Origin of the sequence: Flavihumibacter profundi (assembly GCF_020076305.1) — a bacterium.
GTDB classification, from domain to species: Bacteria; Bacteroidota; Bacteroidia; order Chitinophagales; family Chitinophagaceae; genus Flavihumibacter; species Flavihumibacter profundi.
Genome location: NZ_JAIQXE010000002.1, coordinates 57,672 through 173,014, shown reverse-complemented (window position 1 = coordinate 173,014; position 115,343 = coordinate 57,672). Strand labels below are relative to the sequence as shown.

Sequence of the window (115,343 nt, the reverse complement as noted above, 5' to 3'; positions counted from 1 at the left end):
CAACATCGGGTCCTTCCAGCGGGTACAACCTGGTTGCAGTCCAATAACCCGTCCTGCCCAGGAGATTCTTTGATGCGCGGTCATATATCTTAATGCAATTGGAATACCCGGATTGCATATCAGAGGAACCGACATAGAGAATTCCCCGTGCAGCAACAACCGAGCCTATATAAGTGCCGGCAACAAATATTTTATCCTTTAACTGCAATGTTGCAGCATCCAGGATATTCAGCCAGCCGTCATTTGATGGAACATACAATTCGGCGCTGCCATTAAATTCACCCCTGCTACAATATCCAATGCTAACCGGGAACTCTGCGGAAGCCAGCACGCGGCTATCAGAACAAGCCACCAGGCTTACCTTTTTTTCTTCCATTACAAAAACCCTGTCCTGCACTTTATCATATATCACATCATTGGGTTTTCCGTACACGAGGCTATTGGGCCGGTTATAAATAAATCCATCGGAAGGCCAAAATCCATTGTTACTGAGCGAGGTGTCGCCATGCATGACGAGAATGGAATAATTAATGAATTTTGTTAACGGCATTTTATTCTCGGTAAAACGCACATGATCCGGATCAGTGCTTTCATCGATGATCTCATCATAAGTTCCAAAGATGCCATTCTTAAAATAAGCGCCGGAACGGGCCAGCTGGTATTTCACAAATTTTTTACCGGTGAATTTGGTCCATTTTAATACGATCGTTGAATCATTAATGGTCTGTTCAATATTCAGTTTAATCGGTGCCTGTACAGTCGGAGGAACCACATTAATCACTTCTTCCTTTTTGCAGGAAAATAAGCAGAGGCTTACCAGCACACAGAAAATTATCCTGTTTGCCATTAACTGATCAGTAAACCGGTGAAATTTTTTATGGAAAGGAACTGCTGTTTTGTGAGCGCTTAGCACAGCGATAGCAGGACTAAAAGCAAGCGAAAGCCTGATTAGTTTCATGTGGACCTAAGGTTTAATGGCCAAAAGATAATAAACCCAAATTAAAAAACAAAATCCCGGCAAGGCAATAGAATAGGGTCACAGATGGCATTACTGATTAGAACCCAGGATTTGTGCAGCAATGGACAATTGGAAATCAGTCACCAATTAGTTAACTTTTTACCATGAAAAAATTATTGCTGCTCATTGTCGCGGGAATGCAATACTTCGTATCGCCAGCGCAGAAAATTGACCTGGTAAAAAATGGACAATCTGCGTATAGTATCGTGATGCCAGCGAAACCAACGACGATGGAGCTGAAGGCCGCCAAGGTATTACAGGATTACCTGCGCAGGATGACCGGCAAGGAACTGCCGCTTCGCCCCGATGACCAGGCGCAACAGGAGCAGGAAATATTAATCGGAAATGTCCAGCGGGCGGCTATGCAACAATTACCACTAAACGAATTACCCGAAGATGGTTTATGGATAAAGACATCCGGTAAAAAGTTACTCATTGCCGGCGGCGCCAGGAAGGGTGTGCTTTATGGCGTGTATACCTTTCTCGAAAAATACCTGGGCTGCCGGAAATATGCATCCGACCTAACTGTAGTGCCCAAGCGAACATCAATAGTTTTGAACGCGATCAACGATAAGCAGTTACCGGCATTTACCTACCGGGAAGTTTTTTATAATGATGCCTATAACCAGGAATATATGGATTGGCATAAGTTGCATTCTTTTGAAGGCCGTGGAGCAGATAAAAGCCAATGGGGCTATTGGGTGCACACTTTTGCCAGCCTGCTGGATATAAAAGAATATGGTACAAAACATCCTGAATATTTTGCGTTTTATGACGGGCAACGACATGCAGGCACAATATCAAATTGGGATGGTAATGGCACACAGCCTGAAGCACAATTGTGTTTATCCAATCCGGATGTGCTCGAGATAGTTTGTAAAAACCTGAAGCTGGCCATGGATAAAAAGCCAGGGGCACTATATTGGAGCGTGAGCCAGAACGATAATGTAAACTATTGCAGGTGTGCTGCATGTGCCGCATTGGATAGTAGCTATGCAGCATTCAGGCCGGAAGACAAAATGTATTCCACCCATGGCGGGGAAAAATATCCGGCATTAGGCATGGGATCATTATTACATTTTGTGAACCAGGTAGCGGATCGTTTTCCCGACAAAATCATCTCCACCCTGGCCTACCAGTATACCCGAGTGCCGCCCAAAGGCATAGTGCCGCGCAAAAATGTAAACATCATGTTATGCAGTATCGAAAGTTCACGCAATGACCCGATGGAAACCGGGGACACTTCTTTCAGCAGCGACCTGAAGGGCTGGGGCCGCATCACCAACAATATCCTGATCTGGGATTATACCATAAGCTTCAACAATTTACTGGCACCATTTCCAAACCTGCGCGTATTACAACCCAATATCCAATTCCTGCACCGCAACCATGTGTCGGCATTGTTTGAGCAGGGAAATATCCAACAGGGCGGCGAGTTCGCACAGTTAAGGGCTTACCTGATGGCGCGTATGTTGTGGAATCCGGAAATATCCGTTGCAAAAGAAATGGATGAGTTTTTAGCGGCTTACTATGGCCCTGCGGCGCCTGAGGTGAAGTCCTATATTACGCTGCTGCACGACAATAACCAATCCGGGAAAGGGGTGAAAATGTCGATTTTCGGATCGCCTGTAGATGGGAAGGACAGCTATTTATCGCAACCCCTCATCAAGCAGTACAATGACATTTTTGACCGTGCAGAGGCTAAGGTGAAAAACGATGAAACATTGTTTGCCAGGGTTCGGTCCGCACGCCTGCCCGTTTATTATGCCATGCTGGAGATCGCAAAGGAAGAAAAAACGGGGCCCCGGGGCGCATTTGTGAAGGGTGCTAAAAATGAATGGATACCCAATCCATCGATTGAAGCAGCGTTGTATGAATTTTACTACCACTGTATGCGCACCAATGTGTCGAGGATAGCAGAATGGGATACCACACCAACGGAGTATTTTGAGCAATACCGGGCATTTTTAGCGGCGGCGCCCCAATAGCAGGTTACCATCAACAAGCTCTAAGGATGGTTCACCACCAGCTCAAAAATCTTGAGGGCACAACACCCTATGCATTGCGCAATATCTTTTCCATCTTCCTGCCCTTTGCCAACTCATCCACCAGCTTATCCAAATACCTGACCTTCTGCGTCAAAGCATCCTCGATTTCCTCCACCCGATACCCACAGATTACCCCGGTGATGAGGTGCGCTTTGGGGTTTAACGAAGCATGCCGGAAGAAGATTTCAAAACTTGCCTTTTCATTGATCAGCTCCTGCAGCTTCTTATTATCGAAGCCAGTTAACCACTCTATGACCTGGTGCAATTCTTCTTTTGTCCTGCCTTTCTTCTCAACTTTTGCGAGATACAAAGGATAGACGGAAGCGAAAGTCATTTTTGCGATACGCTGATGGTGTGTGTCGGAATTGTTCATTTTATCTTACTCAATATCATTAGGCTCCCAAAGTTCAACCTTGTTGCTTTAAATGTAAATAATATGAACAAATTTGCCATGATCAAAAGCCCCACAAAAAATATTCACGCCCAATTCACTTCGCATATATCAGCATTTTTTCTACATCAACAAGCGGCTTTACATTTGGGTCCATTAAACGAATACTGCTTTATGCCTGATTACAAACTTTTGGAGAAATTTTGCCGCGCGTAAAGCATTCTGTCAAGGGATAGCATCGATTCCTTCCTGATATATTATGCGGCGGCGAAAGATAAGGCGGACAAAGCATTTGACACGCAAATTTCCCGGTACAATAAGGCCGCTAAAACGCTCCCGGCAAGCTGGGCAGGCATGGCCAAATCCCAATTCATCGCCCACCGGATTTTCCGGGAAGACGGACTCATACACGGTTACCTGAAACATACTGCTGTAAAAAACCTGCCACCGGAGCAATATATGTTTCTGCAGGAGCAGTCCGAATCACCCTGGATGTTTCGATTTTGCAGTATAGTATCCCGCCCTGCACCGGATTTCTTCCTGATGGAAGATGTTTTCCGCGAAGAAGAGTTCCTGCTTTTCTCCCCCTCGCTCACCCAAACTCTGGCAGAACAACCTGTACTGCTTTGTTTTTTGTTGACGGGTTTCAATGGGGATTGCTGGCAAAGTTTCGGTCCTTTTGTTTCATTCAGCGGTTTCGACCCCGACGATATTTTCTTCTTTGCCACAGAACAAAATCCGGAGATCTATGATGAGGAAGGACTCATCAGGGGAATCGAAGAAAACCCTGTGCCGTATATGCTGCTTATTACCGGATCAACTTACCCCCGATATTCAAACTCACCAGCGGCGACTATGAATCGCCACCGCATTTTGCCGCGGCCTATTACCACGAGGAAAAAGGCATCCTTTCCCTATCAGCGATGACAGACCTTGGCTACCACAAGATGCAACTCCTGCTTAATAAATGCGGACTGACTATTGCCGAAGAACCGGAGATCAGGGTTCATTTGTTCATGATTAATCTCATTAAAGATATCCTGGGCAAAACAATAAAGTTCCACCCTTATGATAAGCTGTTCGATATTAAAAGCAGCCCGGCGGAGGACAGGGTGTTGGCAAAAATTAACCACCTGCTGCAAATGGCCCTGCCTGCGATTAATGCCGGCAAGGATCCCGATATTGAAGCGCTTGCAAAACAAGCCGGTGTAGACCCGGAGATAGCCAGGGAAATTATCGGCAAAACATTGGAGCGGGTAAAGAAGTTAAAAAAATAATATAGTCGAACATCAATCCAGCAAGCCGCTTAACATGGCTTGCCAGGTATCAATTGGTCGCTTAGTTAAAATACCTTCTACTCGATTCTTTAAAGATGGTGAATGTAACAGCAGGTTACTCATTTTCCTGCCAATTACCCTGGCCGAAACCAACGATAAATAGTTACTTTCATTAGTATCATATAATTCCATGACATCGAAAGAATCGTTAAAAACGGCAGTATCATATAATTCGAAATATACCATTATGATGTGGTCTATATCACTGATATCTTTTGTTCTGGATGGCCTGTCATCAAAGGCAATCAGCTTTAATAAAACAATACCTTCAATAGCGCAGACATTGATATTGGTTCCATCTATATCAATTGTGGTAATAGAAGAATAAGCTTCCTGAAATCCCGGCACATCCAGGACAAACACCTTTGGCTTGTTGAGGATAGTTTCACTGCTGTTATTTTCAATGGCACCAAAAGGCAGCAGATCTACTTCAATGCTCTTTTTGTAGAAAATTTTTATAGGTTCTGTCGGATGCGCTTCAAATGTTCCGGTGGCCAGCATACTTTGTTTTACGGCGTAAAATTGTTCTTCACTAGCTAAAAGGATGGCCAGGTCTACATCCTTAGTTGCACGAAAAGCAGCCTTCCCTGGTATAGCTGAAAGGTGAATATCGCGAGCCACAGCTCCAACAATATAAAAGTCAACATCATGCTGTTTGAAAACCTTTTCCAGGTCCTTTAGCATACCAATGATTATCGGGCTTAATGGTTCATCTGTCATTTTCTAAATACCTGACTTTAATTTTTTCAGCTGTTTCCCTATTCCTGCTATCCAGGCTGGTGGCTAATTCGGCATAAGCCAATAAGGGTGGAACAGTGTTGAGGTCTTTTCCTGCATGTTTAAGCTCTTCTTCATCCCAGAACATTTCCATCAATTCCAAAGAACCATGTTCATCCGGTATCAACTTTAATTCCTTCATCAATTGAATTTTTGGATAGCTTGAATAAATTGCAAATTTTTCAGGACGCAGATTGTTGGTCAACAAGGCCCCTGCCGCTTCACCACCCCATAAAAAATGCAATGCAGGGTCATTCTTCCAGTCTGTCTTAACACCTTCGGCACCTAAAAATCTAAACGTTCCCAGCTTCAATTTTGGCCGTAATACTGAAGCAAACATCTCTACCCACTTTTTTTGCAATTGACTAGTATTCTCCAGGAATAAGTTGCCATTCTTATCGGTTTTTACATACCCTCCATTTTTTAGCTCTTCTATAAGAGGCCCTATATTACCCAATGCAATACCACTTGTTTTTGCCAAACTACGGTAGGTTGCATTGATCATTTCCGTGTTCTGTAACACCACAAAAAGAAATTTCAATCCAGCCGCTTTCCAAAGTTTTCCCTGTTCTGGTATACGTACCTCAGTTACCTGCTGATCATTAATATACAGGTATAAACCACCATGCCTGACAAAGCAGTTTCCAGAAGCTTCTATATAATTGACGCCCAAGCCTTTTAATTCATCTTTCAATGGCCTCGGAATATACTGGCTAATGATCAGCCAGTTTACCTCTTTGCGTGTTTCCATTCGTTCCAGCAGACCGGGTAAGTGCATCTTCCTGATTTCGTTTTTCACTTGCACGGCGAATTCAATCACCTCCTTTCCGGTTTTCATCCGAATCCTGTGGTCCATACCTATCTTCTCTCGTTTCGTTAGTGAGGCCCATGGTATTTCCTTAACAGTGATACCTGTTTGTTTATGGAGAGCGATAAGGGCTTCCTGGATAATTTCCTCTTCTACCATGTTCATTATTTATAAATGTTCATGAATCATGAACACGCAAATTTAATGAACAAAAGGCAGAATTTCACTTTATTTGGAAATTTTCGTTTAAACAGGTGTAGTAAGATGGTATTTTGCGGTCTTCAGGCGGCCTAAACAATTGTCACCCTCCTGGGATGCTGACCACCGGAATCCACTCTTCGCAAGCTAAAGCGCAAACATAGGCAAGAAACCAGGTTAACATTTCATTTGACGAATACCCAATAAGCCGTTATATTTAAATACAACGGTTGCGTGGCCATTCAAATACAAGACAAAAGCATACAATGGCAATACGCGTAGCAATAAAACACAAAACGACCTATCATTACGACAGGCCGGTTTCCTTATCGCCCCATATTTTCCGGTTAAGGCCTGCCGTCCATTCAAGAACACCCATTGAAGCCTACTCGTTTAAGATCAGTCCGGCTGATCATTTCATCAACTGGCAACAGGATCCATTTGGGAACTACCAGGCCCGGGTGGTGTTTAACGACAAAACCACCGCGCTTTCCATTGATGTGGAAGTGATCGCCCGCATGGAAGTGATCAATCCCTTTGATTTTTTTGTGGAAGAATATGCCGAGCATTTTCCTTTTACCTATACCAGCCAATTGCAGAAAGAGCTGGTGCCCTATATGGAACTGGAAGAACAAGGACCATTGCTGCAAAACTGGCTGGCACAGGTGGACAAAAGCAAAAAACGCATTGTTGATTTCCTGGTATATATCAACGCCAGGTTATACAACGATATCGCTTATTCGATACGCATGGAAGCGGGTGTGCAGACACCTGATGAAACGCTTAGTAAAGCATTAGGTTCCTGCCGCGATTCCGCCTGGCTGCTGGTGCAGATCCTAAGAAGCCTGGGGCTCGCAGCACGCTTTGTTTCCGGCTACCTGGTACAGCTAACCGCAGATATCAAATCACTTGACGGACCATCGGGACCAGAAGCTGACTTTACTGATTTACATGCCTGGACAGAAGTGTATGTACCCGGCGCCGGCTGGATCGGCCTGGATCCTACATCAGGCTTGTTTGCAGGCGAAGGACATATCCCATTGGCCTGCACGCCGCATTACAGCAGCGCAGCGCCAGTAGTGGGCGCCAGCGATAAAGCGGAAGTGAGTTTTGAATTTGAAAATAAAGTTACCCGCATCCACGAAGATCCCCGTGTAACCAAGCCCTACACAGAAGCGCAATGGGCCGCCATTGAAGCATTGGGTTACCAGATCGATGAAGACCTGCAAGCCGGCGATGTGCGCATGACCATGGGTGGTGAACCCACTTTTGTTTCCATCGATGATATGGAATCGGCGCAATGGAATACGGCGGCCGATGGGAAAGAAAAACGGATCCTTTCGCATGACCTGATTTTTCGTTTGCGGGAGAAATTTGGTCCGACCGGTATGATCCACTACGGCCAGGGAAAATGGTATCCCGGCGAGCCCCTGCCCCGCTGGCAATATGGTTTGTTCTGGCGGAAAGATGGCTATCCCATCTGGCGGAATTTGCAATTGATTGCACATGAAAAAACAGCGCACAGCTATACACATGCAGATGCAAAATTATTTATCGAAGAACTTGCACGGCATTTAGCTGTGAGTACAGAAAATATCAGTGCAGCCTACGAGGATGCATTTTTCTTTTTATGGAGTGAGGGAAAAACCCCGGTGAATATAGATCCGCTGAAAGCCAACCTTAAAGACAGTATTGAAAGAAGGACTATCGCCCAGTTGCTGGACAAAGGTTTGAACAATCCGGCCGGGTTTGTATTGCCGATACAATGGAATTACGACAACAGCAACTGGCGCAGCGGCAAATGGGTTTTTAACCGGGAATATTTATTCCTGCTTCCCGGGAATTCGCCTATTGGCCTGCGTTTGCCATTGGAATCCTTACCGGTTGTCCCTAAGGATGAGGAACCGCAACTGGTAGAAAGAAGTTTGTTTGAGGAGGTTCCTGTTTTGGGAAGTTTCCAGGAAGCCATCAGCCGGCGATATGCAACCATTACAGTACATCCGCCTGTTGTAAAAAAGGCCTTGATAGAAAAAACCCCGGCAGCAGATCATGACCAGCACATAAAGTTCGAGGTTGATATTATTAAGACCGCATTGTGTGTAGAAGCGAGGGAAGGTGTGATCTACATATTCCTGCCACCGATGGAATACCTGGAGCATTACCTCGATATGGTAGCCTCCATTGAAGCCACTGCCTTAAAACTGAACATGCCGGTGCGTATTGAAGGGTATGAACCACCGCGGGACAATCGTATGGAAAGGCTGGTGGTATCGCCGGATCCCGGGGTGATTGAAGTGAATATCCATCCGGCAAAAAGCTGGAAGGAATTGCTGCAAAATACCAACACCTTATATGAGCAGGCCTATTTGTCGAGGTTAGGTACAGAAAAATTCATGGTCGATGGCCGGCATACGGGAACAGGTGGTGGCAACCATATCACCATCGGTGGCGCGAAACCAGCAGATAGTCCCTTGTTACGCAGGCCTGATTTATTGCGCAGCCTCATTACCTATTGGCAACACCATCCCGGGCTATCCTATTTATTTTCCGGATCCTTTATCGGGCCCACCAGCCAGGCGCCAAGGATAGATGAAGGCCGTGATGAAAAATTATATGAACTGGAGATCGCGTTTTCGCAGGTGCCCGATAAAGGCGAAGGCTATGTGCCGTTTTGGCTGGTTGACCGGATATTCCGCCACCTGCTCACCGATATAACGGGCAACACCCACCGCTCGGAATTCTGCATCGATAAAATGTACTCCCCCGACACTTCATCGGGCAGGCTGGGGATACTGGAGTTCCGGGCTTTTGATATGCCGCCGCACAAGCAAATGAGTTTGTTACAGATGTTGTTGTTGCGCGGGCTGATCGCCAAATTCTGGAAGACACCGTATAAACACAAACTGGTGCGCTGGGGTCCGCAACTGCACGATAAATTTCTACTTCCGCACTATGTACACGAAGACATCCGCGAAGTGGTGGATGATTTAAACGATGCCGGTTATGCGTTCCAGATGAGTTGGTTTGATGCCTATTTTGAATTCCGGTTTCCGCATTATGGCACTACCAGGATCCAGGGCATAGAGATGGAATTGCGCATGGGCATTGAACCCTGGCATGTGCTGGGTGAAGAAATGAGCAGCAGCGGCACGGCCCGTTTTGTAGATTCCTCCTTAGAGAAAATTCAGGTAAAGCTGCGCAATTTCAATAACGACCGGTATGTGTTGCTGTGCAATGGCAACCGGGTGCCCTTAAAAGAAACCAATATTAAAACCGAATTTGTGTGCGGGATACGTTACCGGGCCTGGCAACCACCATCAGCATTGCATCCTACTATTGGTACCGATGTGCCGCTGGTCTTTGATCTTGTAGATACCTGGAATGGCAGGAGCATTGGCGGCTGCACCTATCATGTATCGCATCCCGGGGGCAGGAGCTACGACACATTTCCCATTAATGCCTATGAAGCGGAAAGCCGCCGGATCAGCAGGTACTGGGACTATGGCCACACGCAGGATACCATACAGTATACACCTGTTTCTTCCGGTGCCAGTCATTTTATTGTGGAAAGCAACAGTCAATACCTGGTGGATGTGCCCGAGGTGGTCGTAAACCCTGATTATCCCTATACATTAGATATGCGGCAATATTGGGGAAAGAAGAAGCCCTGATTGGCTGGCCATAAAACTGCAATACCATATCATGAAACTCTTTAACTGCACCAATTGTGGCCACCCGGTATATTTTGAAAATGTTTTTTGTTTAAACTGCAATGCCTCCCTGGGTTTTGATGTACAAAGCCTTCAACAAATTTCCCTGGTTGCCGGGAATAATTGGCAGTACTGCTTTAACCACCAGTTTAACGTTTGCAATTGGTTGGTTCCGGTTGGAAGCGCTTCCGTATTTTGTACCGCCTGCCAGCTTAACCGAACTATACCTGATCTCACCAGGCCGGAGTACCTTGAAAAATGGAATGCCATTGAAATTGCCAAGCACCGGCTTATCTACCAGCTGCTGCATTTACAGCTTCCTTTAGTCAGCAAGGAACAAAATGAAGCGGAAGGACTGGCTTTTGATTTTATTGCCGACGACAAAACGGCTAAGGAAAAAAAGGTATTTACCGGCCATGATAATGGCGTCATCACCATCAACATTGCAGAAGCAGATGATATAGAAAGGGAGATGGCCCGAAAGCAAATGGATGAAGTGTACCGCACTTTGCTGGGGCATTTTCGCCATGAAGTGGGGCACTATTATTGGGACCGCCTGATCGCCAGCAAAAGCCATATCTATGAATTCAGGAACCTGTTCGGGGATGAAAGCCTGGACTATGCAGAAGCCCTGAAAAAATATTATGCGGAAGGTGCGCCTGCCGGCTGGAACAACCACTACATCAGCGCGTATGCCACCATGCACCCCTGGGAAGACTGGGCTGAAACATGGGCACATTACCTGCATATCATCGACACACTGGAGACTGCATATTATTTCGGGTTAAGTGTCCATCCCATTAATGAAGCAACCCAAAAACTACAAACAGGTACCATAACCGATCCTTATTATATCCGGGATTTTGAAAGCATCATACAGTTATGGCTGCCTTTAACTTTTGCCATGAACAGCCTGAACAGGAGTATGGGTTTAAAAGACAGCTATCCATTTATGATCAATAATGCAGTGGTTGATAAAATGAAGTTTATCCATAAAGTGGTGCGTGAAGCAGCATCAGTCCAGCCTCTTCACATCAACTAATACGCGCAACTGATGATGGCCACTGCTCAGGATTACCCCTTTCAGCGGGGTAATATCAGTATAATCCCGGCCCCACCCGATGGTAATATGCCGCATTCCAGGAATCATATTATTGGTAGGGTCAAAATCAATCCAGCCTAACTGTGGTACATAAACAGCAAACCAGGCGTGTGAAGCATCAACGCCTGTAAGTTTTGGTTTGCCTATTGGTGCAACAGTTTCCAGGTAACCGCTAACATAGCGCACCGGCAAGCCCATTGTGCGGACACAGGCAATGGCGAGGTGGGCAAAATCCTGGCAAACACCTTTACGGAATTTCATAACCTCTGTAAGGGGGGTAGCCACCGTTGTAAAACGAGGATTGAATTCAAAGTCCAGGTAAATCTGTTGCATCAGGTCGTTGGCAGCTTCCAGAAAGGGCCGGCCAGGGGTAAAGAATTGTGCGGCATAGGCGGCAATATCTTCATTGGCGGCCGTGACAGGTGTTTCGGAAATGTATTGCCTTGCATTAAAGTTTTCTTCACCAGGCTCCAACACCTGTTGTTTAACCTGTTCCCAGCTGGTGCCAGCAAAAAAGCTCAGTTCCGCTTTATCCGCCACAATTTTTTTAACCTGCGATTTTACGGTAACCGCTAAGCGCCGATGTTCTTTCTGGATGGCGAAATAAATAACCTTGTTGCCAAAATAATCCTCATACTCCCTCAAAATATCGGGCTGTGGTGTGATTTCAATCTCCGTGTTTTTACATAATTGTGTTGCCGTATTGCGAACGAGCAATTTCGCCATATTATGACAGAGGCTTACTGAATTATTGTATTCGTATTCTGTGGTATGGGTTACCTGGTATTCCATGCTTTTGCTGATTAACGGAAAAGTTGTTGTTGCGTTTGTGCATGTTTAAAATAAGTAGAGGACACTACATTGTAAATATTGTAAATCAAAGCATTTATTTCAGTTAAAAAATTATCGAGGTTTTTATAGGATTGCGTGGCTTCATCCACTACCGATAATTCATCCTTGCCGGATAATTTAATTTTGGTAAACACTTCCAGTACCAGTCGCTCATGTTCAGACAGGCTGTGGCCATTCTGGATTTTAGGCAAAGCAGATAAATAGGCTTTCATCTTTTCAACCTGGTACAATAAGGACCGGGGATTATTGGGGTCGAAGAGCAGCAGGTCCAATACCAGGGGCAATTGCAGGTGGGCCTTATATTTAAACCGGTAATTTACCATGCTCTCGTTGCTATTCAAAACAACTTCCTGCAGCAGGTATTCCACTGCATCGGCATTTTTCCGGGTAAGTGTAGCGCGCAGCATGCCAACCAGCAAAATGCTTTGTTCCATTTTCCGGCCGCTATCCAGCAAAACCCAACCCCTGTCGCGCGAAATCGTTTCCCTGTTTAAACTGACAAATGCCATCATGGAAGTAATGATACCATCCAGTGCGCTTTGAATTTTATAATTCCCTTTATTTTGCACCGACTTTGCCCGCTGCCAATTTTCCTCCATCTCCTTTATCACGCGCCAGGTATCGCCGGACCAATGATCCCTTATGGCTTCCAGGGACCTTAAAAAACAGGAGATGTTATAGCTTAATCCGCCTACGCGTTTCTCATCAAACAATACATCCGCTAATTCCTTCCAGGGGTTTTCCATTTTTTGCCTGGCCTCTTTACCCGTAAAACCCGGAAATGTATTGGTATAGGCTGTTACCGCCGTCAATAAAGATTTTTTCAGGTCCAGGTCGTTATCGATAAACGCTTTGTTGGCTTCTTCAACGACTTGCATTACAGTGCGTAAAAAGCGGGCGTTGCCCAATACGCGTTCTGCATAGCGGCCAGCCCAAAAAAGGTTCTCGCCAGTGCGGCTGGGCAGGTAATCGCTTTTATCATGGGTAGGCTGGTCCTGCAAATGATCCTGGTCTTTTTTAATATGCAGCACACTGTTTTCTTCGTCGGACAGTATCCAGGTGTCTTTACTAAAGCCGCCCAACTGGTTACTGATGATCATATTTTCCTTATCCAGTGAAGTGCGGGTCAGTCCGCCGTTCATGATCGTGTAGCCACCGTTATCACTCACCGCAAAGCTCCGGAATAAAGCATGGCTTGATTCCAGGTTGCCGTTAACCCAGGAAGGGGAAAGGGAAAAATCAACTTTCTCCTGGCCAACATACAAATGCGGTTGGGTTTTGATCCGTTCTTTCAGTTCCTGCAATGCGGCGTGATCAAGCAGCGTAGCATCAACGGAAGTGCGTTTATCCGATTCCCGGAAAATCCTTTTAATAACCAGGGATGATAAATTATCCAACACATAATTGAGCGCCTGTGGTTGTCCGCACCACCAGGAAGCGATGGTCGGCAGCTTCAATGGTTCATTTAAAAAATATCGGGCGATGGCCGGCAAGAAAGGGATCAGGCCGGGGTTCTCCACTACGCTGCTGCCCAGCGGGTTGGCGATGCTGACATTGCCGCTTCTTACTGCCTGCAATAAACCGGGTACCCCTAACAGTGAGTCTTCCTTCAGTTCCAGCGGATCACAATACACATCGTCTACCCTTCGCATGATCACATCCACTTTTTCCAGTCCGCCCAATGTTTTCAGCCACACGAAATTATCTTTCACCATCAGGTCATCGCCCTGCACCATGGTAAAGCCCAGGTGGGAGGAAAGAAAAGAATGTTCGAAGTAAGTTTCGTTGCCGGGTCCGGGTGTTAGAATAACGATACGCGGTGTTGCTGCAGTGGAAGGCGCTATCTGTGTTAAGGCCTGGCGCATGGAATGGAAAAACGGTGAAAGCCTTTTAACTTTCTGGCCATTAAAAAGTTCGGGGACGATGCGGGCCATGGCCATGCGGTTTTCCCAGGCATAGCCGGAACCGGAGGGCGCCTGTGTGCGATCGTTTAATATCCAGATCCGGCCGTCTTTGCTGCGGGCCATATCTGCAGAGTAGATCACCAGTTGGTGATGGCCGGCCTGTTGGATGCCACAGCATTCGCGCAGGAAACCGTTATGGTTGTATACGATTTCCATGGGGAGGATGCCATCTTTGATGAGGCGCTGTTGGCCATAGATATCCTGTAAAATAAGGTTGAACAATGTAGCGCGTTGCTGGAGTCCGGCTTCGATCAAACGCCATTCGTTTGCATCCACAATAAAGGGAACGATATCCAGGTTCCACGCACGGTTAAGTCCGGTTTGGTCGTTATAAATCTGGTAGGTAACGCCATTCTCTTTTAGAAACCGCATGATATCCTGGCTGCGGTTGGCTATCTCTTCATTACCCAGTTTCGAAAACGAACTGAAGAAAGTATTCCATTCCTGTTGCAGGAAAAACGGATGGTTAGGCAATATAAATTGACCGGTTTCAGAAAGCATGCAGTGATTTAAATGCAGTGTTAGGTTAGCGTGGATTCATCAAAAATAACAAATTAAAATTACCGGCAGGCCAGGCGCAGTATATACTTTCAATTAAACCAGACTGCATAACCCTGTCTTCTTAAATCGAGGGCAAGTTTCTCTTCCATTCGCAAAGCTTCTTCCCTGGTCATCGGCTTCAGGTTTAAATGTTCGTAGAGGCTCGGACGAAGATAAGTGCCGTATTGCTGGACAATATTTGCAGAAAGCTTGTGGCCCTTTTTGTTAACATACCCGGTTTTATGTTGCAGGAATCGTTCAGCAGGCGTTTTGCTGGTCATGCCGACATAAAGGCACTGGAGAACCCCATTAAATTGTGGATTAGCAGAACGGAATTTTGCATTTTCTGTGAAGACCCGTTTTGACAGTTCTATAACATAAACCTGGTACCTCATTTTTAAAATAAATTTTCCCTTTTAAATGTAACGGCCATATTTTTTGCACATTACCTGTCAGGTTTTTTAGCTGAACCAACCAGGTTAACATCAACAAGTTCTAAGGATGTAACCATACCCTTAACGGTGTCTTTGTACTTCTTAAAATGAGGGGTCTCTATATGAGATTTGTATGCGGTTGTATCAGCATATATTTCAAGGATTGTGATGTGTGAGGGGTCGATTTTGTCGGCAACGGCATAATAAGTCAATACGCCTGGTTCAACCCGGACAGCAGTAGTCATTTGTTCTTTCAGTGCTGCGTTATACTTGTCCAATTGCAATGGGTCAACTTTAATTTTTGCCAACCTGACCATTTGATTTTTTTCCTGTGCCATAGCCTGTATGCTAAATGAAAGTGTCAGAATAAATAAGGTAACTATTGCGGGCAACAATGCAGTCTGCTTAGAGATTTTCATATGTTTGATATTTTCCGCACCCAATATGATACTGTTAATTTCCATATTTAAACTTGTAACCTGGAATTATGCATTAAAATAATTTTCCTACATCGCGCTGTCCGGGTTCTCCTCCAGTTTCCCTCCCCGTTAAGTATCTATTTGATCTTCGTACAATAAATGCGCATTGGGCTGATAAATTTCCATGATAAAGGAAGGGTGCGCAAACATGGTTTACCAATAGTTTTAATGTGTCAATTAATAAGGTTATGCCGAAAAAGGGCACACAAACCCGGTACCAGGCTCAGCAGCCGCCAATTTCAACCAAGCCTAAATTACCCATCTCCTTTACTAATTAAACATCTCCCCATTTTAGTTCCCTTCGCCGCGGCCTCCCTGCCGAATTATCTTTATCTTTTGCGGGCAAAATTTCAACTATGCCCCCAAAACATTCCAACAGCCGGCGCAGTTTCATCAAAAACTCGGTCGGCGCTATTGCTGCATTTACCATTGTACCCCGCCACGTACTCGGCGGACCCGGTTTCCTGGCTCCCAGTGACCAGCTGACCAAAGCCGTTATCGGCACCGGCGGCATGGGCCGCGGCCACTTTGAACTTGGCGGAACCCGTACCGTAGCTATCTGTGATGTCGATACCCGCCACATCCAGCTTGCCCTTGATAAACTGGGCGGCGGAAAAGGCGTGAAGACCTTCCGCGATTACCGTGAACTGATCACCCTCCCTGAAGTGGATATCGTGCATATTGCTACCCCGCCGCACTGGCATGGTATCATGGCCGCCGATGCCGCCAGGGCCGGAAAGGATATCTGGTGCGAAAAACCAATGACCCGCACTATCGGTGAGGGCAAAAGGGTGATGGAAGCCGTGCAGCAACATGGCCGGATCTTCCGCCTCAATACCTGGTTCCGTTTCTCCGACCGTTTTTACGGAATGAACACCACGGTAAAACCAATCAAAAAACTGGTGGACAGCGGACTGCTAGGCTGGCCACTGAAGGTAACCGTTAGTAAACACACCGGGTTTGACTGGAAATTCTATTGGGTGGGTAAAACCAACCTGCCTGTTGAAACCGTTCCCCAGGAACTCGACTATGATATGTGGCTCGGGCCGGCGCCCTTCAAGCCTTACAACAGCCATCGCGTGCACACTACCTTCCGCGGGTACTGGGATTACGATGGCGGCGGATTGGGTGATATGGGCCAGCACTATATCGATCCCATCCAGTATTTCCTGGGCAAGGACGATACCAGTCCGGTTACCGTTGAAGTAGACGCACCCCAGCAGCACGACGATGCTGTGGGAACCTGGCGCAGGCTCACTTTTACCTATGCCGATGGCTGCCAGATCGTGCTGGATGGCGAGGGAAGCCTGGAAGATGCCGCTTATATTGAAGGCCCTAAGGGCAAGCTCTACAAAGGATTTAACTGTACCATCCCGGATATTGAGAAAAAACTGGCTGAATTCCCCGACCCGCTGCCTGTTTCCACCGATTTCATCGATGCGGTGAAGACCCGGAAGAAATTCGCCCTGAATGAAGAAAACGGACATCGCTCCGCAACCATTGTCAACATGGGTAAGATCGCGTTGCAGCTGAACCGCACCCTGCACTTCGATCCCGTGCAAATGGTATTCCTTAACGACGAAGGCGCAAACCGCCTCATGAACCAGCCCATGCGCGGTCCATGGAGTATCTGATGATTCGTCCTTTATTCATTCAAACACGCTATTCTATTTATATGAAAAAATTGTTCTTCTCGCTTTTATTTTGCTGCAGCCTGCTGACAATTGCAACTGCGCAAACTGATAAAAACCGCACGATACCCACCAAGATCGCCGACCTGCTGGCTAAGGAGCCTGCTGATGATTCCGCGCAATTGCTGAAAAATGCTGAGGCCGTTGCCGACCTGGGCGAAAGCGGGCTGATTGAACTGGCAAAGCAACTGGACAATACCGGTGATATTTCCCGGATCCATTTTGCGATCAGTGGTTTCACATTTTATGCTACAAAACCCGGAAGGGAAAGCTGGCGCTCCATGGCCACTAACGCATATGGCAAAGCGCTGTCATCTGTCAGCAGCCCCGAATCAAAGCTCATGCTGATCACCCAGCTGCAACAGGTAGGCAAGGATGATGCGATCATTTACCTGATTTCCTTTTTAAAAGATGAAAGGTTGTCGGATGCCGCATCCAGGGCGCTTGCAAGAATTAATACTGAAAATTCAAAGCAGACCTTACTGAATTCGCTTAGCAGCGTCAGCGGTAATGCAAGGCTGTATGTAGTTGAAGCGATTGGTTTTACCGCCTACCAGCCTGCAGCGAAGTCGATCATACAATTAGCCGCAACTGATGACCAGATGCTGAGGAAAGTGTGCCTGCATTCACTGGCGCAGATTGCAGATCCGTCCGCAGAGCCGCTGCTGGCCGCTGCTGCAGCAAAAGCGGGGTATACCTTCGATTATACAGAAGCCACTTCAGCTTACTTGCTGTTGCTGAACAACCTGCATAAAAACGGGGCTAATGACCTGGCTGCAAAGAAAGCCGACGCGTTAAATAAACAACTGAAAGCACCGACACAGCTTCACACCCGGATTGCCGCGCTGAAGATCCTGGCCGATATCCAGGGCGATAAAAGCCTTGCGCTGCTGACCGGTGCCATGAAGGATGCGAACCTGGAATACAGGCAGGCTGCTTTGAAATTCGCGGCTCCTTACCTCAATGAACAAACGAGCACTACCTGGCTGAATACGCTGAAGAATTCCAACAATACCGTAAAGGCGGAGATCATCAATATGCTGGCGGGAAAAGGTTACGCCACTGCTTATGCGCCAGCCTTGCAACTATTGCAGGGCACTGATGCAGCAGCACGCATAGCTGTTGCGAATGCAGCTGCCATCACCGGGAAATCTGCAGCAGCGCCTGTCCTGATAGGCCTGCTAAACAAAGCGGATAAGGACGAAGCAACTGCCATACAAAAAGCTTTATTGCTGCTGGATAGCAAAACTGTCGTAGCGCCAGCCGCTGCTGCATTGCCATCAGCATCGGCTCCTGGTAAATCAGCATTGCTGTATGTACTGGGCGAAAAAGCTGCGGCTTCGCAGGTGGGAACAGTTTTGCCTTACCTGAATAATACAGACGCTGATGTGAAATCGGCCGCTGCCGCTGCGTTGAATAAAATGGTCGGCCCCCAGGACCTGCCGGCATTATTTCCATTGCTGTCATCCACCACGGCCCCTGCAGACCTGAAAAATGTACAGGGAATTGTGATCACTGCATTAAATGGTATTGCTAATGCAGATGAGCGGTCAGCAGCTTTGCAGCAGCAGTTTGCTAATGCAGCAACAGACAAAAAGCCAAATTTCTACCCGGTATTCTCCGGCGTTGGTGGAAAAGCCGGGCTACAAACCATCCAGAAGGAATACGCTGCTGCCGGTGATGCCGGCAAGCCTGCAATCATTGAGGCATTGTCTAACTGGAAAAATGGTGAAGCCGCAGCTGAATTCCATCGCCTTGTTTTGGAAAATAAGTCAGGCGCAGCTGCGACGCAGCTCATCGATGGTTTCACTAAACAAATCGGTGATGCCAAAAACACCCCGGAACAGAAATATTTGCAGGTCCGCGATGTGATGGAAGTAACCACCAATAAAACGCAACTGGCTGCATTGCTGCGCGAGCTGTCTGATGCCCCGACATATGGTGCGTTGAAATATGCAGGTAAGTTCCTGCAGGACGCGCAGTTGAAAAGCACTGCGGCATCAACAATAAAAGACATTGCGCAACACAATCCGGATTTATATGGTGCCGAGGTAACGCAATTGCTGCAGGAAGCCATCAATTCAATAACCGGGGCAGAAGCTGATTACCAGAAAGAAGACCTGCGCAGGCATATAGCGTCCCTGCCAAAGAGTGAAGGTTTCAAGCCGCTGTTTAATGAGAAGGACCTGACCGGCTGGAAGGGTTTAGTTGCTGATCCAATCAAGCGTGCAAAGATGGATGCTGCCACCCTGGCCAAAGAGCAGGCGAAGGCCGATGATGTAATGCGCCAGGGCTGGAGTGTACAGAATGGCGTGCTGATCTTCAGTGGCCATGGCGAGAATTTATGTACAGATAAAAAATATGGCAATTTCGAAATGCTGGTTGACTGGAAGATCCAGAAAGATGGTGACGCGGGTATTTACCTGCGCGGTACACCACAGGTGCAGATCTGGGATACCTCACGCCGTGATGTAGGCGCCCAGGTGGGATCAGGCGGATTGTACAATAACCAGCAGTATCCAAGTAAACCCCTTGTGCTGGCAGATAATGCCATCGGCGACTGGAATACTTTCCGGATCGTTATGGTGGGCGACATGGTGACTGTTTACTTAAACGGGCAACTGGTTGTTGATAAAGTGCCCCTGGAAAATTACTGGGATCGCGGACTGCCTTTGTTCAATGAAGAACAGATTGAATTGCAGGCGCACGGCAACATTATCCAATACCGTGATATATATATCCGTGAAATCCCTGCGCCAAAACCATATGTGCTGACTGAGCAGGAAAAGAAAGACAATTTCAAGATCCTGTTTGATGGCACCAGCCTGCGCGAATGGGTTGGCAATAAGACTGACTATGTAATTGAAGATGGTAATATTGCCGTACACCCTAAAGGTGGTGGTCACGGCAACCTTTACACGAAAGACGAGTACAAGGACTTTATTTATCGTTTTGAATTCAAGCTGACGCCTGGTGCAAACAATGGAATTGGCCTGCATGCACCACTCGAAGGCGATGCTGCTTATGAAGGCATGGAAATCCAGGTACTTGACAATGATGCAGATATTTACAAGAACCTGCAGGTTTACCAGTACCATGGATCAGTGTATGGTGTTATTCCCGCCAAACGCGGTTTCCTGAAGCCTGTTGGTGAATGGAATGAAGAAGAGATCCAGCTTATAGGCACCAAAATTAAGGTTACCCTGAACGGCACCGTTATTACCGAAGGTGATATTGCCGAAGCTTCAAAAAACGGAACGCTAGATCACCGGGATCATCCGGGATTAGCCAGGACTACGGGTCATATAGGTTTCCTTGGTCATGGTGACACCCTGTATTTCAGGAATATCCGGGTGAAGGATTTGTCCGCCGCACCAGCGGCCCCTGCCAAACCTGCTAAAAAGAAGAAGAAGTAATTTCTTCGCCGGTGCGAATAAAAAAGAGGCTGTCCTTATGGGGCAGCCTCTTTTATTATGGAACTGATTATTACCCTTTCGAAGCAGTAAATCCTGTTTCGATATCATCCTTTATATCATCAATATGTTCTATACCGAGGGAGATACGCAATAGTCCGGGTTCAACGCCAGCCGACTTTTGTTCCGCTTCAGTAAGTTGTTCGTGTGTGGTAGTAGCAGGGTGGATGATCAGTGTTTTTGCATCGCCAACGTTAGCGAGGTGACTGATCAGTTTCAGGCCATTCACGAATTTATCCGCTGCTTCCTTTCCGCCTTTTATCTTGAAAGACAATACACCGCCGAAACCGTTGCGCAGGTATTTCTTAGCCAGTTCGTGGTATTTGTTGCTTTTGAGTCCGGGGTAATTCACATACTCCACCTGCGGATGTTTTTCCAGCCACTCAGCCAGGGCAAGTGCGTTATCAACAGTGCGCTGTACCCGAAGCGATAAAGTTTCCAGTCCCTGTAAGAAGAGGAATGAGTTAAACGGGCTAACAGCCGGGCCGAGGCTGCGGAGGCCGGTAACCCTTGCCCTGATGGCGAAAGCGATATTACCGAAAGGTCCGCCGGAACCAAAGATGTCCCAGAATTTCATGCCATGGTAAGCTTCATCAGGTTCAGTGAAATACTTGAATTTCCCGTTGCCCCAGTTGAAGTTGCCTGCATCTACGATGATGCCGCCGATGCTGTTGCCATGTCCGCCGATCCATTTGGTAGCGGATTCAACAATTACGTTAGCGCCAAAATCGATAGGCCGGCAGAGGTATCCTGCAGCGCCGAAGGTATTGTCCACGATCAATGGGATGTTGTGCCTTTTGGCGATATCGGACAGCTTTTCAAAATCCGGGATGCTGAAAGCCGGGTTACCGATAGTTTCCACGTAAAGCGCTTTGGTACGGTCATTGATTTTGCTTTCGAAGTCGGCGGGGTTATCGCCGTCGGCAAACCTAACTTCAAAGCCTAAGCGCTTAAAGGTAACCTTGAACTGGTTATAGGTACCGCCATAGAGGAAGGAGGAAGCAACGATATTATCGCCTTGCTCCAGGATATTCTGGAGGGCGATGAACTGGGCAGACTGACCAGATGCCATAGCCAGTCCGGCTACGCCGCCTTCCAGGGCAGCGACCCTTTTCTCGAACACATCAGTTGTCGGGTTCATCAACCTGGTATAGATATTCCCGAATTCGCGCAGCCCGAATAAATTGGCCGCGTGTTCGGAACTATCAAAAACATAAGAGCTGGTCTGGTAAATAGGAACTGCGCGTGATTTTGTTACAGGATCTGCTTCCTGTCCTGCATGCACCTGCAGGGTTTCGAATCGTAGATTTTGTGCTGACATAGTTGAATGGCTTGTTTATTGTCTACTAATATAGTAGATATTTATTTACCCGCCGGGTAATACCCGGCGGGTAAATAAAAAATTATAAGAAATTTACCGGAATAAAACAGCAAAGCACCTATGCGCCTCTTTCCCACACTATATGTTTTCGCATTTTTAGCCCTGAGTTGCAATTCCCACCCGTCGGGTAATACCCGGCGGGTGGAGGAGGTTGTGATCGAGACCGGGGAAGGGGATATCGAGATTGAGTTGTATGCTGACAAGGCGCCGCAATCGGTGAAAGCATTCCTGGCGATTGTTGACCAGAAGCTTTATGATAATACCAGTTTCTACCGGGTGCTAAATATGGACAACCAGCCCTCCAATGCACCGAAGGGTGAACTGATGCAGGGTGGACTTTGGAACCGCAGGAAGAAGAAGCCTGAGCTTCCGAAGATCCCCCATGAAAACACGCAAATTACCGGGTTAAAACACCTGACCGGAACCGTATCACTTGCCCGGGAAGAACCCGGAACGGCATCTTCTGAGTTTTTTATTTGCCTCACGGACCAGCCGGGCCTGGATTATGGGGGTGCAAATAATCCGGATGGACAGGGTTATGCTGCTTTCGGCAAAGTGGTTAAGGGGATGGATGTTGTGCGGAAGATTTACCGCAAGCCGGAAACAGACCAGTATTTCGACCCGCCGGTACCGATATTTTCTATCAGCCGCAAATAAGTTTAGCAGCCAATCTTTTGTACATTGTTAGTATGAAAGCAGGCAAACCAGCCAGGGGCTGGAGGGAAAAACTCTTCACCATAATTTTTGAATCAGACACCAGGGCCGGGCGAAACTTTGACCTGGCGCTGCTATTCCTGATACTGGTAAGCCTGGTACTGGTGATGCTGCAAAGTATTGAAAGTGTACACGAACATTATGGCCCACAGTTAAACTTCCTTGAATGGACCATCACCATAGTTTTTACTATTGAATACATATTACGATTGTTAACGGTAAAAAGTCCGTTGAAATTTATGGTCAGCTTTTATGGTATAGTTGACCTGCTGGCCATATTGCCCACTTACCTGGGCCTGTTCTTACCCGGTTCGCATTTCCTGATTGCCATCAGGGCGCTACGGCTCATAAGGATTTTCCGCATTTTAAAACTCAGCCAGTTTGTGCGGGAAGGCGCGGCAATTACGCTGGCGTTGAAAGCCAGCGCGAGAAGGATCTTCATTTTCTTATGCTTTGTGGTATTGCTGAGCATCATCCTGGGTGCGCTGATCTATGTGGTGGAGAGCGGTTCAAATGAATCCTTCAGTTCCATCCCGCAAAGCATTTACTGGGCCATCGTCACGATTACCACTGTTGGCTATGGCGATATTTCGCCAGTTACGCCAATAGGAAAATTAATAGCGTCCTGCATTATGCTTTTGGGTTATGCCATCCTCGCTGTGCCCACCGGCATTGTTACCATAGAAATGTCGAAAAGTGCCGCAAAGGAAGAAACAACATCAAAGGCCTGTCCTAATTGTGGCAACAGTGGCCATGATCCAGATGCCGGATTCTGCAAGTACTGCGGGGGGCCGCTGTAAAAAAATCACCCGCCGGGTAATACCCGGCGGGTGAAGAAAGTTAAATCAGTTTTATCCCTTCGTGTTCCAGCTGTTTGTATTTTTTCTTGTCGAAGACGTAGTAGAATGCGCCTTTCTTGGAGGACTCCCTTTCCTTTTCGTTCAGCCGTTGCAAAATACCCAGGGCGAGGATTTTGCGGGTGAAGTTGCGTTTGTCGAAGTTGGTTTCGTAAATCGCTTCATATAATCCCAGCAATTGCTGCAGTGTAAATTTGTGCGGCAGCAATTCGAACCCGATCGGATGGTTTGCGACCTTTTGCTGCAATCGTTCCTTTGCCATTTTCACCATCTGGTTGTGGTCAAAAATCAGGGGAGGCAGGTGATGCAGGTCAACCCATTGTGCGTTGTGGGTATCCAGCAATTGTTCATTGCTTGCGTCAATTTTGATCAGGGCATAATAGGCAATTGAAACCACCCGGCCACCAGGGTCGCGACTGATATCACCGAAACAGTGTAACTGTTCCATGTATATTTTTTCCAACCCGGTGAGTGTAACCAGTATACGTTCAGCAGCCTGGTCCACACTTTCTTCCTTTTTTACGAAGCCACCACTCAGGGACCATTTCCCGGTTTCTGGTTCAAGCGCCCGTTTTACAATCAGCGCCTTCATGCCCTTCCCGTCAAATCCGAAAATGATACAATCAACAGACAGTAAAAACCTATCGTGATTCCTGTACTCTATCCTTCCCATGAAACTAAATTACCAGAATTTCACATATAACGCCATTAGTATTAATAATGTAATGACAATTTGCACAATTGTAATAGGTTTAACCTTAAACATTTCCCGGTCAAGGTCAAACGCTTTAGCGCTAACCTTAGGTCCTGCCATGCTCATCCAGACCATAATAATTGTGGTGAATACAAAAGAGAAGCCCATGCATAGCAGGAATGGGATTTCATAACCGCCCTTACCATTCGGGTAAGCCGTATACAGCCAGGTCTCATGGCCGATCAGGTTAGGCGCCATATCGTTGAAAAACACGGAGAAGGCGAATCCGAAGAGGATACCCGCAACCGCTGCAGGCCCGGTGGTACGCTTCCAGAACATACCCAGCAGGAATACGGCAAATACACCCGGACTAATATACCCGGTATATTTCTGGATGAAGGTAAATCCGCCGGCACCGCCAATACCCAGCAGGTCATCCCAGGTAAAGGCCACTGCCACAATCATGGCAAAAATAACGGCGAGCCGGCCGGTCCAAACCATCTTTTCTTCATCAGCATCGCGCTTGATATATTTCTTATAAATATCGAGGGTAAAAATGGTGGAGATACTATTCGCCTTACCGGCCAGGGAAGCCACGATCGCAGCCGTCAAAGCCGCAACAGACAAGCCTTTCAGTCCGGATGGCAAAAAGCCCAGCACTGCTGAATAAGCCCCGTCCATCCCGCCTTTCAGCTGTGGCAGGTGGCCATTCCTGTACAACACATAAGCAGCGATACCCGGCAACATAACGATCACTGGCATCATCAGTTTGAGCATGGCGGCAAATAAGATACCCGTACGCGCAGTCGTGAGGTCGGCGCCCAGTGCGCGTTGGGTGATATACTGGTTACAGCCCCAGTAGTTCAGGTTCACGATCCACTGACCAACTGCGTACATCAGGATACCCGGAAGGATCAGGTATTTATCGATATGCTCCTGTGGCGAATCGGCTGTAGGTTTGTCGAGGATCATGTGGAAATGGTCCGGGGCGTCTTTCATCAACACTTTAAAACCTTCGATGGCGCTGCTGCCCATCCCGAATTTTTCGCTCACCAATGAAAGTGCCATGTAGGTGGTCGCCAATCCGCCGATGATCAAAACCGTCACCTGGATAACATCAGTATAACCAATCACTTTCATACCGCCCAGTGTAATAATAACTGCGGCGATAGCCAGGGCAATCATTACAACATGCAGGTATTGTCCGCCAAGCAAACCGTTAATGGCGATGGCGCCCAGGTAAAGGATTGAAGTAAGGTTTACAAATACATAAAGGAAGAGCCAGAAGATGGCCATGATCAGCGCCACTGTTTCATTGTACCGCGTTTTTAAAAACTGCGGCATGGTATAAATATGGTTCTTCAGGTAGATCGGGATAAACCAGACAGCAATAATGATCAGTGCGAGTGCGGCGATCCACTCATAGGCTGCAACGGCAATACCTACAAAAAAACCATTGCCGCTCATACCGATGAATTGTTCAGCGGAAATATTGGAAGCGATTAATGAGGCGCCGATAGCCCACCAGGTAAGGGAACCTTCGGCAAGGAAGAAATCCTTGGTATCGGTTACTGTTTTTTTCTTTTGGTTATAGATCCAGTAACCATATGAGCCTACAACAACAATATAAGTAAGGAAGACAAGTATGTCAGCAGTCGTTAGTGAATTATTCATGGCAGTCCAGCGAGTTGGTTAAGAATTGATTTGGTAATATACATCACTCCAGCGTAATTCATTCTTGAATTGGTAGAGGTCTGTTTTTTTCCCGATAAGTACATATTCGACCTGGGCCATGTCAGCAAAATCCTCCAGGTGTCCGGCAGTGAGGTTCTGGCTATAGCAGGTATGGTGGGCGCCTCCGGCCAGGATCCATGCGGCACAGCCGGTTTGCATATCGGGGTAGGGTTTCCATAAAACGCGGGCAACGGGAAGTTTAGGAAGGTCATGCACCGGCGTTATCGCTTCAACTTCATTTACCAGTAAGCGGAAGCGGTTACCCATGTCAATAATGGAAGCGTTCAGGGCCGGTCCGCCGGCAACATTAAAGACCAAACGAACGGGGTCAGCTTTACCGCCGATACCGAGAGGATGAACTGAACAAAGCGGTTGTCCGTGAGCAATAGAAGAGCATATTTCCAGCATGTGTGCGCCAAGCACCATTTGGTTTTCCGGGTCAAAATGATAGGTGTAATCTTCCATGAAGGAATTACCACCTTTCAGCCCGGATCCCATAACCTTCATAGCCCGCACAAGCGCAGCAGTTTTCCAGTCGCCCTCACCGCCAAAGCCATAGCCATCAGCCATCAGGCGCTGGGAGGCGATACCGGGCAGTTGTACCATACCGTGGAGGTCTTCAAAAGTATCTGTGAAACCTTTAAAGTTACCCTGCTCCAAAAAATAACGCATACCCAGTTCAATGCGTGCAGCTTCGACCAGGGATGCCCGTTGTGAACCGCCCCGGGCCAATGTATCGGTCAATTTATATTGATCCTCATAAACAGCACAAAGCTTTTCAATATCAGCGTCAGTAACTTCATTAATCACTTTCACCAGGTCGCCAACGCCATGCGTATTCACTGAGTAACCGAATTTCATTTCAGCTTCCACCTTATCACCTTCAGTAACGGCAACCTGGCGCATGTTATCACCGAAACGAACAAAGCGGGCGCCTTGCCAGTCGTGCCATCCGGCGGCAGCCCTTGCCCAGGTATTAATATTAACCTGAACGGCGGGGTCTTCCCAATAACCCACCACAACTTTGCGGCGGAGGCGCATACGGGTCATGATAAAACCAAACTCGCGGTCACCATGAGCGCTCTGGTTCAGGTTCATGAAATCCATATCAATATCATTCCATGGGATATCGCGATTGAACTGGGTGTGCAGGTGCAGCAAAGGCTTCTGTAAAATCTTCAATCCGCCGATCCACATTTTAGCTGGCGAAAAAGTATGCATCCAGGCAATGATACCGATACAGTTCTTAGCATTGTTCACTTCCTGGCAGAGTGCATAAATTTCGTCGGGCGTTTTCAGGACCGGCTTATACACGACCGTAACAGCAATTTTTGGGGAGCTGTTTAATGCAGCAGCAATAGTTTGCGAATGCGCAGCAACCTGCTTCAGTGTTTCCTCACCATACAAATGCTGGCTTCCGGTTACAAACCACAGTTCCAGTTTTTTTAGATCAACCATAACAGAATATTTCGAAATTTATTTTTTGATTGTGTTACTGCCCGTAATAAGAATCGGGTCCGTGTTTCCGTTCAAAATGTTTAGTGATCAATGCTTCCTTAAGTCGCGGGGCAGCCGGATTGATCTGTTTTGTGAGCATAGCCATCTGCGCAATTGTTTCCAAAACAGCACTATTGTACACGGCTTTTGCCGCATCTTTTCCCCAGGTAAAAGGCGCATGGTTTCCGACCAGTACCATTTCAACTTCTTTATAATTGAGTTCGCGTTCTGCAAAACAATTCATGATCTGGAAACCGGTTTCGAATTCGTAATTACCCCTGATCATACTATCATCCATAGGGGGAGCACAGGGAATATCAACGGTACAATGATCGGCATGGGTTGTGCCAAAAATCGGTATATCGTGTTGTGCCTGGGCCCATGCTGTTGCATAAGTAGAATGGGTATGCACGATACCACCAATTGCAGTCCAGTATTTATATAAAACAGCATGCGTTAAGGTATCTGATGAAGGCCTTAAATTCCCATCCACTATTTTACCTTCAAAATCAACGATCACCATTTTTTCCGGGCTCAGTTCATCATAAGGCACCCCGCTGGGTTTGATGGCAAATACGCCCCTGGACCTGTCGGCAGCACTTACATTTCCGAAAGTGAACAAAACCAGTCCCAGTTTCGGTAGCTGCATATTGGCTGCATAAGCCTGTTGTCTGATGTCTTCGAAGTTCATACAGTATGTTTTGGTGAGCGGTGAGCGGTGAGCGGTAAGCGGTGAATGGTGAATGGTGAATGGTGAATGGTGAATGGTGAATAGTGAATGGTGAATAGGGGGGATTCGGATGCCTTTCTCCCATTCACGATTCACCATTCACTATTCACTCCCTCTGTAAACCGCCCGAGTTCTTTATAGCGCTCGTATCTTTTCGCATAGTGCGTTGCGTTATTTTTATCGGGATGGTATTCTGCATCGAATCCCTGGCCCATTTTATCCATTGCTTCTTCTACCCTTGAAAATATACCAGCGGCGGTGGCGGCAAACATCGCTGCGCCGGCTGCACAGGTTTGTTCCGAGCGGTGTATGCGGATGGGCATCTGCATAACATCGGCCATTACCTGCATGATATAGGGAGATTTTTTTGCAACACCACCGAGGCCGATCAATCCTTTCACCGGAACACCCTGTTCATTAAAACGGTCTACGATGGCCTTAGCGCCAAAACAGGTAGACTCGATCAGTGCCCTTAAAATCCGGGGCGCATCGGAACCGAGGTGAAGCCCGGTGATCGTGGCTTTCAGCATTTGGTTGGCATCGGGTGTGCGCCGGCCATTCAGCCAGTCAATGGCAAGCTCATCCTTGTCAGAAAGAGGCAAAGCGGCGGCTTCAGTGGATACTTCTTTTATGAAACGGTCATTCAATTCTGTTTCTAGTGCTGCAGCCAGGTCCTTGTCAACCAGCTTTGAGGTCCGCAACAATTTACCAACAGATTGCGTGGTCATCTTACGGAACCAGGCATAGGTATCGCCGAAGGCAGACTGGCCGGCTTCCATGCCCATCATGCCCGGTATCACAGAACCAGGAACCTGTCCGCATATGCCCTTCACGAGAATATGCTCCACTTCATTAACAGGTGCTACCAGCATATCGCAGGTGGAAGTGCCCATCACTTTACTGAGGTGGTAAGGTTCAATTTGTCCGCCAACTGCACCCATGTGCGCGTCGAAAGCACCAACGCCGATCACCACGCTGGTGGTTAAACCCAGGCGGGCGGCCCATTCCGGGGAAAGATGGCCGGCGGGCTGGTCGGCAGTATAAGTATTAGTAAATAACCGGGAAGTATAGCCATTAAGTAAAGGGTCAAGGCTGCTAAAAAAATCATTGGGTGGCAGTCCACCGAATTCTTTAGCCCATAAAGCTTTATGTCCGGCTGAGCAGACACCCCTGCGCATCTGTTGGACATCGGTTCCGCCGGTCAATAAAAAAGGAATCCAGTCGCAGTGTTCCACCCAGGAATAATTAGCTGCCCTAACGGTGGGGTCTACGCGCAAAATGTGCAGCAACTTTGCCCAGAACCATTCAGAAGAATAAATACCCCCAACGAATTGCAGGTAATTGGTATTAAAGCCGGCAGCGTGGTTATTAATTTCAGCAGCTTCATTTACGGCGGTATGGTCCTTCCACAATACAAACATAGCATTGGGGTTTTGCTCAAACCCGGGGATTAATGCGAGAGGGGTTCCGCTGCGATCCACGGCAACCGGAGATGAGCCGGTTGTATCAACCGAAATAGCTTTAACCCGCTGAGCAACTGCCGGGCCAGCCAGGCGTAAACATTCTGTAACAGTATTTTCCAGTCCTTCGGTAAAATCAAGCGGGTGCTGCCGGAACTGGTTATTCGCCGCATCACAATAAAGGCCATCGCGCCAGCGCGGATAATAAAAAACTGAGGAACTAATTTCAGCGCCATTGGAAGTATCCACTATTACCGAGCGCACAGAATCTGTACCGTAGTCTACCCCAATTACAAATGATGATGACATAGCATTTAATTATGACAGGCAATTAAGGCAACAATATACATTATAATTCAAGTTAAGTGTCCGTTCTACATTTAATTATCCGCTTCTTAATACTGGCTATAATCTGCCATGAAACGGATAATATTGGTATAGCGGGAAAACTCGCCAGGCCCATGTCCATGTAAGGTGGTCAGAACGACACAGTCCATCCCGGCATTCTCAGCAGCTTCAACACCTTTCGGCGCATCTTCAAAAACGAGGCACTCACGAGGGTCCACACCCAGCATGTCTGCACATTTCAGGAAGGTTTCGGGATTGGGTTTACTGATCTCGACATTATCGGCGCTGACTATAGCATCGAAGTATTGCCGGATACCCAGGTTGTCCAGTACAAAATTTATATTAAACATAATGGCGGCGGAGCCGATAGCAATTTTCTTTCCGGAGGTTTGGGCGAGTTCGAGAAAATCTGCCAAACCATTAATCAACTTTAATTCAGACCGGTAAGCTGCCTGGTACCGCCTTTCTTTTTCCATGGAGAGTTCCTGCATTTGCCCTTCGGTGAATTTACCTTCCCCAAAAATCCGGGTCAGTACTTCTTCGTTCTTACCATACATCTGCGCCGTTAATTCCACCACGCTTAATCCGGCCCCCAGTTCATTGTTGATGATGTCGCCCCAGGCTTTCACATGGTAAGGCATATCATCGATCATTGTGCCATTAAGGTCGAATACCAGCGCTTTGTAGGGTATAATCAGTTCTTTCATTGTTCATTCTTTTGCAGCACTTTTTATGTTACAGGTTGCATTATTTGGTAAGGCTCACCTTATAGACCGTTTCAGTATGGTATTTCTCGCCTGGCTGCAGGATGGTTGTCGGGAAATTTTTCTTATTAGGGGAATCAGGATAGTGCTGTGTTTCAAGGGTAAGTGCAGTATGCAGGTTTACCTTTGTGCCGGTATGGTTTATGAATTTCCCATCGAGGAAATTGCCGGTATAGAATTGCAGTCCGGGTTCCGTGGTACTCACTTCCAGTTCCCTTCCGCTGACAGAGTCAGAAACTGAAGCAATCTTTTGCAGTCCTGCACCGGTCCTGTTCAGCACCCAGTTATGGTCATAGCCGCCGGGTACTGAATCCATCCTGCTGCCAATGGTTTGCGGCGAAGTAAAATCAAACGGAGTACCCTTAACCGCCCTGATCTCCCCTGTTGGAATCAGCGTATTATCAACAGGCGTATATGCATCGGCGCTGATCTGCAGTTTATGGTTTAGTATTGTTTCTTTGGTATCACCTGTAAGGTTAAAATAACTATGGTTGGTAAGGTTTACAGGGGTTGGTTTATCCGTTGTTGCATCATAGGCAATAGCCAGTTCATCATCATCGGTAAGGGTATATTTCACAGTTACCTGCAGGTTACCCGGATACCCTTCTTCGCCGTCTTTACTCAGGTAACTGAGTGTGAGTGAAGCGATGCTGTCTTCCAGTGGCGCGGCTTGCCATATCACCTTATCGAAACCCTTTATGCCGCCATGCAGGTGATTTTTACCGTTGTTAGCTGCAAGCGTATAGCCCTGTTTACCAATGGAGAATTTGGCGTTCCCGATGCGGTTTCCGTAACGGCCGATGATCGCCCCGAAATAGGGTGGCGACTGGAGGTAAGGTGCCAGGCTATCAAACCCGACAACAATACTGGAAGCAACCCCTTGCTTGTCTTTGGTAACAAATGAAGTTACAATTCCACCATAGTTAGTAATAGTGACAGTTGTTCCTTTCTGGTTGGTAAGGGTATAAAGATGTACAGGTGTACCCTCAATATTTCCCCAATCTGCCTGTGTTATTTTCACTACCGGCACCGTTATTTCGGGTTGTTTTTTCTCTTCGGGAGTATTATTACAGGAAACTGTAGCTGCTAATATGCCTGCTGTAAATAAAGCGCTCATAAATTTCATGATCGTTGGTCTTTTATATGGTAAAATTAAAGTCTGCAAATAGTGTAAAGTACTGATCCTTTTTGACAAATATGGGTGGGGCACTATCATTTCCTGTATGGCAGTTTCACTATGGTCAGTGAATTTGGCGCAAAAACAACCGGCAATTTATTCCCTTTTATAGTTATTGAATTTTCTATCGGTAAAACCGTTAATGGATGGTCCAGGGAATTTTCGGATGTGAGTTCTTCGCTTTTCAGAACAGTTATATATACTGCAGTACCGCTGTGCTTCACCCCTTCCACAAGAATATTTTTTTTCTTTGCTTCCGGGGTTGCATTAACGACTTTCACGATGAGCTGCCCTGATTTTTTATCCACCACTGCCGACACATACAAACCTTCCTGTCCAGTCAGCGGTTGCTGGTTACTGGTAGCTGATACCACATGGGTGCCTTTATTAACGGAAAACAGTTTTTGCACATAATAATCGGGGGTGCCGTAAACCCGCAGGTTATCCACCCAGATAAGGTCCGGTGTCCATTGCCAGCCGTCTGTATGTGCAAATAATGGTGCGTAGGATGCCATATGAACAACTTCGGCATTACGTTCCAGTCCGGTCAGGAATGCGGCTTCCGACATTGCGGTTAACCAGTTGTTGCGGTTATCAACGCTAACTGTGTGGTCGCTTTGTGCAGCATATTCACCGGCAAATACTTTTGAACCCTTGCGGTCATAACTATCATAGCGTGCTGCGTTTTGCAGGAACCATTCGGGCCGGCGATAATAATGTTCATCAATGATATCAGCGCCCATTGCCCTGAGGGCCCCATTTAAATAATCAAACCTTTCGCCGTCAGGATCCGTTCCGGAACTGTTTATTAACCTGATGTAAGGATATTTTTCCTTAATCGCTTTTGTAAAGATTTTCAACCGTTCAATATACTGGGGGCCCCAGTTTTCATTTCCCACGCCAAGGAACTGCAGGTTAAACGGTGCCGGATGACCGAGGTCAGCCCTTGTCTTTCCCCATTTCGTGGTAACATCACCGTTAGCAAATTCAACCAGGTCCAGTGCATCCTGGACATAGGGGTCGAGCTGGTCGAGGGGAACCAGTTCTGCGGTATTGAACTGGCAGGCCATGCCGCAGTTGAGAATGGGGAGTGGTGCCGCCCCGATATCTTCTGCCAGCTGGAAATATTCCAGGAAACCCAGTCCGAAGGTCTGGTAATAATCGGGGGTTGGGCGGTGTGCAAATTCAACATTCCAGCGGTTCATGATTTGCTGCCTTTGCTCTACCGGGCCGATTGTTTTTTTCCACTGGTAGCGGTTGCCCAGGTCAATCCCTTCAACGATACATCCGCCGGGAAACCTGATAAAGCCGGGTTTCATATCACTCAGCATTTGTACCATATCAGCACGCAGTCCGCCTTTCCGGCCCTTCCAGGTATCTGCCGGGAATAAGGAAATCATATCAAGGTCAATCTGGCCTTCATTTTCAAACCAAATATCCAGGGAGCCTTTCAGGCAGGTAGCATTAGCCACAAAACTAACAGAGGCAGTTTTCCAATCGTCACCACTGGCTTCAGGGTTAACAGTTGCCGAACCGATTGGTGAGCCCTTTTCATCAAGCAGTTCAACCTGCATTACGATGCCCTTTTGCGGCTGGCGGTACAAAAAAGAAAAATCATACCGCAGTCCTTTTTTAATGCCCATGCCCCGGAACCCTTCATTATTCAGTCCAAGTTTCCCATTGCCGGCATTCTCCCTTTTGACCCGTAAAAAACGAGGATTAGCTGTACTGGCAGACTGGCGGTTAAGGATGGTCATAGTGCCTTCTTTTGCAGCATCCCCTATTTTTTTCCAACCCATCAGTGGTTTCCCGAATTCAAAGGACCTGTTTTTAACCAATTCGGCATAAATACCGCCATCGGCGCCGAGGTTGATGTCTTCAAAAAAAACACCCCACATCGTAGGCTGGACCGGAGCAATTTCCTGGCCGGCTTTTACAATGATATCATTGGGCTGCTGTGATTGGGCATATGCAACCGATATCGCCAGCAGGGCCAAAATAAGCAAGCGTATTTTCATCCCCATTTAATTGATACTTTATAACAAGGTCAGCACAACTACAGAAGCTGCAGGAAGCTTTACCGTTACCTGGCTACCCTTCAGAACTGCATTAGAAAAAACTGCCGGCTTGATTTTATCGGGCTGTTCAAAAGTGTTGTGGTCCTGCAATTTGGCAGATACCAATATCCTTCCGCTCACCTGCTTAAAGGTAGCCCCGTCGAAAGACAAGCTGACTTCCCTTGTTTTTGATGGGTCGATATTAACCAGTGAAATATGGGTATTGCCGGTTTTGTCTTTTGAAGCCGAAATAGAAATAGCAGGAATAGTATCGTTGCCGTAAATATAATCCGGACTTTTAAAGGCAAGCGGAATCAGTGTAGCATCCTGGTGGACATTATACATTTCCATTACATGGTATGTTGGTGTAAGGATCATCTTCTCCTTTTCGGTCAATATAACCGCCTGCAACACGTTAATCGTCTGGGCGAGGTTAGCCATGCGGACGCGCTCTGCATGGTTATTGAAAATATTCAGGGTCATACCGGCAATCATTGCATCACGCATGGTGTTTTGCTGGAACAGGAATCCGGGGTTGGTACCTGGCTCAACATCATACCAACCGCCCCATTCATCAACAACCAGCGCAATTTTTTTATCGGGGTCGGTTTTATCCATGATGGCAGAATGCTTTGTTACGAGTTGTTCCATTCTCCAGGCGGTTTTTAAGGTCTTTGCATATTCTGTTTCGGAGAATTCAGTAGCAGAGCCTTTTGCATCCCAGTTAACAGAGGAATAATGGTGCAGGGCGACGCCATCCAGCATATCATGCGGAATATCGCGCATCAGCACTTCCGTCCAGTGATAATCGCCCCCGTTGGCGCCGGAAGCAATCCTGAATAATTTACTGGTGTTGCTCCAGTCGGTCATGAAAGTGGCGTATTTCCGGTATTCATTAGCATAATATTCTGGGGTCATATTTCCCCCGCAGCCCCAGGCTTCATTGCCGACGCCCCAGAAATGAACATCCCAGGGTTTCTCGCGGCCATTTTCCCGGCGCCAGTTACTCATGGGGCTCACGCCATTGAAGTTTACATATTGAATCCATTCGGATAATTCTTTCACTGTTCCGCTTCCAACATTGGCTGACAGGTATGGTTCAGCGCCAATCCTTTCGCACATATCCAGGAAGTCGTGCGTGCCAAAGCTATTATCCTCTGTAACGCCACCCCACCAGGTATTAACCATAGTAGGTCTTTTAGGCCTGGGGCCAACGCCATCTTTCCAGTGATAGGTATCAGCAAAACATCCGCCCGGCCAGCGCAGGTTTGGCACTTTAAGTTTTTTAAGGGCATCAATAATATCATTGCGGACACCATTGGTATTAGGGATCACTTTATTGGAATCACCCACATAAAATCCGCCATAAATACAGTGGCCCAGGTGTTCGGCAAAATGGCCGTAAATGTTTTTGCTGATTTGTGTTTTGGCTTCGCCGGGTTTTAATGTAACAACAGTCTGCTGGGCATTTGCGGTTAAAGCAAATGAACCGGAAGCGGCGGCAAGAACAGTCAGCCGCAGGTAGCGCGCAATCGTTTTTATCATGGCTTTTTTTGAATAGATAGAATAATTTGACAAACTGGAAAATGTAAACTGGTCTATATTTTCCACTCACTAATTTAAATGTATTTATGACATTTATTTGCTTTTTGCCATTTATTTCTGGGGGGAAGTAGGTGGAAGCGCCGTCTTCCGATGATACGCGGATAGAACGGATGGCCAACCTGGTCAATGCATTAGCATCGGGGTCTCCCCTTCCCAAAACCTGAAAATCGGCACATTACTTATCTTTATTGCATGTCCACACCAATGCGACTCTCCCAGCTAAGCCTGCTCATACAAGACCTATTGGGCGATGCTTTCGGCTTTCAGCGTTTTTGGGTAGTTGCACAGGTCAGTAACCACAGTTTTTACGGGCAGAAAGGCTTTCACTATTTTGACCTTATTGAAACGGAAAAACAAAGCCCTAAGGGGAAAGGCAGCCTGGTGGCCAAAATGGCAGCGGTTGCCTGGAGTGCGGGCGCTGCTAAAATCAGGGATTTTGAATCAGTTACCGGCCAGCAATTTGGCAATGACATGCAGGTGCTGGTGGAAGTTTCTGTTGATTTTCATCCAGTATATGGATTAAAGCTGACTTTACTTGATATTGATGCGCGGTTCACATTGGGGCTGCAGGAACAACAACGGCAGGCCACCATCGACCGGCTATTGGCGGAGTGCCCTGATTATGTCTGGAAATCTGAAGGGCGCCTGCAATCTTTTAACCAGGACCTGGCCCTGTCGCCTGTGGTGCAAAAAATTGCCGTGGTAAGTTCGCGTACTGCTGCCGGCTATGAAGATTTCCTGCACAGCCTTAACCACAACCCATTCGGCTATCGTTTCAGCATTGATCCGTTTTTCACAACCGTGCAGGGTGAAAATAATGCACCGGCCCTTGCCGGAATATTTGCAGAAATAATCCGGACCGCTGAAGATGCAGGAATTGATTATGATGCTGTTGTTATTATTCGTGGCGGTGGCGCCAGCACCGATTTACTGATCTTCGACCAGTTCAGCATTGCCAGTGTTGTGGCAGCCTGCCCGTTCCCGGTTATAACAGGCATCGGACACCAGAAGAATGAAACCATTACCGACCTGGTTGCCCATACTGCATTGAAAACGCCAACCAAAGTGGCAGAGTTTATCATCCAGAGAAACAGGACTTTTGAAAACTCAATAACGGGCCTGCAGCAATCTTTAATAATACGCGCACAACAATACCTCACTGGAACACACCAGGAATTACAGGTATTAAAATCTGCGCTGGTGTACCAGGCGCAAGCCAGTCTATTCCAGCAGCACAACAGCCTGCAAAAAATAAAGTCAATAGTCTGCCGGCAGCCATTTGTAACCCTGGCCAATGAAAATGCGGCCATAAAAAGGCAACAGCAAGAGCTGGTGACCTTGAATAAAAATTATTTAAGCCGGCAGCAATTACATATCGACAACCTGCTGAGGCTTTTCAAAATGACGTCGCCTGAAAAGGTGCTGCAACGGGGCTTTGCACTGATTGAATCCAAAGGGAAAATCATTTCTTCCGCAGATAAAATAAACATCGGCGATGAACTGACAATTGTATTATCAGGTACTGCTATTGAGAGTACTGTTCACCATAAAAAAACCTACGATGGAAAACCATTTGACCTATGAACTTGCTTTTGAGGAACTGCAACAGATTGCCACAGCCATTGAAAACGAAACCATAACGGTTGACCAGCTGGCAGAGAAAGTTAAGCGTGCGGCCACACTGATTGCCTTTTGCCAGTCGAGGTTAAGGTCTACGGAAACTGAAGTGAATAAAATTATTAACCAGCTGGATAAGGAAATCTAGTGAGAAGGCTTTTCGTCGATGACGCCCAGGTCATGGAAATAGTCGATCAGTTTCCGGTACTTCTTTGTAACGGGGTCATGGTAGGGGTATTCTGCAATCTGTTCTTCCATCCAGCCTAAGGGAATTTCTTCGTATGTGGCGGCCCGTGAACATTGGTATTCGACCTGGTAATTGATCTGGTTCATCCGGGCAAGCATACTTTTACTATTGGTCTTACCTACCACATATCCTTCTTCCTGTAAAGACATTTCATTTTCAATAAAGGAAGAGGTAAAGCCAAGCCTGGAAAGCAGTTTGGACAATCTTTCCTTGAAAAAGAAATGGGTCGACTGGATTGTCTTCCCATGTACCAATATGGTCAGGCCTGAAGGTTCGTGCATATACATTACCAGCATCTTACCCGGGAATGAAGTGCTTACAAGGCGGGCATACCACCTGTGCAATACCTGGGAAGGAGATGCCTCACTCACGTACAAGGGTGCTTTCAACCGGCTGGTATTCTGCAATTTTTGTACTGCGTGGATAATAATCATGTCTTAAAGATACTCCGTTAACCGGAAAATCCGGTCCATCACCACCCATTTCTCGCCGGGTTTTGCCCAGGGAAGGGCCTGCTGGAGTTTTCCCACAGTAGCTTCCCACTCCTGTACTAACGGATCTGCGGCATCAGCCTTGTCTTTTTCCTCAAATGAAAAACCCGGACCGGTTTCCATTACCATAAACAAACGGTTCCCTGTGCGGTAGAGTTCCATTTCGGTAATATGTGCATCCCGGATGGAAGCAATGATATGCGGGCTTACTTTCTTATGGAGTTCTTCATAAGCTGCAATGGCTGCCTGGTCATCTTTCAGGTCAAGCGCCAGGTAATAGCGTTTATTCATGGTTGTATATCTAACTTAAGGACCGTATCAAAAGGATCTTTTTCTACCTGCGATACCTGGGGAATAGTAAGGGTTTTATTCTTCAGCGAAAACCCGGTTAGTTGTTTACCATTTTTCAGTACGGTAATCGATTTTATTTTCTTAAACGGGAGGTCATTGATGACCAGGGATTCGCCCGGGCTTGAAAGTATATGCAGGTAAATTGTATTTCCTTTCCGGGTTGCTGTACCCCAGCTGGCTTTTGTAAGCCCGACTCCCTGAGTACCATAAATGCTTTCACCGTTTACAGCCATCCAGGCGCCGACAGAATCGAGCCTGCTTTGAAATTCTGGCTGTACCACACCGTTAGGCATCGGCCCGATGTTCAACAGCAGGTTAGCATTCAGTCCGGCACCCTTAACCAGCAGGTGGACAATTTCAGCAGCTGATTTATAAGCGTCGTCAGTAATATTAAATCCCCAGGATTTATTGATGGTTTCACAGGTCTCGAGTGGCAGGCTTGAAATACTCTTCACATCGGTACCCCAGCCCGTTGTATTCTGGCCCGGAAGGTCCCTTTCAAACATCTGGAAATCTTCACCATCAATAGGCAACAGGTGGTGGTTGTTGCCGATGAGTGCCTGGGGTTGCAGGCGATGGATCAACCCATAAATTTCATCATAGTGCCAGTTAACCCTGCTGTCGCCTTCCCATTTTTTAGTGGTCTCGTTGTAAGCAACCTGGTCCCAATGGCCATCAAACCAAACACCGGCAATAGGTCCGTAGTTGGTGAGCAATTCAGTCAGCTGGTTCTTCATGAAAGCAATATAATCTTCCCAGTTGCCCCTGTTTGTCCTGCCAGTTCCCTGGCCGGTCCTGCCCGTCCAGTACTGGTAATCTGTCCTGTACCAATCAAGCAGGGAGTAGTAGAGGTATAGTTTAATTCCCTGGCGCTGGCATTCGGCAGATAAAGCTTTCAATACATCCTTTCCATAAGGAGTATTAGTGATTTTCCAGTCAGAATATTTTGTATCCCAGTTACTGAATCCATCATGGTGGCGCGTAATGAATGTAATATATTTCATGCCGGCCCGCTTTGCGGTGCTTACCCACTTTTCCGCATCGAATTGTTCGGGGTTAAAAATCTGTTGCAGCCTGGCATAATCCTGCACTTTAATGTTTTTATCGTTCATCACCCATTCCCCTGCACCCAGCACACTGGATGCTCCCCAATGGATAAACATACCGAAACGATCAGATTGGAAAGCCTGTCTTGCAGCAAGGTTTTCCGGGGTTGGGGTGTAGCCGGTCTGAGCTTTTGAGGTAAGCGAAATGCCAGATAAAGCAACCGCCAAATAAAGGGTAATCAATCGTGTTTTCATGTGCTAAATGTAAGACAAAGTTCAGCCCGGGTTTACGGCAGCCAGCTGGAAATCCTGTGTTTTAATTATCCTATCCTGACTGATTTTAAACTTGTGTTGTTTTTTCATTTGGCGGTAGTCCCAGGGTGCCTGGGGATCAGCCATATGCCAAAGACCCAGATGGTTTTTCCGGGCATATTCTTCAGCAGCGGCCAATTCAGCGTCGTTCGAGTATTTGACAAAATGCCAGGCCAATCCGGCTTTTACCAATTCCAGGTTAATGTGTACCCCCTGTGGGGTAAACACTTCACCAATAAACCGACCGTATTTATCCTTCCCGGAACAAACCACCCGCAGGGAATTGCCCGAGCCTTTCAACAGGCTTCCCAGGTAGTCTTTGCTAACGCGGTAATAATCCTGGCCTTTTTCGGGGGCATCGATACCACTTAGCCTGATTTTCACTTTTTGCTGGTTGGTGGTAAGCAGGCTAAAGGTATCGCCGTCGGCTATGGAAACAACCATTCCCTGCAATTCTTCCCCGTGGACATCAATAGCTGGCCTGAAGGAAAATAAACTGAGCATCAGGAAAAGCAATTGCATCATAAATGGTTTTTAAGGGTAACGCTTACCTTGCAGCACAAATTTTATTCCGATGCTCCAGGCAGCTGACCAGCAAGATCTTGATTTTTTTATGGAATGTACATGCATCCAGCAATTAACCCATACCTGTTATATGACCCTATGCCATTGCCCGATTTTGCGCCGATTTTTTCAGACCTGCTGGACAAATCGGTATTGTACAAATTCATAGTTGAGGGTCGGGCTGCAGGCATGTGCAAACTGGTCCACCAATACTTCCGCAATGCCCATACAATTTACCTGGGCGGGGTTGCAATACACCCCGATTTTACCGGGAAAGGATATGGATTGCAGATGCTGCAGGAAATTATCGCTTATGCTGTTGGTAAGGGTTGCCGGAGGATCGAATTATCAACGGGTATTACCAACGAAAAGGCAATTCGTTTATATGAGCGTGTTGGTTTCGTAAAAGAAGGCGTACTGCGGAATTATACCTGGTTTAAAAACGAGGACAGGTTCCTGGATGAAATCATGATGAGCTGGATCAACTGATTGCGGTTTATGAAAAAAGATAGCGTATATCCTCTTCCGTAAGTTGCTTGATAAATCCTTCATCTTCCGAAATCAGCGCATCTGACAAAGCCTTTTTCCGTTCCTGTAATTCCACGATTTTCTCTTCAATGCTGTCTTTGCAGATCATCTGGTAAGCAAATACGTTTTTTGTCTGCCCTATCCGGTAAGCACGGTCGATCGCCTGCTGCTGCACTGCTGTGTTCCACCAGGGATCAACCAGGAATACATAATCCGCAGCAGTTAAGGTAAGCCCTGTATTACCCGCCTTAAGGCTGATCAGGAATATATTCACGTCATTGCCTTCTTCCTGGAATTGCGCTACCAGCTCAGACCTTCGGGCAGGTGGAGTATCGCCGTCAAAATGATAATACGCAAGTCCGGCTTTCCTGCAGGCGTTACCCAACAAATGAAGCATGCCTTTGAATTGCGAGAACACCAATACTTTATTGTTCCTCAGGTTGTACTGCAGTTCTTCGATCAGCAATTCTGCTTTGGCGGAAGGAACCGCGGATATACCAGGTTCATTCAGTAATTGCGGTGCAGCGCATATCTGCCGCAATTTTTGCATGCCCTGTAAAATAGACAGTTTGCTTTTATTCAGTCCATCTGTTTTAATGTTCAGGAACAGGCTATCGCGGATCTGTGCCCTGGTTTCTTCATAGCATGCTTTCTGTTCTGTACCCATTTCGCACCAAAGCACCGATTCTGTTTTTGGGGGCAGGTCTGTTGCAACCTGTTGTTTTGTCCTGCGCAGTACAAAGGGGGCAGTGAACTTCTGCAAGGCCCTGATCTTCTCTTCATTGCGCTCGCGGTCGATCGGGTGAGCATATTCCTTCCGGAAAAATTCCGGTCCGCCAAATAAGCCTGGCACCAGGAATTGCAACTGTGCGTAGAGGTCGAAAGTATTATTCATTACCGGTGTTCCGCTCAGCGCCACCCTGGCTTTTGCTTTTAGCTGGTAAACTGCTTTTGTCACCTGTGCAGAAGGGTTTTTTATGGTGTGGCTTTCATCAAGAATAACGGCCTGCCAGCTAATGGATTGCAGTTGACCGAAGTCTGCGCGCAGGGTGCCATAGCTGGTGATCAGTACCTGGGCGCCGGACGCATAAAACCCATCCATATCGCGCGAACTGCCGTGATAAACGTAAGACCCCATTTCGGGAGCAAATTTTTCGAACTCTGCGCGCCAGTTGTGCAGCAGGCTTGCGGGGCAAACGATCAGGCTCCCGGTCCACCCGCCGGGTAATACCCGGCGGGTGGACTGTGCCAACCAGGCCAGGAAACAGATAGTCTGCAGGGTTTTGCCCAGGCCCATATCATCGGCGAGGCAGGCACCCGCATCAATTTCGGATAACAGGCATAACCATTCAAAGCCTTTTTGCTGGTAGGGCCTTAAGGTAGCATGAACCTGTTCCGGAACAGTATACACCGCCAATTCCTGTTGCTGCCATTGCAACCAGCGTTGCCACCATTCCCGCGAAATAACAGGCCGGGCGCTGTCAACCGCTTTGCCCTGTTCCATTCCCAATAAGATCCATTGCGGAACAGAAATTTCATTTTTTGTTACTTTGCCATGCTTCAGTAAGAGGCTATACTGGTCCATCCATTCCTCGGGCAAAACGCCAATGGAATGGTCTTTCAGCAGCAGGGATTTCTGTCCCGCCAGCAATAATTTCTGCAATTCGGCGAGGGGTATTTCTTCCTTACCAAAACACACTTTTACAAACAGCTGCATGGTGCTTCCGACGGTACCGAGTATCCGCATTTCGGTTTCCACCGGATCGGGGGAATACCTGAAATGTTTTAAAAGTTCCATCCCAAGCAACTCCACATTTGCTTCCAGCAGCTGGTGATACACTTTTAAAAACCAATGCTTCTTTTTTGCTTCTGCGAAGGGAAGGTTAAACACTCCATTGAATTGCCTTGAAAAATTGGGGTGCAGGTTTTGGATGGTATCATGAAATGATTTTTCTTTTTCAAGGTGTCGCTTCACAACGAAAATTTCACCGTTACGGGTAAATTCTTCGCTGTGTTGCCAGGGGCCTTCCACCCAAAACCCGTCATAATTCCACCGGGGCGTCAGCATCAGGAAACTGCCACTGATTTCGCTCAGGTAAATTCCGTTAACGGGTTCCGCTTCTATCACTTGTTTATCCAGGAGGTCGCCCATTTCAACCAGGTAATCGTCCTTCAACCTTTTCAATACCTGTTCGGAAAAGCCGACCGGGTCATCGGCATAAACTGCGGGATCATTAGCATCCAGCCATTGCAGGGTCTGGTAATCCAAAAAAGAAAGCAGGAAATATTCCTTCTCGCGCAACAGGAAAAAATACTCCCTTACAAACACTTTAAGGTCAAAAAGCTGGCCGGCAATGCGGACATAACAGTTGAGGTGAAACAGTCCGGCCTCATCACGATTAACCCTGAAAGATAAAGAAGGCTGGTCTGCCTTCAATAGGCAGGTGGCCATAAGGTGGTTGCCGGTTGCCGGGTTCACCACCTGGTTATACCACCGGCACGCATCCGCTGCTGGCAGTAATTGCAGAAATAATTGGTGCACTACCCGGAGCAGGGACCGGTCGATATAGGCAGTTAATGAAGTGCCGGCTTTCTGTTTAGCATGTGTCCGCGTGAACTGCTGGACAGTTTGCTGCAAGGCCAGGTCACCCAATTCCGACAATGCCTGCCTTGCTTCAGCAGGCAAACCGGAGAAGTATTTTTTAACCACATCGGGGTCAATGCCTTCCCTGGCATAGTCAATACCCCGGGTGGACCGGGTAATATGGATGGCTTCCAAAGGAGACCATCGCTGTTTTAACCTGGAAGGTTTAATAAATATGCCAGTTTTGGTTTCCGGTTTTATCATAGCGGGTAGCAAATATAGGGTACCCGTCTTTTTGTACCTTTGCCCCGCAAATAATATGGCTGCCATGAAACTAAGTACGCTCTCTGAAACCCTTATTGGCTCTGAAATTGTGAAATTAGGTGGTGAAATCCGGGAAAAAATCAGGAAAGGAGAACAAATCTTCAATTTTACCGTGGGAGATTTTGATCCCCAGGTATTCCCGATTCCGCAGGCATTGGAAGAAGAAATCATAATTGCGTATCGCCATCACTTTACCAATTACCCTTCTGCCGAGGGAAACCTCGACCTCCGGGAGGCCATTGCGGCTTTTACAAAAGAGAGGACAGGCTTAACCTATACGGTGAATGAATTCCTGGTAGCTTCCGGTGGCCGGCCATTGATTTATGCCTTATTCCGGGCAATAGTAGATAAAGGTGATAAGGTTGTTTATGCAGTTCCCTCCTGGAATAATAACCACTATACCCATTTTGTTGAAGGAGAACATGCCGTTGTGGAAGTTGGTCCTGAAAATAATTTCATGCCTTCGGCAGATGACCTGGCCCCGTTGCTAAAAGGCGCTACCCTGCTGGCCCTTTGTTCGCCGCAAAATCCAACCGGTACTGCCTTTACAAAATCGGAGCTGGAAAAAATCTGTGACCTGGTACTGGCTGAAAACGCTACGCGTAAACCCGGTGATAAGCAATTGTATGTTATGTATGACCAGATGTATGGCCAACTCACTTACGGGGCAATTCAACACTATGACCCGGTAAGCTTGCGGCCGGCTATGCGCGAATACACGGTGTTTATTGATGCCATCAGTAAGGCATTTGCAGCTACCGGCGTAAGGGTTGGTTGGAGTTTCGGTCCGGAAACCATCATCAGTAAAATGAAAGCTATTTTAGGACATGTAGGTGCCTGGGCCCCGATGGCAGAACAAAAAGGAGTCGCAAAATTTCTTGGCAATAAGGAAGCAATTGATAAATATCTCCTTCATTTTAAGGGGGAAGTGGAATTACGGCTTCGCAGTATATATGAAGGATTATTGGCTTTGAAGGAAGCAGGGCACCGGGTGGATGCTATTGCACCACAGGCAGCGATATACCTTACTATAAAAATTGACCTTGTTGGGAAAAGAACGGCAGGCGGACAATTATTGGAAACCCAGGCAGCTGTTTCAGATTATTTATTGAATGAAGCAAGGCTTGCCGTGGTTCCCTTTTATGCTTTCGGCGCAGCAAGAATCTCACCATGGTACCGCCTGAGTGTAGGCACCTGCAAAAAAGAAGAAATAAGCGGAATGTTGAAATTACTAAGGGAGTCGCTTGAAAAATTACAATAAAGCACTAAAAAAGCCGCCTCATGGGGCGGCTTTGTATTTTTTCACTTGCCAAATCAATTCTTGTTGTTCAGGAAAACAAAAGCAGGATCGTTTCCTGAAATTGATTGCATAATTCTTTTATGGTCTGAATAAACCCTAAACTTATTACAATCAATCACTTCATAAACACAGCAAAAAGTCTGTGGATTTTCAACTTCCAATAACAAACTGTGCAGTTGCGTCAATTGCTGCTCCATTGCCTCGTCATTGTGAGGTGCTTGCTTAACCAGAACCAATAGATCCCTGTTTGGTGTTTTCATTACATAAGATTTTAGTAACCAACATAACCTTTGTTCATATTGCAACCGCAGTTCTTACTCTTCAATTTACCATTAACACCACATGCAGTAACAACTCTACTAACCATTAAAACGAGAACGACGTAAATAAGCGTCTTCTTCATAATTTAGATTTCTAATTTAAACTTAATTCCAGAGAAAATAGTATGCGGGAGTGAGCCAATTTTCAAATTTTCCACAAATAATTTCACATAAGGCCAGAATACTGGTTGCTCCGCTCGATTGGGGACTGGGTCATGCTACCCGATGCATCCCGGTTATCCGTGCCCTGACTGACCAGTTTAATGCCCGTATAACGGTTGCTGCCGCAGGTCCCCAAAAAGCGCTCATCCAGGAAGCTTTCCCGCAGATCCCTTTTCTTTCCCCGCCTGAATACAAAGTGAAATACCACAAAAATCGAGCCGTAACCATTGCCAGGCTTGCTTTTGCAGTACCCGGGATCCTCAAAACCATCCGGGAGGAATCGCGCTGGCTCGAGGAGGTTTTGGACCGGTTAGCATTCGATATAATCATCAGCGACAACCGGTATGGCATTTTCAGTACCAGCATCCCATCCTACCTGATCACCCACCAATTGCTCGTAAAAACGCCTTTTGGAGATATTATGGACCACCTGGTACAGGGGCGGCTTTATAAATTCATCAACCGTTTCACGGAATGTTGGGTGCCGGACATGGAAAAAAGCCCCTATTTAGCCGGGGAATTATCACATCCGGGCAGGATGCCGTCCATTCCCGTCCGTTACCTGGGTCCCATCAGCAGGTTAACAGCAGTGCCACCAACAGGCAATACGCAATTACTGGTTTTGCTATCGGGACCGGAACCCCAAAGGACTATCCTGGAAAAGAAAATCCTTACGCAATGGAAAGCCAATCCGGGTAAGTCGATGGTAATGGTGAGGGGTTTACCGCTTGAAACAAACGAGCCCCCCAAATTACCCAATGCGGTAATTTTCAACCACCTGCCTGCTATGGAACTATCACGGGAAGTGGCCAATGCTGGGGTAATTTTATGCCGGAGTGGGTATAGCAGTATAATGGACCTCCTGCCACTGGGTAAGCAATGTTTTATGATTCCTACACCCGGACAAACGGAACAGGAATACCTGGCCGATTTTCTTTCCCGCGAGGGCCGGATCACTGCCCTTGACCAGGAAAATTTCAATATTTCCCAAATTATTGCAACTGTTCCGTAGATATCTTTGCGCAAAAATTTGAAGCGCGACCTCCAGCCCCACCTGGCCGTTTTAGCGGCCAATCTTTTATTCGGGATCAATTTCAGCGCTGTCCAGCATATTACGCATGGCTTTATTCAACCGTTCGCCCTAAACCTGATCAGGGTTGGGATTTGTGTCATCCTTTTCTGGCTGCTATTATTTATTTACCCGGCGAAGGCCGGTATAAAAAAAGAGCACCTGCCCCGGTTCCTGCTTTGCGCTATCACGGGGGTGGTAATTAACCAGCTATTATTTATCAAGGGCCTTTCCTTAACGCTAAGTATCCATGCGGCCCTGCTGATCCTGGTTACCCCGATTTTTATAAGTTTTGTAGCCGCCTGGCTAGATAAGGAATCGCTAAGTAACTGGAAGCTAGCCGGGCTTGCCCTGGGTATAAGTGGCGCAGTTTTGCTGGTAGCAGGAAAAGACAGGTCAGGAAAAGCCGAAAATGTGCTGCTGGGAAATATTCTCGTCATCATCAATGCCATTTCCTATTCATTCTATTTTGCCCTGGTGAAGCCACTTATGAAAGAATACCGGCCCACCCATGTGTTGCGCTGGGTCTTTACCCTGGGGCTACCTTTCATGGCTTTTTTCGGCTGGTCACAATTTCAAACCATACACTGGGAGAATTTCGGCCAGCTGGAGTGGATGGCCCTGGCCCTGATTGTATTGGGCGCAACATTTTTTGCATACCTCTTCAACCTTTACGGCATCAACACATTGGGAGCAGGAGTAACAGGGTCTTATATTTATACCCAACCTGTTTTTGCCGCGATTATTGCAGTCATATTCCTGGGGGAATCACTCACATTCAATAAAGTGATTGCGGCGGCTTTAATCATTTCAGGGGTTTGGCTGGTTAACAGAAGGACCCGTTAACCGTGCTTCGGCTTTTCAAAAAACAGGAACTTTTTCTTTGCTTTAGCAAAATTTGCCCAATGGTCGGTGTGTATTTCAACTGCAAAAATGCTGCAGGTAGGCATATCATCTATTTTGGTATCGGTAAGTTCATTTACAAATGCGGTAATACCCGGATTATGCCCGAATACTGCGATGGAATCAGCCTTATCGGATTGTTGAGCTACAACTGAAAGATATACCTCGGCAGGCGCCTGGTATAAATCTTCGCGCAGGATTAATTCTTCCTGGGAACGGTCATACGCTTTAATAAAATAAGTAGCCGTTTGAATCGCTCTTTTGGCGGTACTGGTTACAAAAGCGTCAATGGAAATATCCTTTGCCAAAAGTTTTTTAGCCATTAAAGGTGCAGTGTGATGGCCACGAACATTCAATTCACGGTCAAAATCTGAGATTGTTAAGTCACCCCAGCTGCTTTTAGCATGTCTAACCACATATAAGGTTTTCATATACTAAAGGTAGCTGGGTTTTGTGATTCCTTAACTGTTTTACAAAAGGTACAAACGGGAAATTTAAACAGGCCTGTTTAGTTGGTCCCTCATAGGTTATGTATTAAAAACGGTCGGTCGCGGAATACCTGCAAATATGTTGCCAGAAGATTTCAAAAAGTGATTTTTTTACGAAGCGATTTCCCAGGCTTGATTCAAATCAATAGCCCCTTACATTTTTGCCTTCCATATAATTGAGGAACGCATTATTCACTACGCGGTTTCCGCCAGGTGTTGGGTAGTTACCGGTAAAATACCAGTCGCCGGTGTTAGTGGGACAAGCGTTATGCAGGGATTCAATCGTCTGGAAAATAACTTCAATTTTTAAATCAATTTCCTTTGGGGTTATGAGTTCAGCGATTTTTGCAGAAATTTCTTCAGCTGTAAATGGATGGTAAAGTTGTTTAACAATATTCTTGCTATGTAATTGTCCGGTCCTGGCAAGTTCCTTGCCTTCTTCATGCAGGTCGGTCAGTAAATTTTCCATCCCACGTTCTTTAATCAACGCGATGGCGGCCCGGAATGCAATGAAGTCTCCCAGCTTACTCATATCAATACCATAACAGTCGGGGTAACGGATTTGAGGTGCAGAGGAAATTATAATTATTTTTTTCGGATTAAGGCGGCTTAGCATACGTACTATGCTCTCTTTCAGGGTGGTGCCCCTTACAATGGAATCATCAATCACGACGAGGGTATCCTGCTTCGGGACAACGGTACCATAAGTAATATCATATACGTGCTGAACCATTTCATTACGGTTAGAATCTTCAGTAATGAAAGTCCGCATCTTCACATCTTTGATGGCGATTTTCTCCATCCTGATTTTGCGGTTAATCATCTCAGTTAATTTTTCTTCGTCGAAGTCTTGCCCCCACGATAAAATTCTCTGGATCTTGATTTGGTTCATGTAGTCTTCCATTCCTTTTACCAATCCGTAAAAGGCAACTTCCGCTGTATTAGGGATAAAGGAAAATATGGTATTCTTCAGGTTGTAATCTATTGATTTGAGTACTGCATCCCTGAGATTATAGCCCAGCTGGCTGCGCTCGCGGTAGATTTTTTCATCATTTCCCCGGGAAAAATAAATCCGCTCGAAACTGCAGGCTTTACGTTCTTTTGGTTCGAGAATTTGTTCAATGCTGTACTGGCCGTCTGCATTTACAATCAGGGCCTGGCCGGGCATCAGTTCCTTCACTTCATTCTCACCCACGTTGAAGCTTGTCCTGATCGCTGCACGTTCTGAGGCAGCAACAATTACATCATCAGAAATATAATAATAGGAAGGTCGGATACCATGTGCATCACGCATTACAAAACTTGCACCGTTTCCGACAAGGCCGCCAAAATGATAGCCCCCATCAAACCATTTGGTTGAATTGCGGAGCACGCTGGCAATGTCAGGATTACCCGGATTAGTTTCATCGGCCTGTACCAGGAAATGGTGTACTACTTCCATCATGGCAGCAAGGTCGCTTTGCTTTTGAAAAACTCCGGGGTCAATATTTACAAGGCCAAATAATTCTTCAGTATTCACGAGGTTGAAATTCCCCGCAAGGGCAAGGTTCCTCGATTGGATGGTATTCCGCTTTATAAAAGGATGACAGAATTCAACATTGTTTTTCCCCTGGGTGCCATAACGGAGGTGACCTAACAGTAGTTCACCCATAAAACGAACATGGCCTTTTAAAAGGCCTGGGTGTTTGCGAATATCGGGTTGGTATTTTTCGAATTCCTGGATCTCTTCTCCTACCTGGCGGAAAATATCTGCGATAGCCTGGGTTGCTACACTGCGCAAACGGTGAAGGAAGGGATAACCAGGCTCAACATTTAACTTAACTGCAGCAATTCCAGCCCCATCCTGACCCCTGTTATGTTGTTTTTCCATTAGCAGGTAGAGCTTATTAAGCCCATACATAACCGTCCCCTGTTCCTGCAAATAATAACTAAAAGGTTTGCGTAACCGAATGAAAGCCAATCCGCATTCGTGTTTAATTGGGTCGCTCATGGAAAGAATTGAGGCGCAAAGTTATGAAAAAATAATAGCCCGAAATTGTTCCAGTTGTTAAGATTGCGGAGTCTTACATCCAAGGCTTTATCTACTGTTGTTTTTTTGTACCTTTCTGAAACAACCCCACCTATTTTGCACCTGCGCATGCTATTGGCCATTTTTGTCCTGGTTTTCCATACAGGATTCCTGCCACCTGCAATACAACCCTTTTTAGTGCCGGGGAAGCAGCCAATACTGAAGAACAACCTGCCATTATTCCAATCAGAGGAACCGCTGCAATTAAATATCACTGTTAATACAGGGGCATTGTTCACAGACAGGGGGGATAATCCACAGTACCATGGCGGAAAAATCAGTTTGAAAGACAGCCTGGGAAATATGGTTACGTTAGATGCGAAATTGCGTATCCGCGGGCATTTCAGAAAAGATAAAAAAATCTGCCGGTATGCCCCGATCCTGCTTAACCTCGATAGCAGTGCAATTACAAATAGTACGGCCTTCGCCGGACAAAACAAGTTAAAGCTTGTGGTACCTTGTGTTTCAGAAGAATTAATTGAGCGTGAATATTTATTGTATAAAATATATAACCTGATTACCCCCCTGAGCGTGAAAGCCAGGTTGGCAAAAGTGCAGTTTACGGATAGCGCAAACCCAGCAAATATTACAATCCTTTCCTGCTTCGTGATTGAACCACCTGAGCAGGTAGCCGTTCGCAATGGACTGATTATCATTAACAAGAATAGCCTGAACCCGGAGTTCCTGCCACCCTCGGATTTTAACCGTATGGCTGTTTTTCAGTTTTTCATTGGCAATACGGACTGGTCAATTCAATTCCGGCAAAATATTGAACTGATGGCGCCAAATACCATTTCACCGCCTGCTCCCGTTCCTTATGATTTTGACCATAGCGGACTGGTTGATGCTCCTTACGCACATCCTGCGGAGGAACTGGAAATGTCCAATGTCCGCCAAAGACGATACCGCGGTTATTGCCTTTCTTCCCTCCAGGACCTGGACCCGATTTTTACTGTATTCAAAGAAAAAAGGCCACAGATAGAGGCTTTATACCGCGATAATCCACGGCTTTCCCCATCTTTCCAAAAATGGGCACTAAGTTATATTGCAGACTTTTACACAATAATAGACCAGCCCAAAAAAATGAAGGAAGCATTCAATTATCCCTGCCTGCCAGGAGGAACCGGGTCGGTGATCATAAAAGGCTTAAAAGAATGATCCAATTTTCACCCGGCGGGTAATACCCGGCGGGTGAAAATTATTTGCATCATTTATTTTCGTACCTTATTATAATTAAACCTTATATCATGTTACCAAAAACTACAAGGCTATATGCCACAGGATTTTTATTTGCTGTAGTACTTTTTTCAGGTGCCTGCAGTAAAAGTGATTCTACTCCCGCCAAAACAAAAACCCAATTATTAACGGCTTCATCATGGAAGCTTACCGCACATACGGTTAACCCGGCTATGGACCTGGATGGAGACGGCCAGAAAGATGATACAGATGTATTTGCCCTTGGCTATGAAGCCTGTTCGAAGGATGATACTTATTCCTTTCATACCGATTTCACGGGAATTGTAGATGAAGGCCCTACAAAATGCGATGCCAGCGATCCACAGTCTACACCGATAGAATGGCTTTTTAAAAGCAACGAAACCGTGCTCCAGATTAAGCAGGATATTATTGCACTGGATTTCACGATTGTGGAGTTAACAGAAACCAAGCTGAAGGTTACTTATTCACAAACTGATTCCGGGGTAACCGTTACCCAGACAATTACCTATACGCATTAGAAATCCAGGGGTTCAAACAATAAAGAAAGACCGGTATATTTTTCCTTTCTTTGCGCAAAAAGAACCATGGATATCAGTGGAAAAATTATACAGTTACTGGGTGTTCAAACCGGACAGGGGAAAAATGGTCCCTGGAAAAAGCAGGAATTTATACTTGAAACCGGGGATGCTTATCCCAAAAAAGTTTGTATAGCAGTTTGGGGGGAAAAAATTGATATGAGCCAATTCAGGCCGGGTGATCCCGTGCAGGTTTCATTCGATGTTGAAAGCCGCGAATACAATGGCAAATGGTACACAGATGTTAAAGCCTGGAAAGTTGTAGGGCAGGGTAATACTGAAGGTCCGGCCCCGGCATATAATGGCCCTATTGATGCTATGCCTGAAGACGATTTGCCTTTTTAATCCTTATACTTTTACGGTAGTAGTTACTTTATCGGGCAATTCATTTTCGCGTGAAGCCAAAAGTGAAAGTTGATTTTTCATATGGGCTATAGCTTCTGCAACCGCTGATTCATATCGATCAGTACGGGAATGTGTAAAGAGATTTTCACCATAGATAGTAACTTTTATCTCACACACTTTGTTCTCAGGTAAACTGATTAAAGGATCTTCCCGCATAACACATCCTACGCGGGCGATGGTTTTATACTGGTGTGATAACCTGATCATCGCCTGCTTGGCATATTCTACAACCTCATCCTGCAAACCATCATGCGGAGTATGAATGTCAATGGTCATAATTTTTTGGTTTGTGGTGCAAAAAATCAACAACTAATCAGCTTTCTAAAGTTACATCGCAATTTTTAACCCTCCCGATTTAATTCCCTATTACCCGGGCGTTACCATTCTGTTAAATTCAGGCTGTTTTACATGATTTTACAGGTTAACCTACCAGGAAAGTCGACTACTAAAATGAAAACGCCTATCTTAGTGTTTAAACAATAAATATTTTCGACTATGAAAAGATGGAAATCAATTTTGGCTGTTGTTGCAATTTTTCTTGCCGGTACAGTTTCGGCACAAACCAAATGGAAAGTGGACAAAGTGCATTCATCGGTTCGTTTTTCGGTTACCCACATGACGATATCTGAAGTTGAAGGCACTTTTAAAACCTGGGATGGCACAATTGAAAATACGAAGCCTGATTTTACTGATGCAAAAATTGCATTCACCATCGATGTAAACTCTATCACAACCGAAAACGAAAACCGTGATAACCACCTGAAGAGTGACGACTTTTTTAATGCTGCGAAATTTCCGGCAATTAAATTTGAAAGCACTACAATGCAGTCATTAGGCAATAACAAATACAAACTGAACGGGAACCTCACCATTCGCGATATTACCAAGCCGGTAAGTTTTGATGTTACCTATGGCGGCACGCTAACTGGCTCGCGCGGTACCAAGGCCGGCTTTAAAGCCACTACAACTATTGACCGGATGGCATATGGTTTGAAATGGGACCGCGCTACAGAAGCAGGTGGCCTTGTTGTAGGAAAAGATGTGGAGGTAACAATTAAGTTAGAACTGGACCAGATAAAATAGTCTAACTAACATATATAATCGAAAAAGCCCCTTTCCAGGGGCTTTTTCTTTCACGCGACGACCGTAAATTTTTCCAATTTTTGACCAGATACAATGTAACAACCGAAACAATATTTTTAAAAGGGTTCAGGGAATTCCCTCTTGTTATCTGATACAAAGATGCACCTGATTTTTACCTTTAAAGAATCCTTTCGATAGTTGGCTGCTTTATGCCGGTGAAAGCACCATTCATTTCGATTTATCAAAATCCAGGACTACTCCATTTATACAATAACGCAGTCCGGTTGGCGGTGGCCCGTCTTCAAATACATGTCCAAGGTGCGCTTTGCAACGGCCACAGGTTACTTCAGTACGTTTCATGCCCAGTGTATTATCGGGAGTATAAATGATACTGCCTTTGCTTACGGGTTCATAAAAACTTGGCCAGCCGCATCCGCTATCGAACTTGGTATCGCTTTTAAATAAGGGATTGCCACAAGCCTTGCAGTAATAGGTGCCGATTTCCTTAAAATTTTCAAACTTGCTCGACCAGGGTCGCTCAGTTCCCTTCTGCCGTGCGATATAGTATACATCCTCCGGCAGGATTTTCTTCCATTCTTCGTCTTTAAGATTCACCTTCTCGGCCGATGTCCTTGAATACACCGGGTTTTGCTTTGAACTATCCATAGATTTAGGCTCTTTTTTATGGTCTGATTGGGAATAACTGCATTGCTGAAAAGTCAGCAGGCAGAAGAATAAAAAGACATTTCTAAACAACATCACGCGTTTAATTTTAATAACAAACCTACGCAGACAAGGTTTAACCTGTTTTCAACTAACAAACGTTTGCATTTATTTTAACGTGGGGGTTTTTGAATATTATTCAACCTAACGCCCCAATTTATCGATCATTTTTAAACAGCTTGCCGTAAATTTGAACCTCATCACGCAGGAATAAATCATGTTCAATTTAATTCTTTTCGGCCCTCCAGGAAGTGGCAAGGGTACCCAATCTGAAAGGCTAATTGCCCGTTATGGACTTAAACACCTTTCTACAGGGGATATCCTACGGTCAGAAATTGCCAACCAAACCACCCTTGGAATGGAAGCTAAATCTTTGATGGACCGGGGGGAACTGGTTCCGGACGAAGTTGTTATCGGGATGATCAGCGCTGCTTTGGACAATAATCCACAGGCAAAAGGTTTTCTTTTTGACGGATTTCCCCGTACCAAAGCACAAAGCGAAGCGCTGGATAAGCTTTTGGCCCAAAGGAATGAAGCCATTAATGTGGTTCTTGCCCTGGAAGTAACGGAAGAAGAATTGATAAAGCGCCTGTTAAACCGCGGATTGACCAGTGGCCGCAGTGATGATAACAATGAGGCTGTAATCCGGGCCCGGATCCAGGAGTACCACAAAAAAACTTCTGCTGTTGCGGACCACTACCAGGTCTTCAATAAGGTGGTTGGTATTAAAGGTGAAGGCACAGTAGATGATATTTTCAATGCGCTTTGCGAAGAAATTGAAAAGAGAATGGCGGCCTAATACTGCCATTTCCAGTATATGGACGAATCAAAACTGCATTTTTTGCTGGAAGACTTCCCGGCATTGCTATCACATTTGCAAGCAGAAGCCAAAGGCAGCTGGGGCAAAATGAATGCCCAGCAAATGGTAGAACACTTTATTGAAGTTGTTTGGGTTGCTGCGGGTAAGATTCCCCTCCAATTATTTACCCCTGCTGACCGGCTTCCAAAAATGCGGGAATTTTTGTTCAGCGAAGAGCCCTTTCGCGAGAATACAAAGAACCCGTTAATGAAAGATGAGCCAACTCCTGAAAAGTTGCCGGATATGCCAACCGCTATCCATGAATTGAAAAGGGCGCTCGAAGCTTTCCAGGAAGCATATGCCACTAACCCTAATAAAGAGATTATTAACCCGTTTTTTGGTCCCCTTGATTATAGTGGCCAGGTTCATTTTCTCCACAAACATGCCCGGCACCACCTTAAACAATTTGGATTGCTCTAAGTTGGGATAAAGAAATTTCTACACGTTGCCTATTTTTTAAAAATGGAATCCGCTCGTTGCAGGCTCGTTAAAATGCTTTCTTTTACCTTATCCACTTTAGCCTTTTCGCCAGTTAGGTATTTGATACGCGCCTCCGCATTTTCTTTTGCAGAATCAGGATTAAAGCCAGTCATCCAGGAATCCATACTATTTTCTGCATAAGCCAGGTCTTCCTTCAGGTCCAGGTATGTTTGCATCAATTGCTTTTTTGTCGCAGACTCAGGCAGCTTGCTGACACTGTCAAGCGCTTGTATCGCCTGTTGCTGGTACCCTTTAATCTTGCCCATTTTACCCATACCGAAATCATGCCCATCCAATACCAGTTGAAACAAACTGTCCTCTGGCGTTTTGGCTTTTTCAGAAAAGCCATTCTTGCGGTCAGTATTATCATGGCTTGGGTTGTTGCAGGCTGCAAAAAAGGATAAACAGGCCGCTAACAGGAAGATTTGCTTCATCTGGTAGAGTTTATGCTGCAAATATGCACCCGTTTTACGAATGGCCGGACATTTCTGAAGGGCATTTTCAGCTAATTTGCACCTATAAACGATTGTACAATGAAAAAGCTCGGGAACTACGCAACCGGCCAATGGATCACCGGCGATGGCGAGGGACAAATCCTGTACAATGCAGTTACCGGCGATCCTATTGCTGCAGCCAGCTCAAAAGGACTTGATTTAGAAGCTATGGCCGTTTATGCCAGAAAAGTCGGCAACCCGGCATTGAGAAAAATGACTTTTCCGGAAAGGGGGCGTATGCTGAGGGCTCTTGCACTTCACCTGCAACAATTTCTTCCCTCTTTTTATTCCCTTAGCTACCAGACAGGTGCTACAAAAACAGATAGTTGGGTGGATATAGAAGGCGGGATCGGCAACCTTTTCTCTTACGCCTCCCTGCGACGTAAACTTCCCGATGAAACATTTTGCCTCGACGGGGAATCCCTGAACCTGGGAAAACAAAACAGTTTTATAGGAACGCACCTGTTAGTTCCCAAAGAGGGTGTAGCCATACATATAAACGCATTTAATTTCCCTGTTTGGGGCATGCTGGAAAAAGTTGCCGTGAATTGGATGGCAGGAATGCCTGCCATAGTAAAACCTGCTACAGTAACCTCTTTCCTGACAGAAGCAGTAGTGAAAGAAATCATTGCTTCAGGAATTCTCCCGGAAGGCGCCCTGCAACTTATTTGTGGTAGCGCCGGCGACCTGCTTAACCATGTTCAGTCACAGGACGTGATCACCTTTACCGGTTCTGCCTCAACCGGCCAAATGCTGAAAGCACATCCTGCTATCCTTCGGGAATCAGTACCCTTTAATATGGAAGCCGATTCATTGAATTGTATTGTCCTTGGTGATGATATCGGGCCCGGGTCTGCTGATTGGGAAATATTTATTAAGGAAGTGAGGAAGGAAATGACAGTAAAAGCCGGGCAAAAATGCACAGCTATCAGGCGGATATTTGTACCGGAACAAAAAATGGAAGCAGTATGTAAAGCGATTGCCGAAGCCTTGCAACAAACAACAATTGGCAATCCATTGAATGATAAAGTACGCATGGGTGCATTAGCCGGGCAAACACAAAAAAAGGAAGTGAAGGAACAGGTAGGCCGGTTATTGGCAGGTTCCCAACTGATATACGGCTCTCTAGATAGTGTTGAACTGATTGATGCCGATGCCAGCAAAGGTTCTTTTATCAGTCCGCTTTTACTCTTGAACGAAAAGCCCTTCAGCCAAACAGAAGCACATGAAATTGAAGCCTTTGGCCCGGTCAGCACAATAATGCCTTACAGGAACATGGATGAAGCCATTGAGCTGTCGCGTATGGGTAAAGGATCGCTTTGCAGTTCTATTGTAACCACAGATGCGCAAACGGCGCGGGAATATGTATTAGGCGCCGGGCCCTGGCATGGCCGGATCCTGGTATTAAATAACGCCTGTGCAAAGGAATCAACCGGCCATGGATCACCATTGCCACAACTTGTACATGGCGGCCCGGGAAGGGCGGGGGGAGGGGAAGAGATGGGCGGCCTTCGTGGCATTAAGCACTATATGCAACGTGTGGCTTTACAGGGATCACCTGAAATGCTCACGGCCATTACCGGTGTATACCAGCCTAATGCAAAGGGTCAGGAAGACACCATACATCCCTTCCGGAAATATTTTGAAGAAATCAGGGTTGGCGACCAGTTATTGACAGGTAAAAGAACTATTACGGAAAGTGATATCGTCAATTTTGCCAACCTTAGCTGGGATCACTTTTATGCGCATACTGATCATACTGCACTTGAAGGCACTCTTTTTGAGAAACCAGTTGCACATGGATATTTTATCCTCAGCGCAGCCGCCGGATTATTTGTAGACGGTAGTGCAAAAGGCCCGGTACTATTGAATTACGGCCTTGACGAATTGCGTTTCACCAAACCTGTATATGCCGGTGCAACCATCCAGGTCAGGTTTACCTGCAAGGAAAAAATTGAACAGGAACAAAAAAAGGATACTGATTTACGTAAAGGAATCGTTAAATGGTATGTTGAAGTATTGGACCAAACCGGAGAGCAAGTAGCTTTAGCTACAATTCTTACGATGGTCCAGAAAAAACAATAATAACACGCCTAAATATCTCAACCATGATACAGGAAACTTCTGGAGGATATGTTAAATCCGAATTGCACAAAGGCATTGCCACAATAGAATTTTATCATCCTCAGGGCAATTCATTACCCGCTAAATTATTGCATAAAATGTCTGAGGAAATCGACACCCTTGGCCATTTACCTGAAGTGAAAGTGATCATCCTCCGGTCTGGCGGGGACGGTGTTTTTTGTTCTGGTGCATCATTCGATGAACTAAGTAATATTCAAACAGCCGAACAAGGCCTGGCCTTTTTCAATGGATTTGCACAAGTGATAAATGCTATGCGCAAAATACCAAAACTGATCATAGGGCGAATCCATGGTAAATGTGTAGGCGGTGGAGTTGGCCTGGCTGCGGCAGTTGATTATGCTATTGCTGTGGAAGGTGCTGATGTTAAACTTAGTGAACTGGCAATTGGTATAGGCGCTTTTGTTGTAGGTCCTGCAATTGAAAGAAAAATTGGCGGGTCGGCTTTTTCACAACTGGCCATTGATACATCCATGTGGCGTAATAGCGACTGGGCGAGGAGAAAAGGACTATACGCAGAATTGCATACCAACCTGGAGGATCTTGATGAATCTGTACAGCGCATCGCTGAAAACCTGGTGCATTCCTCACCGGATGCACTGGTAGAAATGAAAAAAATGTTCTGGAAAGGCACAGAGCATTGGGATCATTTACTGCTGGAAAGAGCCGCTATCAGTGGCCGCCTGGTCTTAAGCGAATTTTCAAAACAGGCCATTGCTAAATTCAAGTCAAAGGTAAAAACCTGATCCTTACCACCTGTCTTCTTCATTTTCTGGTGGCGGCTGTTGAAATTGCCGGCGTGTCTTGATTTTTTGGAGTTGCCGCTCAATTAACAGATCAGCAATTATATACGCTGCGTCTTCACCTACTTTTTCCTTCAATAAAAACTTCAGTTTGTTTTCATTGACATCAACCCGGTAAAGTATCCTGACCAGTTCTTGAAAGTCGAGGTTAATTAACTGGTTAATCCTTTCCGCCAACCGCTGCCGCAATGTGTTAAATGAAGATTCCCCTATAAGGCTGATTCCCATTTGCTCGCTCAAGGCATGTAGTAATTCACTATCCATTTATCAGTTTTTTCACCCTTCTTTCACCCGGCGGGTAATACCCGCCGGGTGAAAGATACATCAGTATTTTTCAACAACGCCCAGGGCAAAGAGGGCAAAATCGTACTTGACGGGGTCCTTTGGATCGAGCTTGCGCAGCCAGCTGGTTAACTCCAGTGCTGCCTTCCAGTCGATGGCTTCCCTTTGTAACAAGCCAAATCTTTGGGCAACCCTGGCCACATGCACATCAATCGGGCAAACCAATTGTGCTGGTTTTATATTGCGCCATAACCCGAAATCAACGCCGTTCTTATCCTGCCTGACCATCCAGCGTAGGTACATACTCAACCTTTTACAGGTAGAATTTTTAAACGGTGCCGCAATATGCTTACGGGTGCGCTGCGGGACATCTTCAGCAGAAAAAAAATAATGATAGAAACCATTTAAGGCCCCGGTAATGTCTTTATCTGATGCTGAAAATCCTTTTAAAAATGCTTTCTCCAAAGAGGAAGATTGCTGGTAATGCCTTTGCAGGAATTCAATAAAATACAAAAGGTCTGTAGCATTAAAAGTGCGGTGCTTAAAAGAAAGCAAACGCCTTAAGTCCTTATTGCTGTGATGCAGGATAAAATCCAGTGGCCGGTTATCCATCAACGCCATTAATTCACGGCTTTTATTGATAATAGTTGTCCGGTTGCCCCAGGCAAAAACTGCTGCAAACAAGCCGGCTATTTCAATATCTGCCTGGTCACTAAACAGGTGCGGTATGCAAACGGGGTCATCTTCAATGAATCGCGGATGGTCATATTCTTCCACCTTCCTGTTTAAAAAGTCGATAATGTTTTGCCTTTTCGCAATCATGTTATTGATTAACCTTCAGTTCGCGGAAAGCAGTGGGTAGCCATACCTGCATTTCGCCGGCGCCGCGGTTATTCCATACAAAAAACGGGATAGCTTTCACGGGTTTGTTTACAAGATCAACTCCCTGACCGTCGGCACTTATAACAAGCAATTTCGCAGGCAGGGTAATTGTATTTATGCCCCCCAATAAACCTGGTTCATACTGTACCGAAAAATCCGATCTGTCCGGAACAATAAAATTCATGGCTTGCTGCTGGTTGTCTGCACCCTCCACGCAATACACCATCGGACCATATTGAATTGCAATGCGGCCGGTATTTTGTTTCAATTCAGTTCTACTGGCAATCCGGCGAACATCCATAGGTGTAATAATTTCTACAAGGTCCCCTTTCTTCCAGGCCCTGTCGACCACTGCATAACCCTGTTCCTCTTTGAACAAAACAGGTTTCCCGTTTACGCGAACCTCAAATAATGGATTCTCTTTTTTATCTGAATAATAATACAATCCGCCCGGGGTGGGTTCTTTCAACCAACCCGGTACCCGTAACCTTAGCTGGTAAGGTTTTTTGGGAGCTGCTGTAATTGTTAATGTGGTATTGCCTTTCCAGGGATAACCTGTTTGCATGGATACTGCAAAGAATTCTTTTTTAACCGGCAGTTTAACGTCACTTCCGATATAGAGGTTGATCCAGGTTGCATTCTCAGAACTACTATAAATATAATTACCCAGTGAAGCAATCAGCCGTGCGATGTTAGATGGACAACAAGCGGTTCCGAACCATTCCCTGCGCTGGTAATTTCCTGTGGAAGCCAGGGGGTTTCCATAAAAAAACCGGTCACCACTCAGGGATAAACCATCAAGGGCGCCATTGTATAAACTACGTTCTAATACGTCAATATATTTTGCTTCGCCCGTTAGCATGTTCATGCGCTGGTTCCAGAAAACCATTCCAACAGAAGCGCAGGTTTCACAATAAGCCGATTCATTGGGCAGGTCATAATCCTCACCGAATCCTTCATTTTTACCTTCTGCGCCAATCCCTCCGGTAATATACATGTTCCGGTATACCACATCTTCCCAAATCGTTTTCATGGCTTTTATATAATCCGCATCATTGGTTACTGCAGCAACATCGGCAGCCCCGGTATACATATACATTGCCCGTACGGCATGACCGGTAATTTCCTTCTGGTCTTTTACAGGAACAGCATCCTGGCAATAAGAAGGGTCTTTCCATTCGTCCCAAATCACGCCCTTGCCATAGCCTTTCCCTCTTTGATCAAGGTACCATTGCGCCAGCTCAAGATATTTGCGCTCATTCGTATGATGATATAGCCGCATGAGGGCCAATTCAATTTCCTGGTGTCCGCTTACCCAATGCCTGTTACTCTTCCTGAAAACGGAATCAATGTGGTTTACAAACCTGATGGCCACATCGAGCAATTGCCGCTTCCCTGTTGTGTTATGATAGGCGATTGCCGCCTCTATCAGGTGCCCGGCACAATAATCTTCATGCTTTTCCATGTCGGTCCAGCGGTTGTTAATCCCCGTTAGCTCGTAATAGGTATTAAGGTATCCGTCGGGCAATTGTGCCGCGGCAATTTTAGCGATCCACTCATCGGCTTTTTTTTCGATTGCCGGATCCGGATTATTCTTTAGGGAATAAGCCATTGCCTCAAGAGCCTTATAAACATCAGAATCATCAAAGTAAATGCCTTCGTGCTTACCACTGTGCGCGGCAGCTTTTTCGAAATTCCGGATACGCCCGGTTTTAGTTTCAGTATATAAAATGCAGGCATTAAGCGTACTGGTGGCAACCGTATGCATTCGGCCGCTCCAGAATTCATCAGTAATATTAACCTGTGAGAAATTGACAGGATATAATTTTTGCAGGGATTCCTGCGACTGCACTACTGAAGTTGATAATACACCAGCAATGGCAATACAAACAATGCCTTTCATGTTCATGGGTAATTATTGTGAAATCAAACTTATTGCCTGGTTAAGATCATCTATAAGGTCTTCGGCATCTTCCACACCAACGCTTAAACGGATTAACGAATCTGATAAACCATTTTTAATGCGCTCTTCCCTGGGTATTGAAGCATGGGTCATAGATGCCGGATGATTAATCAGCGATTCAACACCTCCCAGGCTTTCGGCCAGGGAAAATAACCTGGTAGAGGATAAAACTTTTTTAGCTGTATCAACCTTATCATCTTTAAGTTCAAAACTCATCATGCCACCGAACCCGCGCATCTGCTTTTTTGCAACAGCATACCCGGGATGATCTTCAAATCCACACCAGTACACTTTTCCCACTTTGGGATGTTTCCTTAACCAATGGGCAATAAGGGCTCCATTTTCGCAATGCCGCTGCATACGCAGGTGAAGTGTTTTTATACCCCGGAGAGCCAGGAAGCAATCCATGGGACCCGGTACCGCACCGCAGCTTTTCTGGATAAAATACAATTGCTCGCGCAGGGAATCATCATTCATAACCAAAGCCCCCTGGATGATGTCACTATGACCCCCGATATATTTCGTTGAAGAATGCATTACAATATCTGCACCAAGGTCAAGGGGGTTCTGCAGGTAGGGAGAGGCAAAAGTATTGTCTACGCATAGCAGCGCGCCGGCCTTTTTAGAAACACCTGCTATGGCCGCTATATCACTGATATTCATCAATGGGTTGGTGGGTGTTTCCAGCCAGACCAATTTTGTTTTTTGTGTTATAGCGGCTGCAATGTTTGCGGGATTTGTGGTGTCAATATAAACAAAGCGGATCCCGAATTTTTCAAAGATCTTAGTGAAAAGGCGGTAGGTTCCCCCATACATATCATTGGCTGCAATTACTTCATCGCCGGGCTGCAACAGTTTGATAACCGCATCCGTGGCAGCAACACCACTGCTGAATGCAAGACCGTATTTGCCATTTTCAATCTGGGCCAATGCTTCTTCCAGTGCCTTACGGGTTGGATTTTGGGAACGGGCATATTCAAAACCCTTGTTAACCCCGGGCGCCTCCTGAACATACGTTGAAGTCTGGTAAATAGGCGTCATAATTGCACCGGTACTGGGGTCAGGTTCCATACCTGCATGAATGAATTTTGTAGCAAGCTTCATATAGTTATGTGGTGTTTATTTAGATCATCAAAGGTGCGCTAATTTTTTGCAATCGCGACAGCCACTCATTCCAGTGAAGCAATAACCCAGTATCGCCAGTCAAAATTGTTACGCGATTCTGCCGGGGTGTTTAGCTTTTCCGATTTAAGTATTTTTTTATCTAATATATTATTCTGAACGAGTTTGTATTTTGCATCCATCACCCTTTCCTGTACAGCCGGCGTTTTCATCCATTGCAATTGTGGCGGCTCGAAAGCTATTTTCAATTTTTGCCAGCAGGTAGCCGGCGGCAAAACATTCTCCATGCTTTTCCTGAGAATCCATTTGGTATAACCATCTTTCATGCGCCATTCATCTGGTAATGAAAAAATCCATTGTACGAGTTCGTGTTGCAAAAAGGGTAGTCTTACTTCGCGGCTGTGTGCCATACTATTGCGATCGGCATACCGCAGCAATTCGGGCAATTTACCCATGGTAGTATCATAATACAACAAATCACGCAAGCCTGTCACCATTGGCTTGTACAATGATCCGGCCGGGTGATAGGCTTCTATGTATGCCTTGTTTACCAGTGGCAGGTTCCTGATTTTGGCAGATTGCCTGGAAATCAGTTGTGATTGCGCAGCTGCAGGAAATAAAGCTGCCAGGTAGTTTTTTAAACCCCACGGAACATGCAGCCCATGCCTGCGGAACAAAGCAAGTTCCCTGCGTTGCCTGGCCCAATTCCCTGACCGCCATTCTTCTTGCAGGAACCAGGGAATATATTGAGGATATCCGCCCAAAATTTCGTCGGCCCCCTGACCATCCAGCAAAACAGTAACGCCATGTTGTTTCGCCAGTTCAAAAACTTTATACTGAACCAGGACACTGGCTGATCCAATGGGTTCTTCCTGGTGCCAAAGCAAGCGGTCAAAATCGGAAACAAGGTTTTCAGCAGCTGGACTGGTTTGGCGGCTTGTGAAGCCAATTTCCTTACTGAGGCTATTGATGAGTGCCGATTCATCTTTTTCAAAGCCGGGGAAAGTGGCTGAAAAACCCTGGAACCCGGCAATTTCCAGCCTGCTGGCCAGGGCAGCAATAGATCCGCTGTCTACACCACCACTAAGCGAAGTGCCGGTTTGTACATCTGCCCGCAGGCGCAACTGCACGGAAGTATTCAGTTTCTCCTGAAGCAAACGGATTGCTTCTGGTAATGAACCTCCGAATTTTTGCCGGGTATCAATATCCCAATAACGGATACTTTCAGGTTTCGAGTACCCTTCCTTTCCCGGCAGGATATACATAAAACTGGAAGCAGGCAATTGAAAAATGCCTTTGTAAAATGATTTTTCGGGAGCTATTGGGTAACCGGTATTTCCGGTGGAAAGGAAGAGTAAAACCTGGCCTTCGTCCATTATCCTGGGCACCCCAAGAGCCCAAATAGCTTTGATTTCAGAGGCAAATAAAAATCTTCCGTCAGGATCTTCGTGAAAAAAAAGTGGCTTTTCCCCGAAACGGTCCCTGGCTAAAAAAAGCCTTTGCTCCAATTCATCCCAGATGGCCATTGCAAACATGCCGTCGAATTGCAACAGGCATTTTTCCCGGTATTCATGAAAAGCTGCCAGGATGACTTCTGTATCGGATAATGTCCTGAAACTATGCCCCTTTGCTATTAACTGCTCCCTGAGCTCGATATAGTTATACAATTCACCATTATAGGTGATGGTGTACCGGTTTTCAAAATGCATGGGTTGGGTTGCTGCCGCACTTGTGTCAATTACGGCCAGCCTGCGGTGTCCCAGTGTTATCTCGCCAGAGAGGTTTTGCCAGGAACCTTCGCCATCCGGGCCGCGATGGGCCAGCTGGTCTGTCATGGTTTTTATATCCAATAAATCCCTGGCCAAACTTTCATTTTGGCGAACAGGAGATATGATTCCTGCAATTCCGCACATACTGTAAATATCAGGTAAAGCGGTAAAAGCCGCGGCTAAAAAAAGCTGATAGGGAGCCTCACGATTTCATCGTCCCAGCCAATAACCAGGCTTATAGCACCATTGGTCTTCTCAAAACAGATACCTAAAGCCTCTGTTTCTTCACCATTACGAACAACAGGAACATCCACCCTCACCACATCCTTCAGGGAATCGTAGCGAAAAGCACCCCATGTATCAGTCTCTTTATTAAGTATGATCGTCCATTTATCAGCGGTAGGAATAGAATACAGGGTATATTTTCCTTTTTTTACTCTTTTATCACCAATTTTGGCATCGCGGTACAACTCCAGTTCTGTCGCTTCATTGGCGCCCATTCTCCATACTGAACCATATTCAACCAGTTCCCCAAACACTTTCCTGCCACTTTTTTGCGGACGGCTGTAAATTACTCTTGCCATTAGTGGCTCAGTTACTTTATCCTGGATTTTCAGGATTGGGTAATTAACGGGGTAGTAACTCATATCCATGGGCGATTTGTCGACCGCTGGAAAACGACTCTGGGCCATTGTTGCCAGGCAGATAAAAAAAGAAAGTACCAGGAGGTTTGCTCTTTTCATACTCAACGAAGGGGTTTGCATAAGTGCTAAAATTAACACAGTCCGGTAACAATTTTCATTCCATAATATGATATTCCTCAACATTCATCATAAACCATATGGTTTAAATTTGCGAAAACTTATTCATGCGACCACCCATCAAGTATTCAACCCCGGAAGAAGCACTTTCAATCATACAATCGGGACACCGGGTCTTTATTCACGGTAGTGCACATACGCCATCATTCATGATGAAACACCTGGCTGCACAGGCACACAGGTTACGTGATGTTGAGTTGGTGAATATCACCGTTTACGGCGATATGATCGTTGACAAGCCAGAATTTTATGGACATTTTCACATAAACTCATTATTTGTTTCCGCCAGTATCCGCGAGGCTGTTCGTGAAGGAAGGGCAGATTATGTACCTGTTTTCCTTAGTGAAATTCCAGAACTTTTTAAAAGAGGGATACTACCCCTTGACGTGGCCATTGTGCATGTTTCCCTGCCTGACCAGCACGGCTACTGTTCGCTTGGCGTTTCAGTAGACATTGCCCGGTCTGCCGTTAACACCGCACGCTTTGTAATTGCCCAGGTAAACCCCAATGTGCCCAGAACGCATGGGGACGGTATGGTTCATGTAAACCGGTTCTCGGCAATGGTATATTGTGAAGACCCCCTGCATGAAGCTGCTTTTGGCAAGGCAATTACCGAGGAGGAATTGAAAATTGGCGAATATATCGCCGGACTGATTGAGGACAGAAGCACTTTGCAAATGGGCATTGGGTCAATCCCCGATGCTGTGTTGAAATGCCTGAATAACCATAAAGACCTTGGAGTACATACTGAAATGTTCAGTGATGGCATTATTGACCTGGTAGAAAATGATGTGATCAATAATAAATACAAACACATCCACCCGAATAAATGTGTTACTGGTTTTGCCCTCGGATCAAAACGGCTCTATAATTATGTAAATGACAACCCCGCCTTTGCTTTCCTGGATATCGATTATGTGAATGAAACATCTGTTATCCGCAGGAATCCCAAAATGGTTGCCATAAACAGTGCTGTGGAAATTGACCTGACCGGCCAGGTTTGTGCTGATTCCATAGGGACCTACCAATATTCCGGCATCGGCGGGCAAATGGATTTCATGCGGGGATCTGCTTTAAGTGAAGGTGGAAAACCTATTATAGCACTTCCCTCCAGGACTAAAAAAGGGCTTTCCCGTATTGTGCCTTTCCTGAAAACCGGCGCTGGGGTAGTAACCACACGTGGGCATATCCATTATGTGGCTACAGAATTTGGAATTGCCTATTTATACGGTAAAAACCTGCGGCAAAGGGCACACGCACTGATTAATATCGCACATCCCGATGACCAGGAATCGCTGGACCGTGCCTGCCACGAACGTTTTAAAGTGTTTCCGGGTTAATCAATAGTTTCCGGTAATAATTATTTACAAAAAGCAGCAATTCTGGAAAAAATCGCTGGTAACATTTTTCGAGGAAATCATATTCTGCTTCAAAAACAGCAAAGGCGGTGCGGCTGTCATCCAAATACCTGGCGCGACGCACGAGGCCTTCCATACTTCTTTCTATGCCACTGCGCTGCTGGTAATTAGCTAGCCAGTCCTGGCTTTTCATATAAGGATACATTCCCGCAAACCGGTCGGGAAAATGTTCCTGGTGCTTACCCATTGCTGAATATACCCACTGACTAAAGTCTGGCAGGCTATTGCCAGGGAAAGCAAGGGTATCTGCAGCCAGGTAATGATCATACACGACATCAACAAATGCACCGGCATACAGGCCCACAGCCGGTCTAAATACTTTCCTGGCCATTGCGTTTACCGGATGTTGATCTGTAAAGCTATCTATTGCCCGATGCAATTGAATACCGAGCTGGATTCCAGGCGGATAATTAAACTTCGCCTTACCCTTAACGTAGTCACTGATCATATTGCCAACCAGCAGTTCCGGCTGACGGAAAGAAAGATATGCGTGGGCAAGTAAGTTCATTTTGCAGAAATTTCTTTTTGTAACCAATCCCCTATTGTTTGCAGTGCTACCGGGGATATGCTCTCAGATAAAGTGGCATACTCGGGAAAGGTACATGCCTTGCAGGTTTGGAAAAGATGGTTCAGGCCGGGCAGTTCTTCTACCTGGTAATGTTTTGTGGAAGAAACCGCAAGACAACTACGGATGCCCTCGAGGTTGGAAGCCGGAATTACCTGGATATCCTTACTGCCATTTAGCGCCAATACTTTACAGTGCAATTTTTTCAGGTACGGCTGTGGATCAAATAGCAGGAAGGCCCTGAACCAGGGGGTGTACACCTGCTGAACGACAAGGCTAACATACCGGTTGAAACTTGTTTCATCATGTATCCCAGTGGTGGCCATTACCCTATTGGGATGTTCGGTAAGCTGCCAATCTTTAAGCGCTGCAGTTAGCAAGGCTTTTGCTGTTCCGGTATCAGGTGCCGCTGCCAGTTTAGGCATTATTGCAGAAAAAAATACACTATAATCCTTCGCGGCCAATGAATCTATTCCGCTGCTCTTCAGTACGGCCTCGTTCTGCTCAGCCATTAACCTGTATACAGGTATACCCGGGCCAGCCATTAAAATTATAAATTTGATATCCTTGTTTGATGCAGCAACGAGTGGCGCTATCATACCACCTTCACTATGTCCCAGCAAACCAATTTTATCTTTCCTCACATCCTTTCTCTTTTTCAGGAATTCAATGTGATTATTTACGTCTTGTGCAAAATCATAAGTAGTGGACTGTGAAAAATTACCACTTGACCTTCCTATTCCCCGGTCATCAACACGCATTACCAGGTATCCCTGCCGCGTTAAAAAATCAGCAAGTACTGCAAATGGTTTATGGTTGAAAATTGTTTCATCGCGGTCTTGTGCACCTGACCCGGTAATCAATATTATAGCAGGAAAGGGGCCGGCACCATTGGGAATTGTTAGCGTAACACCATACCTCAAAGAATCCGGGCCTTGCTGGTATACAAGCGTGTCAACAATATATGGGAAGGGTGGTTGCGGTGTTTGCGGTTTTATACTATTTGCTGGTTGTGAAAAAGACAATTTAAAACTTCCAAGCAGACAGATCACGATAAGATATTTATACATAGCCGCTGATTATTTAATTGAAGTTACAATCTTCAATACGAAGATTACATGATAAGTTCTGTCACCATTCTGTAATTATCATTTCCACTTCTCTAATTTAACCATGGATTAACCCGGATTTATTTTTTAATTAACATATTTTATCAAATACAGTACTGGCAAGGCTTTTAAAGGATATTTAAATGCCCGGAAAAGCTAAATGCGTTTTCCAAGATAAGTTTTATTGCTATTGTTTGCCACCAATCACTATTCACTTGATGACCGTCTGTAACCTTAATACTTTTACATCGTCATATTATTCAAACGCACATTAATCATTAAACCTTTAAATTTTTATTTATGAAAAAGATTATTTTAATCGCAGCAACAGCATTCGTTAGCCTTGCAAGTTTTGCAAACGTTGATCCTATTACCGGAAAAGTGCAGGAAGCATTCCGCACTACATTTTCAACAGCTAAAAACGTTCAGTGGAAATCACTGGAAGAAGCAGGTTTATTCCAGGCAACATTTAATTACCAGAACAGTGAGTTGAATGCATACTATAATGCGGATGGAGAAATGGTAGCCGTTGCACGTTATATCAACAAAGAAAATCTTCCTATACTGGTAACCCAAAAGATACAGGAGAGATTTCCAGAGCATATTGTGCTGAATGTTATTGAGCATATCAGCTACGGAATTACCACTTACCATTTAACACTGCATAGTGCAAAATCATCAATGGTTGTTAGTGTTAGTCCTGAAGGCGATATCAGTGTAACTAAAAAAATAAAAAATAAACTGTAACCATTTTAAGACAAGCAACGTCTTAATAAGCAACAAGAAATTATCAAACCTAATACAATGAAAAAGATTATCACAGGCATCATGGCATTGGTCTTACTGACAGCATCAGCCACATTTGCCAATACACCAGATAACAAAAACGGTGTAGCAGAAAAAGTTCAAACTTCTTTCAAAAAAGAATTTTCCAAAGCAGAGAATATTACCTGGTCAAAGGTGAACGAACTCTACAGGGCGCAGTTTGTGTTAAATGGACATGTGGTGTTTGCTTTCCTGAATGAAGATGGCGAAGTTGTAAGTGCATACCGAAACATTCTTTCTACCCAATTGCCATTGCAATTGTTGTCCCAAATTAAACAAGACTATTCTGATTACTGGATTAACGAACTTGTTGAGCTGACTAAAGACAAAGAAACCAGCTACTATGTATCATTAGAAAATGGTAACGATCAAATCGTTTTAAAAAGTGAAAACGGCATTAACTGGACTGTATATTCAAAAATTAAAAAATAGTCGGATTTTTCTCTGAGGTTATGTTGGAAACAAACAGCTTTGCCCACTGGCAGGGCTGTTTTATTTTTCCGCTACCTTTGTCGCCTAAAATCAGAATAATCATGAGTAAAGGCCCGGTTTCGCAATTTATACAGCATCATTACCGCCATTTTAATTCAGCCGCCCTGGTAGATGCGGCAAAAGGTTATGAAACCCACCTGCTGGAAGGTGGTAAAATGATGGTTACCCTTGCCGGAGCCATGAGTACTGCAGAATTAGGTGTATCCCTTGCCGAAATGATCAGGCAGGATAAAATTCATATTATTTCCTGTACCGGGGCAAACCTTGAAGAAGATGTAATGAATCTTGTCGCCCATTCCCATTACCGCAGGATTCCCAATTATCGTGACCTTACCCCACAGGAAGAATGGGATCTGCTGGAAAACCATTATAACCGGGTTACTGACACCTGCATTCCGGAAGAAGAAGCTTTCCGCCGCCTCCAGAAACACCTTGTAAAGCAATGGAAAGATGCTGAAGAAAAAGGTGAGCGCTATTTCCCGCATGAATTTTTATATAAGGTTGTTTTAAGTGGGGATCTTGAACAGTATTATGAAATCGATCCGAAAGACAGCTGGATCATTGCGGCTGCACAAAAGAACATTCCGATTGTAGTGCCCGGTTGGGAAGACAGTACCACAGGTAATATTTTCGCCAGTTATGTTATTAAAAATGAGCTCAAGGCAAGTACCGTAAAAAATGGCATTGAATATATGGTTTGGCTGGCAGACTGGTACCGCCAGAACAGTGGTGGAAAAGGGGTTGGGTTTTTTCAGATAGGCGGTGGCATAGCAGGTGATTTCCCGATTTGCGTAGTGCCGATGATGTACCAGGACCTTGAATGGCATGATGTGCCATTCTGGGGTTATTTCTGCCAGATCAGTGACAGTACAACTTCATTCGGCTCATATAGTGGTGCGGTTCCCAATGAAAAGATTACCTGGGGCAAATTAAGTATCGAGACCCCCAAATTTATTGTAGAAAGCGACGCCACAATTGTTGCCCCATTAATGTTTGCTTATATACTGGGTTGGTAAAAGACCCCTCCCATACAGAAAAACCCGCCAGAGTGGCGGGTTTTTTCATTTTAAGGGTACGGATCAAAACCATTTATAAGAAGTATGGATTAATCTTATTTATACCTGGTCAGACTTAAATTATAATCACAAGTTTAATCCACTTCAAAAAAATTAACGGGTCATAGTTGGGATAGGCAGGTCGCGTTTGATCTGGTCATTCCTGTTAGCCATTTCCCAGGCTGTATAAAAAACAAGCTGTGCTCGCTTACGTAATAAGGTATAATTGATCTTATCGGGTGTATCAGTAGGCTTATGGTAATCCGCCTGCAACATGCCGTCATAATAGAATATAACCGGAACACCTACTTTGGCAAAATTGTAGTGGTCGCTCCTGAAGTAAATCTGGTTAAGGTCATTAGGATCATTGAATTTATAATCCAGGGTCATTTTAATGTATTTTTTATTCATTGCCTCACTGATAGGTTTCAGCTCAGTACTCAGCTTATCATCACCCACCACATATACATAATTGAGGGTATCGGCCAATTTGCGTTCTGTATCAACCCTTCCAATCATATCAATATTAAGGTCAGCGGTAGCTTTTTCGATTGGAATTGAAGGATGCCCGCTGAAATATTCAGAACCCCAGAGCCCTTTTTCTTCGCCACTTACCGTCATGAAAAGTACATTCCTGCGCGGACCCATTCCTGCGGCTTTTGCTTTTGCAAAGGCCTCTGCAATTTCAAGCACCCCAACAGTTCCCGAACCGTCATCGTCTGCACCATAATAAATGACATCCCCTTTTTTGCCCAGGTGGTCATAGTGTGCTGTAACAATCAACCATTCGTCCTTCTTATCGGTGCCTTCAATATAGCCCAGCACATTGCTGCTTTCAAGCTGCTGAACGGACTTATTCAATTCAATAAGGGTATTGGCAGGGTAAATTTTGGCCGCAACCTGGCCTGTTTTACCAGCCTGTACTAATCCGGACCAGTCTTTGCCAATAATTGCTGCGGCTACATCAGGGGAAATAGAATAGAAGCTGGCCGGAACTTTAGCAGTAAATAAGTTGGTATACATATTCCCCGTTGTGATGGCATCTTTCCTGGGAAAGCCTGGAGCAACGAGCAATACTGCTGCTGCCCCTTTCTTTGCGGCGTTTAGGTATTTACCATAAAGTCCATTGGGCGCGCGCCATCCCTTTTTACTGGTTTTGAAGCCTTCCGGCGAACCATCCAGAATCAGTACCAGTTTACCCGTCACATCCATGCTGCCATAATCGTCATAAGCTGAGTCAACAATACCATGGCCAACAAATACTGCTTCGGAAAAATACTGTCCGCCTGGCCTGGTCATTTGCAGGAAGGGCTGAAAATCGTTATTAACAGTAAACGTTTTTCCATTAACCTGAAACTTACTGTCGATCAATGAATCGCGGTAAACGGGAAAGCCCATTTGGTAACTTCCCTGGTTGCCGGGGAGCAGCCCCAGGTTTTTGAAATGTTGTTCAATATAGGCTGCAGCTTTACGCTGCCCCTCTGTAGCCGTTTCACGGCCTTCCATATCTGCTCCGGCAACTATATAAAGATGGTTGCGGAGGTCATTTTCAGTGATGGTGGCAGCAAATTTCTCCGGATTGCTTTTTTTCTGCGCAATCGCCAGGGTGGCCGGGAGCAGACCCAGCAATAGACATAATTTTCTCATGGAATTATATAATGAATGAAATATTAAGATAACAATCCTGTCGGTTCGGTGAGCAGTAAAATAAGCTTAACTGCAACCAATTTTATTAACCCTTGTGGCATGGCGGCCACCTTCAAAGGGTGTTTCAATAAATGTATTTACAAGCTGTATCACTTCCTGCTCAGAAAGAAACCGGGCGGGCAAACAAAGCATATTGGCATTATTGTGCTGCCTTACCAACTGGGCAACATCATTAGTCCAGCAAAGGCCTGCCCTTATGCCGGCATGCTTATTTGCTGTAATCGCCACTCCATTAGCGCTGCCACAGATTAATATCCCAAAAGCAGATTTACCCTGTTCAACACTATCTGCTGTGGGGTGTGCAAAATCAGGATAATCAACAGATTCCGGTCCGTTGGTGCCAAAATCATTTACCCGCCAGCCCTGGCTTAACAAATAGTTTTTAATTAGTTCCTTGTAGGCGTATCCTGCGTGGTCGCAGCCTATGGCAATAGGCAATTGTTTTGAAAAATCTGACATGGTATCTACATCTGTCTTATTGAATAATTAACTCCATTCTTCCTCAGACAATTTATTTTCGCCGTTTTCTTTATTTACCCTGGCGGCAATGCTGATGCTGATTTCATATAAAAGCCAAAGGGGAATAGTAACAATTAACTGGCTAACAACGTCCGGGGGTGTAATTACAGCAGCAATAACCAATATAACAACTATTGCAAATTTGCGATAGGTGCGCAAAAAACTGGCAGTTAAAACGCCCACTTTTGCAAGGAAATATACAACCAGGGGCAACTGAAATACAACCCCTGTTCCCAATACCAACGATACGATATTATCTAAATAATCAGTAACGGTAAACGTATTCTGGATCAATGGACTAAGGGTGTAAGCAGCAAAGAAATTCACGGTATAAGGGGCAATCAGAAAGTACCCGAAACTAATTCCGGTAAAAAACAGAAAAGAGACCCAGAAAATCACACCACGGGTTTTCTTAAGTTCTTTTTCAGTAAGTGCCGGCTTAATAAATTTCCAAAACTCCCAGAATACAAATGGAAAGGCAACTATGAAACCGCCGACAAATGCTATTGTAAAGCTCATCATGAACTGAGAGCTCATTTCCGTGCTGATCAGCTTTAGGTTAATATCAGAAAGGCACATCGCATCACCCAACCCTACCCGGTGACTCACTGAACATAATATGCGATAAGTTATAAAATCTTTATTTGCCGGCCCCATCACAACCCTGCCAAAGAAAAAGTCCATATAAATGAACACTACGATCGCACCCGCCATAATTGCCAGGAGCGACCTGAAAATATGCCAGCGGAGGGCTTCGAGATGATCAATAAATGACATTTCAGCCCCTGTTGATGAATTCCTGTTGAATATACTTTTTGCCATAATAAATGAAAGCCCGCAAATTTAAGGATTCAAAGGTCTGCGATCACCCCTGATCTGTTGTTGCCTGCAATAATATTGCAGAAACTTCGTTTGTCCGGTATAATTAACCTCCAAAAAGACACCGATGAAAAAAAATGACATGTATTTTAATACACATGCGATTAAGATTAATCAGGAGAGTTACCGTTCCGGATTAAATATTACCCGTTTTGTCAAATACCTCCTGTCTGTGCTAGTCAGCGGGGAATCTCCTATTGAACACAGGCCTGGATATGCCCGGAATTCACGTCGTTACTAACCCAACCATATATCTGGCACTTACCTCTGAAACCACTTTTGTATGTGCCTTGCCCCACAAATGTGGGGCATTTTTATCTTAACTATTTTTTAACTAAACAGGTATTCCACATCTTCCCTTGTGAGGTTCTTCACAAAACCCTCATCATCTGCAATCAGGTCACGGGCTAATACCCTCTTCCTGTCCTGTAACTGCAGTATTTTATCTTCAATTGTGTCTTTACAAATCATTCGATAGGCAAAAATATTCTTGGTCTGGCCAATCCTGTGCGTGCGGTCGATCGCCTGCTGCTCTACAGCTGGATTCCACCAGGGGTCAACAATGTACACGTAATCTGCCGCCGTTAAGTTAAGACCTACACCACCAGCTTTCAGGGAAATCAGGAAGACCCTGCAATTATCTTCATTCTGGAATCGTTGAATAGCTTTTTCGCGGTCAATGGCAGTAGTGCTTCCATCAAAATATTCATAGTCAACATCAAGGTCCTTTAATTTCTGCCTGATCAGGGCGAGCATACCCAGGAACTGTGAGAAAACCAGCGCTTTGTGGTTGCTGATATTTTCGGTAATCTCACGGCCAAGTTCTTCCAGTTTAATGGAATGGTTTTCAAACTTATCCTGCTCATTCAAAATGGCGGGAGAATCACAGATTTGCCGCAATTTCATTAAGCCCTGCAAAATGGTTAGCTGTGATTTCTGAACACCCTGTGCTTCAATGGTGCCCAAAATCTTATCTCGGAAATCATTCCTGTATGCATCATAAATTTTCCTTTGTTCATCTTCCATTTCACACCAGAGAATGGTTTCTGTCTTTTCAGGAAGGTCTTTGGCGACCTGCTCCTTTGTTCTTCTGAGGATAAATGGAAACAGTATCTTTCTAAGATGGTCTTTACGGTCCTGCTCCCCGAATTTATCAATGGGAATGGCAAATTCCTGGCGGAAAAATTCCATACTGCCCAGCATACCCGGATTCAGGAAATTCATCTGCGCATAGATGTCAAAAGTATTATTCTGCAAGGGAGTACCACTCATGCATAACCGATGCTTCGCCTTCAACAGCGAGGCAGCTTTCGTCACCTTGCTTGCAGGATTCTTAATAGCCTGTGATTCATCAAGCACTACATAATCAAAATCGATATCCACGAGCATTTTTATATCGCTGCGAAGTGTCCCATAAGTGGTGATTATGACATTCTTGTTATCCAGCAACATCTTGTTCCTGGTCCTCTCCCCACCATGATGTATATGGTAAGTAAGATCCGGCGTGAATTTGCGGATTTCATTCTCCCAGTTGAACATCAGCGTAGTTGGACAAACAACCAACGCCCTCAGGCTTTCATGGGTATTCTTGTAGTGCTGCAGGAAACTTAAAGCCTGAACTGTTTTACCAAGACCCATATCATCAGCAAGAATGCCACCCCAGTTCACTTCACTGAGGTAGTTAAGCCATTGAAATCCAAAAGACTGGTATGGTCTCAATATAGGTTGCAGGTGTTTGGGAGGTTCAACTTCCCGTATACTTTTAAATCCCCTTAAGCGGTCATATTTTTCTTCCAGTTGAACGAAAAGCTCTTCTTCATTCCGCTCACTGTACAATTCATCGATAACGCTCATGTGGTATTTGGAGAGACGCAGGTTTTGCGCTTTCCCTTCACCGACACGAAATAACAGGGAGTATTTCTTAATCCACTCCTCTGGTAATATACCCAGCGTGCCGTCATCCAGCTGGACAAATTGTTGTTTGTTCGCCAGTGCCCGCTTAACTTCCGCCACTGTAACTTTCTGGTCACCGAAAATAATATCCACCTTAGCATCAAACCAGTCTGTATTACTGCTGATTTGAATGCGGGTTTGTGGCTTTGCAGTATTGAACCGGAAATTTTTCAGTGCTTCAAATCCATATACCGGCACTTTCATATCATTCATTGCATCAACAAACAGAAAGAACCAGTTATTACGTAAAACATCAACACCTTTTAAAACAAGGTTCTGGGAACCATCGGGCCTGATAAAATTTGAATGCAGTGCCTCCAGTTTTTGCAGGAACTGTGATTCGACATCCTTGTTTCGGTGCACAATCATTACTTTCTCGCCATCGGGAACAATGATCTCATCTTTATCTCCGGGCCTCGTTTCAAATCCTTTATAGGAAAAAATTGGCTGAAAAACCAGGTATTCCCCCTTTTCCTGTAACATTAACCTGCGCTCTGGTTCGCCATCTTTATAAGAGGAAATCAATGCCGGTTCAAATTCAACATGATAATGTTTGGCAAGTGGCAATACTAACTGCCGCAACTGTAATGGCCAGGCAGCTTTAGTGATATTCATGGTGCCTTTGGGCATAAAGGTTTCCACCCGGTTCACATCTTCCTCATTACGCCAGCCGTAAATATTATCATTATATAAAAACAAAAGATTACTTCCCAGTTGGTTTTCGGTTAGTCTTAACTCTGCGCCATTAATTTTAACCCAGCAGCTGATTTCATATTGCTTTTGTTTTTGCTGCACTTTGAAATAAGGTACCAGTGGCTCGGTGACTATCCCAATCGGATGCAGATTTTCGGTCTTAAAAGCTTTACCGGCAGGCAACATAAAAACAAATGGACTATCCGCTATTTCATTCATCAGTTTACGCAACTTGGGTTGCATATACTCCACTACAAGGTGTTTTGTTTCAGCAGGCAGGTCTTCGCTTTCATGGTGAATGATATTTTCCCAGATCCCACTAAATGGTGAGTTTCTGTTCAGGTATTTGGTCAGTTCCCCCTCCTGCATCCGGCGTAAAGCAGGGATCAGTTGCCGGTCGGATTCGGGAAAAACTTCAGCATTTACATATTTTGAGAGATCAATTTTTTCAACCTTTCCCAGGAATTGCTGCTGCTGTTCTTCAGTTTCTCCCTGTATTGCCTCAAGCTGGAATCCGGGATATGTTTTCTGGTACAGATTAAGTACAACACCTACCCGCTGGGCATTCCCGGGTTCTTTTTCGGTAATTTCAGGTTCCTGTTCCTCAAGGGCAACAGCTACGTCCATTGACCTGGGGCGCGTTGCCTGCATTGGATTAATGCGTTTGATGGAAAGATCCAGCACACGCAAAAATGGCTTTCCTTCCTTATACGCAAATTCAAATTTCCCTTTCAGGTCATCATTCAGGCTATAGCCATACGCTTCAAGCAGTTTATTTTTTTCCTTATCCCAGTTCCTGATAGAATCAAAATAATTCGGACCGTATGAATTCAATAATTGCAGCAATACGATCACTTTAGGAAGGCATAAAGGATGTTTCGTATCAACATAATCACAACTGGTATCGAAGTTCCTTTCCTCGTTTTTCCGCAATACCACTTTGTATACTTTGCCATCCAGGTCTACACTGGCTTTTACCACTTCATCTGCTGCTGATTCGATATTGGCTTTTCCGGTACGCAGGTATTTTTCCGCCTCTGTAAATGTTTCGGGGCCGCTCAATAATTTAATTGTTTTCAGGTCAATTGTTTTCATTTTGACCACAGTATGGCGCTGGTCATATTCCACTTCCTCTGCCTGCAATAAATTTTTATCGAGCAATTCCTGCAACTGGATCAGTGCCGCTGCTTCATGCCTGCAGATATCTCCGAGATTGTATGGGCAGCTGCAGCGTACAGACAATGCTTTGGGATCAGAAAATTTCTGGATGTAAACCTTATAATAAGTAGCATAACTATCATCCTTTACCCTGAAAGTAACGGAGCCTAACAGTTCATCATATTCAACCAATTCCACATAACCAATTGCATGAATCTTTTTACCTCGTCTGATCACTTCATCGGTCCCATTGGTATACACATATTTGATAAGGTGCGGTAATGCCATTCGGTATTCGGTTTTTACATCCCTGCATTGCGGGCAGGGCAATCTGCAAAAGTAACGGAAAGAGCGGCAGATAACCATATTATTTCTTCTTTTTTACGGCACGGTATTCGCCGTCGCAGTAATACCTTTGTCACTAAAGCTTTAGTTGCTATGAAACTTTCCCCGCTGATTTTATTGGCTTTGGCCATTTTCGGATCCGGATGCGCCCAGTCGCAGAAATTAAAAAAAGCAGATAAGCAGGTGATCAGCCAATTACAGGGGCATGTCGGCTACCTGGCCGATGATAAGCTGGAAGGGCGCCGTGCCGGAACCCCTGGTGAAGCACTGGCCAAAACCTATATCAGCAAGCAGTTTGAGGCCATCGGACTTGAACCGATGGGGGATGATAAAACCTGGTTCCAGGCGTTTCCCATTTTCGATGGTAAAGATTACCGACAGAATAGTTATTTTTTTATTAATGGTAATGAAATTTCAAAAGAACATTTTTTTCCGTTGGCAACTTCTCCTGAAAATATTGTGGAAGCCATGCCATCAATTGCCCTGAAAGAATCGGGGGTACCCTGGTTCATTGACCTTGAGGCTGAAAAAGAAGCCAACCAGGGCAATCCGCATTTTGATCCCGTTACCAATATCCAGGAGAAAATAAAGGATGCAGCCAAAAAAGGGGCCACCGCACTCATCTTATATAATGATGCCACACAACAGTATAACCCGAAACTTAAAGGCGACCTGCTGCCGATACCGGTTTTCTTCCTGGATTCCATTGAATCAAAAAAATACCTCAGCGACGAAACAGCTTCCCTTGAAATTAAATGTAAAGCCGGTTTCAGGGAAAATAAGCGTACAGGGAATAATGTAATAGGGTATATCAATAACAGAGCTGCATATACGATTATATTAGGTGCACACTATGATCACCTGGGATATGGTGAAGATGGCAATTCGATGTTGCGCACGGGGGAAAAACTGATTCACAATGGTGCCGATGACAACGCCAGTGGTACATCAGCACTTATTGAACTTGCAAGGATGCTGAAAAAAGACAAGAATAAAACTGCCAACTACCTCGTTGTTGCGTTTTCGGGTGAGGAGCTCGGCCTTTTCGGGTCAAAGTATTATACGGAACATCCGGTGAAACCTTTGTCTGAGATAACTTATATGATCAATATGGATATGGTGGGTCGTTTAAATGACAGCAGCCATGCACTTACAATTGGCGGATACGGAACCTCTCCCGCCTGGTCAAATTCATTTTCTTCCCTTTCCGACCCACGCTACCTGACCATTAAATTTGACAGCAGCGGTACCGGACCCAGTGACCATTCTTCTTTTTACAGGAAGGATATCCCTGTTCTTTTCTTTTTCACCGGCTTGCACGCCGATTACCATAAACCTACTGATGATGCAAATCGTATCAATTACGAGGGCGAATACCGAATCATCCAGTTGATTTATTCCCTGATCAAAAAAACTCCTATTGACCAGAAATTGGTGTTTACAAAAACAAGGGAACAACCTGCAGGAAGCTCAACCAGGTTTAGTGTTTCATTGGGGATAATGCCCGATTATAGTTTTAGCGGCGCCGGTGTAAGAGTTGACGGTGTCAGCGATGGCCGGCCCGCCAAAAAAGCAGGGTTGCAGGCAGGGGATATTATTATTCAGCTGGGTGATATCCGCACACCTTCTGTAGAAGATTATATGCAGGCATTAAGTAAATTCAAAAAAGGAGATAAGACTATTGTAAAATTTAAAAGGGCAGCAGCGGAATTAACAGCGGATATTCAATTCTGACAGGCACCAACCAGAATCATGAGATTAAAGCTTGATGTGGCCGAGATGGCCGAAGAATTTTTTGATGATGCACACCTGCTCGGTATCGTAGCACCGATCAAAGACTACCAGTTTTGCTGGCACCTGAACCAAAGATTCAGGTTTCATTTCCGGATCAATAATGAAATTGAGATCCAGATGACCAAGAAAAACCGCAATTACTATTTCCCGATTTTTGAATACCCCGAACCTAACCAATTCAGAAATCATTATCTTTATAATAACCAGCATGATGGTGAATACCTTCTGCCCGAATTCAGGCACCTTGATTTTCTCTGGCTCATAAAGGGCGATAACCTGGATTTAAACCTTATTCAAGAAATCATTCAGTCGATCAAGTCAATTAATGGAGTCCAGCTAGTACTGGAACTGACCAATGAAAAAATAAAAAATAAGGAGCACCTAATATTCTAAAATGGGGCTTTCGGGAAAGTTAAAGCATAAAACAATATGGCTTCATCAACTTTTTAGCTCTTCAAAGCAAAAAGTTGTTGGAAATGGTAGGTTATTTCAATGAAATATATATTTATTATAAAATAGAACTCCACCCTAATCCCCATTGCAGGAAAACGCTTAAGAATGGATATTATATTAAGCAATTGAATCTGCAAGACTTCAATCGTTCTGGTATCATAGAATTTGATCAGGGAAAAATTGATTTGTTCAAACGGCGGTTGGACAGTAGAGAATACCTTGCTTTTGGCATATTCAAAGGAGAGTTATTAGTTTATTATTTCTGGCTTGCACTTAAAGAAATTGAATTGCCCCAATCTTTGGCGGTTAAAAGTACCTTAGTTCTGGCTCCTGATTCAGGATACCTTGTAGATGGTTATTGTCATCCAGATCACCGAGGCCAGGGGCTTCATGGTTATATGACTTGTTATCTTTTGCAGGTTTTAGCTAAATATGGACGCCAGTATGCGATAACAATTATTCAAAAAGAAAACCGTGCTGCACGTAAATCACAGGAAGGAATTGGATTCATGCCTTTTAAAAAAATTCTACTCAGGGGATTTGGAGAGCAGGCGCAATTTTTTAAAATGCGATATTAAATCCAGCGCGAATTAATTATTGCTTTAAATTAGGTTATGTGGAATGAAATCAACAATGCCCTCTACCAGAAGTTTGAATTCGCGAATTTTTCCGAAGCTTTCGCTTTCATGACCCGGGTGGCATTAGAGGCGGAAAAAATGAATCACCATCCCCGGTGGACCAATGTTTATAACCAGGTTGAAATATGGCTGAATACCCATGATGCCGGAGATACCGTAACGGAAAAAGACCACCTGCTGGCTAAGAAAATCGACAAGCTGTTCAACCGCTGATCTTTATTTCACTTCAACTACATGGTGCCCTGCCGGCACCAGGCGACCAATTGGTTCTATGTATTTTCCTAAACCGAAACCAATGAAAAGGTCCTGCACTTCCTGCAATGAAGCGGGGTCTACTGCTATCAGCAATCCGCCATTGGTTTGTGGATCTGCCAGGAGGCTGATTGCATCTGCTTCATTAAGGTTTTGGGCAAAAGAAACTTTTTCGCAATAACTGGCCCAGTTCCTGTTAGTACCACCAGGAACCATTTTCCTGGCAATACCTTCACGCACACCTTCAAGGACAGGAATTCCACCATACTCTATTTCAGCCGTTAATCCACTTCCGCCTGCCATTTCTATTAAATGGCCCAATAAGCCAAAACCGGTAATGTCAGTCATCGCATGAACACCTTTTATTTGACCAAGTGCGGCTCCGGCACTGTTGAGTCGCATCAGCTGTTCTACAAAAGCAGTATAATATTCCTGGTCAAGGGCTTTGCGTTTCTGCGCAGTTGAAAGCACTCCCGTGCCCAAAGATTTTGTCATTAACAGCAGGTCACCGGCTTTAGCGGTATTATTCTGCTTAAGGTTCTTAATGTCAACCAGGCCGTTTACCGCCAATCCGAATATAGGCTCTGGCGAATCAATGCTATGTCCGCCAGCTAATGGAATTCCGGCAGCAGCGCAGGTTGCCCTTGCTCCTTCCAGCACCCGCCTGGCTACCGACGCCGGTAATTTATCAACCGGCCAGCCCAGGATAGCAATGGCCAATAAAGGCTTCCCACCCATTGCATATACATCACTGATTGCATTTGCGGAAGCAATCCTGCCAAAATCGTAAGCATCGTCTACGATGGGCATGAAAAAGTCGGTGGTTGAGATCAGTGCAGTGCCATTCCCCAGGTCATAGGCAGCAGCATCATCTTTAGACTGGTTGCCCACCAGCAAATTCTTTGCTTCCGGGGCGGGAATATCAGTATGCAGGATCTGGTCCAGTACCTGAGGCGAAATTTTACAGCCACAACCAGCTCCATGCGAAAATTGCGTCAAGGCATAATGAATCTCACTCATATTAAATCAATTCGTCAGGTTAAACAATAATTGCGCATTGCGCAAATCATCAACAGCATCAGCAGGTATATTTACCACTGGGGGACATCCGGACTCCCTGCTGTTTAATCCTTTCAGGTACCATTTATCATAGTACTTCAGCAATATGGCAAACGCCCCATTAAGATCATTTTCCACAAGGCAGTTTATGGCAGTTTTGGTTTCAAGTCCGCCTAATCTTTTCTGGATACGCAACACTGCATTGATCAGTTTATCACGGTCTGTCCGGCCGTAATCTTTAAGGATATACTGCAAACGGCTTTCAAAAGGTATATCCAGGAAATAACAAGGGGAATTCCGCATCTGTTTGTAAAAATCCGGGGGAATTAAAACCGTGCCGATACGCAGGCTTTCATCTTCAATCCAGCAGGACTTGTTTGTTGCCTGTTGTTGCAGGCGAAACAACTCCATCGCCAGTTTATTTTCAAACATCTCCTGCGATGGCTGATCAGGTTGCCCGAAGTGGCCAAAGGCCGACCCCTTATGCGATGCCAGGGCTTCCAGGTCTATAACGGGATCGCCTAATCGTCCTAATCGTTTTAGCAAAGCTGTTTTACCGCTTCCGGTGTAACCACCCACTATCTTGATAGCATATGGGATAGTAAAACTATGCAGGGCAAACTTCCTGAAGGCTTTATAGCCACCAATTAAAGTGTATACCTTAAACCCATATAAATCGAGCAGCCAGGCCACACCGGCACTTCGCATTCCGCCCCTCCAGCAATGCACCAGTACGGTACCTGCAGGCTTTTCTTCATTGCTCCCGGTTGATTTACTCCTCTTTTCCAGCAAGCTCTCCACTTCTTCCACCATGCCCCGCATCTTGGGACCAAAATATCCGAGGCCGATTTTGATAGCCTGCTCCCTGCTGTTTTGCTTATAAGCCGTGCCAACCACTTTCCTTTCATCATCCGTAAATAACGGTAAAGAATAAGCACCTGGAATTGCGGCATGTGAAAACTCAGCCGGACTGCGTACATCCAGTACCTGGTGATGTTCGGACAGCTGCAGGAACCTAGTGATATCAACTTGTTGTATAGCCACTTTCTCAGTTTAATTCCAGATAACAATCTACAAAACAAATGCAGTATGCCTGCTGTATTAATTGCAAAAAACCGGCTCAGTGGAGCCGGCTTTTTTTATAATGATCATTATGAAACTAGCCATTCATACTGGCCAGGAATTCTTCATTGCTTTTTGTTCCGCGCATCCTTTTAAGCAGCTCAGACATCGCTTCTTCAGTATTCATGTCATTGAGGTAAAGACGCAGCAGGTTCATCCTCTGCAGCACTTCCCTGTCGAGCAGCAGGTCATCCCTCCTGGTAGAAGAAGCAACCAGGTCAATAGCAGGGTATATGCGGCGGTTCGCCAAACGACGATCCAGTTGTAATTCCATATTACCGGTACCCTTGAATTCTTCAAAGATCACTTCATCCATTTTTGATCCTGTATCAATAAGGGCTGTTGCAAGTATGGTAAGTGATCCGCCATTTTCGATTTTACGTGCGGCACCAAAAAACTGTTTTGGTTTTTGCATCGCATTAGCTTCCACACCACCACTCAGTACTTTACCGGATGAAGGGGCAACCGTATTATGGGCACGTGCCAGTCGCGTGATGGAATCAAGCAGGATGATTACATCATGGCCGCATTCAACAAGGCGCTTGGCCTTTGACAAAGCGATGGTAGACACTTTTACGTGTTTTTCAGCCGGCTCATCAAAGGTAGATGCAATCACTTCAGCCTTAACGCTACGTTCCATATCGGTAACCTCTTCCGGGCGCTCATCTATTAATACCACCATAAGGTAGCAATCCGGGTGATTGGCAGAAATAGCATTGGCGATTTCCTTCAGCAAAACCGTTTTACCGGTTTTAGGCTGTGCTACAATCAAACCACGCTGTCCCTTGCCGATAGGAGTGAACAAATCGATCATACGTGTGCTATAACCGTTTGGTTCTGCAAAAAGGTTTAGCTTTTCAAAAGGGAACAGTGGGGTCAGGTATTCAAAAGGAACCCTGTCGCGTACTTCCTCTGGTGTCCTGCCATTAATATATTCCACTTTCAACAGTGCGAAATATTTTTCACCTTCTTTTGGCGGACGAACAGACCCATTTACAGTATCTCCGGTTTTAAGTCCGAATAACTTGATCTGTGAAGGCGATACATATACATCATCTGGTGAAGACAAATAGTTATAGTCGCTGCTCCTTAAAAACCCATATCCGTCGGGCATCATTTCCAATACCCCTTCTGCCGGAATTACTCCGTCGAATTCAATATTGAAAAAATCGCGGTCGCGCCGTGGTTGTTGCTGGTATTGGCGCGGAGCTTGTTCTACCGGGGCAACCACTGGGGCTGGTTCAGCAGCCTGGCGCAGCTTTTCCCCCACTTCAGCTTCTGCAGCCACAGTTTGAACTTCCGGCGGGGCCACTTTCCCAGGTGCTTTAACCTCTGGTTCAGCAGCCTGGTCATCCGTTTTCTTACGACCTCGTTTGGCAGGCAATTTTTCTTCCTTGCGAACCGGTTCAGCTGCAACAGGTGCAGAAGGTGCAGCAATAGGCTCTTCCTTCCGGACCAATGGTTTGCGGGGCTCTGGTTTACGGGGCTTCTCCTCATCGCTTTCAACGATAGCTTCCTCAGTACTATTGCCTGTGGTTGCTTTTACAATGCGTTTGCGCTTGGTTTTATCACCGGAATCAGAACCCTTTCCTTCACTGGCGATAACAGCTTGCCTGTCCAGGATTTTGTAAATCAGCTCCTGTTTGTCCAGTTTTTTTGCATTTGAGATTTTTAGTTGCTCCGCAATATCGAGCAACTCAGGAACGAGCATGTCGTTCAGTTGCAAAATGTCATACATACTAAGACTTGTGCGTTTTGTGAGATTTCAATCAGCCTTACTTCTTGAAAAAAATAGAATTGAGTGATCGGTTGGGTGGACTTCAAGTGATGAGTTGGTGAGCTGGTAGAGAACTGATCAGCTTGGTTCCAATTGCAATTTTAGGCTAAAATGGTCAGAATCAAAAATAATAATAGTTGAATTTCCGGATTTCACCCCAATATACTATTCTTAACAGGCAGGCCGGCAGCATACAAGTCAATATTTTCAAGTGTTGTGACCGCTATCTGGGTAAGTGCTTCTTCTGTAAAAAAGCCCTGGTGGGCGGTGATTAGCACATTAGGGAAGCTGATCAGGCGTAAAATCAGATCATCTTCAATGAGTTCTTCACTTCGGTCATAAAAAAATAATTTTTCCTCCTGCTCATAGACATCAATACCCAGATAGCCCAGCCGGCCGCTTTTTAAGGCATTTATGGCAGCCTCGGTATCAACCAGGGCGCCCCTGCTGGTATTGATCAGCATGCTCCCCGGCTTTATCATCGACAGGGTTTGGTCATTAATGAGGTGGCGGGTTTGGTCGTTCAACGGGCAATGCAAAGAAAGGATATCTGACTGTTCAAGAATATCCATAATGGGCAGGTATTTTACCCCATTAGCTTCCAGGTCGCGGTTGGCGATTATATCAAATGCTAATACCCGGCAACCAAAGCCCCCCATAATTCCTGCAAATACAGCACCTATTTTCCCGGTTCCAATAACCCCCACGGTTTTGCCATATAGGTCAAAGCCGGTCAGGCGATCAAGGGAAAAATTCCCTTCCCTTACCCGGTTATATGCTTTATGGATTTTCCTGTTCAGCGATAAGATCAGGGCCACGGCGTGTTCCGCCACAGCATGCGGTGAATATGCAGGCACCCTTACAACAGCGAAGTCCAGTTCCGACGCGGCCTTCAGGTCAACATTATTATAGCCGGCACAACGCAGGGCAATTATTTCCACCCCCAGCTGTTGAAGAATTTGAAGTACTTCCTTGTCAAGCACATCATTTACAAAAACACAAACAGCCCTGCAGCCCTTTGCCAGGGCAGCGGTCTCCCTGCCAAGCCTTGCCTCGAAATATACCAGTTCGTGCTCTTTGTTAAAGCGGGTAAAGTATTGCCGGTCGTAGGGTTGGGTAGAAAAAAAGGCAATTTTCATATGAAAGTTTCCCAATAAAAATAAGCAGAATCCGCCTAAACACCGAATCGGCTTATCTTTGCCCTCCTTAAATAATGGCTATGTTCAACAAGCGTGTAAAAATCAAAGAATTGCTGACCTGGGAACCGGCACAGCAGGAAGTAACCGTAATGGGATGGGTACGCACCTTCCGTAACAACCAGTTTATCGCACTGAATGACGGCTCTACCAATACCAACCTGCAGGTTGTAGTAACCCTGGGACAATATGATGATGATTTCCTGAAACGCATTACCACCAGCTGTTCCTTAAAAGTGACCGGGACCGTTATCCCTTCACAGGGTAAAGGACAGAAACTGGAGATCAAAGCCAATACAGTGGAGATCCTGGGAGACAGCGACGCCGAAAAATATCCACTACAACCCAAAAAACATAGTCTTGAATTCCTCCGGGAGAAAGCGCACCTGCGTTTTCGTACCAATACATTCGGTTCCGTTTTCCGCGTACGCCATGCCCTGGCCTTTGCTATCCACAAATTCTTCCATGAAAAAGGATTCCTTTACCTGCACACACCTATCATAACGGCCAGTGATGCAGAAGGTGCAGGCGAAATGTTCCGGGTAACCACATTGCCATTCGACAATCCACCCCGTGAAGCAGATGGCAGTATTAATTTTAAGGAAGACTTTTTCGGTAAAAGTACAAACCTGACCGTTAGCGGCCAGCTCGAGGGCGAATTAGGTGCTACAGCATTTGGTGATATTTATACCTTCGGCCCAACCTTTCGCGCAGAGAATTCCAATACCACAAGGCACCTGGCTGAATTCTGGATGATCGAACCAGAGATGGCTTTCAATGACCTGGAAGACAATATGAACCTGGCTGAATCTTTCATAAAATACATCATTCGCTTCGCGATGGAAAATAACCGCGAAGACCTTGAATTCCTGGCAACCCGTTTAGCTGAAGAGGAAAAAAGCCTGCCTGTTGATAAACGCAGTGAAATGGGCTTAATAGAAAAACTGGAATTTGTATTGAATAACGACTTCGAGCGGATCACTTATACAGAAGCCATAGACATTCTCTTACAGTCCCCTGCCTATAAGAAAAAGAAATTTCAATATGATGTAAAATGGGGTATCGATATGCAGAGCGAGCACGAAAGATACCTTGTTGAAAAACATTTCAGGAAACCGGTAATCGTTAGCAATTACCCGAAAGACATCAAGGCCTTTTATATGCGCCAGAATGATGACGGTAAAACTGTTGCCGCAATGGATATCCTTGCACCCGGCATCGGTGAAATTGTCGGCGGGTCACAAAGGGAAGAAAGAATGGACAAACTGGAAGCACGCATGAAAGAAATGCATATACCCGCAGATGAACTTTGGTGGTACCTTGATACACGCAGGTTCGGAACCGTGCCACACGCGGGTTTTGGACTGGGCTTCGAGCGCATGGTGCTGTTTGTAACCGGGATGAGTAATATCAGGGATGTTATTGCTTTTCCAAGAACACCAAAGAGTGCCGAATTTTAATAATTATTTTCTTTCCCATTGGCTTCAATATTAATACCTGCATGCAGGAGATGCACCCAATAACATATTCATTATGCAGGACAATATATTGATCCAGATTAGTAACAAAATCAAGGAAATCCGAAAGGAAAAAAATATAACCATTCAGGATTTGGCCAATAAAGCCCAGGTTAGCAAAGGATTGATCTCCCAGATTGAGAATAACCGTACCATCCCTTCCCTACCTGTATTAATGAAGATCATTGATTCCCTGGACCTGGACCTTACCGATTTTTTTAAAGACATAAGTTCACCGAAAAAAGCAGCCCAACGAATAGAATTAAAAACGCAGGAAGAATACCAACCTTTTGAAAAGGAATATGCCAAAGGATTTTTATACCGCCGGGTATTTACCCGCACACTCTACGGAAGGCCGGTTGATTTTGTATTGCTGGAATTAAAAAAAGGTGCGCGCCGCACCCGCAATGTAAAAACAGATTCCTATGAATACAATTATATGATCAAAGGGAAAGTAGAATACCAGATAGAAGACCAGAAATATATTTTTCAGGAAGGCGAGTCGCTTTTTTTTGATAGCCGGCTACCGCATAAAATAGCTAACACAGGTGATACTGATGCAATTATGCTGGTAGTTTATTTCTTTCTGCCTGATAATGAGTAAATAGTTCCTGGATTTTTAAACGGGCTCTGTTATTTTAATTTCATCTATTGAATGTTTCAATATCGATTTACGTTTGAAAAATAATGCTGCAAATACTAAAAATAGCAAACAAACTGCAGTAAGTAAATAGCTAAACTTCATGAGCACTTTAGCCCAGCTAAGGTCTTTCATAAAAAATTCCTTGTAAAGTAATAAAAAGACACTGCCCAGGTAACCGATTGAATCGCACAGGTAAACGAAAAATCCGGCATTGGCCCTGATTTTAAATAAAGCGATCATCCGCTCAAATAAAGCTATCTGCATTGGAATATACGCAAGGAACAAGCCTACCCCAATCAATTGCATCCACCAGAATGGTGATATAAGATGCTGCTGGAATAGAAAGGTGCTGAATGCGGCTAAAATAACGCCTACGGCGATAAGGAATTGCACACCCAAAAAACCCCGTGAATTGGTCTTGATTAATGATAAACAGCCAACGGCAAGAAGTACAATCAAGCCTGTGATAAGTTCTGTTCTTGAAAAAACGGTTTTATCAAACACCCCACCTATTTCATTCCATATTTCTACTGAAAAATTATCGCGGAAGTCACGCATGCACGCTAGCATTACATAGATTATAACGAAGCATAAAATCCCGGGACCGAAATTCCGCAAAACGGTCCGCTTATCTTCATTGGTCATTGGTGTCCTCTCCGCCCTTAAAAGAATATCTGTTTCATCCGGCGCCGGAATAACTGAAAGCATCCACACAAAAAACAGAAAAAACGGAAGAAAGATCAACCCAATCACCGCAGGCATCCAGAATTCAGAAATAAACCCAAACCAGCCATGGACCTCAAAATATACCGTCTTCAATATGCCGGAAGATACAATAAGGCTGATGCTGAGCCCCATCGCCAGCAGTTCAGTAAAACGCCTGCCTTCAAGATAACTGAACACAACCCCCCATACCATGCCAAGGGGTAATCCATTCATGAAGAGGAAAATAAAATTATACGAAGTACCCGCCAGCCCGAATAATACCAGTGCTACTTCTGCAAAAAGGATCAGCCCTGTAATTAAGAGTTTTCGCTGGGTGGGTTTTAGTTCTGAAATTACCTTGATTCCAATAAATTTCGATAACATATATCCAAGCACCTGAGCAATAATCAGCACACTTTTATATTCCATTCCCCACAAACTGTACCCGCTGTAAGTCCCTGCTGTAAAAGGTTTTCGAAATGCATACATGCAGAAATAAGTACCAAATGCAGCTATAACTGACCAGCCGATAAATGCAAACTTTGAACGCTGTAAAAGCTGTTGTATCTTTTTCAATTTTTCAAGAATAATTTGTTAGCAGGAATTATTTGACGGGGTATTTCCGGCCCTTTGTAATAAGCATCCAGCCAGAATCCTCCGAAACCATTAAAATATTCCACCCGGATAGCGTGTTTCCCTTTTCCAAGCTGAACAGCGCCTGCGGCTTCTATAACGCCATGGCCGCCATCATTATTTACTACTTCTTTATTGTCTATATAAAGGTTGCTTCCATCATCCGACTGGAGATAAAAAGTATACTGCCCCGGTTGGTCTATTTCCAGGAAACCATTAAAGACAACCCCAAAATTATCTTTGCCTTTACTGACCATTGAATTTACTTGTTCCTGGTCAATATTAAACTCATGGCTCACCCATTTCGAAGCAGGTTTAACATTTTCAAAAACTGGCAGCCTTTTCCAGTCCGTTCCTTCATAAAGTATTGTATTAAGGCCATTTCCACCACCGGATTTTAATACCCTGAAATAAGCGGCACTGGCCGGACTTTCATTCCCCTCGCTGTCATAAGACCTGGCTTTTACAACAGTCGTGGTATCCAGGCGGAAAGGGGATTTGTATTCCTTTGATGAAGAATCCGGTTCACTTCCGTTAGTTGTATAACGGATGGTGCTTCTGTTGGCAACCGATATTATCTCTACTGTTGCGGGAGTATCGATATATAATCCCCCTGCCTGCTGGTATAAATGCGGAGCAGGTGATATTACCGGTGATGCAATTAATTTTTTGCCTTTCCATAAATTAGCTGGTACTGAAAATCCTTCAAATGCACTTTTCACAGGCCTGCCGATCCAGGCATAAGGAGATTCCATATTTAATGCGAAAGCGATGGTTGCTGCAAGGTCATAAGTATATACTTCTTCCGGTATTTCATACCCCTTTTTAACACCTTTCCCATACAGGAACATCGCAATTTCCGCTTCCTCAATAGTTGCCCCGCCATGTCCATATCCCTTACCACCATGGTCGGATGTAACTATGATCAGGGTATTATCTTCTATACCGGCAGCCTTTACGCCATCCAGTACTTTACCGATAAGTGAATCCGCTTTTCCAATTGCTGCCAGGTAGGCTGGAGTACCATGTCCATCGTGGTGACCGGCATGATCAACATGATCCAGGTGGAGGAAAGCGAAAACTGGCTTTTTTGCTTTGATATAGTTAATGAAGTCTGTGGTAGTGGAATCTTCCGTAGAAAAAGTATGGTCATAATTCACGGCTTTCTTTTCGAACAGACGGCCAAAACCATCCCAATTATACACTGCCCCGATTTCTGCATCTGGCCGGTTCTGGTGTACAACGGAAAATATAGTGGGAAAAATACCTTCCTCGCCCCTTACAACAGGTGGGAGGGAGGCATTATCTTTTTCCCACTCATTACTTAAAACCCCATGCTGCTCAGGCCCCGCACCCATAATCATGGATGCCCAGTTTGTACTGCTGCTTGACGGCAATGCTGTCCGGACATTCCATTTTACCGATCCATCCGTAACCATTTTTTTGAGTACAGGCACATTGGCCTTACGGATCCCATCCGGACTCATGCCATCAACACCAATTACAATTACATGATCTATTCCTGGCGGGTAATTAGTTTTCCCACCCGTTTTACATCCGGTAATCATACAGGAAACCGCCACGCCAGTAATCAATAATTGAAATGTCCTTTGCAGGACTGGAATTTTATGAATCATAAATTATCCGATCTGGGAAAGTTATTTAGTAGTATACATGATTGCTTCTTCAACAATATCCAATGCCGCTGCAAGTTGATTTTGTTCAGTAATTAATGGTGGGTATAAGGATAAGACATTCCCTGCCGAAACCTTGAAGCTTAACCCGTTTTCCATGCAGCGGTACATGATCTTCTCTGCGGAAGCAATGTCTTTCGCTTTTGATTTGCGATCAGTAACCAGTTCCACTCCCCACAACATACCCATTCCTCTAACCTGGCCAATAATGCTATGACGGTCATACATGTTTTGCAAACGCTCACACATATACGCTTCCATCTTATTTACATGTTGCAATACCTTAAACTCTTCCATATAATCCAGTGCAGCCAGCGCTGCAGCAGCACCAAGGGGACTCTTTTCATGTGTATAGTGCCCAAGCGATATATGGCCGGCCACATTATATTCTTCGCGGCACATCATTGCAGCCATTGGGATGACTCCTGCACCCAGTCCCTTGCCGATCACTAATATATCAGGTTCAATATCATATTGCTGGTATGTAAAAACAGCACCAGTCCGTCCAAGGCATATCGGTATCTCATCCAGTATCAGCAATACCCCGTGTTTGTCACAAATTTCCCTAACCCTTTTCCAGTAAGCTTTTGAAGGCACTTTCACATCTGTGCTGCGAATCGTTTCTGCAACAACCGCCCCGATATCGCCTTCCTTTTCAATTACATATTCAATGTAATTGGCATAGGCGATATCGCTGTCTTCAGCATCCGGATTTGTCCACATCCCCCTGTAATTATCGGGTGGTGGCACATGGATATTCCCTGGAATCAGCGGACCAATATCTTTTTGGAACATGTATTCGCCACCAACTGTTATGCTATCCATGGAAGCGCCATGAAATGCGTCCCACATGGAGATTGTTTTATACTTTCCGGTTACTACTCTTGCAAGTTTAAGGGCGATTCCAATTGCAGAGGTACCGCCAGGCGCAAGCAGGACCCTTGAAAGCACGCCATTGGTTAAAGATGCAAGGCGCTCCGCCAGTTCAATGGCAACAGGATTTGTAAATCGCCTTGGTGAAAAAGGAAGTTCGTCCATCTGGGCTTTCACACGGTCCAGGATATATTTATTCCGGTATCCAAGGTGATGAACATTATTACCATGAAAATCGATATATGATTTGTCCTGTAGGTTGGTAATATAAATGCCTTCACAACTTTTCAGTACATCAAGGCAAGGCGTTGACAGTGACTGATGAAGGAAATACCTGGAATCAGCTTCCAGCATAGCTGTTGTTGCCGGATCATTATTCCTTTCTGCCCAATTTTTTCTCGCTTCAGAAAAATTGATATCGCCTTCTGTGCGCAAATGACTATTAATTTCTTTTCTCATACACTTTCGCTATCTATATCGTAAAAGTATTTACTGGTATAATAAATTGTTTAGGGATACTAATATATGTTTATTATTTATAAACACGCAATCGAAAAAAACCTTTTAAAAACTTGTAGGTTATATTTTTTTATGCCTAATACTTCCAGGCAACTACTGCCTGCATGCAAACTCCATATGTTGAATTCAATTTATGGAATCATCATCGTTTATCATCTAATTGAAAACCTTCACTTTATGGCTGAAATCATTAACAATACCCCTTCGGGCGGTAAGCAGGGAAGTATTGCCCGGTTGAAAAAGAATTCCACAAAAGTAGACCTCACCCCAATGGTAGACCTGGGCTTCCTCCTGATAACATTTTTTATCTTTTCAACAACCATGCAACAACAAAAAGCCCTCCGGTTTTACTTGCCTGCCGGCGGCACTCCTTCTAAAGTCGGTGAATCTACATCCCTGACCCTGGTGCCATCAGAAAACGATAAAGTTTATTTCTACCATGGAAGCCTGCCCAATGCCCTTCAGTCAAACCAGTTTGGCAGCATTGGTTTTGGTTTAAGTGATGGTGTGGGCCAGCTTATCCGCGAAAAGAAAAAAGCCCTGCGACTCCTTGGAAAGGAAAAAGACCTCACCATCATTATTTATCCCGACAAATCCAGTTCCTACAAAAACCTCGTGGACCTGCTGGATGAAATGCTGATTAACGATGTACGCAAATATTGCGTTGCCGAGGACAACAATGCCATTGCAAATTTGACCTTTGCAATTAAGGACGCTGGTAAATAATTGATTCAGGAATCCCATCGGATATTTTCGTCCAGTTTTTGATAACGAAGCCTTCGGGAATTTCAGTACCGGCAGGTACAAAGACAATTGAGATCCCATTGCCTTCAATTAATTCATTTGCCTTGCTGATGTCAGCAGGTAGTGAAAAATAATGGCTCCCCTCAGAAAAATAAGCTACGTACCAGGATCCGAATAATGTATAACCGCCGTCATCAGGCCATTTAGCCATCTTCTTCTTTTCCGGTGGAAGGGAAATAAAGCGCCGGGATGTCCTGTATTCTGCAATTGCAATCTCTTTATAGTGTGGCGGTGCTTTAAAAAAATTGCTATACAGGCTATGCCAGGCAAGGATAATATCTAATACAAGAAATAATGCAAAATATAACCACCGCCTTTTGTCCACCGAAAGAAAATAATCAAATAAAAATGCACCGGCAATAACAGACAATACCACGCTGGTCCAAACATACCTGTCTTCAACAAAAATCAACAGATACCCGCTAATATATAAAGTTGAAAAAGCGAATATTTTAAAATACTCATTCTTAAAAAGCCATTTGCCAATTGCAGGCATTCCTGCTAATTCTTTAATGCGTATTAAATAACTAACTATCATTAAAATCGTTCCAATGAAAACAATTAGCAGGGTATTTGTTGCACCTGTTAAAAACTGCAACAAATTTTTCCAGACTATTTTAAGCTGGAACAGGAAATTTTCACGGGATTCAAAAACAGAGTAATCGCGGAATCCGGACTTCAGGACCGGGTCTTCCCAGGCAAATACAGAATGGCTATGCGGTGGAGCAACAAAGCGGAGCATATACGCGTAATTATCATAGCGTGCAGCCCCGTGGTTAAACTTGGCGGTACCTGCAAGCATAAAATATCCGTACTTATGGTGCAAAGCCCATAGCCATGGTGATGCAAGGATAAAAAAGACCCCATACAGAAGCAATATATTTCCGAGTATCCTTTTTATCGGTAGCTCTTTTTGAACCACAAGGCTAGCTACCTCGAAAACCAGGAGTCCGGTTACAAAAAAGAAATTATAGGCCTTGGCAAAATATAAAAGGGCGATCCAGGTTCCCGTGATTAATGGTTTCCGCAGGAGCTTGCCGGTTAACCAATAAGGCAAAAAGAACAACAACAAAACTGTGACTGTTAAGTCAGGGGTAGTAACAGAAAAAACAAATCTTAAAAAAATGATAGCGAGTATTGAAAGGAATAAATTCCTGGAATAGCTTTTTATACCCAGGTATTGCATCAATTGGTTGCAGGCAAACAAGCCGCCCATGCCAACTATCAGGTTATACCATTTGAAAATGAAAAGCGGGTCAACCGGGATCCTGCAAAACAGGGCAATGACCCAGGAAATTAATGGCGACCAATATGCATTGACCGCATCCATCCAATAACCCCGGGAATAATTTTTTGCAATCGTAAGGTAACTGATGGCATCAGGATTTACCTGGTAACGAAGCGGGAAATATAAGATAAAACCTCCCAGCAGGTAAACGGCCAGTATAGCCCAAAACCAACCTGACCATTTTTCCGTCATACTATTCATGTTTTTCCCGAATATTTTTAATCCTTATTACAAAACTCTTTCTTTAAGACTGCTTAGGGCTTAATATACACATCTGTATTGGGAATCGGACCAACAATCTTCTTCCAGTGTACGATCACGAAATCCCCCGGAACTTTTGCTGTATCGGAAACAAATACTACACTGATATTATTTGCCCCGATGAGCGCATTGGCCTTACTGATTTCAGCCGGCAGGCAATTATAGTGGCGCCCTTCTGAAAAATAAGCAGTGAACCAGGAAGCATATAGGCTATAATCCTCAGAATTCGGCCAGTGAGCCATACGTGTTTGATACGGTGGCGCTTTTTTTAACCCTTTCGCGAACGTATATTCTGACTTGCCTGTCTCACTATTAAAAATAGGTGCGGAAAAAAAATGCGTCCAAATCAATTGATAAGAAACAAATGCTGTGGCCGGTACCGTAAGGAAAAATCCTGGGAATGAGAATTGCTTTTCGCTAAAAAATGAGTTGGCACTTTTTAATAAGTGTTTACTTAAAAATCCGATGCCCAATAAGCCCACCAGCAGATTTATCCATAAATAACGATCTTCTACAAATAGCAATAAATAACCGCTCAGGTAAAAGCAACTGAAAACAAAAATCCTGGTTATTTCCTGTTCAAGAAGAACAGGCAGGGTTACATTATTCTTAAGCATTGATACTGTTGTGATGAAAAACCCAATAAGCAGGAGGCATAGACTAAGCCCTATTATGGCATGCATATCGGTATAGCCACCTAACAAAAGCCGGATATTCGTAAGTACTACCTTTAATTGTAAAAGGAAATTATCCTTTGAAGAAAAAACTGCATAATCCCTGAAAGTTGCCTTACGAACAGGATCCTCCCAGGCGAAAACCGAATATTCATGAGGCGGGTTTATGAATGCCGTATAAAATTCGTAGTTGTTTGAAAGGGCTTCTGTTCCAGGAATTCCCTTTCCCAGTAAGGATAAATTTACAATTGCTGCACCATGGTTAAATTTTGCAGTTCCGGCCAGCATCAATCCACCATACTTTTGGTGAAGTGCAAAAAGCCATGGTGATACCAAAATAAAAAAGATTACATATAACTTGCAAAAGCTACCCACCAGCTTGTAGCGGTTGGTCCTTTTGTTAAGCAATAATGTAAGCAGATCAAAACAGATCAGGCCACTGACAAAGAAAAAATTATAGGCTTTGGCAAAATACAATACCACCAACCAGATTGCTGTATTAAATGGCCTCAGGTTAAGATTTCCCCTGAGCCAGTAACGCAGGAATAAGAGTAAAAGTACCACAGAAGCAAGGTCGGGTGTCGATGTATAATAGGCAAACCGCAGCATGAAAACAGCGCATAGCGGGAGAAGGAAATTTTGCAATGTAACTGAGAAACCCAACTGTACCATCAGTGTATAAAACACAATGATACCCGCCAGTCCTGCCAGTACATTGATAACATAGAAAATAAAAAGCGGTTCAACAGGTAGCCAGCAAAATGGGGCCAATAGCCAGGATAATAATGGTGACCAGTATGCATTAACCGCTTCTGCCCAATGTGCATGTGCGTAATTTTTCGCGATGGTCAGGTAAGCGATACCATCCGGATTAATTTTTGTTTTGAGAGATGAAAAAACAAATGTGGCCACCAGCAAATACAAGACTGTGGTGACCCTCAGCGTAACTGAATATGGTTTACCCGGTTTCATCCAGGAAAAAAAATCTTACTACTCAATTGATCCAGTTTGGTTCCTCTTCTTTGAAGCTGATATTAAAAGTGACCAGCGCGTTCAGCAGGAAAGAAAATATGATGACTTGTGTGCCAGCCATAATTCCTAATCCGCCTGGAATGATAAGCCTGAATGTATGCATCGGATCCAGGTTGCCATAGTTGCCTGTAGCCCACTGGTAAACGGCAATAAAAGATAATAAAACGCCAAATACAAAAACCAGGCATCCTATAATCAGCCCTTTTTCAAACCGAAAAATCTGTATTATCTTTTTTTCTATTTGGTTTAGCTTATGTAACCTTATCTTAAACCCATAGAACCTGAGTAACAAATAAAACTGGAGAAGCTGTAACCCCAGCAGAATGAATACTGCGCCAAAAAACAGGGAATGAATGTCGAAAGTCACTTTTGCGATTTGCAGCTTGGTAAAAAGCAAAGCAAAAAACAAGAGCAGTCCCATTACCAGGAAAACAAGGGACGGGATCAGTAAAAACCACCTTGGGCTTAACATAATGATCTGCCGGAATTGTCGCCAGCCATCCTGCCAGGTCTTAAGGTGCGGCGGACGATCGCGACCGTCTTTATATAATTTCACCGGGACTTCTGCTATGTTTAATTCCCGATAGCCTGCGCGCGCCAGCATCTCCGTTATAAAATCCATTCCCCTGGCCTGCATGCCCAATTCCAGGTATGAAGCTTTACGGATAGCCCTAAGCCCGCAGTTAAAATCCCTGTACGGCACTTTAAAGGATTTGCGGCCCATATAGGAAATCACCGGGGTGCCCAGGTAACGGTGCAAAAAGGGCATAGCACCTTTTTCAACCCCGCCTTTGAAACGATTACCAACTACCAGGTCAGCACCCTGCTGTAGTTTTTCATAAAAAGGCTGGCACTCATCGAAATGATAACTATCATCGGAATCACCAAAAATAATATGTGACCCTTTAGCCGCCATGATCCCATAATGCAGCGCCGAACCATATCCCCTCATGGGAACCTGCAGGCATCGCACTCCTTCTTCCTTGCAGATATCAATAGAACCGTCGGTTGATCCGTTGTCTGCTATTACTATTTCATTTGGAATATCAAGAGTGGCTAAAAAAAATTTCGCCCTGCGAATACAGGTACGTAGTGTCAGAACTTCATTCAGGCAAGGCATTACAATACTAAGAAATCTAACCTCAGATTCTTTATGGTTTAGCTTCATTTTATCAGTCATGTGTTCCGGCATTTTTTATGGCCTCCTGCCGGATCAGGGTTGTTACAGTTTCTTCCAGCTTCCTGATCCTTGCATATAATCTTAAAATAAAGTACCAGAACAATAATATGCTGATATAAAAAACCAGGTCGGCTCCCCTTCCTACACCAATTTTGTGGGCTATAGTATTGGTTAATTCCGGTTGAAGAATAAATAATACTGCCAACCCGCTTAACAATACCATAAATAAAACACTGATCACCGCTTTTTGCAGGCGTTGAATGAAGTATACCAGTATGAACAGTACTCCGGTAATTAAAACAATCTGGATAGCTGTCATCGGAACAGTTTGTGTAAAACTACATCAAAAAAAATACGGATGCTATTTGCCGGGGACTGTCCTTTCTTTTGGCTATACGGGGTGTAAACGATATTTACTGGTACTTCCTTCCACCTGAGTTTATGCCTTTTAATTTCAAACAATATTTCTGTTGCATGGGCCATTCGGTTTTCAGTTATGCGAATTACTGTAGCAGCTTTACGATTCATCGCCCGAAGGCCGTTATGTGCATCGGTCATCCGGTATCCGGTTAATAGCCAATGAAATGTCCTTGCCATAGCAATCAATATCCTTTTAAGCACCGGCACCTGGTTTTTTGTGCCCATAAAGCGTGAACCGAAAACAATATCGGCCTGGTCGCTTTTAACAGGTTCTGTTATTGCAGCAATATCCTTTGGATCGTGTTGCCCGTCTGCATCAAAAGTGACAACCATGTCCGCACCAAGTTGCAGTGCATATTGAATTCCTGTTGCAAGAGCAGCACCCTGGCCAAGGTTAACATAGTGCCTCAATAAATTGACTGATTTAAAATCCTGGTCAACGTAAAGGGGATCCCTTGATCCGTCATCTACCACTATAATATGGGCAGCTGTTACCTGGCGAATGTTTTTTATCACCTCGTTCAGCATGCCTTGTTCATTATAGGCAGGTATTATAATATAAAGTTGGCTCAAGATCCGGCAGGTTTTACAAAGCCGATCAAATGGACTTCATCCAGAAATCTACGCCTTACTTTAAACTGGTATTTTTCCAGGAAGACCTTGTATTTTTTAAACTCATTTTCCTTCAGGGAAACCACAATCGTAGATGGGGTCTTAATGCCAATAATAGCAGAATCACCCATGGCGCTGACCTGCCTGAACACTTTCACATTATTGGCCAGTGCATAATAAATATAACCGTACTCCTTGGAAAAAAGTACAACATCATCTCCGCGGCCTTTACCCTCATTAAACATTGCCTGCAGTGATCCACGCTTTTCCAATGCATCCCGGGGGTTTGCCGGATCTTCCATTTTTATTAACGGAATTCTTTTTTCCAGGATCCAGCCGATATGGACAACCTGGAACAAACATGCCAGGATTAATACTTTGCGGAGGAAACCCTGCAAACGTAAATGTTTCCAGTAAACAAGGAACAATTGTCCCATAATTACGAAAAGGATTATAGTTAGTGGTATTAAAAAGTACCGGTCTTCGACCATATAAGACCAGGTGCCACCTGTAATATCAACCGGAAAATCAATTCGTATACTAAGTGCAGCTAAAGTTGCAATGATTACACTACAAACCATAACGGCTGAAAGAACAAAGCGGGCCATACGATCATTACCCAATACAAATTTTGCCAACCATGCCCTTTGTAGCCAGCGTATAAGCATATATGTTAAAAAAGCAGCCGAGCTGAATTGCAGTATCCCGTAAAAAAAACGATACTGAGTATGAAACAACAATTCGAACTGGACACAAATAAATGTAACGTGACTGATAGCCTGCCAGAAAAGGGGAATAGTGTTCACGAGCTTTCCGGGATAAAATCCTTTATCCCATTGCTCCAGGTAAGTGAATGTTCCTGTTTGCACTTTATTAAATCCCAAATAGGCCATAACAATTATTGCGAGGCCTAAGGCCAGTATCACACCCGCTTTCATCCAGTCTGCCCTATTTTTCCTGAATCCGGACCACCATAAAAGCAAGGGCAATACCGGCAGGGCAGTAAGGTAAACATACCGGAAAAGAAAGGAAGCACCGATGCATAAAAGCAAGGTTACCAGCCATTTGTTTTGGGGTTCATCCAGGTATTTCAGGAAAAAATAGAAGGCCCAGAGCCAGCAGGCAGCGGCCAGGAAATCGGTTGGAAATGAATTGAAAAAGCCTTCATAAATCTCAGTTGCCTTGAACCAAACTGCTATCATTTGTGCGAAAGGCGAAAAGCCAAGTAACTGCATTAACCGCCAAATTGCCAATAGGTAAAAGAAGGCACCAGTTGAATCAAGTATACAACTGCTCCGGGAAAAATTAAAACCAGTAAGCTTTAATAAGGGTACCAGTAAGCCACTATATAATGGAGGCCATTCCAGCAATACCTTATGGCGAACAAGATTAATATTACCAAGTTCCACTTGCGGAACCGTATATCCGAAACCTTTTGCCCATTCTGCCGCAGCCACCAGCTGAAGGCTTCGGTCGCCATCTATATACAGATAGGTCCGCAGCAAAACTGATTTAACCAAAACGGCCAGCAGAAACAGGAACAACAGCCAGGGCTGGATCCTGCCCTTTCCTGTACCCGTTTCAAAGAATAAGCTGTTCAGGTTCATTGTTGTTTTTTGAACTGCTCCACACGGGTATCCAGGTTTTCCCTGATATTCATATAGAACAGGTTGATATCGCCGACATGGTAATTTTTTGCCCGGTAAAACTTCCCTCCGGGAAATCTTGGCCTGCTGATCCACAACAGGTCTTTATAAACCTGCGCATCATTCACAATGGGCAATACAGTATTGAATTTGGTAAGCACAGATCCTTTATTTAGGTCCACCGGTGCGTAAATAGTATCGGTTGCCCATCTCAATGGATTAACAACTATGGATCGCCGTGAGGAAGGTTTATAATTTGGCTCATAGCCTCTCCTGAAAGTGCGCCAACTAACAAAACAACCGGTCTGCAGTGAATCACGGCAGGGTCCAAGTGATTCAAAATAGTCAGGCTCAACTGCCATTCCGATTATATAGGCCGCCACTAATTTATTTTTCAGTTCCTTCCCTTCGAAAAATTCCTTCAGTAATCGCTTGGCATGTGTTGTGCCCTGGCTATGCGATGCAATGATAATTGGCTTCCCATTATTATAATGCTGTAAATAGTATTCGAATGCCGCCTTTATATCTGCATAAGCAAAATCAAACGCATGCATTGCCGCAACAGTATCGGTCGAATAATAGTTTTGTATGTGTGCCTGCCTGTAGCGCGGTGCATATACATTGTACCGGTTAAAAACAGAGGCCTGGTATAAAATACTCGACCTGTCGGTTTTATTATTCAGGGCACTATCCGTAAAATCAGCATTCCATTTTGTCAGTTTCTTTCCGGTAAAACTAGTAGGGTGAATAAAAAATACGTCAACAGAGCTGTCCTTTTGATACCCTTTCCTTAAAGGTAGCGGAATACTATCCGAAGGGTCATGTTTGTCCGGGTGCGCCGCCCAAAGCAACAGGGAGGAATAATCAGCTGGTTTATCATTTCCAGGGTCCGCCGGAGTATTCACTGCATATTTTGGTGAGCAGGCCAACAGTGATACAACAGCAACGAATAGGAATCCCTGATACTTAATGGTTTTAATAATTTTCACAGCCCAAATTACGCACATTTATTTCCGCAAAACGATTGAACGGCTTATTCCTGTTATCAGCCCAGCTGCTCATTTAAGTATAAAACCGGTATTGAAACAACAATTTGCGGTAGAAAGTGCAAAGTCTGGAAAAAGGGGGAAGCCTGGAAATATGCAGTATACACCGTGTAAACACGGAATTTTGATGACCGGCATTATTTGTCCGGAATTCCTGCTTAAATTTTGCGTTCAAATCAATTACAAATATGCATTCACGAATACTATCGGCGGCGGCCTGCTTATTAATTGGCGGACTGCTCCTGGAAGGATTTTCACCTGTTCCGGCATATTCCGCAGCAATAGGTTTTCCGCCTCACCTTGCTGCAGATACTGCCAAAAAAGACACGACTAAATTTGTTTTATTCAAAGGGCTACCACTTAAGGCTAGTCGAAAAATTAAAATAAATACTACAGAAGGCAGCTGGACCTCTGTTGATATGAGTCCGGATGGGAAAACCATCATCTTCGACCTGATGGGTGACCTTTATAGTATCCCCGCCACAGGTGGTAAGGCAAAGGCCATAACCAGCGGATTTGCATTCGATACACACCCAAGGTTTAGTCCGGATGGCAAAAAAATTCTCTTTACCTCGGACCGGAGTGGCGGGGAAAACTTATGGTACATTGATACGGAAAAGGAAGATACCGTCCAGCTCACCAACGAACCCAGCGTTAACATTACTAATGCCGACTGGACGCCAGACGGGGAATATATCGTGTACTCAAAGGGGCGTATGAATATGCAGTTATATATGGTGCATAAGGATGGTGGCGCCGGAGTGCAACTGATCGACGCCCCTGCATCACTAAAAACAATTGACCCTGCAGTAAGTGCGGATGGCCGTTATATCTATTTCTCCAGCCGTTTTGGTCCATGGAATTATAATGCATCTTTGCCCCAATACCAGATAGGTATTTATGATCGCCAGAACGCCAAATACAATACTATTACCTCAAGGTATGGTTCTGCATTCACCCCCGTCCTGTCTAAAGATGGAAAATGGATGGTCTTTGGAACCCGGTATGAAGACAAAACCGGGCTCGTTCTTAAAAACCTTGCAAACGGGGATGAGAAATGGCTGGCATTCCCTGTGCAGCGCGATGAGCAGGAATCCATTGCAACGATGGGTGTATTACCAGGAATGGATTTTACACCCGACAGCAAAGCCCTGATTGTTTCTTTTGGCGGAAAAATAAAACGGGTACCCATCGATGGTAGTGCGATTACCGAAATTCCATTTTCTGTTGAAACGGAAATAGAACTAGGCCCGCAACTGGATTTCCATTACCCGGTATCTGACAGTACACATACCCTGACGACACAAATCAGGGACGCTGTACCTTCCCCTGATGGTAAAAAACTGGCATTTACAGCTTTGAACCGATTGTATGTAATGGATTACCCAAATGGACATCCGAAAAGACTGACTACCAATAATTTTACGGAAGCTTTCCCAGCCTGGGCACCTGACGGCAATAGCATTGTTTTCAGCAGCTGGACAGGCAACGGTGGCCATCTCTACAAAATTTCATTGAATGCCAAAACACCGCCACAGCAACTGACTAAAACACCAGGACTCTACCAATTCTCGAAATTTACTCCTTCAGGCGACCGGATTGTTTTCCAGAGAAGCCAGGCAGAAGTATATAAACAGTCCATTTCACCTAATTACAATGACGCAGAAGATGATCTTTGCTGGATTCCGGCAAACGGAGGTGATGTAACAGTGATTGATAAAGCACTGGGCCGTTATAACCCGCATTTTGTTAACGGCCAGAACCGCATCTACCTGAATCAAAACGGGCAACTGCTTTCGATCCAATGGGATGGCAGCGACCAGAAAGTGCATGCCAAAATATCTGGGATCACCACCTATGGTATGAGCAATTTTAAAAATGGCCGGCCTGTGATGGACAAATGCATCATGACCGAGGCTACTGCAGAAGCAATGGAAATGAATATGCCGTCAAATGCTTCGCTGATCAATATTTCACCAACCGGTAACCAGGCATTTGCACAGATCAATAATGAAATTTATGTGGTCACAATTCCCCAGACCGGGAAAACAGTAAATATCAATGTAGCCGATGCAGCAAATGCGCAATTCCCGGCCAGGAAACTGACGACGTTTGGTGGTGAATTCCCAGCCTGGGAGGCAGATGGAAATAAAGTGCATTGGAGCCTGGGAAATGCACATTTCGTATATGATGTAAAGCGGGCAAAATTTGTGGATGACAGCCTTAAATCAGCCAAAAAAACAGAGGATAAAAAACTAGCAGACTCGCTGACTAAAGCCAGGCTGGATACTGTAAAAGTGCAACTTGACAGTGTAGCTAAAAAAGCAGCGGACTCGCTAAAAGCAAAAACAGACAGCATTAACCAGAAAAAGAAGTCAGATGCTGTCTATAAACCAGCTGAGCAGGCCATCAAAATATATTTCGAGCGCGACCTGCCAAAGGCAAGCATCCTCCTAAAAAATGCAAGGATCATTACCATGAAGGGTGAAGAAATATTGGAAGGTGGTGATATACTTGTCGTCAATAACCGTATCAAAGCCATCGGGAAAAGCGGCAGCCTGCAGGTTCCAACCGGAACAAAGGAAATTGACTGTAGCGGTAAAACAATTACGCCGGGATTTGTGGATACCCATTCGCATATGTGGCCAAACTGGGGATTGCATAAAAACCAGATTTGGATCTATGCGGCAAACCTTGCTTATGGTGTAACCACCACTATGGACCCGCAAACAGGAACAACTGATGTGCTAACCTATGGCGATATGGTAGAATCGGGATCCATGGTAGGCCCAAGAATTTACTCAACAGGCCCGGGTGTCGGCTTCTGGTCCTATAATGTGAAAGACTCTGCACAAGCCAGCAGTATACTTGAGCAGTACAGCAGGTATTATCATACCAAATACATAAAGATGTACCTCACAGGTAACCGGCAACAAAGGCAGTGGATCATTATGGCTGCCAAAAAGCAGGGGTTGCATCCGACAACTGAAGGAGGCCTGAATTTTAAATTGAATATGACCAACCTGCTGGACGGTTATCCGGGGCATGAACATGCCATTCCGGTTTATCCCCTTTACAGTGATGTAATTAAAACGATTGCCAATGCACAGATGTCCGTTACGCCAACGCTGCTGGTTTCATATGGCGGACCCTTTGCAGAGAACTATTTCTGGGAAACAGAAAATCCTTATCACGACAAGAAAATGCAATATTTCATGCCTTATGAAGAGCTGGCAGGAAAAACCCGCCGGGTGCAGGGCTGGTTTATGCCAGAAGAACATGTTTTCCCTAAACATGCCAAAAACATGAAAGCACTGGTGGAAAATGGCGGAATTGCAGGTATTGGAAGTCACGGTGAATTCCAGGGCCTGGGATACCATTGGGAACTATGGGCCATGCAAAGTGGTGGTATGAGCAATTTTAATGCCCTCAAAATAGCGACCTATTTAGGTGCAAAAGCCCTTGGACTGGAAAAAGACCTTGGTAGCCTTGAAGTTGGAAAACTGGCCGACCTGATCATCATGGATAAGAATCCGCTGGAAAATATCCGTAACTCCAATACCATACAATATGTGATGAAGAACGGAAGGCTTTACGATGGAAATACTGCCGATGAAGTTTACCCTGCACAGCGCAAACTTGACCGCAGTGAATGGGTGAATGTGAAGCCGGAGAGCAATACAGGCGTGAAGGAGTAGGTACCTTATATAATTAAGTGGGTCATTAGCGATACAAATATCCCGGGAGGATGTATTGCTAATGACCCATTTTTTTTGCGGTACTATTGCCTAAGGCCGGGATAATGCCGGGAATCTACTGCCAAAGACGAACGAAAGACGAACGAATAACGAATGAAAGACGAATAAAATACGAATCAGCTTAAGTAGAATCTATGTAGATGGTATTAAGATAATATACCAATCATCTCGGTTTTTAACCATTCATCCAAATCGGGAAAATATTTTTTGAGCCCCCTGTTCCAGCTAAAAGTCAATTCCATAAAGCATCACACCCATCACCCATTATCTTTCAATGATAATTACCTTCCCAACTTAGGTACTTTAGTTTGCATAGTACTGAAACTTTTTGTATGTTTGTCTCGTCAAAGGAATAACAGGCTGGTGGCGAAGCAGCAAAACGGGGGAACCTTATCAGAATTAAACCTTATCGCATTAAACCTTATCCACCCCGCTGAACCGCCACCAGCCCAAAAAACAAAAGCGCCATGAATATAGAAAACACACAAAGCCAGATGCGGAAGGGAATACTGGAATTCTGTATCCTTTCGGTGATCCGCCGCGGCGAAGCCTATCCGAGTGATATCGTGGACGAAATGAGGGCGGCCAACCTCCAGATCCTGGAAGGTACGCTGTACCCCCTGCTAACCCGATTGAAAAATGCCGATATGCTCACTTACCGTTGGGTAGAAAGTAATTCCGGCCCACCCCGTAAATACTTTTCCCTCACTGAAAAAGGGAATGATTTCTACCAGGAATTAGAGACTACCTGGAAAGAATTAGCTAACGGGGTAAAGGCCCTGACCAGTAAATCCGAATCACTTCCATCCGTCCCTGAAAACCCGACAACCAACTAAAAACTTCAACCAGTTAATACCTGTCAATTATGAAAAAGGTCATCAATATAAACTTCCAGGGCAGGGTGATCCCCATCGAGGAGACCGCTTTTGACCTGCTGAAGCAATATACCGAGAGCCTGCGCCGATACTTCTCAAACGAAGACGGACGCGATGAAATCATTAACGATATAGAGGGGCGTATCGCAGAACTTTTTTCTGACCGCCTGAAAAAGGGTGCCACCTGTATCACTGATGACGATGTAAACAGCATCATCGCCAGCATGGGCCGCCCCGAAGATTTCGAAGCTGCCGATGCAGACCTCTCAGGAACAACTACCAGCAACAGCAATCGCCAGGAATCTGGCTACAGCCAACCCGGTGGCGCTACCTACAGCACAACCGGCGGAACTTTTGGCCGTGGTAAATTCAGTCGCAATGCTGATGATAAAATCATCGGAGGTGTTTGCAGCGGCCTGGCAAATTACCTGGGACTGGATCCTGTAATCATGCGCATAATCTTTGTATTGCTGTTCGCCCCATTATTCTGGATCTATATATTGCTGTGGATAATAGTTCCATCTCAGTCACTCACCTCAAATATCACCAAAAGGCTATACCGTAATCCAGATGACAAAGTGATTGCCGGCGTATGCGGTGGACTGGCTGCTTATTTCAATATCCAGAGCTGGATCCCAAGGCTGATCTTCGCACTGCCCCTGATTTTGGGCATCGTAGGCGGAAGCTTTAACGCTTTCTTCTGGGATTGGGATTATGGTTTCGGCCCACGGTTAATTTCCGGTGGCCTCGGATCTACCCTCTCATTAGTATACCTGGTACTCTGGATCGCCGTTCCCTTTGCCAGTACTGCTGCAGAAAAACTTGAGATGAAAGGGGAGAAAATTGATCTCAATTCAATCCGCGATACCGTAAAAGGAGACCTGGAAAATTTTAAGAGCAAGGCACAAAGCTGGGGCGCTGAAGTAAAGGAAACTGCCCAACAATTCAGCAACAGAAGCCGCAACTTCTCTGCAGAAGCAGGTGAGCGTGCCCGCAGTTTCGCATCCGAAGCAGCACCATTGGCAAAAAGAGCCGGTAGCGGACTTGGCCATGTAATCGGGATTCTTTTCAAAGCCTTCTTCCTGTTCATCGCAGCCATTGTTGCCCTTGCCCTTTTCGGAGTGCTGATGGGTATCCTTTTCGGCGGCATGGCGGTTTTCCCTGTAAAAGATTTCTTCCTGGAAGGGTTCTGGCAAAATACCCTGGCATGGTCCAGCCTTATCCTTTTCCTGGGTGTACCCTCAGTTGCACTGATCACATGGCTTATCCGCCGCATCATGGGGGTAAGAAGCAATAACAATTACCTGGGATATATTTTCGGTGGTCTCTGGATCATCGGTTTGTTCAGTTTCATTTTCCTTGCCGGACTATTCGCCCGCAACTTCAAAAACAGGGCCGGGGTTGAAACAACCATTAACCTGTCTCAACCTTCCGGAAACAAGTTATTTATTGAATCTGTAGGCAGCAATGTGCACTATTATGGTGATGAAGACTTTTTCGGATTGGAAATCGGGGATGATGCGCCTTTTTATGGCATTAGTCACGACAGCCTGATGCTGAAAACAGTAAGGGTGAACATTGTAAAAAGTAAGGACACTGCCTTCCATGTATATACTATGCGGTTTAGCAGAAGTAATACCAATACCAAAGCAAAAGAACTGGCAGAAAATATCAAATTCCCTATTGAACAAAAGGATAGTGTTCTTCAACTGCAGAAAGGATTCGCTATTACCCGCGATGATAAATTCAGGAACCAGCAGGTATTGGTGGTAGTGGAAGTCCCGGTTGGCAAAAAAATTGAACTGGACCGCAGCCTTGAAGATTATGAATGGTTTACCATAAATACCAATCGCAGGAGAGGCTTTAATGTTAGCTGGGACAATAATTGGGATGACTCATATTCATGGGATAGCAATGTCGAATATGTAATGACCCGTGAAGGATTGCAGAAAACCAATGAGCTTACTGAAAAAGAACTTAAAGAAGGTAAGTTCAAATTTAAAATCGATGATAAGGGCGTAATCATAGAAGGCGAAGGCGAATTAAAAGACAAAAGCAAGGACTATGAATACAAAGGGCCAGACAAGAAAGAAAAGAAAGACACTATAATCATTAAATCCAAGACATCCATATCAACACCAGGTGATGAGGAAGATAAAAATGATGAAGAAGAAAACACCGTGTTAGGAAAAATCCGAAAAATCAATGATGCAGAAGTCTCCCCATTGATGATACTCAGTTCTGTCCTGCAATAAAAAATACCATCAACCCGGCCGCCGCCTCCTTCGGGAAGGAAGGCGGGGTTGAAGTTGGAACATCCCCGGGCTTTTGCCTGGGGATTTTTGATTTATATTTGAGTTTTGGGTAAAGGAATTATTATTAGTACCTTCTATAATTAGCCAGCATAATTACAATGAAAAATTTGCAAGCCATTACCGATCCGGTTTATACGCCGGCACCATTTAACAGTACCGATAAATTCTTTTTAAAATTTCTCCGCGATGAGCGTGACCTTCCGTTTATTTATCTAACAATTAAAATAACGTTTACATTAATACCACTTGCTGTTCTTCTCTACCTGCCATTTGTTCATGGCTGGTGGTGGGCTTTAGCGGCTGTTGTTTACCAGTATTTGAACAACATTACTTTCAAGGGACCATTCGGCTTAATGTTACATTGCACCAGCCATCGCGCTTTTTTTAAGAAAAAATACCAGGTACTCAATTATTATCTTCCCTGGGTGATTGCTCCATTTTTCGGTCACGGGCCCGAAACATATTATGCACATCATATTGGTATGCATCATCCTGAAAACAATCTTGAAGAAGATGAAAGCTCAACCATGCCTTACCAGCGCGATTCGCTAAAAGGATTTGCTCATTATATTGGTACTTTTTTTGTGCGCGGTTCCTATGATCTTGCCGCCTATTTTTTCAGGAAAAAGCGTAACAAACTTTTAGAAAGCACTGTGCGTGGCGAACTTCTTTTTATCTTCTTATGTGTTGTTTTAAGCTTCATCAGTTTTAAAGCAACATTTGTTGTTTTTATCATCCCCTTCATTCTATACCGCCTAATTGCATTTATTGGTAACTGGGCCCAACATGCTTTTGTTTCCGCTGATGATCCGGCAAATGCTTACCGCAACAGTGTCACCTGCATCAATACAAATTACAACCACAAGTGCTGGAACGATGGGTATCACATTAGTCATCATATTAAACCAGCCATGCACTGGACAGAGCATCCCCTATTTTTTCAGAAAACAATAAATGATTATTCCCGGAATGATGCCATTGTATTTGATGGCATCCATTTTCTGCATGTGTTTATTTACCTGATGCGAAAGCGCTACGATTTACTTGCAAAGAATTTTGTAAACATTGGCAACCGTTACCATAATGATGAAGAGGTCATTCAATTGCTCAAAAGCCGTACCCGCAAAATTGAGTTTACCTGAAATAAATATTCCCGGAACGGTATAGAAAACTTTGTGTTTCGGCCGAATTTTCAGATTTTGGTTAAGTAAACAACTGAACCAGATGAAAATAGCAATGGTTGATGACCATAACCTCCTGAGAAAAGGACTGGCTAACCTGATCAATACCTTTGAGGGCTTTGATGTTATTTTTGAAGCCACCAACGGGAAGGATTTTATTGAACAGCTGGCCATTAACCCAATACCTGATATTGTACTTTTAGATATCAACATGCCCGTTATGAATGGCTATGAAACAGCCGACTGGATCAGGAAAAACCTTCCGGAAACGAAAACCCTTGTCTTAAGTATGCTGGAAAGTGACCTGGCGATTATCAGGATGCTCAATCTGGGTGCAAAGGGGTTTATAATCAAAGACAGCCACCCCGACCAGTTCAGGTCTGCCCTGGTACAACTGCGCGATCTTGGCTTTTGTATGAATGAAGACTTATCGGGCAGGCTCCCCGACAAATCCTTAACTGATTCACCTGGAACCTGGTCAACCCCTATTCCCAGTTTTTCGGAAAAAGAATTAACCTTCATGCGCCTTTCCTGTTCTGAATTGACCTACCGTGAAATCGCAGCAGAAATGGGCATAGGTCACCGGGCCGTTGATAGCCAACGTGATTCCCTGTTCCAAAAACTCAACGTTAGCAACAGGGTAGGCCTGGTTCTTTATGCCATAAAAAATGGGATTATCATGGTATAAAAGGATTCCGCTACTTTTGCCGCCGTAACAATTGCAGCAAAATGAAGAATACCCCCTTTTTCCAAAAGCACACGGCACTTGGTGCAAAAATGGCACCTTTCGCAGGATACAATATGCCTATATCTTATTCCGGTATTAATGATGAACATGCGGCAGTGCGCAACAATGCCGGCGTTTTTGACGTAAGCCATATGGGGGAATTCATCCTGAAAGGCCCAGATGCCCTGGATTTAATTCAACGGATCACTACAAATGATGCATCCAAACTGACTGCAGGAAAAGCACAGTATAGCGCCTTCACCAATGAACAGGGCGGAATCATTGACGACCTGATTGTTTATTGCATTGAAGAAAACAAAGTATATATGCTGGTTGTGAATGCCAGCAATATTGAAAAAGACTGGAACTGGGTTAGACAGCACAATAGCGCTGGTGTGGAAATGCATAATATTTCCGATAAAACCTGCTTGCTGGCCATACAGGGACCGAATGCAACCAAAATCCTGCAACCACTAACGGAAATGGATATCCTTAACCTGAAATATTATACGTTTACCAAGGGAACTTTTGCCGGTGTTGAAAATGTGCTGGTCAGCGCAACGGGCTATACCGGTTCCGGTGGGGTCGAGATCTATTTTGAGGACAGCAATGGTGCGGCAGATAAAATCTGGGAGGCCATATTTGATGCCGGGAAAGCGGCTGGCATAAAACCTATAGGCCTGGGCGCCAGGGATACCCTTCGTCTTGAAATGGGCTATTGCCTCTATGGAAATGACATTGATGATACAACATCACCTTTAGAAGCGGGATTAGGCTGGATTACAAAATTCACTAAGGATTTTACTGCACGGAATATTATTGAAGCCCAGAAAGAAAATGGTGTAAAACGCAAGCTGGTAGGCTTTGAAATGGTCGACAAAGGCATCCCCCGCCATGATTACCTTATTGCTGATGAAGCCGGCAATATAATTGGCAAAGTTACCAGCGGTACCCAGGCGCCTTCCCTGCAAAAAGCAATCGGCCTGGGCTATGTAACTTCCCCCTTTGCCCATCCGGACAGTGAGATTTATATTCAGGTACGCGACAAAAACTTAAAGGCAAAAGTTGTTAAACTACCTTTCCAATAGGCCTGAAAATGGGTAAAAATTATTTTGAGGAAGAACAATTTGATGGCAAAAAAATCCCGGTAAATACACTGGAAAAAGGAAGCTATGAACTTTGTTCCTTCCTTAACTGTGATTTTTCCAACAGGGACCTTTCGCATTTCGAGTTTACTGATTGTGTTTTTGAAGGCTGTAACCTGAGTATGGTTAAAGTGATCAATACTTCCTTTAATGACATCCGGTTTAAAGATTGTAAAATGCTGGGCATTAATTTCGAGCATTGCAACGCGTTCCTGCTCCGGGTCGGCTTCGACCACTGCACATTAAATTTTTCCTCTTTTTATAAAACCGCATTAAAGAAAACGAATTTCAATACCTGTATCCTGCAGGAAGTGGACTTTACAGAAACAGACCTTACCGGGTCAGTTTTCGATAACTGTGACCTGACAGGCGCGAAATTTGAAAACACATTATTAGAAAAGGCTGATTTCCGGACAGCATACCGGTATTCGATTAACCCGGAAATCAACCGCGTGAAAAAAGCAAGGTTTTCCCTGCCTGGAATTATCGGGCTCCTGGAAAAATATGATATCGACATTCAGGCACAATAGTCTCCCTTCTTTCTTTACATTTATTGAAAGATTATAGTATCAACATGAAAACATTATTCACCCTGTTTTCCTGCGTAGTATTTTCCTGCGCAATAGGCCAGGCAGACACAACTTATGCAGAACGCCTTGGATTTCCCAAAGGCGCTAAAGTGATTATTTTTCATGTTGACGATGCCGGCATGAGTTATGATTCTGACCTGGGTGCCTTCAAAGCCCTTACCGATGGTGTTGCTTCCTCAGTAAGCGTAATGATGCCTTGTCCATGGGTGCCCCATTTCGTGGCCTGGCTGAAACAACACCCGAATATTGATGCCGGGCTTCACCTTACCCTTACTTCTGAATGGAAGAATTACAAATGGGGGCCACTGGCAGGTGCTCCGGCGGTACCCGGACTGGTGGATACGGCTACCGGTGCCATGTATGCTGGTGTTGAAGATGTGGTAAAACATGCAAAGCCAGATGAAGTAGGGAAAGAGATGCGGGCACAGGTTAAGAGGGCCTTTCAAATGGGGTTTGTCCCGACCCACCTCGACAGCCATATGGGCACCCTCTTTGCCGATCCAGGCTTTTTGATGCAATACGTTCAATTAGGTATTGAGCTGCAGATACCCGTAATGATGCCGGGCGGCCATGACAAAATTTTATTAAGGGATGACCCGGCCAGGGCTGGAATGCTGCCACAAATTCAAATGATTGGCAAGATGCTTTGGAAAGCGGGTTTACCGGTACTGGATGACCTGCACAACAATAGCTACGACTGGGTAATACCGGAAAGTGCTAAAAAGTCTGACGCGGCATTACAGAAATACGCCGGCCAGCGATATATCAAGGCCCTTGAAGAATGCCAGCCCGGTCTAACCATGATGATTATGCATTGCACCAACCCAACTGAGGTATTCGCCCAGATCAGCGACAGTGGTCCAACCCGTAAAGCAGATATGCTAGGAATTTCTGATCCGGCCGTTCGTAAATACATAAAGGAAAACGGAATCATTATTACCACCTGGCGCGAGGTGATGAAAAGACGGCAACAACTCCAGGGGAAATAATAGTTTGGAACAATTTTCGCATCCATTTCCAGCGATTGCGATTTTGCTATACTAATGAATGCACTGAATCAATGCCAACCATCCACCTAACTACTTTTGTCCAGGCGCCCATGGAACGGGTTTTTGACCTTTCCCGAAGCATTGACCTGCATAAAAAATCCATGGCCCACACCGGGGAGGAAGCTGTTGGTGGAACCACAATGGGACTCATTAATAACCAGGAAACGGTGACCTGGAAAGCAAAACACCTGGGAAAAACAAGGATCCTGAAATCGAAGATCACGGAAATGAAAAAGCCCTTGCTATTTACCGATGAAATGGCCGAAGGCGATTTTCGCAGTATGAAGCACGACCACCATTTTAAGTCCGTAGATAACGGCACATTGATGATCGATTACCTGCATTACGAAATGCCCTATGGTTTTATTGGCCGCCTGGTAGACCAGTTTTACCTGAATAAATACCTCACCCGCTTACTGGAAACGAGGAATAGTGCCATAAAAAAATGCGCTGAAACAGATCAATGGAAACGGTTTATCGGGTAGTTTTACACCCCATGAATACCCAACCCAGTTTACATACATCTATATCCCCGGCTTTATTGCATTTATATGACCTGAGCGACAGTATTGTAGTAATTATTGATGTTTTAAGGGCTACTTCAACCATTACAACGGCATTATACAATGGCGCAACTGCTGTAATACCGGTTGACACAGTTGCCGGGTGTATTGAATTGGGGGAACAGTTGGGGGCTGTAACTGCTGGTGAACGGGATGGTAAAGTGGCAGAAGGCCTAAAACACGGTAATTCTCCATTTGAATACCCGAAGGAATTTATTGAAAATAAAACCCTGGTGCTAACAACCACCAATGGCACCAAATTACTGCATATGGCCCTCAATAATGGGGCCCCTGCTGTTATTACAGGGTCATTCCCTAACCTAAGTGCAGTATCTGATTACCTGGTCAGCGAAAAAAGAAATGTGATTTTAGGCTGTGCTGCCTGGAAAGACCGTTTTAACCTGGAAGATACATTATTTGCCGGCGCTGTTATCTCGCGCATCAAATCGCATTTCCATATCAATTGCGATTCTTCCAAAATGGCCGAAAGCCTTTACCAGGAAGCCAAAAGCGACCTCTTTGGCTTTATGAAGGAAAAACAAGCTTCCCATTATCTCAGGCTGACCGGGTATGGGCTCGATAAAGATATCCGCTACTGCCTTACTGCCGACGGGGCCAATGTGCTGCCGGTATACCGTGATGGTAAACTGGTAAGACACCAGTAAGGGACATATAATCTATAAATTGCAGCAGTATGTATGAACATAAAAAGCAGCCTCTCTTAAGCAGGAGACAGTTCCTTTTCAGGA

The 115,343-nt window shown here is 44.9% G+C and carries 101 protein-coding genes (2 of these 101 cut by a window edge); 46 read left to right on the top strand and 55 right to left on the bottom strand.

Translation table 11 applies throughout. The features are described 5' to 3' along the window. Window positions 1–958 carry the 5' portion of a hypothetical protein gene (locus LAQ65_RS10505; RefSeq protein ID WP_224116922.1) on the bottom strand. Its footprint begins 458 nt before the window's first position, so the window shows 958 of its 1,416 coding nt (coding positions 1–958); it begins with the start codon at window positions 956–958; the stop codon falls past the left edge of the window. A 164-nt stretch (window positions 959–1,122) separates the two neighbouring features. On the opposite strand from LAQ65_RS10505, the gene LAQ65_RS10500 reads away from it, so the two are divergent. Beyond that, on the top strand, window positions 1,123–3,006 hold the full coding sequence (locus tag LAQ65_RS10500; protein ID WP_224116921.1) for a DUF4838 domain-containing protein: 1,884 nt from the start codon (window positions 1,123–1,125) through the stop codon (window positions 3,004–3,006). 67 nt (window positions 3,007–3,073) lie between these two features. Here the strand turns inward: LAQ65_RS10500 and LAQ65_RS10495 are convergent, their stop codons facing one another. Beyond that, window positions 3,074–3,439, bottom strand: coding sequence for a DUF2200 domain-containing protein (locus LAQ65_RS10495; RefSeq protein ID WP_224116920.1), 366 nt, complete (start codon window positions 3,437–3,439; stop codon window positions 3,074–3,076). Window positions 3,440–3,811: 372 nt separating this feature from the next. On the opposite strand from LAQ65_RS10495, the gene LAQ65_RS10490 reads away from it, so the two are divergent. Together LAQ65_RS10490 and LAQ65_RS10485 are read left to right on the top strand one after the other, a co-directional pair. Then, a complete protein-coding gene (locus tag LAQ65_RS10490; RefSeq protein ID WP_224116919.1) occupies window positions 3,812–4,384 on the top strand; it encodes a hypothetical protein in 573 nt (190 codons plus the stop codon). Then, the gene (locus tag LAQ65_RS10485) at window positions 4,381–4,734 is read left to right on the top strand and encodes a hypothetical protein (protein ID WP_224116918.1); all 354 of its coding nucleotides are present in this window, start codon (window positions 4,381–4,383) and stop codon (window positions 4,732–4,734) included. Before LAQ65_RS10490 ends, LAQ65_RS10485 begins: the two co-directional genes overlap by 4 nt. Before the next feature lie 12 nt (window positions 4,735–4,746). On the opposite strand, the gene LAQ65_RS10480 is transcribed toward LAQ65_RS10485, so the two are convergent. Continuing rightward, a complete protein-coding gene (locus tag LAQ65_RS10480) occupies window positions 4,747–5,514 on the bottom strand; it encodes a nucleotidyl transferase AbiEii/AbiGii toxin family protein (RefSeq protein ID WP_224116917.1) in 768 nt (255 codons plus the stop codon). Next, window positions 5,504–6,538: a type IV toxin-antitoxin system AbiEi family antitoxin gene (locus LAQ65_RS10475; protein ID WP_224116916.1), complete on the bottom strand. Its 1,035-nt coding sequence runs from the start codon at window positions 6,536–6,538 to the stop codon at window positions 5,504–5,506. Before LAQ65_RS10475 ends, LAQ65_RS10480 begins: the two co-directional genes overlap by 11 nt. A 305-nt stretch (window positions 6,539–6,843) precedes the next feature. Here LAQ65_RS10475 and LAQ65_RS10470 point away from each other — a divergent pair, with 305 nt between their 5' ends. After that, window positions 6,844–10,248 (top strand): transglutaminase family protein, encoded by a 3,405-nt coding sequence (locus LAQ65_RS10470; protein WP_224116915.1) that lies wholly within the window; start codon window positions 6,844–6,846, stop codon window positions 10,246–10,248. A gap of 31 nt (window positions 10,249–10,279) precedes the next feature. Beyond that, a complete protein-coding gene (locus tag LAQ65_RS10465; protein ID WP_224116914.1) occupies window positions 10,280–11,329 on the top strand; it encodes a zinc-binding metallopeptidase family protein in 1,050 nt (349 codons plus the stop codon). On the opposite strand, the gene LAQ65_RS10460 is transcribed toward LAQ65_RS10465, so the two are convergent. The 4 genes from LAQ65_RS10460 to LAQ65_RS10445 form a co-directional block, all read right to left on the bottom strand. Beyond that, the gene (locus LAQ65_RS10460; protein WP_224116913.1) at window positions 11,303–12,181 is read right to left on the bottom strand and encodes a transglutaminase family protein; all 879 of its coding nucleotides are present in this window, start codon (window positions 12,179–12,181) and stop codon (window positions 11,303–11,305) included. The two genes, LAQ65_RS10465 and LAQ65_RS10460, sit on opposite strands and share 27 nt — an antisense overlap. A gap of 11 nt (window positions 12,182–12,192) precedes the next feature. After that, window positions 12,193–14,706, bottom strand: coding sequence for a circularly permuted type 2 ATP-grasp protein (locus tag LAQ65_RS10455; RefSeq protein ID WP_224116912.1), 2,514 nt, complete (start codon window positions 14,704–14,706; stop codon window positions 12,193–12,195). Window positions 14,707–14,795: 89 nt separating this feature from the next. Next, complete coding sequence (locus LAQ65_RS10450) at window positions 14,796–15,140, bottom strand: ribose-5-phosphate isomerase (RefSeq protein WP_224116911.1); 345 nt, start codon at window positions 15,138–15,140, stop codon at window positions 14,796–14,798. Between the two features lie 50 nt (window positions 15,141–15,190). After that, window positions 15,191–15,598: a putative quinol monooxygenase gene (locus LAQ65_RS10445; protein ID WP_224116910.1), complete on the bottom strand. Its 408-nt coding sequence runs from the start codon at window positions 15,596–15,598 to the stop codon at window positions 15,191–15,193. Between the two features lie 416 nt (window positions 15,599–16,014). On the opposite strand from LAQ65_RS10445, the gene LAQ65_RS10440 reads away from it, so the two are divergent. Next, complete coding sequence (locus LAQ65_RS10440; RefSeq protein WP_224116909.1) at window positions 16,015–17,292, top strand: Gfo/Idh/MocA family oxidoreductase; 1,278 nt, start codon at window positions 16,015–16,017, stop codon at window positions 17,290–17,292. Between the two features lie 41 nt (window positions 17,293–17,333). Next, window positions 17,334–20,765, top strand: a complete 3,432-nt coding sequence (locus LAQ65_RS21055) for a DUF1080 domain-containing protein (RefSeq protein ID WP_262901445.1) — start codon at window positions 17,334–17,336, stop codon at window positions 20,763–20,765. Window positions 20,766–20,835: 70 nt separating this feature from the next. Here the strand turns inward: LAQ65_RS21055 and LAQ65_RS10425 are convergent, their stop codons facing one another. Further along, window positions 20,836–22,143 (bottom strand): O-acetylhomoserine aminocarboxypropyltransferase/cysteine synthase family protein, encoded by a 1,308-nt coding sequence (locus LAQ65_RS10425; protein WP_224116908.1) that lies wholly within the window; start codon window positions 22,141–22,143, stop codon window positions 20,836–20,838. A gap of 120 nt (window positions 22,144–22,263) precedes the next feature. Here LAQ65_RS10425 and LAQ65_RS10420 point away from each other — a divergent pair, with 120 nt between their 5' ends. After that, the gene (locus LAQ65_RS10420) at window positions 22,264–22,860 is read left to right on the top strand and encodes a peptidylprolyl isomerase (protein ID WP_224116907.1); all 597 of its coding nucleotides are present in this window, start codon (window positions 22,264–22,266) and stop codon (window positions 22,858–22,860) included. A 32-nt stretch (window positions 22,861–22,892) separates the two neighbouring features. Continuing rightward, window positions 22,893–23,717 (top strand): ion transporter, encoded by an 825-nt coding sequence (locus LAQ65_RS10415; protein WP_224116906.1) that lies wholly within the window; start codon window positions 22,893–22,895, stop codon window positions 23,715–23,717. Window positions 23,718–23,757: 40 nt separating this feature from the next. On the opposite strand, the gene LAQ65_RS10410 is transcribed toward LAQ65_RS10415, so the two are convergent. The 9 genes from LAQ65_RS10410 to LAQ65_RS10370 form a co-directional block, all read right to left on the bottom strand. Next, on the bottom strand, window positions 23,758–24,447 hold the full coding sequence (locus LAQ65_RS10410; protein WP_224116905.1) for an NUDIX hydrolase: 690 nt from the start codon (window positions 24,445–24,447) through the stop codon (window positions 23,758–23,760). A gap of 9 nt (window positions 24,448–24,456) precedes the next feature. Continuing rightward, window positions 24,457–26,142, bottom strand: a complete 1,686-nt coding sequence (locus LAQ65_RS10405) for a sodium:solute symporter family transporter (RefSeq protein WP_224116904.1) — start codon at window positions 26,140–26,142, stop codon at window positions 24,457–24,459. 18 nt (window positions 26,143–26,160) lie between these two features. Then, on the bottom strand, window positions 26,161–27,660 hold the full coding sequence (araA, locus tag LAQ65_RS10400; protein ID WP_224116903.1) for an L-arabinose isomerase: 1,500 nt from the start codon (window positions 27,658–27,660) through the stop codon (window positions 26,161–26,163). A 34-nt stretch (window positions 27,661–27,694) separates the two neighbouring features. Continuing rightward, window positions 27,695–28,390, bottom strand: a complete 696-nt coding sequence (locus LAQ65_RS10395) for an L-ribulose-5-phosphate 4-epimerase (RefSeq protein WP_224116902.1) — start codon at window positions 28,388–28,390, stop codon at window positions 27,695–27,697. 131 nt (window positions 28,391–28,521) lie between these two features. After that, window positions 28,522–30,198 (bottom strand): ribulokinase, encoded by a 1,677-nt coding sequence (locus LAQ65_RS10390; protein ID WP_224116901.1) that lies wholly within the window; start codon window positions 30,196–30,198, stop codon window positions 28,522–28,524. Between the two features lie 86 nt (window positions 30,199–30,284). After that, window positions 30,285–30,944, bottom strand: a complete 660-nt coding sequence (locus LAQ65_RS10385) for an HAD family hydrolase (protein WP_224116900.1) — start codon at window positions 30,942–30,944, stop codon at window positions 30,285–30,287. 40 nt (window positions 30,945–30,984) lie between these two features. Beyond that, the gene (locus LAQ65_RS10380) at window positions 30,985–32,127 is read right to left on the bottom strand and encodes an aldose epimerase family protein (protein WP_224116899.1); all 1,143 of its coding nucleotides are present in this window, start codon (window positions 32,125–32,127) and stop codon (window positions 30,985–30,987) included. A gap of 86 nt (window positions 32,128–32,213) precedes the next feature. Next, window positions 32,214–34,196, bottom strand: coding sequence for an alpha-L-arabinofuranosidase C-terminal domain-containing protein (locus tag LAQ65_RS10375; protein WP_224116898.1), 1,983 nt, complete (start codon window positions 34,194–34,196; stop codon window positions 32,214–32,216). Window positions 34,197–34,214: 18 nt separating this feature from the next. Beyond that, a complete protein-coding gene (locus tag LAQ65_RS10370; protein ID WP_224116897.1) occupies window positions 34,215–35,780 on the bottom strand; it encodes an alpha-N-arabinofuranosidase in 1,566 nt (521 codons plus the stop codon). A gap of 252 nt (window positions 35,781–36,032) precedes the next feature. Here LAQ65_RS10370 and xseA point away from each other — a divergent pair, with 252 nt between their 5' ends. Further along, window positions 36,033–37,424 carry an exodeoxyribonuclease VII large subunit gene (gene xseA, locus LAQ65_RS10365; protein ID WP_224116896.1) on the top strand — a complete coding sequence of 464 codons (1,392 nt, stop codon included), beginning with the start codon at window positions 36,033–36,035 and terminating at the stop codon, window positions 37,422–37,424. After that, complete coding sequence (gene xseB / locus LAQ65_RS10360; RefSeq protein WP_224116895.1) at window positions 37,402–37,605, top strand: exodeoxyribonuclease VII small subunit; 204 nt, start codon at window positions 37,402–37,404, stop codon at window positions 37,603–37,605. Before xseA ends, xseB begins: the two co-directional genes overlap by 23 nt. Here xseB and LAQ65_RS10355 read toward each other — a convergent pair. From LAQ65_RS10355 to LAQ65_RS10340, 4 genes are read right to left on the bottom strand one after another with little or no spacing between them, the layout of a single operon-like run. Then, window positions 37,602–38,138: a DUF6933 domain-containing protein gene (locus tag LAQ65_RS10355; RefSeq protein WP_224116894.1), complete on the bottom strand. Its 537-nt coding sequence runs from the start codon at window positions 38,136–38,138 to the stop codon at window positions 37,602–37,604. The two genes, xseB and LAQ65_RS10355, sit on opposite strands and share 4 nt — an antisense overlap. 3 nt (window positions 38,139–38,141) lie before the next feature. Next, window positions 38,142–38,486 carry an L-rhamnose mutarotase gene (locus LAQ65_RS10350; protein ID WP_224116893.1) on the bottom strand — a complete coding sequence of 115 codons (345 nt, stop codon included), beginning with the start codon at window positions 38,484–38,486 and terminating at the stop codon, window positions 38,142–38,144. Next, window positions 38,483–39,847, bottom strand: coding sequence for an alpha-L-fucosidase (locus tag LAQ65_RS10345; protein WP_224116892.1), 1,365 nt, complete (start codon window positions 39,845–39,847; stop codon window positions 38,483–38,485). The genes LAQ65_RS10350 and LAQ65_RS10345 overlap by 4 nt, the downstream gene beginning before the upstream one ends. Window positions 39,848–39,868: 21 nt before the next feature. Beyond that, entirely contained in the window at window positions 39,869–40,429 is a 561-nt protein-coding gene (locus LAQ65_RS10340) for a thermonuclease family protein (protein ID WP_224116891.1), read from the bottom strand. A gap of 99 nt (window positions 40,430–40,528) precedes the next feature. Between LAQ65_RS10340 and LAQ65_RS10335 the strand changes: the two genes are divergently transcribed. Continuing rightward, on the top strand, window positions 40,529–40,957 hold the full coding sequence (locus LAQ65_RS10335; RefSeq protein WP_224116890.1) for a GNAT family N-acetyltransferase: 429 nt from the start codon (window positions 40,529–40,531) through the stop codon (window positions 40,955–40,957). Window positions 40,958–40,964: 7 nt separating this feature from the next. Here the strand turns inward: LAQ65_RS10335 and LAQ65_RS10330 are convergent, their stop codons facing one another. Beyond that, a complete protein-coding gene (locus LAQ65_RS10330; protein ID WP_224116889.1) occupies window positions 40,965–43,844 on the bottom strand; it encodes a DEAD/DEAH box helicase in 2,880 nt (959 codons plus the stop codon). A 64-nt stretch (window positions 43,845–43,908) separates the two neighbouring features. Between LAQ65_RS10330 and LAQ65_RS10325 the strand changes: the two genes are divergently transcribed. Continuing rightward, entirely contained in the window at window positions 43,909–45,165 is a 1,257-nt protein-coding gene (locus LAQ65_RS10325; RefSeq protein ID WP_224116888.1) for a pyridoxal phosphate-dependent aminotransferase, read from the top strand. A gap of 53 nt (window positions 45,166–45,218) precedes the next feature. Here the strand turns inward: LAQ65_RS10325 and LAQ65_RS10320 are convergent, their stop codons facing one another. Next, window positions 45,219–45,464, bottom strand: coding sequence for a hypothetical protein (locus tag LAQ65_RS10320; protein WP_224116887.1), 246 nt, complete (start codon window positions 45,462–45,464; stop codon window positions 45,219–45,221). A 193-nt stretch (window positions 45,465–45,657) separates the two neighbouring features. Between LAQ65_RS10320 and LAQ65_RS21105 the strand changes: the two genes are divergently transcribed. Both LAQ65_RS21105 and LAQ65_RS10310 read left to right on the top strand, forming a co-directional pair. Beyond that, window positions 45,658–46,698, top strand: a complete 1,041-nt coding sequence (locus LAQ65_RS21105; RefSeq protein ID WP_224116886.1) for a glycosyltransferase — start codon at window positions 45,658–45,660, stop codon at window positions 46,696–46,698. 18 nt (window positions 46,699–46,716) lie between these two features. Further along, window positions 46,717–47,601 carry a DMT family transporter gene (locus tag LAQ65_RS10310; RefSeq protein ID WP_224116885.1) on the top strand — a complete coding sequence of 295 codons (885 nt, stop codon included), beginning with the start codon at window positions 46,717–46,719 and terminating at the stop codon, window positions 47,599–47,601. On the opposite strand, the gene LAQ65_RS10305 is transcribed toward LAQ65_RS10310, so the two are convergent. Beyond that, window positions 47,598–48,089: a SixA phosphatase family protein gene (locus LAQ65_RS10305; RefSeq protein ID WP_224116884.1), complete on the bottom strand. Its 492-nt coding sequence runs from the start codon at window positions 48,087–48,089 to the stop codon at window positions 47,598–47,600. The two genes, LAQ65_RS10310 and LAQ65_RS10305, sit on opposite strands and share 4 nt — an antisense overlap. Before the next feature lie 199 nt (window positions 48,090–48,288). Further along, window positions 48,289–50,136 (bottom strand): amidophosphoribosyltransferase, encoded by a 1,848-nt coding sequence (locus LAQ65_RS10300; protein WP_224116883.1) that lies wholly within the window; start codon window positions 50,134–50,136, stop codon window positions 48,289–48,291. Between the two features lie 54 nt (window positions 50,137–50,190). Between LAQ65_RS10300 and LAQ65_RS10295 the strand changes: the two genes are divergently transcribed. From LAQ65_RS10295 to LAQ65_RS10285, 3 genes are all read left to right on the top strand, one after another. Further along, complete coding sequence (locus LAQ65_RS10295) at window positions 50,191–51,372, top strand: hypothetical protein (protein ID WP_224116882.1); 1,182 nt, start codon at window positions 50,191–50,193, stop codon at window positions 51,370–51,372. A gap of 89 nt (window positions 51,373–51,461) precedes the next feature. Next, entirely contained in the window at window positions 51,462–51,950 is a 489-nt protein-coding gene (locus LAQ65_RS10290) for a hypothetical protein (RefSeq protein ID WP_224116881.1), read from the top strand. 66 nt (window positions 51,951–52,016) lie between these two features. Then, window positions 52,017–52,352: a DUF3127 domain-containing protein gene (locus LAQ65_RS10285; protein ID WP_224116880.1), complete on the top strand. Its 336-nt coding sequence runs from the start codon at window positions 52,017–52,019 to the stop codon at window positions 52,350–52,352. Between the two features lie 3 nt (window positions 52,353–52,355). Here the strand turns inward: LAQ65_RS10285 and LAQ65_RS10280 are convergent, their stop codons facing one another. Continuing rightward, entirely contained in the window at window positions 52,356–52,688 is a 333-nt protein-coding gene (locus LAQ65_RS10280) for a hypothetical protein (protein WP_224116879.1), read from the bottom strand. 219 nt (window positions 52,689–52,907) lie between these two features. Between LAQ65_RS10280 and LAQ65_RS10275 the strand changes: the two genes are divergently transcribed. Then, on the top strand, window positions 52,908–53,495 hold the full coding sequence (locus tag LAQ65_RS10275) for a YceI family protein (RefSeq protein ID WP_224116878.1): 588 nt from the start codon (window positions 52,908–52,910) through the stop codon (window positions 53,493–53,495). 228 nt (window positions 53,496–53,723) lie between these two features. Here the strand turns inward: LAQ65_RS10275 and msrB are convergent, their stop codons facing one another. Continuing rightward, window positions 53,724–54,254, bottom strand: coding sequence for a peptide-methionine (R)-S-oxide reductase MsrB (msrB, locus tag LAQ65_RS10270; protein ID WP_224116877.1), 531 nt, complete (start codon window positions 54,252–54,254; stop codon window positions 53,724–53,726). 181 nt (window positions 54,255–54,435) lie between these two features. On the opposite strand from msrB, the gene LAQ65_RS10265 reads away from it, so the two are divergent. Beyond that, window positions 54,436–55,017, top strand: a complete 582-nt coding sequence (locus LAQ65_RS10265) for an adenylate kinase (RefSeq protein ID WP_224116876.1) — start codon at window positions 54,436–54,438, stop codon at window positions 55,015–55,017. 18 nt (window positions 55,018–55,035) lie between these two features. Further along, a complete protein-coding gene (locus tag LAQ65_RS10260; protein ID WP_224116875.1) occupies window positions 55,036–55,497 on the top strand; it encodes a DinB family protein in 462 nt (153 codons plus the stop codon). Window positions 55,498–55,526: 29 nt separating this feature from the next. Here the strand turns inward: LAQ65_RS10260 and LAQ65_RS10255 are convergent, their stop codons facing one another. Beyond that, entirely contained in the window at window positions 55,527–55,991 is a 465-nt protein-coding gene (locus LAQ65_RS10255) for a hypothetical protein (protein WP_224116874.1), read from the bottom strand. Between the two features lie 99 nt (window positions 55,992–56,090). Between LAQ65_RS10255 and paaZ the strand changes: the two genes are divergently transcribed. Both paaZ and LAQ65_RS10245 read left to right on the top strand, forming a co-directional pair. Next, window positions 56,091–58,136: a phenylacetic acid degradation bifunctional protein PaaZ gene (gene paaZ / locus LAQ65_RS10250; protein ID WP_224116873.1), complete on the top strand. Its 2,046-nt coding sequence runs from the start codon at window positions 56,091–56,093 to the stop codon at window positions 58,134–58,136. Window positions 58,137–58,159: 23 nt separating this feature from the next. Beyond that, window positions 58,160–58,939, top strand: a complete 780-nt coding sequence (locus LAQ65_RS10245; protein ID WP_224116872.1) for an enoyl-CoA hydratase/isomerase family protein — start codon at window positions 58,160–58,162, stop codon at window positions 58,937–58,939. A gap of 3 nt (window positions 58,940–58,942) precedes the next feature. Here LAQ65_RS10245 and LAQ65_RS10240 read toward each other — a convergent pair whose 3' ends face one another. The 6 genes from LAQ65_RS10240 to LAQ65_RS10215 all read right to left on the bottom strand — a co-directional run bounded on the left by LAQ65_RS10240 (window position 58,943) and on the right by LAQ65_RS10215 (window position 65,757). Continuing rightward, window positions 58,943–59,260, bottom strand: a complete 318-nt coding sequence (locus LAQ65_RS10240; RefSeq protein WP_224116871.1) for a hypothetical protein — start codon at window positions 59,258–59,260, stop codon at window positions 58,943–58,945. A gap of 60 nt (window positions 59,261–59,320) precedes the next feature. Continuing rightward, the gene (locus tag LAQ65_RS10235) at window positions 59,321–60,100 is read right to left on the bottom strand and encodes a TIGR02757 family protein (protein WP_224116870.1); all 780 of its coding nucleotides are present in this window, start codon (window positions 60,098–60,100) and stop codon (window positions 59,321–59,323) included. Between the two features lies 1 nt (window position 60,101). Continuing rightward, window positions 60,102–62,069, bottom strand: a complete 1,968-nt coding sequence (locus tag LAQ65_RS10230) for a glycoside hydrolase family 127 protein (RefSeq protein WP_224116869.1) — start codon at window positions 62,067–62,069, stop codon at window positions 60,102–60,104. A 6-nt stretch (window positions 62,070–62,075) separates the two neighbouring features. Then, a complete protein-coding gene (locus LAQ65_RS10225; RefSeq protein WP_224116868.1) occupies window positions 62,076–63,227 on the bottom strand; it encodes a cystathionine gamma-synthase in 1,152 nt (383 codons plus the stop codon). Window positions 63,228–63,292: 65 nt separating this feature from the next. Then, the gene (gene asnB, locus LAQ65_RS10220) at window positions 63,293–65,158 is read right to left on the bottom strand and encodes an asparagine synthase (glutamine-hydrolyzing) (RefSeq protein ID WP_224116867.1); all 1,866 of its coding nucleotides are present in this window, start codon (window positions 65,156–65,158) and stop codon (window positions 63,293–63,295) included. Between the two features lie 35 nt (window positions 65,159–65,193). Then, window positions 65,194–65,757 (bottom strand): DUF2911 domain-containing protein, encoded by a 564-nt coding sequence (locus LAQ65_RS10215; RefSeq protein WP_224116866.1) that lies wholly within the window; start codon window positions 65,755–65,757, stop codon window positions 65,194–65,196. A 125-nt stretch (window positions 65,758–65,882) separates the two neighbouring features. On the opposite strand from LAQ65_RS10215, the gene LAQ65_RS10210 reads away from it, so the two are divergent. Beyond that, a complete protein-coding gene (locus LAQ65_RS10210) occupies window positions 65,883–67,175 on the top strand; it encodes an acetyl-CoA hydrolase/transferase family protein (protein WP_224116865.1) in 1,293 nt (430 codons plus the stop codon). Here the strand turns inward: LAQ65_RS10210 and LAQ65_RS10205 are convergent. Both LAQ65_RS10205 and LAQ65_RS10200 read right to left on the bottom strand, forming a co-directional pair. Next, complete coding sequence (locus LAQ65_RS10205) at window positions 67,156–67,761, bottom strand: acyl carrier protein phosphodiesterase (protein WP_224116864.1); 606 nt, start codon at window positions 67,759–67,761, stop codon at window positions 67,156–67,158. The genes LAQ65_RS10210 and LAQ65_RS10205 overlap by 20 nt on opposite strands. Beyond that, a complete protein-coding gene (locus tag LAQ65_RS10200; protein WP_224116863.1) occupies window positions 67,758–68,888 on the bottom strand; it encodes an alpha/beta hydrolase family protein in 1,131 nt (376 codons plus the stop codon). The genes LAQ65_RS10205 and LAQ65_RS10200 overlap by 4 nt, the downstream gene beginning before the upstream one ends. A gap of 339 nt (window positions 68,889–69,227) precedes the next feature. Here LAQ65_RS10200 and LAQ65_RS10195 point away from each other — a divergent pair, with 339 nt between their 5' ends. The 3 genes from LAQ65_RS10195 to LAQ65_RS10185 all read left to right on the top strand — a co-directional run bounded on the left by LAQ65_RS10195 (window position 69,228) and on the right by LAQ65_RS10185 (window position 71,260). Then, a complete protein-coding gene (locus LAQ65_RS10195; protein WP_224116862.1) occupies window positions 69,228–69,674 on the top strand; it encodes a hypothetical protein in 447 nt (148 codons plus the stop codon). 57 nt (window positions 69,675–69,731) lie between these two features. Then, window positions 69,732–70,184: a hypothetical protein gene (locus LAQ65_RS10190; protein WP_224116861.1), complete on the top strand. Its 453-nt coding sequence runs from the start codon at window positions 69,732–69,734 to the stop codon at window positions 70,182–70,184. Between the two features lie 101 nt (window positions 70,185–70,285). Then, entirely contained in the window at window positions 70,286–71,260 is a 975-nt protein-coding gene (locus tag LAQ65_RS10185) for a deoxyhypusine synthase family protein (RefSeq protein WP_224116860.1), read from the top strand. Between the two features lie 153 nt (window positions 71,261–71,413). Here the strand turns inward: LAQ65_RS10185 and LAQ65_RS10180 are convergent, their stop codons facing one another. From LAQ65_RS10180 to tatC, 3 genes are all read right to left on the bottom strand, one after another. Beyond that, window positions 71,414–72,946, bottom strand: a complete 1,533-nt coding sequence (locus tag LAQ65_RS10180; protein WP_224116859.1) for a M28 family peptidase — start codon at window positions 72,944–72,946, stop codon at window positions 71,414–71,416. A 66-nt stretch (window positions 72,947–73,012) separates the two neighbouring features. After that, window positions 73,013–73,465 carry a ribose 5-phosphate isomerase B gene (gene rpiB / locus LAQ65_RS10175; RefSeq protein ID WP_224116858.1) on the bottom strand — a complete coding sequence of 151 codons (453 nt, stop codon included), beginning with the start codon at window positions 73,463–73,465 and terminating at the stop codon, window positions 73,013–73,015. A 27-nt stretch (window positions 73,466–73,492) separates the two neighbouring features. Further along, entirely contained in the window at window positions 73,493–74,347 is an 855-nt protein-coding gene (tatC, locus tag LAQ65_RS10170) for a twin-arginine translocase subunit TatC (protein ID WP_224116857.1), read from the bottom strand. A gap of 124 nt (window positions 74,348–74,471) precedes the next feature. Between tatC and LAQ65_RS10165 the strand changes: the two genes are divergently transcribed. Beyond that, window positions 74,472–74,645, top strand: a complete 174-nt coding sequence (locus LAQ65_RS10165) for a hypothetical protein (RefSeq protein WP_224116856.1) — start codon at window positions 74,472–74,474, stop codon at window positions 74,643–74,645. An 89-nt stretch (window positions 74,646–74,734) separates the two neighbouring features. Here the strand turns inward: LAQ65_RS10165 and LAQ65_RS10160 are convergent, their stop codons facing one another. After that, on the bottom strand, window positions 74,735–78,496 hold the full coding sequence (locus tag LAQ65_RS10160) for a DEAD/DEAH box helicase (RefSeq protein WP_224116855.1): 3,762 nt from the start codon (window positions 78,494–78,496) through the stop codon (window positions 74,735–74,737). Between the two features lie 150 nt (window positions 78,497–78,646). On the opposite strand from LAQ65_RS10160, the gene LAQ65_RS10155 reads away from it, so the two are divergent. The 4 genes from LAQ65_RS10155 (at window position 78,647) to LAQ65_RS10140 (ending at window position 81,651) form a co-directional block, all read left to right on the top strand. Then, a complete protein-coding gene (locus LAQ65_RS10155; RefSeq protein ID WP_224116854.1) occupies window positions 78,647–80,287 on the top strand; it encodes a M28 family peptidase in 1,641 nt (546 codons plus the stop codon). Between the two features lie 18 nt (window positions 80,288–80,305). Continuing rightward, the gene (locus tag LAQ65_RS10150) at window positions 80,306–80,740 is read left to right on the top strand and encodes an IPExxxVDY family protein (protein WP_224116853.1); all 435 of its coding nucleotides are present in this window, start codon (window positions 80,306–80,308) and stop codon (window positions 80,738–80,740) included. 83 nt (window positions 80,741–80,823) lie between these two features. Continuing rightward, window positions 80,824–81,378 (top strand): hypothetical protein, encoded by a 555-nt coding sequence (locus tag LAQ65_RS10145; protein WP_224116852.1) that lies wholly within the window; start codon window positions 80,824–80,826, stop codon window positions 81,376–81,378. 36 nt (window positions 81,379–81,414) lie between these two features. Then, the gene (locus tag LAQ65_RS10140) at window positions 81,415–81,651 is read left to right on the top strand and encodes a 4a-hydroxytetrahydrobiopterin dehydratase (RefSeq protein ID WP_224116851.1); all 237 of its coding nucleotides are present in this window, start codon (window positions 81,415–81,417) and stop codon (window positions 81,649–81,651) included. Between the two features lie 3 nt (window positions 81,652–81,654). Here the strand turns inward: LAQ65_RS10140 and selD are convergent, their stop codons facing one another. The 4 genes from selD to LAQ65_RS10120 all read right to left on the bottom strand — a co-directional run bounded on the left by selD (window position 81,655) and on the right by LAQ65_RS10120 (window position 86,787). Beyond that, window positions 81,655–82,710 carry a selenide, water dikinase SelD gene (gene selD / locus LAQ65_RS10135; protein ID WP_224116850.1) on the bottom strand — a complete coding sequence of 352 codons (1,056 nt, stop codon included), beginning with the start codon at window positions 82,708–82,710 and terminating at the stop codon, window positions 81,655–81,657. Window positions 82,711–82,716: 6 nt separating this feature from the next. Further along, the gene (gene mnmH / locus LAQ65_RS10130; protein ID WP_224116849.1) at window positions 82,717–83,793 is read right to left on the bottom strand and encodes a tRNA 2-selenouridine(34) synthase MnmH; all 1,077 of its coding nucleotides are present in this window, start codon (window positions 83,791–83,793) and stop codon (window positions 82,717–82,719) included. 115 nt (window positions 83,794–83,908) lie between these two features. Beyond that, window positions 83,909–85,609, bottom strand: a complete 1,701-nt coding sequence (gene rho, locus LAQ65_RS10125) for a transcription termination factor Rho (RefSeq protein ID WP_224116848.1) — start codon at window positions 85,607–85,609, stop codon at window positions 83,909–83,911. Window positions 85,610–85,800: 191 nt separating this feature from the next. Next, on the bottom strand, window positions 85,801–86,787 hold the full coding sequence (locus LAQ65_RS10120; RefSeq protein WP_224116847.1) for a 2-hydroxyacid dehydrogenase: 987 nt from the start codon (window positions 86,785–86,787) through the stop codon (window positions 85,801–85,803). Between the two features lie 80 nt (window positions 86,788–86,867). Here LAQ65_RS10120 and asnS point away from each other — a divergent pair, with 80 nt between their 5' ends. Both asnS and LAQ65_RS10110 read left to right on the top strand, forming a co-directional pair. Continuing rightward, window positions 86,868–88,304: an asparagine--tRNA ligase gene (gene asnS / locus LAQ65_RS10115; RefSeq protein ID WP_224116846.1), complete on the top strand. Its 1,437-nt coding sequence runs from the start codon at window positions 86,868–86,870 to the stop codon at window positions 88,302–88,304. 73 nt (window positions 88,305–88,377) lie between these two features. Next, window positions 88,378–88,965, top strand: a complete 588-nt coding sequence (locus tag LAQ65_RS10110; RefSeq protein WP_224116845.1) for a helix-turn-helix domain-containing protein — start codon at window positions 88,378–88,380, stop codon at window positions 88,963–88,965. Window positions 88,966–88,980: 15 nt separating this feature from the next. On the opposite strand, the gene LAQ65_RS10105 is transcribed toward LAQ65_RS10110, so the two are convergent. Genes LAQ65_RS10105 through pbfA form a run of 3 tightly spaced genes read right to left on the bottom strand, consistent with a single transcriptional unit; the run spans window position 88,981 to window position 93,368 of the window. Continuing rightward, on the bottom strand, window positions 88,981–90,285 hold the full coding sequence (locus LAQ65_RS10105) for a DUF5690 family protein (RefSeq protein WP_224116844.1): 1,305 nt from the start codon (window positions 90,283–90,285) through the stop codon (window positions 88,981–88,983). Further along, on the bottom strand, window positions 90,282–91,979 hold the full coding sequence (locus LAQ65_RS10100; protein ID WP_224116843.1) for an alkaline phosphatase family protein: 1,698 nt from the start codon (window positions 91,977–91,979) through the stop codon (window positions 90,282–90,284). The genes LAQ65_RS10105 and LAQ65_RS10100 overlap by 4 nt, the downstream gene beginning before the upstream one ends. A 21-nt stretch (window positions 91,980–92,000) precedes the next feature. Further along, complete coding sequence (gene pbfA / locus LAQ65_RS10095) at window positions 92,001–93,368, bottom strand: (R)-1-hydroxy-2-aminoethylphosphonate ammonia-lyase (RefSeq protein ID WP_224116842.1); 1,368 nt, start codon at window positions 93,366–93,368, stop codon at window positions 92,001–92,003. Between the two features lie 237 nt (window positions 93,369–93,605). Here pbfA and LAQ65_RS10090 point away from each other — a divergent pair, with 237 nt between their 5' ends. After that, window positions 93,606–94,154: an ExbD/TolR family protein gene (locus LAQ65_RS10090; RefSeq protein ID WP_224116841.1), complete on the top strand. Its 549-nt coding sequence runs from the start codon at window positions 93,606–93,608 to the stop codon at window positions 94,152–94,154. Here LAQ65_RS10090 and LAQ65_RS10085 read toward each other — a convergent pair. The 7 genes from LAQ65_RS10085 to LAQ65_RS10055 all read right to left on the bottom strand — a co-directional run bounded on the left by LAQ65_RS10085 (window position 94,135) and on the right by LAQ65_RS10055 (window position 102,334). Further along, entirely contained in the window at window positions 94,135–95,712 is a 1,578-nt protein-coding gene (locus tag LAQ65_RS10085) for a hypothetical protein (protein WP_224116840.1), read from the bottom strand. The two genes, LAQ65_RS10090 and LAQ65_RS10085, sit on opposite strands and share 20 nt — an antisense overlap. Before the next feature lie 62 nt (window positions 95,713–95,774). Next, entirely contained in the window at window positions 95,775–97,427 is a 1,653-nt protein-coding gene (locus LAQ65_RS10080; RefSeq protein ID WP_224116839.1) for a hypothetical protein, read from the bottom strand. Between the two features lie 22 nt (window positions 97,428–97,449). Next, window positions 97,450–98,667 (bottom strand): glycosyltransferase family 2 protein, encoded by a 1,218-nt coding sequence (locus LAQ65_RS10075; RefSeq protein ID WP_224116838.1) that lies wholly within the window; start codon window positions 98,665–98,667, stop codon window positions 97,450–97,452. Beyond that, window positions 98,660–98,986 carry a DUF2304 domain-containing protein gene (locus LAQ65_RS10070; protein WP_224116837.1) on the bottom strand — a complete coding sequence of 109 codons (327 nt, stop codon included), beginning with the start codon at window positions 98,984–98,986 and terminating at the stop codon, window positions 98,660–98,662. The genes LAQ65_RS10075 and LAQ65_RS10070 overlap by 8 nt, the downstream gene beginning before the upstream one ends. After that, window positions 98,983–99,660: a glycosyltransferase family 2 protein gene (locus LAQ65_RS10065; RefSeq protein WP_224116836.1), complete on the bottom strand. Its 678-nt coding sequence runs from the start codon at window positions 99,658–99,660 to the stop codon at window positions 98,983–98,985. The genes LAQ65_RS10070 and LAQ65_RS10065 overlap by 4 nt, the downstream gene beginning before the upstream one ends. Then, a complete protein-coding gene (locus tag LAQ65_RS10060; RefSeq protein ID WP_224116835.1) occupies window positions 99,657–101,306 on the bottom strand; it encodes a glycosyltransferase family 39 protein in 1,650 nt (549 codons plus the stop codon). Before LAQ65_RS10060 ends, LAQ65_RS10065 begins: the two co-directional genes overlap by 4 nt. Then, window positions 101,303–102,334 carry a DUF3089 domain-containing protein gene (locus tag LAQ65_RS10055; RefSeq protein WP_224116834.1) on the bottom strand — a complete coding sequence of 344 codons (1,032 nt, stop codon included), beginning with the start codon at window positions 102,332–102,334 and terminating at the stop codon, window positions 101,303–101,305. The genes LAQ65_RS10060 and LAQ65_RS10055 overlap by 4 nt, the downstream gene beginning before the upstream one ends. Window positions 102,335–102,579: 245 nt before the next feature. On the opposite strand from LAQ65_RS10055, the gene LAQ65_RS10050 reads away from it, so the two are divergent. The 11 genes from LAQ65_RS10050 to LAQ65_RS10000 all read left to right on the top strand — a co-directional run. Continuing rightward, on the top strand, window positions 102,580–106,089 hold the full coding sequence (locus LAQ65_RS10050; RefSeq protein WP_224116833.1) for an amidohydrolase family protein: 3,510 nt from the start codon (window positions 102,580–102,582) through the stop codon (window positions 106,087–106,089). Window positions 106,090–106,616: 527 nt separating this feature from the next. After that, window positions 106,617–106,985, top strand: a complete 369-nt coding sequence (locus LAQ65_RS10045) for a PadR family transcriptional regulator (protein ID WP_224116832.1) — start codon at window positions 106,617–106,619, stop codon at window positions 106,983–106,985. A 29-nt stretch (window positions 106,986–107,014) separates the two neighbouring features. Beyond that, on the top strand, window positions 107,015–109,279 hold the full coding sequence (locus LAQ65_RS10040; RefSeq protein WP_224116831.1) for a PspC domain-containing protein: 2,265 nt from the start codon (window positions 107,015–107,017) through the stop codon (window positions 109,277–109,279). Between the two features lie 158 nt (window positions 109,280–109,437). Then, on the top strand, window positions 109,438–110,481 hold the full coding sequence (locus LAQ65_RS10035; protein ID WP_224116830.1) for a fatty acid desaturase family protein: 1,044 nt from the start codon (window positions 109,438–109,440) through the stop codon (window positions 110,479–110,481). Window positions 110,482–110,563: 82 nt separating this feature from the next. After that, window positions 110,564–111,208 (top strand): response regulator transcription factor, encoded by a 645-nt coding sequence (locus LAQ65_RS10030; protein ID WP_224116829.1) that lies wholly within the window; start codon window positions 110,564–110,566, stop codon window positions 111,206–111,208. A 41-nt stretch (window positions 111,209–111,249) separates the two neighbouring features. Beyond that, window positions 111,250–112,335: a glycine cleavage system aminomethyltransferase GcvT gene (gene gcvT, locus LAQ65_RS10025; RefSeq protein WP_224116828.1), complete on the top strand. Its 1,086-nt coding sequence runs from the start codon at window positions 111,250–111,252 to the stop codon at window positions 112,333–112,335. A gap of 8 nt (window positions 112,336–112,343) precedes the next feature. Then, entirely contained in the window at window positions 112,344–112,922 is a 579-nt protein-coding gene (locus LAQ65_RS10020) for a pentapeptide repeat-containing protein (RefSeq protein WP_224116827.1), read from the top strand. A gap of 44 nt (window positions 112,923–112,966) precedes the next feature. Further along, window positions 112,967–113,971, top strand: a complete 1,005-nt coding sequence (locus LAQ65_RS10015) for a polysaccharide deacetylase family protein (protein ID WP_224116826.1) — start codon at window positions 112,967–112,969, stop codon at window positions 113,969–113,971. 71 nt (window positions 113,972–114,042) lie between these two features. Continuing rightward, on the top strand, window positions 114,043–114,516 hold the full coding sequence (locus LAQ65_RS10010; protein WP_224116825.1) for an SRPBCC family protein: 474 nt from the start codon (window positions 114,043–114,045) through the stop codon (window positions 114,514–114,516). Window positions 114,517–114,527: 11 nt separating this feature from the next. Continuing rightward, window positions 114,528–115,259, top strand: a complete 732-nt coding sequence (locus LAQ65_RS10005) for a 2-phosphosulfolactate phosphatase (RefSeq protein WP_224116824.1) — start codon at window positions 114,528–114,530, stop codon at window positions 115,257–115,259. A gap of 29 nt (window positions 115,260–115,288) precedes the next feature. Then, on the top strand, window positions 115,289–115,343 hold the 5' portion of the coding sequence (locus tag LAQ65_RS10000; protein ID WP_224116823.1) for a hypothetical protein. 293 nt of this gene lie beyond the right edge of the window; 55 of the gene's 348 nt are visible here — the first part of the coding sequence; it begins with the start codon at window positions 115,289–115,291; its stop codon lies beyond the right edge, outside the window.

What these genes read in the sequence shown, in the direction of transcription:
- LAQ65_RS10500 (WP_224116921.1), top strand. Translation starts at nt 1,123, where the DNA reads ATGAAAAAATTATTGCTGCTCATTGTCGCGGGAATGCAATACTTCGTA.
- LAQ65_RS10495 (WP_224116920.1), bottom strand. Translation starts at nt 3,439, where the DNA reads ATGAACAATTCCGACACACACCATCAGCGTATCGCAAAAATGACTTTC.
- LAQ65_RS10490 (WP_224116919.1), top strand. Translation starts at nt 3,812, where the DNA reads ATGGCCAAATCCCAATTCATCGCCCACCGGATTTTCCGGGAAGACGGA.
- LAQ65_RS10485 (WP_224116918.1), top strand. Translation starts at nt 4,381, where the DNA reads ATGACAGACCTTGGCTACCACAAGATGCAACTCCTGCTTAATAAATGC.
- LAQ65_RS10480 (WP_224116917.1), bottom strand. Translation starts at nt 5,514, where the DNA reads ATGACAGATGAACCATTAAGCCCGATAATCATTGGTATGCTAAAGGAC.
- LAQ65_RS10475 (WP_224116916.1), bottom strand. Translation starts at nt 6,538, where the DNA reads ATGGTAGAAGAGGAAATTATCCAGGAAGCCCTTATCGCTCTCCATAAA.
- LAQ65_RS10470 (WP_224116915.1), top strand. Translation starts at nt 6,844, where the DNA reads ATGGCAATACGCGTAGCAATAAAACACAAAACGACCTATCATTACGAC.
- LAQ65_RS10465 (WP_224116914.1), top strand. Translation starts at nt 10,280, where the DNA reads ATGAAACTCTTTAACTGCACCAATTGTGGCCACCCGGTATATTTTGAA.
- LAQ65_RS10460 (WP_224116913.1), bottom strand. Translation starts at nt 12,181, where the DNA reads ATGGAATACCAGGTAACCCATACCACAGAATACGAATACAATAATTCA.
- LAQ65_RS10455 (WP_224116912.1), bottom strand. Translation starts at nt 14,706, where the DNA reads ATGCTTTCTGAAACCGGTCAATTTATATTGCCTAACCATCCGTTTTTC.
- LAQ65_RS10450 (WP_224116911.1), bottom strand. Translation starts at nt 15,140, where the DNA reads ATGAGGTACCAGGTTTATGTTATAGAACTGTCAAAACGGGTCTTCACA.
- LAQ65_RS10445 (WP_224116910.1), bottom strand. Translation starts at nt 15,598, where the DNA reads ATGAAAATCTCTAAGCAGACTGCATTGTTGCCCGCAATAGTTACCTTA.
- LAQ65_RS10440 (WP_224116909.1), top strand. Translation starts at nt 16,015, where the DNA reads ATGCCCCCAAAACATTCCAACAGCCGGCGCAGTTTCATCAAAAACTCG.
- LAQ65_RS21055 (WP_262901445.1), top strand. Translation starts at nt 17,334, where the DNA reads ATGAAAAAATTGTTCTTCTCGCTTTTATTTTGCTGCAGCCTGCTGACA.
- LAQ65_RS10425 (WP_224116908.1), bottom strand. Translation starts at nt 22,143, where the DNA reads ATGTCAGCACAAAATCTACGATTCGAAACCCTGCAGGTGCATGCAGGA.
- LAQ65_RS10420 (WP_224116907.1), top strand. Translation starts at nt 22,264, where the DNA reads ATGCGCCTCTTTCCCACACTATATGTTTTCGCATTTTTAGCCCTGAGT.
- LAQ65_RS10415 (WP_224116906.1), top strand. Translation starts at nt 22,893, where the DNA reads ATGAAAGCAGGCAAACCAGCCAGGGGCTGGAGGGAAAAACTCTTCACC.
- LAQ65_RS10410 (WP_224116905.1), bottom strand. Translation starts at nt 24,447, where the DNA reads ATGGGAAGGATAGAGTACAGGAATCACGATAGGTTTTTACTGTCTGTT.
- LAQ65_RS10405 (WP_224116904.1), bottom strand. Translation starts at nt 26,142, where the DNA reads ATGAATAATTCACTAACGACTGCTGACATACTTGTCTTCCTTACTTAT.
- araA (WP_224116903.1), bottom strand. Translation starts at nt 27,660, where the DNA reads ATGGTTGATCTAAAAAAACTGGAACTGTGGTTTGTAACCGGAAGCCAG.
- LAQ65_RS10395 (WP_224116902.1), bottom strand. Translation starts at nt 28,390, where the DNA reads ATGAACTTCGAAGACATCAGACAACAGGCTTATGCAGCCAATATGCAG.
- LAQ65_RS10390 (WP_224116901.1), bottom strand. Translation starts at nt 30,198, where the DNA reads ATGTCATCATCATTTGTAATTGGGGTAGACTACGGTACAGATTCTGTG.
- LAQ65_RS10385 (WP_224116900.1), bottom strand. Translation starts at nt 30,944, where the DNA reads ATGAAAGAACTGATTATACCCTACAAAGCGCTGGTATTCGACCTTAAT.
- LAQ65_RS10380 (WP_224116899.1), bottom strand. Translation starts at nt 32,127, where the DNA reads ATGAAATTTATGAGCGCTTTATTTACAGCAGGCATATTAGCAGCTACA.
- LAQ65_RS10375 (WP_224116898.1), bottom strand. Translation starts at nt 34,196, where the DNA reads ATGAAAATACGCTTGCTTATTTTGGCCCTGCTGGCGATATCGGTTGCA.
- LAQ65_RS10370 (WP_224116897.1), bottom strand. Translation starts at nt 35,780, where the DNA reads ATGATAAAAACGATTGCGCGCTACCTGCGGCTGACTGTTCTTGCCGCC.
- xseA (WP_224116896.1), top strand. Translation starts at nt 36,033, where the DNA reads ATGTCCACACCAATGCGACTCTCCCAGCTAAGCCTGCTCATACAAGAC.
- xseB (WP_224116895.1), top strand. Translation starts at nt 37,402, where the DNA reads ATGGAAAACCATTTGACCTATGAACTTGCTTTTGAGGAACTGCAACAG.
- LAQ65_RS10355 (WP_224116894.1), bottom strand. Translation starts at nt 38,138, where the DNA reads ATGATTATTATCCACGCAGTACAAAAATTGCAGAATACCAGCCGGTTG.
- LAQ65_RS10350 (WP_224116893.1), bottom strand. Translation starts at nt 38,486, where the DNA reads ATGAATAAACGCTATTACCTGGCGCTTGACCTGAAAGATGACCAGGCA.
- LAQ65_RS10345 (WP_224116892.1), bottom strand. Translation starts at nt 39,847, where the DNA reads ATGAAAACACGATTGATTACCCTTTATTTGGCGGTTGCTTTATCTGGC.
- LAQ65_RS10340 (WP_224116891.1), bottom strand. Translation starts at nt 40,429, where the DNA reads ATGATGCAATTGCTTTTCCTGATGCTCAGTTTATTTTCCTTCAGGCCA.
- LAQ65_RS10335 (WP_224116890.1), top strand. Translation starts at nt 40,529, where the DNA reads ATGCATCCAGCAATTAACCCATACCTGTTATATGACCCTATGCCATTG.
- LAQ65_RS10330 (WP_224116889.1), bottom strand. Translation starts at nt 43,844, where the DNA reads ATGATAAAACCGGAAACCAAAACTGGCATATTTATTAAACCTTCCAGG.
- LAQ65_RS10325 (WP_224116888.1), top strand. Translation starts at nt 43,909, where the DNA reads ATGAAACTAAGTACGCTCTCTGAAACCCTTATTGGCTCTGAAATTGTG.
- LAQ65_RS10320 (WP_224116887.1), bottom strand. Translation starts at nt 45,464, where the DNA reads ATGAAAACACCAAACAGGGATCTATTGGTTCTGGTTAAGCAAGCACCT.
- LAQ65_RS10305 (WP_224116884.1), bottom strand. Translation starts at nt 48,089, where the DNA reads ATGAAAACCTTATATGTGGTTAGACATGCTAAAAGCAGCTGGGGTGAC.
- LAQ65_RS10300 (WP_224116883.1), bottom strand. Translation starts at nt 50,136, where the DNA reads ATGAGCGACCCAATTAAACACGAATGCGGATTGGCTTTCATTCGGTTA.
- LAQ65_RS10290 (WP_224116881.1), top strand. Translation starts at nt 51,462, where the DNA reads ATGTTACCAAAAACTACAAGGCTATATGCCACAGGATTTTTATTTGCT.
- LAQ65_RS10285 (WP_224116880.1), top strand. Translation starts at nt 52,017, where the DNA reads ATGGATATCAGTGGAAAAATTATACAGTTACTGGGTGTTCAAACCGGA.
- LAQ65_RS10280 (WP_224116879.1), bottom strand. Translation starts at nt 52,688, where the DNA reads ATGACCATTGACATTCATACTCCGCATGATGGTTTGCAGGATGAGGTT.
- LAQ65_RS10275 (WP_224116878.1), top strand. Translation starts at nt 52,908, where the DNA reads ATGAAAAGATGGAAATCAATTTTGGCTGTTGTTGCAATTTTTCTTGCC.
- msrB (WP_224116877.1), bottom strand. Translation starts at nt 54,254, where the DNA reads ATGTTGTTTAGAAATGTCTTTTTATTCTTCTGCCTGCTGACTTTTCAG.
- LAQ65_RS10265 (WP_224116876.1), top strand. Translation starts at nt 54,436, where the DNA reads ATGTTCAATTTAATTCTTTTCGGCCCTCCAGGAAGTGGCAAGGGTACC.
- LAQ65_RS10260 (WP_224116875.1), top strand. Translation starts at nt 55,036, where the DNA reads ATGGACGAATCAAAACTGCATTTTTTGCTGGAAGACTTCCCGGCATTG.
- LAQ65_RS10255 (WP_224116874.1), bottom strand. Translation starts at nt 55,991, where the DNA reads ATGAAGCAAATCTTCCTGTTAGCGGCCTGTTTATCCTTTTTTGCAGCC.
- paaZ (WP_224116873.1), top strand. Translation starts at nt 56,091, where the DNA reads ATGAAAAAGCTCGGGAACTACGCAACCGGCCAATGGATCACCGGCGAT.
- LAQ65_RS10245 (WP_224116872.1), top strand. Translation starts at nt 58,160, where the DNA reads ATGATACAGGAAACTTCTGGAGGATATGTTAAATCCGAATTGCACAAA.
- LAQ65_RS10240 (WP_224116871.1), bottom strand. Translation starts at nt 59,260, where the DNA reads ATGGATAGTGAATTACTACATGCCTTGAGCGAGCAAATGGGAATCAGC.
- LAQ65_RS10235 (WP_224116870.1), bottom strand. Translation starts at nt 60,100, where the DNA reads ATGATTGCGAAAAGGCAAAACATTATCGACTTTTTAAACAGGAAGGTG.
- LAQ65_RS10230 (WP_224116869.1), bottom strand. Translation starts at nt 62,069, where the DNA reads ATGAACATGAAAGGCATTGTTTGTATTGCCATTGCTGGTGTATTATCA.
- LAQ65_RS10225 (WP_224116868.1), bottom strand. Translation starts at nt 63,227, where the DNA reads ATGAAGCTTGCTACAAAATTCATTCATGCAGGTATGGAACCTGACCCC.
- asnB (WP_224116867.1), bottom strand. Translation starts at nt 65,158, where the DNA reads ATGTGCGGAATTGCAGGAATCATATCTCCTGTTCGCCAAAATGAAAGT.
- LAQ65_RS10215 (WP_224116866.1), bottom strand. Translation starts at nt 65,757, where the DNA reads ATGAAAAGAGCAAACCTCCTGGTACTTTCTTTTTTTATCTGCCTGGCA.
- LAQ65_RS10210 (WP_224116865.1), top strand. Translation starts at nt 65,883, where the DNA reads ATGCGACCACCCATCAAGTATTCAACCCCGGAAGAAGCACTTTCAATC.
- LAQ65_RS10205 (WP_224116864.1), bottom strand. Translation starts at nt 67,761, where the DNA reads ATGAACTTACTTGCCCACGCATATCTTTCTTTCCGTCAGCCGGAACTG.
- LAQ65_RS10200 (WP_224116863.1), bottom strand. Translation starts at nt 68,888, where the DNA reads ATGTATAAATATCTTATCGTGATCTGTCTGCTTGGAAGTTTTAAATTG.
- LAQ65_RS10195 (WP_224116862.1), top strand. Translation starts at nt 69,228, where the DNA reads ATGAAAAAGATTATTTTAATCGCAGCAACAGCATTCGTTAGCCTTGCA.
- LAQ65_RS10190 (WP_224116861.1), top strand. Translation starts at nt 69,732, where the DNA reads ATGAAAAAGATTATCACAGGCATCATGGCATTGGTCTTACTGACAGCA.
- LAQ65_RS10185 (WP_224116860.1), top strand. Translation starts at nt 70,286, where the DNA reads ATGAGTAAAGGCCCGGTTTCGCAATTTATACAGCATCATTACCGCCAT.
- LAQ65_RS10180 (WP_224116859.1), bottom strand. Translation starts at nt 72,946, where the DNA reads ATGAGAAAATTATGTCTATTGCTGGGTCTGCTCCCGGCCACCCTGGCG.
- rpiB (WP_224116858.1), bottom strand. Translation starts at nt 73,465, where the DNA reads ATGTCAGATTTTTCAAAACAATTGCCTATTGCCATAGGCTGCGACCAC.
- tatC (WP_224116857.1), bottom strand. Translation starts at nt 74,347, where the DNA reads ATGGCAAAAAGTATATTCAACAGGAATTCATCAACAGGGGCTGAAATG.
- LAQ65_RS10165 (WP_224116856.1), top strand. Translation starts at nt 74,472, where the DNA reads ATGAAAAAAAATGACATGTATTTTAATACACATGCGATTAAGATTAAT.
- LAQ65_RS10160 (WP_224116855.1), bottom strand. Translation starts at nt 78,496, where the DNA reads ATGGCATTACCGCACCTTATCAAATATGTGTATACCAATGGGACCGAT.
- LAQ65_RS10155 (WP_224116854.1), top strand. Translation starts at nt 78,647, where the DNA reads ATGAAACTTTCCCCGCTGATTTTATTGGCTTTGGCCATTTTCGGATCC.
- LAQ65_RS10150 (WP_224116853.1), top strand. Translation starts at nt 80,306, where the DNA reads ATGAGATTAAAGCTTGATGTGGCCGAGATGGCCGAAGAATTTTTTGAT.
- LAQ65_RS10145 (WP_224116852.1), top strand. Translation starts at nt 80,824, where the DNA reads ATGGTAGGTTATTTCAATGAAATATATATTTATTATAAAATAGAACTC.
- LAQ65_RS10140 (WP_224116851.1), top strand. Translation starts at nt 81,415, where the DNA reads ATGTGGAATGAAATCAACAATGCCCTCTACCAGAAGTTTGAATTCGCG.
- selD (WP_224116850.1), bottom strand. Translation starts at nt 82,710, where the DNA reads ATGAGTGAGATTCATTATGCCTTGACGCAATTTTCGCATGGAGCTGGT.
- rho (WP_224116848.1), bottom strand. Translation starts at nt 85,609, where the DNA reads ATGTATGACATTTTGCAACTGAACGACATGCTCGTTCCTGAGTTGCTC.
- LAQ65_RS10120 (WP_224116847.1), bottom strand. Translation starts at nt 86,787, where the DNA reads ATGAAAATTGCCTTTTTTTCTACCCAACCCTACGACCGGCAATACTTT.
- asnS (WP_224116846.1), top strand. Translation starts at nt 86,868, where the DNA reads ATGTTCAACAAGCGTGTAAAAATCAAAGAATTGCTGACCTGGGAACCG.
- LAQ65_RS10110 (WP_224116845.1), top strand. Translation starts at nt 88,378, where the DNA reads ATGCAGGACAATATATTGATCCAGATTAGTAACAAAATCAAGGAAATC.
- LAQ65_RS10100 (WP_224116843.1), bottom strand. Translation starts at nt 91,979, where the DNA reads ATGATTCATAAAATTCCAGTCCTGCAAAGGACATTTCAATTATTGATT.
- pbfA (WP_224116842.1), bottom strand. Translation starts at nt 93,368, where the DNA reads ATGAGAAAAGAAATTAATAGTCATTTGCGCACAGAAGGCGATATCAAT.
- LAQ65_RS10090 (WP_224116841.1), top strand. Translation starts at nt 93,606, where the DNA reads ATGGCTGAAATCATTAACAATACCCCTTCGGGCGGTAAGCAGGGAAGT.
- LAQ65_RS10085 (WP_224116840.1), bottom strand. Translation starts at nt 95,712, where the DNA reads ATGACGGAAAAATGGTCAGGTTGGTTTTGGGCTATACTGGCCGTTTAC.
- LAQ65_RS10080 (WP_224116839.1), bottom strand. Translation starts at nt 97,427, where the DNA reads ATGAAACCGGGTAAACCATATTCAGTTACGCTGAGGGTCACCACAGTC.
- LAQ65_RS10075 (WP_224116838.1), bottom strand. Translation starts at nt 98,667, where the DNA reads ATGACTGATAAAATGAAGCTAAACCATAAAGAATCTGAGGTTAGATTT.
- LAQ65_RS10070 (WP_224116837.1), bottom strand. Translation starts at nt 98,986, where the DNA reads ATGACAGCTATCCAGATTGTTTTAATTACCGGAGTACTGTTCATACTG.
- LAQ65_RS10060 (WP_224116835.1), bottom strand. Translation starts at nt 101,306, where the DNA reads ATGAACCTGAACAGCTTATTCTTTGAAACGGGTACAGGAAAGGGCAGG.
- LAQ65_RS10050 (WP_224116833.1), top strand. Translation starts at nt 102,580, where the DNA reads ATGCATTCACGAATACTATCGGCGGCGGCCTGCTTATTAATTGGCGGA.
- LAQ65_RS10045 (WP_224116832.1), top strand. Translation starts at nt 106,617, where the DNA reads ATGAATATAGAAAACACACAAAGCCAGATGCGGAAGGGAATACTGGAA.
- LAQ65_RS10040 (WP_224116831.1), top strand. Translation starts at nt 107,015, where the DNA reads ATGAAAAAGGTCATCAATATAAACTTCCAGGGCAGGGTGATCCCCATC.
- LAQ65_RS10035 (WP_224116830.1), top strand. Translation starts at nt 109,438, where the DNA reads ATGAAAAATTTGCAAGCCATTACCGATCCGGTTTATACGCCGGCACCA.
- LAQ65_RS10030 (WP_224116829.1), top strand. Translation starts at nt 110,564, where the DNA reads ATGAAAATAGCAATGGTTGATGACCATAACCTCCTGAGAAAAGGACTG.
- gcvT (WP_224116828.1), top strand. Translation starts at nt 111,250, where the DNA reads ATGAAGAATACCCCCTTTTTCCAAAAGCACACGGCACTTGGTGCAAAA.
- LAQ65_RS10020 (WP_224116827.1), top strand. Translation starts at nt 112,344, where the DNA reads ATGGGTAAAAATTATTTTGAGGAAGAACAATTTGATGGCAAAAAAATC.
- LAQ65_RS10015 (WP_224116826.1), top strand. Translation starts at nt 112,967, where the DNA reads ATGAAAACATTATTCACCCTGTTTTCCTGCGTAGTATTTTCCTGCGCA.
- LAQ65_RS10010 (WP_224116825.1), top strand. Translation starts at nt 114,043, where the DNA reads ATGCCAACCATCCACCTAACTACTTTTGTCCAGGCGCCCATGGAACGG.
- LAQ65_RS10005 (WP_224116824.1), top strand. Translation starts at nt 114,528, where the DNA reads ATGAATACCCAACCCAGTTTACATACATCTATATCCCCGGCTTTATTG.